The organism is Pseudomonas sp. MF7453 (assembly GCF_016405455.1).
Classification (GTDB): Bacteria; Pseudomonadota; Gammaproteobacteria; order Pseudomonadales; family Pseudomonadaceae; genus Aquipseudomonas; species Aquipseudomonas paralactis.
This window is the reverse complement of the sequence record NZ_JAEKCN010000005.1, coordinates 55829-169429: the sequence shown is the minus strand read 5'-3', so window position 1 is coordinate 169429 and position 113601 is coordinate 55829. Positions and strand designations below refer to the sequence as shown.

The 113601-nt window shown below is 59.5% G+C and carries 109 protein-coding genes and 1 pseudogene (2 of these 110 only partly in view); 53 read left to right on the top strand and 57 right to left on the bottom strand.

Going from position 1 to position 113601, the window contains the following annotated elements:
* Positions 1–241: the 3' portion of a glutamine synthetase gene (locus tag JFT63_RS10200; RefSeq protein ID WP_198843883.1), read on the top strand. It extends 128 nt beyond the left edge of the window; the window shows 241 of its 369 coding nt (coding positions 129–369); its start codon lies beyond the left edge, outside the window; it ends in the stop codon at positions 239–241.
* Here the strand turns inward: JFT63_RS10200 and JFT63_RS10195 are convergent.
* A complete protein-coding gene (locus JFT63_RS10195; protein ID WP_198843882.1) occupies positions 238–1449 on the bottom strand; it encodes an N-acetylmuramoyl-L-alanine amidase in 1212 nt (403 codons plus the stop codon). The genes JFT63_RS10200 and JFT63_RS10195 overlap by 4 nt on opposite strands.
* Positions 1450–1577: 128 nt before the next feature.
* Here JFT63_RS10195 and folE2 point away from each other — a divergent pair, with 128 nt between their 5' ends.
* From folE2 to JFT63_RS10165, 6 genes are read left to right on the top strand one after another with little or no spacing between them, the layout of a single operon-like run.
* Positions 1578–2468 (top strand): GTP cyclohydrolase FolE2, encoded by an 891-nt coding sequence (gene folE2, locus JFT63_RS10190; RefSeq protein WP_198843881.1) that lies wholly within the window; start codon positions 1578–1580, stop codon positions 2466–2468.
* The gene (locus JFT63_RS10185) at positions 2465–3133 is read left to right on the top strand and encodes a metal ABC transporter ATP-binding protein (protein ID WP_186559087.1); all 669 of its coding nucleotides are present in this window, start codon (positions 2465–2467) and stop codon (positions 3131–3133) included. The genes folE2 and JFT63_RS10185 overlap by 4 nt, the downstream gene beginning before the upstream one ends.
* Complete coding sequence (locus tag JFT63_RS10180; RefSeq protein WP_057701881.1) at positions 3133–3999, top strand: metal ABC transporter permease; 867 nt, start codon at positions 3133–3135, stop codon at positions 3997–3999. The genes JFT63_RS10185 and JFT63_RS10180 overlap by 1 nt, the downstream gene beginning before the upstream one ends.
* Positions 4000–4010: 11 nt before the next feature.
* Positions 4011–4889, top strand: a complete 879-nt coding sequence (locus JFT63_RS10175) for a metal ABC transporter substrate-binding protein (protein ID WP_057701880.1) — start codon at positions 4011–4013, stop codon at positions 4887–4889.
* On the top strand, positions 4886–5446 hold the full coding sequence (locus JFT63_RS10170) for a gamma carbonic anhydrase family protein (RefSeq protein WP_005792581.1): 561 nt from the start codon (positions 4886–4888) through the stop codon (positions 5444–5446). The genes JFT63_RS10175 and JFT63_RS10170 overlap by 4 nt, the downstream gene beginning before the upstream one ends.
* 3 nt (positions 5447–5449) lie before the next feature.
* Positions 5450–6787: a dihydroorotase gene (locus tag JFT63_RS10165; protein ID WP_198707146.1), complete on the top strand. Its 1338-nt coding sequence runs from the start codon at positions 5450–5452 to the stop codon at positions 6785–6787.
* On the opposite strand, the gene JFT63_RS10160 is transcribed toward JFT63_RS10165, so the two are convergent.
* Positions 6784–7305, bottom strand: coding sequence for a DUF3617 domain-containing protein (locus JFT63_RS10160; RefSeq protein ID WP_198843880.1), 522 nt, complete (start codon positions 7303–7305; stop codon positions 6784–6786). The two genes, JFT63_RS10165 and JFT63_RS10160, sit on opposite strands and share 4 nt — an antisense overlap.
* A gap of 130 nt (positions 7306–7435) precedes the next feature.
* On the opposite strand from JFT63_RS10160, the gene cls reads away from it, so the two are divergent.
* Positions 7436–8875 (top strand): cardiolipin synthase, encoded by a 1440-nt coding sequence (cls, locus tag JFT63_RS10155; protein ID WP_198843924.1) that lies wholly within the window; start codon positions 7436–7438, stop codon positions 8873–8875.
* Positions 8876–9006: 131 nt separating this feature from the next.
* Here the strand turns inward: cls and cfaB are convergent, their stop codons facing one another.
* The 8 genes from cfaB to hflK (JFT63_RS10115) form a co-directional block, all read right to left on the bottom strand.
* Positions 9007–10191 (bottom strand): C17 cyclopropane fatty acid synthase CfaB, encoded by a 1185-nt coding sequence (gene cfaB, locus JFT63_RS10150; RefSeq protein WP_057701876.1) that lies wholly within the window; start codon positions 10189–10191, stop codon positions 9007–9009.
* A gap of 87 nt (positions 10192–10278) precedes the next feature.
* A complete protein-coding gene (locus JFT63_RS10145) occupies positions 10279–11067 on the bottom strand; it encodes an HvfC/BufC family peptide modification chaperone (protein WP_198843879.1) in 789 nt (262 codons plus the stop codon).
* On the bottom strand, positions 11058–11903 hold the full coding sequence (gene bufB / locus JFT63_RS10140) for an MNIO family bufferin maturase (RefSeq protein ID WP_057701874.1): 846 nt from the start codon (positions 11901–11903) through the stop codon (positions 11058–11060). The genes JFT63_RS10145 and bufB overlap by 10 nt, the downstream gene beginning before the upstream one ends.
* A 64-nt stretch (positions 11904–11967) precedes the next feature.
* Positions 11968–12219: a BufA2 family periplasmic bufferin-type metallophore gene (bufA2, locus tag JFT63_RS10135; protein WP_057701873.1), complete on the bottom strand. Its 252-nt coding sequence runs from the start codon at positions 12217–12219 to the stop codon at positions 11968–11970.
* 116 nt (positions 12220–12335) lie between these two features.
* The gene (locus tag JFT63_RS10130; RefSeq protein WP_198843878.1) at positions 12336–14222 is read right to left on the bottom strand and encodes a cation-translocating P-type ATPase; all 1887 of its coding nucleotides are present in this window, start codon (positions 14220–14222) and stop codon (positions 12336–12338) included.
* Positions 14219–15253: a protease modulator HflK gene (gene hflK, locus JFT63_RS10125; protein WP_057701871.1), complete on the bottom strand. Its 1035-nt coding sequence runs from the start codon at positions 15251–15253 to the stop codon at positions 14219–14221. The genes JFT63_RS10130 and hflK (JFT63_RS10125) overlap by 4 nt, the downstream gene beginning before the upstream one ends.
* Complete coding sequence (hflC, locus tag JFT63_RS10120) at positions 15250–16245, bottom strand: protease modulator HflC (RefSeq protein WP_167346928.1); 996 nt, start codon at positions 16243–16245, stop codon at positions 15250–15252. Before hflC ends, hflK (JFT63_RS10125) begins: the two co-directional genes overlap by 4 nt.
* A gap of 9 nt (positions 16246–16254) precedes the next feature.
* Positions 16255–18180 (bottom strand): protease modulator HflK, encoded by a 1926-nt coding sequence (hflK, locus tag JFT63_RS10115; protein ID WP_198843877.1) that lies wholly within the window; start codon positions 18178–18180, stop codon positions 16255–16257.
* A gap of 228 nt (positions 18181–18408) precedes the next feature.
* Here hflK (JFT63_RS10115) and JFT63_RS10110 point away from each other — a divergent pair, with 228 nt between their 5' ends.
* From JFT63_RS10110 to JFT63_RS10085, 6 genes are read left to right on the top strand one after another with little or no spacing between them, the layout of a single operon-like run.
* Positions 18409–19032 (top strand): CDP-alcohol phosphatidyltransferase family protein, encoded by a 624-nt coding sequence (locus tag JFT63_RS10110; RefSeq protein ID WP_186559079.1) that lies wholly within the window; start codon positions 18409–18411, stop codon positions 19030–19032.
* A gap of 10 nt (positions 19033–19042) precedes the next feature.
* Positions 19043–20791, top strand: a complete 1749-nt coding sequence (locus JFT63_RS10105) for a bifunctional alpha/beta hydrolase/class I SAM-dependent methyltransferase (RefSeq protein ID WP_198843876.1) — start codon at positions 19043–19045, stop codon at positions 20789–20791.
* 2 nt (positions 20792–20793) lie between these two features.
* On the top strand, positions 20794–22092 hold the full coding sequence (locus JFT63_RS10100) for a phosphatase PAP2/dual specificity phosphatase family protein (protein ID WP_198843875.1): 1299 nt from the start codon (positions 20794–20796) through the stop codon (positions 22090–22092).
* A complete protein-coding gene (locus JFT63_RS10095) occupies positions 22082–22525 on the top strand; it encodes a hypothetical protein (RefSeq protein ID WP_057701865.1) in 444 nt (147 codons plus the stop codon). The genes JFT63_RS10100 and JFT63_RS10095 overlap by 11 nt, the downstream gene beginning before the upstream one ends.
* A 9-nt stretch (positions 22526–22534) precedes the next feature.
* Positions 22535–23155 (top strand): lysophospholipid acyltransferase family protein, encoded by a 621-nt coding sequence (locus JFT63_RS10090; RefSeq protein ID WP_198843874.1) that lies wholly within the window; start codon positions 22535–22537, stop codon positions 23153–23155.
* A gap of 1 nt (position 23156) precedes the next feature.
* Positions 23157–24089 (top strand): phosphatidate cytidylyltransferase, encoded by a 933-nt coding sequence (locus tag JFT63_RS10085; protein ID WP_043048213.1) that lies wholly within the window; start codon positions 23157–23159, stop codon positions 24087–24089.
* A gap of 79 nt (positions 24090–24168) precedes the next feature.
* Here the strand turns inward: JFT63_RS10085 and JFT63_RS10080 are convergent, their stop codons facing one another.
* The 18 genes from JFT63_RS10080 to mnmG form a co-directional block, all read right to left on the bottom strand.
* Complete coding sequence (locus tag JFT63_RS10080) at positions 24169–24723, bottom strand: hypothetical protein (RefSeq protein ID WP_198707136.1); 555 nt, start codon at positions 24721–24723, stop codon at positions 24169–24171.
* 138 nt (positions 24724–24861) lie between these two features.
* The gene (locus tag JFT63_RS10075; RefSeq protein WP_198707135.1) at positions 24862–25227 is read right to left on the bottom strand and encodes a hypothetical protein; all 366 of its coding nucleotides are present in this window, start codon (positions 25225–25227) and stop codon (positions 24862–24864) included.
* 84 nt (positions 25228–25311) lie between these two features.
* A complete protein-coding gene (gene glmS, locus JFT63_RS10070) occupies positions 25312–27144 on the bottom strand; it encodes a glutamine--fructose-6-phosphate transaminase (isomerizing) (RefSeq protein ID WP_032894388.1) in 1833 nt (610 codons plus the stop codon).
* A gap of 10 nt (positions 27145–27154) precedes the next feature.
* Positions 27155–27922, bottom strand: a complete 768-nt coding sequence (locus JFT63_RS10065) for a DeoR/GlpR family DNA-binding transcription regulator (protein WP_186559074.1) — start codon at positions 27920–27922, stop codon at positions 27155–27157.
* A 227-nt stretch (positions 27923–28149) separates the two neighbouring features.
* On the bottom strand, positions 28150–29517 hold the full coding sequence (gene glmU / locus JFT63_RS10060; protein WP_057701860.1) for a bifunctional UDP-N-acetylglucosamine diphosphorylase/glucosamine-1-phosphate N-acetyltransferase GlmU: 1368 nt from the start codon (positions 29515–29517) through the stop codon (positions 28150–28152).
* A 123-nt stretch (positions 29518–29640) separates the two neighbouring features.
* Positions 29641–30057 carry a F0F1 ATP synthase subunit epsilon gene (locus JFT63_RS10055; protein ID WP_005792601.1) on the bottom strand — a complete coding sequence of 139 codons (417 nt, stop codon included), beginning with the start codon at positions 30055–30057 and terminating at the stop codon, positions 29641–29643.
* 44 nt (positions 30058–30101) lie between these two features.
* Positions 30102–31478, bottom strand: coding sequence for a F0F1 ATP synthase subunit beta (atpD, locus tag JFT63_RS10050; RefSeq protein ID WP_003195827.1), 1377 nt, complete (start codon positions 31476–31478; stop codon positions 30102–30104).
* A 27-nt stretch (positions 31479–31505) separates the two neighbouring features.
* The gene (gene atpG / locus JFT63_RS10045) at positions 31506–32366 is read right to left on the bottom strand and encodes a F0F1 ATP synthase subunit gamma (protein WP_057701859.1); all 861 of its coding nucleotides are present in this window, start codon (positions 32364–32366) and stop codon (positions 31506–31508) included.
* Between the two features lie 50 nt (positions 32367–32416).
* Entirely contained in the window at positions 32417–33961 is a 1545-nt protein-coding gene (atpA, locus tag JFT63_RS10040) for a F0F1 ATP synthase subunit alpha (RefSeq protein WP_003195831.1), read from the bottom strand.
* Between the two features lie 21 nt (positions 33962–33982).
* Positions 33983–34519, bottom strand: coding sequence for a F0F1 ATP synthase subunit delta (locus JFT63_RS10035; RefSeq protein ID WP_003195833.1), 537 nt, complete (start codon positions 34517–34519; stop codon positions 33983–33985).
* 12 nt (positions 34520–34531) lie between these two features.
* Entirely contained in the window at positions 34532–35002 is a 471-nt protein-coding gene (locus JFT63_RS10030) for a F0F1 ATP synthase subunit B (RefSeq protein ID WP_003195835.1), read from the bottom strand.
* A 56-nt stretch (positions 35003–35058) separates the two neighbouring features.
* On the bottom strand, positions 35059–35316 hold the full coding sequence (gene atpE / locus JFT63_RS10025; RefSeq protein WP_002555987.1) for a F0F1 ATP synthase subunit C: 258 nt from the start codon (positions 35314–35316) through the stop codon (positions 35059–35061).
* Positions 35317–35449: 133 nt separating this feature from the next.
* Positions 35450–36319, bottom strand: a complete 870-nt coding sequence (gene atpB, locus JFT63_RS10020; RefSeq protein ID WP_003195886.1) for a F0F1 ATP synthase subunit A — start codon at positions 36317–36319, stop codon at positions 35450–35452.
* A 16-nt stretch (positions 36320–36335) separates the two neighbouring features.
* Positions 36336–36743, bottom strand: coding sequence for a F0F1 ATP synthase subunit I (locus JFT63_RS10015; RefSeq protein ID WP_010565865.1), 408 nt, complete (start codon positions 36741–36743; stop codon positions 36336–36338).
* A 148-nt stretch (positions 36744–36891) separates the two neighbouring features.
* Positions 36892–37764 (bottom strand): ParB/RepB/Spo0J family partition protein, encoded by an 873-nt coding sequence (locus JFT63_RS10010; protein ID WP_057701858.1) that lies wholly within the window; start codon positions 37762–37764, stop codon positions 36892–36894.
* A 9-nt stretch (positions 37765–37773) separates the two neighbouring features.
* Positions 37774–38571 (bottom strand): ParA family protein, encoded by a 798-nt coding sequence (locus tag JFT63_RS10005; RefSeq protein WP_005792605.1) that lies wholly within the window; start codon positions 38569–38571, stop codon positions 37774–37776.
* Positions 38572–38589: 18 nt separating this feature from the next.
* Complete coding sequence (gene rsmG, locus JFT63_RS10000; RefSeq protein ID WP_057701857.1) at positions 38590–39234, bottom strand: 16S rRNA (guanine(527)-N(7))-methyltransferase RsmG; 645 nt, start codon at positions 39232–39234, stop codon at positions 38590–38592.
* Entirely contained in the window at positions 39231–41123 is a 1893-nt protein-coding gene (mnmG, locus tag JFT63_RS09995; RefSeq protein ID WP_014720591.1) for a tRNA uridine-5-carboxymethylaminomethyl(34) synthesis enzyme MnmG, read from the bottom strand. The genes rsmG and mnmG overlap by 4 nt, the downstream gene beginning before the upstream one ends.
* Positions 41124–41664: 541 nt before the next feature.
* Here mnmG and JFT63_RS09990 point away from each other — a divergent pair.
* The 3 genes from JFT63_RS09990 to JFT63_RS09980 all read left to right on the top strand — a co-directional run bounded on the left by JFT63_RS09990 (position 41665) and on the right by JFT63_RS09980 (position 45642).
* Complete coding sequence (locus JFT63_RS09990; RefSeq protein WP_057701855.1) at positions 41665–42174, top strand: sigma-70 family RNA polymerase sigma factor; 510 nt, start codon at positions 41665–41667, stop codon at positions 42172–42174.
* A complete protein-coding gene (locus JFT63_RS09985; protein WP_198843873.1) occupies positions 42171–43115 on the top strand; it encodes a FecR domain-containing protein in 945 nt (314 codons plus the stop codon). The genes JFT63_RS09990 and JFT63_RS09985 overlap by 4 nt, the downstream gene beginning before the upstream one ends.
* A gap of 91 nt (positions 43116–43206) precedes the next feature.
* The gene (locus tag JFT63_RS09980) at positions 43207–45642 is read left to right on the top strand and encodes a TonB-dependent siderophore receptor (RefSeq protein ID WP_198843872.1); all 2436 of its coding nucleotides are present in this window, start codon (positions 43207–43209) and stop codon (positions 45640–45642) included.
* Positions 45643–45660: 18 nt separating this feature from the next.
* On the opposite strand, the gene mnmE is transcribed toward JFT63_RS09980, so the two are convergent.
* From mnmE to rpmH, 5 genes are all read right to left on the bottom strand, one after another.
* Positions 45661–47031: a tRNA uridine-5-carboxymethylaminomethyl(34) synthesis GTPase MnmE gene (gene mnmE, locus JFT63_RS09975; protein WP_198843871.1), complete on the bottom strand. Its 1371-nt coding sequence runs from the start codon at positions 47029–47031 to the stop codon at positions 45661–45663.
* A gap of 79 nt (positions 47032–47110) precedes the next feature.
* Entirely contained in the window at positions 47111–48793 is a 1683-nt protein-coding gene (gene yidC / locus JFT63_RS09970; RefSeq protein WP_005792609.1) for a membrane protein insertase YidC, read from the bottom strand.
* Between the two features lie 2 nt (positions 48794–48795).
* A complete protein-coding gene (gene yidD, locus JFT63_RS09965) occupies positions 48796–49041 on the bottom strand; it encodes a membrane protein insertion efficiency factor YidD (protein WP_019816912.1) in 246 nt (81 codons plus the stop codon).
* Entirely contained in the window at positions 49034–49441 is a 408-nt protein-coding gene (gene rnpA / locus JFT63_RS09960) for a ribonuclease P protein component (protein WP_020302575.1), read from the bottom strand. Before rnpA ends, yidD begins: the two co-directional genes overlap by 8 nt.
* A gap of 13 nt (positions 49442–49454) precedes the next feature.
* Positions 49455–49589 carry a 50S ribosomal protein L34 gene (gene rpmH / locus JFT63_RS09955; RefSeq protein WP_003213577.1) on the bottom strand — a complete coding sequence of 45 codons (135 nt, stop codon included), beginning with the start codon at positions 49587–49589 and terminating at the stop codon, positions 49455–49457.
* 575 nt (positions 49590–50164) lie between these two features.
* Here rpmH and dnaA point away from each other — a divergent pair.
* The 4 genes from dnaA to gyrB are packed head-to-tail and all read left to right on the top strand — an operon-like array spanning position 50165 to position 56370.
* Entirely contained in the window at positions 50165–51682 is a 1518-nt protein-coding gene (dnaA, locus tag JFT63_RS09950; RefSeq protein ID WP_198843870.1) for a chromosomal replication initiator protein DnaA, read from the top strand.
* A gap of 38 nt (positions 51683–51720) precedes the next feature.
* Positions 51721–52824 carry a DNA polymerase III subunit beta gene (gene dnaN, locus JFT63_RS09945; RefSeq protein WP_057701849.1) on the top strand — a complete coding sequence of 368 codons (1104 nt, stop codon included), beginning with the start codon at positions 51721–51723 and terminating at the stop codon, positions 52822–52824.
* 20 nt (positions 52825–52844) lie between these two features.
* Entirely contained in the window at positions 52845–53948 is a 1104-nt protein-coding gene (recF, locus tag JFT63_RS09940) for a DNA replication/repair protein RecF (RefSeq protein WP_057701848.1), read from the top strand.
* Positions 53949–53952: 4 nt separating this feature from the next.
* Positions 53953–56370, top strand: coding sequence for a DNA topoisomerase (ATP-hydrolyzing) subunit B (gene gyrB, locus JFT63_RS09935; protein ID WP_057701847.1), 2418 nt, complete (start codon positions 53953–53955; stop codon positions 56368–56370).
* 104 nt (positions 56371–56474) lie between these two features.
* On the opposite strand, the gene JFT63_RS09930 is transcribed toward gyrB, so the two are convergent.
* Complete coding sequence (locus JFT63_RS09930) at positions 56475–57197, bottom strand: response regulator transcription factor (RefSeq protein WP_057701846.1); 723 nt, start codon at positions 57195–57197, stop codon at positions 56475–56477.
* Positions 57198–57572: 375 nt separating this feature from the next.
* On the opposite strand from JFT63_RS09930, the gene JFT63_RS09925 reads away from it, so the two are divergent.
* A complete protein-coding gene (locus tag JFT63_RS09925; RefSeq protein WP_198843923.1) occupies positions 57573–59855 on the top strand; it encodes a CHASE2 domain-containing protein in 2283 nt (760 codons plus the stop codon).
* A gap of 180 nt (positions 59856–60035) precedes the next feature.
* Here JFT63_RS09925 and JFT63_RS09920 read toward each other — a convergent pair whose 3' ends face one another.
* The 4 genes from JFT63_RS09920 to glyQ all read right to left on the bottom strand — a co-directional run bounded on the left by JFT63_RS09920 (position 60036) and on the right by glyQ (position 64432).
* Positions 60036–60806: a lysophospholipid acyltransferase family protein gene (locus JFT63_RS09920; protein ID WP_057701845.1), complete on the bottom strand. Its 771-nt coding sequence runs from the start codon at positions 60804–60806 to the stop codon at positions 60036–60038.
* Positions 60807–60888: 82 nt separating this feature from the next.
* The gene (gene gmhB / locus JFT63_RS09915) at positions 60889–61428 is read right to left on the bottom strand and encodes a D-glycero-beta-D-manno-heptose 1,7-bisphosphate 7-phosphatase (RefSeq protein ID WP_186559191.1); all 540 of its coding nucleotides are present in this window, start codon (positions 61426–61428) and stop codon (positions 60889–60891) included.
* Complete coding sequence (gene glyS / locus JFT63_RS09910; RefSeq protein WP_057701844.1) at positions 61428–63482, bottom strand: glycine--tRNA ligase subunit beta; 2055 nt, start codon at positions 63480–63482, stop codon at positions 61428–61430. Before glyS ends, gmhB begins: the two co-directional genes overlap by 1 nt.
* Positions 63479–64432, bottom strand: a complete 954-nt coding sequence (glyQ, locus tag JFT63_RS09905; RefSeq protein ID WP_003187265.1) for a glycine--tRNA ligase subunit alpha — start codon at positions 64430–64432, stop codon at positions 63479–63481. Before glyQ ends, glyS begins: the two co-directional genes overlap by 4 nt.
* Before the next feature lie 81 nt (positions 64433–64513).
* Here glyQ and JFT63_RS09900 point away from each other — a divergent pair, with 81 nt between their 5' ends.
* Together JFT63_RS09900 and JFT63_RS09895 are read left to right on the top strand one after the other, a co-directional pair.
* Complete coding sequence (locus JFT63_RS09900; protein ID WP_057701843.1) at positions 64514–65071, top strand: DNA-3-methyladenine glycosylase I; 558 nt, start codon at positions 64514–64516, stop codon at positions 65069–65071.
* 40 nt (positions 65072–65111) lie between these two features.
* Positions 65112–65999, top strand: a complete 888-nt coding sequence (locus JFT63_RS09895) for a lysophospholipid acyltransferase (protein ID WP_057701842.1) — start codon at positions 65112–65114, stop codon at positions 65997–65999.
* Positions 66000–66130: 131 nt separating this feature from the next.
* Here the strand turns inward: JFT63_RS09895 and JFT63_RS09890 are convergent, their stop codons facing one another.
* The 5 genes from JFT63_RS09890 to def form a co-directional block, all read right to left on the bottom strand.
* A complete protein-coding gene (locus tag JFT63_RS09890; RefSeq protein ID WP_044270209.1) occupies positions 66131–66442 on the bottom strand; it encodes a tetratricopeptide repeat protein in 312 nt (103 codons plus the stop codon).
* Positions 66443–66576: 134 nt separating this feature from the next.
* Positions 66577–67950: a Trk system potassium transporter TrkA gene (gene trkA / locus JFT63_RS09885; protein WP_014716287.1), complete on the bottom strand. Its 1374-nt coding sequence runs from the start codon at positions 67948–67950 to the stop codon at positions 66577–66579.
* Positions 67951–67972: 22 nt separating this feature from the next.
* Positions 67973–69283 (bottom strand): 16S rRNA (cytosine(967)-C(5))-methyltransferase RsmB, encoded by a 1311-nt coding sequence (gene rsmB, locus JFT63_RS09880; protein WP_198843869.1) that lies wholly within the window; start codon positions 69281–69283, stop codon positions 67973–67975.
* Positions 69280–70233 (bottom strand): methionyl-tRNA formyltransferase, encoded by a 954-nt coding sequence (fmt, locus tag JFT63_RS09875; RefSeq protein ID WP_057701840.1) that lies wholly within the window; start codon positions 70231–70233, stop codon positions 69280–69282. The genes rsmB and fmt overlap by 4 nt, the downstream gene beginning before the upstream one ends.
* A gap of 69 nt (positions 70234–70302) precedes the next feature.
* Positions 70303–70809 (bottom strand): peptide deformylase, encoded by a 507-nt coding sequence (def, locus tag JFT63_RS09870; protein ID WP_005783383.1) that lies wholly within the window; start codon positions 70807–70809, stop codon positions 70303–70305.
* Positions 70810–70944: 135 nt separating this feature from the next.
* On the opposite strand from def, the gene JFT63_RS09865 reads away from it, so the two are divergent.
* The 3 genes from JFT63_RS09865 (at position 70945) to JFT63_RS09855 (ending at position 73520) form a co-directional block, all read left to right on the top strand.
* On the top strand, positions 70945–71721 hold the full coding sequence (locus JFT63_RS09865; RefSeq protein ID WP_198843868.1) for a peptidoglycan-binding protein: 777 nt from the start codon (positions 70945–70947) through the stop codon (positions 71719–71721).
* Positions 71722–71784: 63 nt separating this feature from the next.
* On the top strand, positions 71785–72885 hold the full coding sequence (gene dprA / locus JFT63_RS09860; protein WP_198843867.1) for a DNA-processing protein DprA: 1101 nt from the start codon (positions 71785–71787) through the stop codon (positions 72883–72885).
* 77 nt (positions 72886–72962) lie between these two features.
* Positions 72963–73520, top strand: a complete 558-nt coding sequence (locus JFT63_RS09855) for an L-threonylcarbamoyladenylate synthase (RefSeq protein ID WP_032878595.1) — start codon at positions 72963–72965, stop codon at positions 73518–73520.
* A gap of 94 nt (positions 73521–73614) precedes the next feature.
* Here the strand turns inward: JFT63_RS09855 and JFT63_RS09850 are convergent, their stop codons facing one another.
* Positions 73615–74592 carry a quinone oxidoreductase family protein gene (locus JFT63_RS09850; protein WP_057701836.1) on the bottom strand — a complete coding sequence of 326 codons (978 nt, stop codon included), beginning with the start codon at positions 74590–74592 and terminating at the stop codon, positions 73615–73617.
* Positions 74593–74769: 177 nt separating this feature from the next.
* Here JFT63_RS09850 and hemF point away from each other — a divergent pair, with 177 nt between their 5' ends.
* On the top strand, positions 74770–75702 hold the full coding sequence (gene hemF, locus JFT63_RS09845; RefSeq protein WP_057701835.1) for an oxygen-dependent coproporphyrinogen oxidase: 933 nt from the start codon (positions 74770–74772) through the stop codon (positions 75700–75702).
* The gene (gene aroE / locus JFT63_RS09840) at positions 75702–76520 is read left to right on the top strand and encodes a shikimate dehydrogenase (protein ID WP_198843866.1); all 819 of its coding nucleotides are present in this window, start codon (positions 75702–75704) and stop codon (positions 76518–76520) included. The genes hemF and aroE overlap by 1 nt, the downstream gene beginning before the upstream one ends.
* Before the next feature lie 128 nt (positions 76521–76648).
* On the opposite strand, the gene JFT63_RS09835 is transcribed toward aroE, so the two are convergent.
* The 3 genes from JFT63_RS09835 to betC form a co-directional block, all read right to left on the bottom strand.
* Entirely contained in the window at positions 76649–78217 is a 1569-nt protein-coding gene (locus JFT63_RS09835; protein WP_198843865.1) for a SulP family inorganic anion transporter, read from the bottom strand.
* Positions 78218–78369: 152 nt separating this feature from the next.
* Positions 78370–79284, bottom strand: coding sequence for a choline ABC transporter substrate-binding protein (gene choX, locus JFT63_RS09830; protein ID WP_198843864.1), 915 nt, complete (start codon positions 79282–79284; stop codon positions 78370–78372).
* 18 nt (positions 79285–79302) lie between these two features.
* Complete coding sequence (betC, locus tag JFT63_RS09825) at positions 79303–80817, bottom strand: choline-sulfatase (protein ID WP_198843863.1); 1515 nt, start codon at positions 80815–80817, stop codon at positions 79303–79305.
* 103 nt (positions 80818–80920) lie between these two features.
* Here betC and JFT63_RS09820 point away from each other — a divergent pair, with 103 nt between their 5' ends.
* The 6 genes from JFT63_RS09820 to JFT63_RS09795 all read left to right on the top strand — a co-directional run bounded on the left by JFT63_RS09820 (position 80921) and on the right by JFT63_RS09795 (position 86644).
* The gene (locus JFT63_RS09820; protein ID WP_057701830.1) at positions 80921–81871 is read left to right on the top strand and encodes a choline sulfate utilization transcriptional regulator; all 951 of its coding nucleotides are present in this window, start codon (positions 80921–80923) and stop codon (positions 81869–81871) included.
* A gap of 30 nt (positions 81872–81901) precedes the next feature.
* Positions 81902–82228, top strand: a complete 327-nt coding sequence (locus JFT63_RS09815) for a DOPA 4,5-dioxygenase family protein (protein WP_057701829.1) — start codon at positions 81902–81904, stop codon at positions 82226–82228.
* 176 nt (positions 82229–82404) lie between these two features.
* Positions 82405–83364 (top strand): 2-dehydro-3-deoxygalactonokinase, encoded by a 960-nt coding sequence (locus tag JFT63_RS09810; RefSeq protein WP_057701828.1) that lies wholly within the window; start codon positions 82405–82407, stop codon positions 83362–83364.
* Between the two features lies 1 nt (position 83365).
* Positions 83366–83986, top strand: coding sequence for a 2-dehydro-3-deoxy-6-phosphogalactonate aldolase (locus JFT63_RS09805; protein WP_057701827.1), 621 nt, complete (start codon positions 83366–83368; stop codon positions 83984–83986).
* 48 nt (positions 83987–84034) lie between these two features.
* Positions 84035–85183 (top strand): galactonate dehydratase, encoded by a 1149-nt coding sequence (dgoD, locus tag JFT63_RS09800; protein WP_198843862.1) that lies wholly within the window; start codon positions 84035–84037, stop codon positions 85181–85183.
* A gap of 156 nt (positions 85184–85339) precedes the next feature.
* A complete protein-coding gene (locus JFT63_RS09795; RefSeq protein WP_057701826.1) occupies positions 85340–86644 on the top strand; it encodes an MFS transporter in 1305 nt (434 codons plus the stop codon).
* A 29-nt stretch (positions 86645–86673) separates the two neighbouring features.
* Here JFT63_RS09795 and JFT63_RS09790 read toward each other — a convergent pair whose 3' ends face one another.
* The 3 genes from JFT63_RS09790 to trpB form a co-directional block, all read right to left on the bottom strand.
* Positions 86674–88341 (bottom strand): BBE domain-containing protein, encoded by a 1668-nt coding sequence (locus JFT63_RS09790; RefSeq protein ID WP_198843861.1) that lies wholly within the window; start codon positions 88339–88341, stop codon positions 86674–86676.
* A gap of 171 nt (positions 88342–88512) precedes the next feature.
* Positions 88513–89322: a tryptophan synthase subunit alpha gene (gene trpA, locus JFT63_RS09785; protein ID WP_057701824.1), complete on the bottom strand. Its 810-nt coding sequence runs from the start codon at positions 89320–89322 to the stop codon at positions 88513–88515.
* Positions 89323–90549 (bottom strand): tryptophan synthase subunit beta, encoded by a 1227-nt coding sequence (gene trpB, locus JFT63_RS09780; RefSeq protein WP_057701823.1) that lies wholly within the window; start codon positions 90547–90549, stop codon positions 89323–89325.
* Positions 90550–90659: 110 nt separating this feature from the next.
* On the opposite strand from trpB, the gene JFT63_RS09775 reads away from it, so the two are divergent.
* Positions 90660–91556 carry a LysR family transcriptional regulator gene (locus JFT63_RS09775; protein ID WP_057701822.1) on the top strand — a complete coding sequence of 299 codons (897 nt, stop codon included), beginning with the start codon at positions 90660–90662 and terminating at the stop codon, positions 91554–91556.
* 8 nt (positions 91557–91564) lie between these two features.
* On the opposite strand, the gene JFT63_RS09770 is transcribed toward JFT63_RS09775, so the two are convergent.
* Positions 91565–91891 (bottom strand): DUF883 family protein, encoded by a 327-nt coding sequence (locus JFT63_RS09770; RefSeq protein ID WP_016969656.1) that lies wholly within the window; start codon positions 91889–91891, stop codon positions 91565–91567.
* Between the two features lie 157 nt (positions 91892–92048).
* Between JFT63_RS09770 and JFT63_RS09765 the strand changes: the two genes are divergently transcribed.
* Both JFT63_RS09765 and JFT63_RS09760 read left to right on the top strand, forming a co-directional pair.
* Entirely contained in the window at positions 92049–92264 is a 216-nt protein-coding gene (locus JFT63_RS09765; protein ID WP_005783406.1) for a dodecin, read from the top strand.
* A gap of 116 nt (positions 92265–92380) precedes the next feature.
* On the top strand, positions 92381–92608 hold the full coding sequence (locus JFT63_RS09760; protein ID WP_057701821.1) for a DUF1161 domain-containing protein: 228 nt from the start codon (positions 92381–92383) through the stop codon (positions 92606–92608).
* 58 nt (positions 92609–92666) lie between these two features.
* On the opposite strand, the gene JFT63_RS09755 is transcribed toward JFT63_RS09760, so the two are convergent.
* Positions 92667–93668: an LLM class flavin-dependent oxidoreductase gene (locus JFT63_RS09755; RefSeq protein ID WP_198843860.1), complete on the bottom strand. Its 1002-nt coding sequence runs from the start codon at positions 93666–93668 to the stop codon at positions 92667–92669.
* Between the two features lie 218 nt (positions 93669–93886).
* Between JFT63_RS09755 and JFT63_RS09750 the strand changes: the two genes are divergently transcribed.
* Positions 93887–94318 carry an OsmC family protein gene (locus JFT63_RS09750; protein ID WP_198843859.1) on the top strand — a complete coding sequence of 144 codons (432 nt, stop codon included), beginning with the start codon at positions 93887–93889 and terminating at the stop codon, positions 94316–94318.
* 146 nt (positions 94319–94464) lie between these two features.
* Positions 94465–94704 (top strand): DUF1161 domain-containing protein, encoded by a 240-nt coding sequence (locus JFT63_RS09745; RefSeq protein ID WP_057701819.1) that lies wholly within the window; start codon positions 94465–94467, stop codon positions 94702–94704.
* Position 94705: 1 nt separating this feature from the next.
* Here the strand turns inward: JFT63_RS09745 and JFT63_RS09740 are convergent, their stop codons facing one another.
* On the bottom strand, positions 94706–95128 hold the full coding sequence (locus JFT63_RS09740; RefSeq protein WP_057701818.1) for a PA0061/PA0062 family lipoprotein: 423 nt from the start codon (positions 95126–95128) through the stop codon (positions 94706–94708).
* A 110-nt stretch (positions 95129–95238) separates the two neighbouring features.
* Here JFT63_RS09740 and JFT63_RS09735 point away from each other — a divergent pair, with 110 nt between their 5' ends.
* Positions 95239–96282, top strand: a complete 1044-nt coding sequence (locus tag JFT63_RS09735) for an aminopeptidase (protein ID WP_198843858.1) — start codon at positions 95239–95241, stop codon at positions 96280–96282.
* Positions 96283–96377: 95 nt separating this feature from the next.
* Here the strand turns inward: JFT63_RS09735 and JFT63_RS09730 are convergent, their stop codons facing one another.
* Together JFT63_RS09730 and JFT63_RS09725 are read right to left on the bottom strand one after the other, a co-directional pair.
* Positions 96378–97037, bottom strand: coding sequence for an HAD family hydrolase (locus JFT63_RS09730; protein WP_057701816.1), 660 nt, complete (start codon positions 97035–97037; stop codon positions 96378–96380).
* Positions 97034–97576, bottom strand: a complete 543-nt coding sequence (locus JFT63_RS09725; protein ID WP_057975185.1) for a gamma carbonic anhydrase family protein — start codon at positions 97574–97576, stop codon at positions 97034–97036. The genes JFT63_RS09730 and JFT63_RS09725 overlap by 4 nt, the downstream gene beginning before the upstream one ends.
* A 102-nt stretch (positions 97577–97678) precedes the next feature.
* On the opposite strand from JFT63_RS09725, the gene prlC reads away from it, so the two are divergent.
* Both prlC and JFT63_RS09715 read left to right on the top strand, forming a co-directional pair.
* The gene (gene prlC, locus JFT63_RS09720) at positions 97679–99730 is read left to right on the top strand and encodes an oligopeptidase A (protein ID WP_332875236.1); all 2052 of its coding nucleotides are present in this window, start codon (positions 97679–97681) and stop codon (positions 99728–99730) included.
* The gene (locus tag JFT63_RS09715; protein WP_017528719.1) at positions 99727–100002 is read left to right on the top strand and encodes a YheV family putative zinc ribbon protein; all 276 of its coding nucleotides are present in this window, start codon (positions 99727–99729) and stop codon (positions 100000–100002) included. The genes prlC and JFT63_RS09715 overlap by 4 nt, the downstream gene beginning before the upstream one ends.
* A 108-nt stretch (positions 100003–100110) precedes the next feature.
* Here the strand turns inward: JFT63_RS09715 and JFT63_RS09710 are convergent.
* Positions 100111–100564: pseudogene (locus JFT63_RS09710) on the bottom strand (hypothetical protein).
* Between the two features lie 275 nt (positions 100565–100839).
* On the opposite strand from JFT63_RS09710, the gene JFT63_RS09705 reads away from it, so the two are divergent.
* The 6 genes from JFT63_RS09705 (at position 100840) to JFT63_RS09680 (ending at position 108415) form a co-directional block, all read left to right on the top strand.
* Entirely contained in the window at positions 100840–101592 is a 753-nt protein-coding gene (locus JFT63_RS09705; protein ID WP_198843856.1) for a gluconate 2-dehydrogenase subunit 3 family protein, read from the top strand.
* A 2-nt stretch (positions 101593–101594) separates the two neighbouring features.
* Positions 101595–103379 (top strand): GMC family oxidoreductase, encoded by a 1785-nt coding sequence (locus tag JFT63_RS09700; protein WP_198843855.1) that lies wholly within the window; start codon positions 101595–101597, stop codon positions 103377–103379.
* Between the two features lie 12 nt (positions 103380–103391).
* Entirely contained in the window at positions 103392–104690 is a 1299-nt protein-coding gene (locus JFT63_RS09695; protein WP_057701811.1) for a cytochrome c, read from the top strand.
* Between the two features lie 81 nt (positions 104691–104771).
* Positions 104772–105830 carry a PA0069 family radical SAM protein gene (locus JFT63_RS09690; RefSeq protein WP_198843854.1) on the top strand — a complete coding sequence of 353 codons (1059 nt, stop codon included), beginning with the start codon at positions 104772–104774 and terminating at the stop codon, positions 105828–105830.
* Positions 105831–106059: 229 nt separating this feature from the next.
* Positions 106060–106788: a carbonic anhydrase gene (locus tag JFT63_RS09685; protein ID WP_005783421.1), complete on the top strand. Its 729-nt coding sequence runs from the start codon at positions 106060–106062 to the stop codon at positions 106786–106788.
* 85 nt (positions 106789–106873) lie between these two features.
* On the top strand, positions 106874–108415 hold the full coding sequence (locus JFT63_RS09680; protein WP_198843853.1) for a SulP family inorganic anion transporter: 1542 nt from the start codon (positions 106874–106876) through the stop codon (positions 108413–108415).
* Between the two features lie 128 nt (positions 108416–108543).
* Here JFT63_RS09680 and JFT63_RS09675 read toward each other — a convergent pair whose 3' ends face one another.
* On the bottom strand, positions 108544–109191 hold the full coding sequence (locus tag JFT63_RS09675; RefSeq protein ID WP_057701808.1) for a hypothetical protein: 648 nt from the start codon (positions 109189–109191) through the stop codon (positions 108544–108546).
* Between the two features lie 369 nt (positions 109192–109560).
* Here JFT63_RS09675 and coxB point away from each other — a divergent pair, with 369 nt between their 5' ends.
* From coxB to JFT63_RS09655, 4 genes are all read left to right on the top strand, one after another.
* Positions 109561–110688: a cytochrome c oxidase subunit II gene (gene coxB, locus JFT63_RS09670; RefSeq protein WP_057701807.1), complete on the top strand. Its 1128-nt coding sequence runs from the start codon at positions 109561–109563 to the stop codon at positions 110686–110688.
* A 58-nt stretch (positions 110689–110746) separates the two neighbouring features.
* Positions 110747–112330 (top strand): cytochrome c oxidase subunit I, encoded by a 1584-nt coding sequence (ctaD, locus tag JFT63_RS09665; protein ID WP_198843852.1) that lies wholly within the window; start codon positions 110747–110749, stop codon positions 112328–112330.
* A 138-nt stretch (positions 112331–112468) separates the two neighbouring features.
* Positions 112469–113020 (top strand): cytochrome c oxidase assembly protein, encoded by a 552-nt coding sequence (locus JFT63_RS09660; RefSeq protein ID WP_198843851.1) that lies wholly within the window; start codon positions 112469–112471, stop codon positions 113018–113020.
* Positions 113021–113055: 35 nt separating this feature from the next.
* Positions 113056–113601, top strand: the 5' portion of a protein-coding gene (locus tag JFT63_RS09655) for a cytochrome c oxidase subunit 3 (RefSeq protein ID WP_044270265.1). The gene runs 342 nt beyond the window's last position; only the first 546 of its 888 coding nucleotides appear in the window; it begins with the start codon at positions 113056–113058; its stop codon lies beyond the right edge, outside the window.

The following is a 113601-nucleotide window of genomic DNA, read 5'->3' as shown; positions in this document are numbered from 1 at the left end:
CTATAGCGTGGCGACTGCGGGCAACATCACTTACATGCGCGGTTTCGAAGTGATCGGTAAACGCTATTGGGCGCAGACCAATAGCCGCTACGGGCAGCTGACGTTCTTTACCGGGTTGGCATCCGATGGCGAGGCATGGGTTGGCTACACGCGTCGCGTGGGCTGGACCACCATCAACCGCTTTTCCAGTTCAGGCGGCGCCAGCGCCAAGTTCACTTGCAACCGAATGACCGGCTGTTAGGCCTGGGTTTTCTGCTGTTCCTGCGCCCAAGCCATGTAGCTGTTGATGGGCGGGTTCTTCTGGAAGTACTGCTTCAACCCCTCAAAAAGCCCATCCGCCACCGCCTGCTGATGACGCGCCGTGCCCAGCCGCTGGGCGTCCCGTGCATTGGAGATAAACCCGGTTTCAACCAGGATCGAGGGCACGTCCGGTGACTTGAGCACCGCGAAGCCTGCCTGTTCCACGCGCTTCTGATGCAGGCTGGTGATGCTTTGCAGGCTGCCCAATACCGCGCTGCCCAGTTGCAGGCTGGAGGCGATGGTGGCGTTCATGGACATGTCGAGAATCACCCCGGCCAGCATCGGGTCCTTGTCCTTCAGATTGAGTAACGTCGTGGCGCCCAGCAGGTCTGCGCCGTTCTCGCGCTGAGCCATGAACCGCGCCGTGGCAGAAGTTGCACCGCCTTCAGACAACGCATACACCGAAGCGCCCGATGCAGTAAGCCGTGGCGCGGCGTCGGCGTGTACCGAGATGAACATATCAGCCTTGTGCTTACGGGCGATCTCCACGCGCTTGCGCAGCGGTACGAAGAAGTCGTCATTGCGCACCAGCTTTACGGCAAAACCCTTTTCACGTTTCAACCGTTTAGCCAGCAACTGGGCGATCGACAGCACCACATCCTTTTCGCGCTGGCCCTTGGAGCCAACGGCGCCCGGATCTTTGCCGCCATGGCCGGGGTCAACCACCACAATGATGTCGCGTTTGGGGTGCGCCTTGTCCACCGGTACCACCAGGGGCGCCGGTTCGGCTGCGATTTGACGGGGCGCGGGCGTGGCGTTGGTCAGGTCCAGCACCAGGCGATGACCTTGGCCATCCTGGGGCGGCAACACAAAACTGTTGAGCTGCATTGGCGCGACCAGATCCAGCACGATACGCGTATCGCTCTTGCCGAAATGCCCGGAGCGTATCGAGGTAATCCCACTGCTCTTCAGTGCCAGTTGGGAAAAATCGCCGCTGAGCCCGGCGCCACTCAAGTCGATGATCAGGCGGTCCGGCGACGTCAGGGAGAACGTCTTGTATTGCACCGGGCCGCTGAGGTCGAACACCAGCCGCAGCTTATCGTCCGAACGCCACAGGCGCGCATTGCGGATCTGCGTGGCGTAGGCCCCCAAAGGCAAAGTGAACAAGGGGCTGACCAGCAGCAGGTTAAGGAGCTGACGTCTGTGCATGACATATACCGCAGATAAAGGAGCATCCCTACTCGACGTGACTGAACAAAGGCGGGGACAGAAATTTCATCGTAGCGACTATTGTTATACTATAACATGGCGAATCATTACCAACGATGGACCTGCTCATGAATGCGCTGACTCTGCCGGATATCGCCGCGCAGGCTTCACGCCAAGCCTTGCCGCTCGACTGGGTGGGCATGTGCGGCATTGCCCTGCCTGTGTTGCTCGACGGCCAACGCCTGGCCGCTACCGCCGATGCGGGCGTAAGCCTGGACGACGGCACGGCCCGTGGCATTCATATGTCACGCCTTTATCTGGCCTTGGAAATGCTAGAGCAGCAACCGCTAACGCCGGCACTCTTGCGTAATGTACTGCAGCGTTTTCTCGACACACATGAAGATTTATCTAAGGACGCCTACCTGCGTATTCACACAAATTTGTTGCTGAAACGCCCCGCACTGGTCAGCCCTTTGGAGGGTTGGAAAAGCTATCCGGTCAGCATCGAAGCGCGTCTTGAAAATCAGATGTTCCACGTGGAACTAAAAATTGACGTTACTTATTCCTCAACCTGCCCTTGCTCCGCCGCCCTCGCCAGGCAGCTGATTCAGCAGCAGTTTCTCCAGGATTTTGCCCACACACCTTTGCAGCATGAAGCCGTATTGACCTGGCTCGGCAGTGCCAACGGCATTGTCGCCACGCCCCACAGCCAGCGCAGCAGCGCGCAGTTAAACGTCCAACTGCAAGGTGACGACCTGGCGATCGTCGACTTGATCAACGCTGCCGAAGCCGCTCTCGGCACCGCCGTGCAAACCGCTGTGAAACGTGCGGATGAACAAGCGTTCGCCCTGGCTAACGGGCAGAACCTGATGTTCTGCGAAGACGCCGCTCGCCGCTTGAACCTCGCCTTGAAGCGCTCGGATGCCGTCAAAGCCTTCCACCTCAAAGTAATCCACGCCGAAAGCCTGCACGCGCACGATGCGGTGGCTGAAAGCCGCTGGACGAGAGACTGTGCATGATTACCTGCAACGCTTTGCGCTGGGGAGCCCCCGGGCAACCACTGACGCCGGCTCTGAACGTGACACTGGAAAAAGGTAGTCTCACGGGCATCATCGGCGCCAATGGCACCGGCAAGAGCAGCCTGCTCAAAGTGATCGCCGGGCTGCAAAAGCCGCTGACGGGCAAGGTCCGTGTCGATGTTCCACGTCGCGGCGGCTTGTCGTTCCTGCCCCAGCAACAGCACCTGGATCGTCAGTTTCCGATCAGTTTGCAGGAGTTGGTCGCTGCCGGCTTCTGGGGCACCCAATTGAACGCACAAGAACGCAACGAGCGCCTGCGTGCGGTAATGGAAGACTGGTGTCTCAGCGGTTTGGAACAGCGCCCGCTGATGGCGCTATCCGGTGGCGAACTGCAACGCGCGCTGCTCGCCCGTATGAGCCTGGCCGACTCACCCATCCTATTGCTCGACGAACCCCACGCAGCCCTCGACGAAGACGGCCAGGCACTGTGCTGGAAACACATCCATGCCTGGCACAGCCAAGGCCGCACGCTGGTGGTGGTCTGTCATGACCTGGCGTCCGTGCGTCACCACACCCAGCACGTGCTGCAGATCAAAAATACCGGCTGCGTATTCGGGCCCAGCAAAGAGTTGATCCGCCCGCAACCACAGATGCAGGTGGCCTGATGCACCTCACCGCTCACCTGTGGCTGCCCTTCCAGGATTTCGTGTTTATGCGCCGCGCGCTGATCGGCGGGTTAGTGCTTGCTTGCAGCACCGCCCCCCTTGGCGTGTTCCTGATCCTGCGACGCATGAGCCTGATCGGTGACGCCGTGGCTCACGGCATTCTGCCCGGCGCTGCACTGGGCTTTTGGTTCGCCGGGTTGAGCCTGCCCGCACTGACCCTCGGCGGCCTTGGCGCGGGTTTGAGTATGGCTGGTCTGGCCGCGTGGGTCACCCGCCGCACAGGGCTACGTGAAGACGCCAGCCTCGCCGCTATTTACCCCATCTCGCTCGCCGCTGGTGTACTGATCCTCGGTATCGCCGGTAAACGTCTCGACCTGCTGCACCTGTTGTTCGGCTCCGCCCTGGCGGTGGACGAAACCACACTGACCGGAATGCTCTGGGTGTCCGGCTTCAGCCTGATCGCCATGGCGCTGATCTACAAACCTCTGCTGCTCGACACTCTCGACCCGCTGTTCCTGCAAACCGTCAGCCGCCTCGGCCCACTGGCCCATGGCCTGTTCCTGACGCTGGTGGTGCTGAACCTGGTGATCGGCTTTCAGGCCATCGGCGCCCTGATGGTAGTGGGCTTGATGATGCTGCCGGCCATCGCTTCACGCTTCTGGAGCCGGCGCCTGCCGGTGTTGATCGCAATATCGGCAGTGCTTGGATGCCTGTCGGTGTGGCTGGGTTTGCTGCTCTCGTTCTACTACTCACTGCCCAGCGGCCCGGCAATCGTGCTGGTGGCGGGCGTTGGGTATGCGTTGTCCGTGGTGTTCGGTCCGGTGCATGGTTTGTTGCGCCGCCCGCCTTTGCCTACATCCTCATGAGGTGTTTCCCGATGCGCGCTCTTCTCGTGTTGTTCAGTCTGTTGCTGCCGCTGTCGATGGCTCACGCCGCCGACAAACTCCAGGTAGTCACCAGCTTCAGTATTCTCGATGACATCACCCACCAGATCGGTGGCGACCATATTCAGATCAGCAACATGGTCGGCCCGGACGCCGACGCTCATACCTATGAACCCACGCCGGATGACGCCAAGGCGCTGCTCAAGGCCAAAGTCATCATCAAGAACGGCCTGGGTTTCGAGCCGTGGCTGGATCGCCTGGTCACCAGCACCGAAACCACCGCTACGGTCGTCACCGCCAGCAAAGGTGTGATTTCCCATACCATGGACGAAGACGGCGAAACCATTCCCGACCCACACGCCTGGCACAACCTGGCCAACGCCGAAATTTATGTGAGCAACATCACCAAGGCATTGGTGGCCGCAGACCCTGCCAACAAAAGCGACTACCTGCGTAACAGCCAGGCTTACCTGAAGCAAATCCACAGCCTGCTGGCCGAGGCCAAGACCCGGTTCGCTGCGCTGCCGTCGGGCAATCGCCGCATCGTCACGTCCCACGATGCCTTCGGTTACCTGGGCCAGGCGTATGGCATCCAGTTCCTCGCGCCCCAGGGCTTGTCCACCGAGCGTGACCCCTCGGCTGCCGAAGTCGCCGCGCTGATCACCCAGATCCGCAAAGACAAGGTCAAAGCCGTGTTCATCGAAAACATCAAGGACTCACGCCTGCTCAAGCAGATTGCCGATGAAAGCGGCGCGCAGATCGGCGGCACGCTGTACTCCGACGCCCTTGCCGCGCAAGGCCCGGCCAGCACCTTTATCGGGCTGTTCGAATACAACCTCAATACCCTGTGCGCAGCGTTGAGCAAACCATGATCCGTAAAAACCCTTCCGGCGACCTGCCGGTGATTGCCGAATCGGCCTACGTCGACAAGACCGCGATCATCTGCGGCAAGGTCATCATCGGCGAGAACGTCTTCGTCGGCCCCTACGCTGTGATCCGCGCCGACGAAGTCGACGCCAGCGGCGCCATGGACCCGATCACCATCGGCGCCAACTCCAACATCCAGGACGGAGTGGTGATCCACTCCAAGTCCGGCGCGGCGGTGACCATTGGCGAATTCACCTCCATCGCCCACCGCTCCATCGTCCATGGCCCCTGCACGGTCGGCGACCGCGTGTTCATCGGCTTCAACAGTGTGCTGTTCAATTGCGCCGTCGGCGATGGTTGCGTGGTACGCCACAACTCGGTGGTCGACGGCCGCGACCTGCCCGCTGCCTTCTACGTACCCTCCACTACTCGCATCGGGCCCAACACCGACTTGTCGCAATTCCCGCCGGTGAGTGTCAGTGCCTCGGAATTTTCCGAAGACGTGGCGCGCACCAACGTCGACCTGGTGCGCGGCTACAAAGCCTTGCAAAACGAGTTCTGAACCATGAGCCGCCTGCTGATTCGCAACGCCCGCCTGGTCAACGAGGGCCAGATATTCGACGCCGACGTGCTGGTCGCCAATGGCCGTATCGAGAAGATCGCCGCCAGCATTGATAGCGCCAACGAGCCGATGGAAATCGACGCCCAAGGCCAGTGGTTGCTGCCGGGAATGATCGATGACCAAGTGCATTTTCGTGAACCCGGCGCGCCAGACAAAGGCAGTTTCTACAGCGAATCCCGCGCCGCGGTGGCCGGCGGTATCACCAGCTACATGGACATGCCCAACACCCACCCGGCTACTTTGAATCTGCAAGCCCTGGCCGATAAGAAGCGCCGTGCTGCGTTGCACTCAGTGGCCAACTACGGCTTTCACTTCGGCGTAAGCAACGACAATCTGGATATTGTCGCCGCCCTCAACCCCTGTGAAGTGGCCGGGGTCAAAGTATTCATGGGCGCCTCCACCGGCAACATGCTGGTGGACGATCCACGTATTCTGGAACGTCTGTTTGCCCAAGTGCCAACCATTCTGCTCGCGCATTGTGAACACACCCCGAGCATCCTGGCCAACGAGCAACGCCTGCGCGAGCGCTTTGGCGAGCGCATCCCCGCTGTCGCTCACCCGCTGATCCGCGATGCCGAAGCGTGTTATCGCTCGTCATCGTTTGCCGTGGAACTGGCCCAGCGTCACGGCACACGCCTGCACGTTTTGCACCTGACCAGCGCCCGCGAACTCGCGCTCTTCGAAGACAAGCCCCTGGCCGAAAAGCACATCACCGCCGAAGTCTGCCTGCATCACCTGCTGTTCGACGACCGCGACTATCACCGCCTCGGCCACCAGATCAAATGCAACCCGGCCATCAAGACACGCGCCGACCGCGACGCACTGCGCCTGGCGTTATTAAGTGATCGTCTGGATGTGATTGGCACTGACCATGCGCCGCATACCTGGGCGCAAAAACAGCTTGGCTATCGCGAAGCACCGTCGGGTTTGCCCCTGGTGCAACATGCCCTGCCGGCGTTATTGGAATTGGTGGCCGACGGGCATTTGCCCCTGACCACACTGGTGGCGAAAACCAGTCATCGCGTGGCCGACCTGTTTGCCATTCCTGATCGCGGTTACTTACGTGAAGGCTATTGGGCCGACCTGGTACTGATCAAACCCGAGCCTCAGGGCAAACCGGTCAGCAGCCAACCGATTCTCGCCCGCTGCGGCTGGACACCCTTTGCAGAGCGCAGCTTTCGTCACAGCGTGAGCACCACCCTGGTGTCCGGCCACCTGGCTTGGCACGACGGCCAAGTGGTCGACAGCTGCCAGGGCTTGCCCCTGCATTTTCTGCGTTAAGCGCGGGGTTTGACCGTACCGCAATCGTTGCCCAGCCACTGAGCGTGGCTGTCCAGGCTGCCCTTCTGCTGGATGCCCGTGGCATTAAACGTACCGTTGACGGTGGTGGTGAATTCCTTCTGGCTTTGGAAGGTCGCGACACCGGTGCCCTGGGCTTTGGGGCAGCTGAAGCGGAACTTCCATTGGTTACCGGTCTTGTCAGTCACTTCCTGCTTGCAGCCCGATTGCGGGTCAGTCAGGGGAATGGAATCGGAGGCAACCTGGGCTGGAGTCAGGCACACCTGCACGCCCTTACCGGCCATGTTGATGCCTTGTTTTTCGAGCATGGCGCGCTGTTCCGGGGTCATCTGTTGTTTGAGCTGACCGAGAATCAGCGACAGGTCGGGCAGGTTCTGGTTATCGACTTTCATATTGCTGGTGGTCAATTCCCACAAGCCCGGCGCCAGCATCTGCGCCTGCGCCGCCATCGGCAGCGACAACCCAACAACCATGGCCAAACCAAGCAGACGAGCATTCATCGGGTAACTCCTGGGTAATTGTGCGTGTTAGACGTCGCAAAGCGGCCAGTGTTGCATGGCAAATAAAATAGCGACATTCGCAGCGGTTCATGGTCTGTTACGCACTGGACTGCCTGGAGTAATGTCGTTCATGGATTTCTTTGGCCCGCACTTGCTCGCCTACTTCATTGCCACGCTGCACGTTCTGGGGTCACTCGCCGCGATCCATGCGGTACTGACCGTCCGCACTGCCCAAGGCTCTATCGCCTGGGCCTTGTCGCTGATGTTCATGCCTTACCTGACGCTGATCCCTTACCTGATCTTCGGTCGCAGCACCTTCGACGCGTACATCCAGGCCCGTCGCCAGGCCAACCAGGAAATGCACACGGCGATCGCCGAACTCAATTGGCGCCCGTGGGTTGAGGAAGCGCTCGCGGCGCGTAACTCCAGTGCCTATGCCTCCCTGCGAGCCATGCCCAAGCTCGGTCGCATGCCGTGCCTGGCCAATAATGAAGTGCGCCTGTTGATCAATGGCGAAACCACTTTCGGCGCGATTTTCGAGGCGATTCGCAACGCCAGGACCGCCGTGCTGTTCCAGTTTTTCATCATTCATGACGATGAGCTTGGCCGCCAGTTACAGGTGCTATTGAAGGAAAAGGCCGCCCAGGGCGTCGCCATTTACGTGCTGTACGACCGCATCGGCAGCCACGCCCTGCCCCATCGCTACGTGCAATCGCTGCGCGACGCCGGGGTACAGGTCAAAGCATTCGCCACCCGCAGCGGCTGGCTCAATCGTTTCCAGGTCAACTTTCGCAACCATCGCAAGATCGTGGTGGTGGATGGCATCACTGGATTTGTCGGCGGGCATAACGTAGGCGATGAATACCTGGGCAAAAAACCGCCGCTGGCGCCATGGCGCGATACCCATGTACAGGTCACAGGCCCCGTAGTGGCGTGCCTGCAGGAGTCGTTTGCCGAAGACTGGTTCTGGGCGGCACGGCAACTTCCGCCGCTGATCCTGCCGGACGCCTACCCCGAAGACGGCGTGCTTTGCCAACTGCTCGCCAGTGGCCCGGCGGACCCCTATGAAACCTGCTCGCTGTTTTTCGTCGAGGCCATCCATGCAGCGACCGAGCGGGTCTGGATCACCAGCCCGTACTTCGTCCCCGACGAAGCCGTATTCGCGGCACTGCGCCTGGCGGTGTTGCGTGGGGTGGATGTGCGCCTGTTGTTGCCGTCACGGCCCGACCACCGCGTCGTGTATGCGGCGTCCAGCCTGTATGCCATCGAAGCGGTACGCGCAGGCGTAAGGGTGTTTCGCTACACGCCCGGGTTTGTGCATCAGAAGGTGGTATTGGTGGACAGCGAAATCAGCGCCATTGGCAGTGCCAACCTGGACAACCGTTCGTTCCGGCTCAATTTCGAAGTGATGTTGCTGACCGTGGATGAGGCTTTCGCCAGCCAGGTTGAACACATGCTGCTGGATGATTTCGCCCTGTCCCATGAGGTCAGCCAGGAAGAGAGCTTCCAGACGCGACGCCTGCAACAGCTGGGAATGCGAGTGGCCCGTTTGATCTCACCGATCCTCTAACCGCCAATACAAAACCAATGTGGGAGCGAGCTTGCTCGCGAAAAACTCACAGGCGCCGCGTTCATTCAGCAAGTACGCGTTATTGTTGACGTTTTTCGCGAGCAAGCTCGCTCCTACAGTGTTGAGCGTGATCAGCGGTAGAGGTCTTCCCGTGTCCACGGCAGTTCATGACCACCATCGGCATGGGGTTTGACCGCCAATATTTGGTGCAAATTAATCCAGCCTCGGGCAAACGCATAAGCGCACCCGGCCAGGTACAGCCGCCAGATACGCAGCGCCTGCTCCGGCACCATCTTCGCCGCTGCTTCCAGGTTGTCTTCCAGGCGCTCGCTCCAATGGTCCAGCGTGCGGGCATAGTGCAAACGCAAACTTTCGACATCCACCACTTCCAGCCCGACCTCACTGATCTCGGCCGTCATCATGGCCAGGTGCGGCAGTTCGCCATTGGGGAATACATAGCGCTCGATAAACTCCCCGGCGCCACGGCCTACTGGGCGACCATCAGTGTGTTTGGCGGTAATGCCATGGTTCATCACCAGCCCGCCTTCACGCACCGCCCCGAACAGGGTCTGACAGTATTGCGCCAGGTTGGCGTGGCCGACGTGTTCGAACATGCCCACACTCACCACTTTGTCGAAGCGGCCGTCCTGAGGCAGGTCGCGGTAGTCGAGCAATTGCAGGTCGACCTGGTCCTCCAGGCCCTCGGCTTTCACCCGTTCCCTGGCCAGCGCCAGCTGTTCCTTGCTCAAAGTGATCCCAAACACCTTGACCCCGAATTCACGTGCCGCATACCGCGCCAGCCCGCCCCACCCGCAGCCAACATCCAGTAGATACTCGCCCGCCTGCAGCCGTAGCTTGCGACACAGGTGACGGAATTTGTCTTGCTGGGCTTGATCGATGGATTCGCTGCCGGTTTCGAAATACCCGCAGGAGTACGCCATGTCCTGGTCCAGCCATAGCTGGTAGAACTCGTTGGACAGGTCGTAATGGTAAGAAATGGCCGCCGCGTCGGTGGCCTTGTCGTGGATCGAGCGTACTGGACGACTGCCTTCGTCGTCATCGACCAGGGCGTGACTCAACTCGTCACAGACCCTGATCACTTCGGTAATGGAGCCTTCCAGCTCCAGTTTTCCTTCGACAAAGGCTTCGCCCAGTGAATCGAGCGTCGGATGGGTCAGTTGGGACACGACCGTGGGGTCCTTCACCACAATCGTTACACTGGGCTCAGGGCCCAAGTTGAATTCATGGCCGTCCCAGAGTCGAAGACGCAGCGGTAGCTGAAGATTCTGTAAGGCCGGTGGAAGTTGCGCGAGCATGAGTAATCCCCCCTTGTTTCAGACGTCTGGAGTGAGGGTAGACCATCCGAAGACAAAGTAGGAGGCTATCGATTTAATAGCACGTCTCTATGGGGCTCGGAGTTCGAGCAAACCGTCCTGGATCCACTGTTTCAGCCATGTGGCCGCTTGCAGCGACGCACCCTCTGAATAAGTGACTGCCAACTCTGCGCACAGTTCTGAAAAGTTCCAGCCGGTAGTGGTCATTCCTGCCAACGCATAGGCCTCGTCAGGCTCCAGGCTGCGGTAGTGGCACACATTCTGATGACGCCATACCAGGCAGATTTGCACTGGGTCCAGCGCCTGGCTGCCAGGGAAATCCGACTCATCCTTGCTGGCTCGCCAGATCCCTACCGTGTTGAAACGGCACAGCAAATGCTGCACTGAAGGCGCCAGGCTTACCTGGAGTGCCGGCCAGTCCGCAGGCGCCAATTGCGCCATGTCATTCACGGTCAGCGGCGTACCTTGGGGAGCATCGAAGGCCAGAGTAAACGCCCACTCCAGGCGCGCCAATTCAGCCAGCGGCGCACTTTGTTCTGCGAACCAGTGCTCAAGGATAAACATCGAAAAGCGCTCACCCAGCCAACGCAGACTGTAGTGGGCCGAGGGGTAACGACGAATATAGGCTTCGCTCAGCGCGCAAAATTCATCATCACCCAACCAATATCGGATAGCGCTGAAGTCATGGCACAGCACTTCCTTCAATCGCGACAGATAAGCGTTGTGGTAAATCGCCAGGCCAGTGTCCACATCCAGGGTCGGCCCTCCCTGCAAGGTGGCGGCGAAGCTGCTGTTGGCAGCGCAAGTCTCAGTTAACAGATGCTCTTCAAAAGCCAATTGCCAGTCGATCAGGCGCATAGCGACCTCCTGGCCAAAGCGCTGGCAGCCAGCTCGCGGGCCTTGTTCAACTCAGTGAGCAACTCTTCGAACGGCGGGAAATGATCATCGCGTTCCAACAACGTCGACACCGGCCCCAAATGCTCCAGGGTCTGTTGGTAAAGCGCCCACACTGGGTCGCATACCGGATGGTCATGGGTGTCGACCACATAGTCGCCGTAGTCCATATGCCCTGCCAGATGCAGCTGACGAATGCTCTCGGGCGGCAGGTTGCGGATAAACGTCCAGGCATCAAAGCCATGGTTACGCGAGCTGACGTACACATTGTTCACGTCCAGCAGCAACTGGCACCCGCTCAGGTGCGCCAACGCGTTGAGGAACTCCCACTCGGTAAATTCATCGGCCTTGGAGCGCACATAGCTGGAGACATTTTCCAGCACCAGCGGGCGCTGCAACACATCCTGCACCTGACGCACACGACCGGCCACGTGATAGAGGCTTTCTTCGGTGTAAGGCAGCGGCAGCAGGTCATGCAACTGGTGGGCGCTGCCGCGGCTCCAGCACAGATGATCGGAAATCCACGCCGGTTGGATGCGCTCGGCGAGTTGTTTGATTTGCTTCAGGTAATCGATATCGAGGGCATGGGGCCCACCGATGGACAAGGACACACCGTGCATTACCAGCGGGTAACGCTCGGCTATCGCATCCAGGTAGTACAAGGCTTTGCCGCCTTGCACCAAATAATTCTCGGAGATCACTTCGAACCAGTCCACAGCCGGCGACTGTTCGAGGATCTGCTGGTAGTACTCACTGCGCAGGCCCAGGCCGTAACCGAGGCTCGAAAAAGACGTGGGCATAAGACGCTCCAGGAAAAGTGCCCGCAGCGACGGGGGCGATCGCTGCGGTTGCACTCGGTTGCCGTTACTCGCCGACGGTACCGCCCTTCTCGTCGCACATCGCCTTGCTCATGGACAGAAAGCCCTGGCCTTTGCAGGCGCCTTGACCTTTGCACGCGTGATCTTTGGTCTTGCAGTCGTTCTGGCCTTTACACGCGTTGACGCCATAGCAATGCACAGTGGCATCGGCTGCGTGTGCCTGGGTGGCCACACCGGCAAACATTGTGGCGGCAGCCATCGCGAGGGCGGCACCAGCAGCAGCGGATTTAATGCTCATCGTTGTATTCCTCATGATCAGTGGTGAAGTCGGTCCGAACGGATTGTTCAGTCTCGACACGTCACTAGAGTGAGGGCCCCTATCAGCGTTACATCCGTGTGCAGATATTTCTGAAATTATTCATCGAGCTTTAACAGCGGCTCCTGGAAGCGCAACAAACGCCCGGCATTACCCAGCACCAGCAAGGTACTGAGGTTATGCAGCACCGCCGCAATCATGGCGCCCGCCGCCCCCAACCAGCCAAAGGCTGCGAACACCACGATGGCCAACGTCCAGCCCAGGCCGATGATCACGTTCACCTGCAAGGTCTGCCGGCACTGGCGGCTCAAGCGCACGCAGGTGCCCAGGCGGCGTAAATCACTGCCGATCAACACCACATCCGCCGACGCCAGGGCGATATCGGCACCGCCCGCACCCATCGCCACGCCAACCACACCGGCCTTGAGCGCCAACGAATCATTGATGCCATCGCCCACCACCATCGGCCGGAAGCCGCTGCTGATTTCACCCAGCACACGGTTGAGCTTGTCCTCCGGCAAGGCTTGGGCCTGCACATCATTGATGCCCACATTCAGCGCCAGGCTGTCGGCTACGCTTTGGCGGTCGCCGGTCAGCAACAACTGGCGGCCCAGCCCCAAGTCACGCAGCTCTTGCAGGGCCTGGCGCGCTTCGGGTTTGACGCTGTCGGCCAACAGCAGCCAGGCGAGGAACTCGCCGTTCAACGCCAGCCCGGCAATCGGGCCATCATGGGTGGGAACACCGCTGGTCACGATGCCCAGTTGTGCGAACAACTCCGGCCGTCCCAGAGCCGCTTCGCCCTGTTCGGTCTGTGCGACCACGCCCAAGCCCTGACGCTCGCGGATGTCGCTAAGCACCAGCATCTGCTCCTGGGTCGCCAACCCCGCCAACGCTCGGCTGACCGGATGACTACTCGCCGAACCGAGGCTGGCTGCCAGGTTCAGCAGCTTTTGGCGATCCGGCGCGGTAGTCTCGATGGACTGCAAGCGCAGGGTGCCAAAGGTCAGAGTGCCGGTCTTGTCGACCACCAACGAGGTCAGGTCGGCCAACTCTTCGAGAAACGCCGAGCTGCGAATCAGAATCCCATGGCGCGCCGCCACGGCGATCCCCGCAATCGCGGTGGCCGGCGCCGACAGCACCAAAGCGCACGGACACGCCGCCACCAACACCGCCAGCATCGCCTGCGCATCGTTGGTGACAAACCAAGTGACGGCCGCCAGCAGCAACACCAGCACCATGTAGCTGCCGGCATAGCGCTCCAGCAGCCGGGTGATCGGCGGCTTGGAGCGCTCGGCGTTCTGCATCAGTGCAATGACTTTGCCCAGGGTCGATTCGTTGCCAGTACGCGTCACTTCAAGGCGCAGCAGGCCATCGAGGTTGATCGCCCCACCAAACACCTGCACGCCCACGCTGGCTTCCAACGGCACCGACTCGCCGGTGATCGGCGCCGTGTCCAGGCTCGCCTGGCCGGACAGCACCACGCCATCGGCTGGTACTCGGTCGCCGGCGCGAACTTCGACGATATCGCCGGGGTTCAGCGTACCGTTATCCACTTCAGTGATGGTTCCGTCAGCCTGTACCAAACGGGCGTGGCTGCGGGTGAGTTTGCCCAGGGCATGGATCGCTTCCTGGGAGCCAATCACGCTGCGCTCTTCCAGCACATGGCCAAAGATCATGATGATCGGCAGCAACGCGGCGGTGAGCAGATCACCCGTGGCCCAGGCGCCGAGCATGGCCAGGGCGATCAATTGGTCGGTGATGCCGTGCAGGCTCGGAAAGCGCAGGCTGTACCAGGCCGAACGCATCACCGGCACCGCCACCAACAGCGATGCAACCCCCAGCAGCAACTGGCTCACGCCGTTCTGGTCCGGCGCCAGCCAGCGCCATATCAGGCCCAGCACGAGCAACCCCAGGGCAAGCATGGCCAGGGTCAATTGCCGGGCAGCGCTGCGCTGCTCGGCTGAGGTCAGCATGGGTGCGCTCATTGCTCGGCTCCCTGGATGATCAAACGGGAGTCGTCTTTGGGATCGACGGTGGTCACGGAACCCGCCTGGCCGAGAATTTTCGGCAAGCGTTCGCGGTACAGGCGCAACAGCAAACCGGGGTCTTTGACCTGGGCCAGGCTGGCAACGGTCGCGGTTTGCGCCTGGGCATTGGCCAAGCGTTCGCTGGCCTGGGCGTGGGCGACTTGCACCTGGCGGTCAGCCTCCTGGTTCGCGGTCTGGGTGAGTTTTTCCGCTTCTGTGCGGGCGTTGGCCACCGCTTTATCCGCTTGCTGGCTGGCGGTCAGCACCGCGTTAAAGGCATTCACCGCCGGGCCCGGCAGACTCGACTGCACGTCAACGCGGGTGACTTCGATGCCCAGGCCCAGGTCGCTGGCAGCCAACTCGGCCAGGCGCTTATTGATGCCTTGCACCAGATCGCCGCGCAGCCGCTCACGGCGTTCGGCGGCGCCATTGTCGCTGCCGATCAGTTCCGGGCGTGCCACCAGTATCGTGTCCAGATCCCGCGCAGCGGTGAGGGCCACGGCGCTGCGTGTCACCAGCCGATCCAGGGCCGGCAGCACGTGGTCGCCCTGCAACACAAAGGCGTAGGGTTCGGTCACCTTGTAGAACACCCGCACGTCCAGCTGCACCACCCCGGCATCGCCGGTCAGCAGGTAGCCGGAACCGGCCAGGGCATCGCTCAACGGCGTGGCGAAACTGGCCACCCGATCGGCCTGCAGCGCCGCATCGGAACGCAGCAGATTCTCTACCCGGCGTTCGATCACCCGGTCTGCCGCTGGCAATAACACCACTTGCTCAAATGGCTGCGGCCAGGCCAGCAGCAGCCCGGCATTCTGAACGCGATCAAGGGCACCGAAGTGCAGGACCACGGCGCGATTCTGCGGGTCGATCTGGCGCACATTGGAAAAGGCCCAGGCCAGCGCCGCCAACACGGTGACCGCGTACAGCGCCAGGAACGTCAGGCGCCCGGCCTGGATCCATGGGCTGTCCGGGCTGTCACGCTCGCTCATGGCTGGAGATCCTTGGGCCCATCCACCAACGCGCGGAATGGCGCAGCGTCGGTACGCAGGATGATTTTGGTACCCGGAGTAACCACCGTGCCCAGGGTATCCAGCGAACGCAGCAGGTTGTACAGCTGCGGATTGCCAGCGTAGGCGCGGCCATAAATCTGCGCGGCTTCAACCCGCGACTGCGCTTCGATATCGGCGGCTTTCACGGTGGCATCGGCCTGCATGATGCGCGCATCTCGCTCGGCAGCGGAGCGGATCTGCGCCGCTTCGCGCTTGCCCACGGCGGTACGTTCAGTGGCGATGGTTTCACGCTCGGCGCGCATACGATCGACCGTGGCGGTGAGGGTCACCGAAGGCAACGTCAAGCGCTCAATGCCGACCTGCGCCACGCGCACGCCGTAGGTGGCGAGCAATTGTTGATCAATTTGCTGGCGCAACTGCGCTTCAAAATCGGCGATGCGCACTTGGCTGGCATCGGTGTTGATCAAGCTGGACAGGTCAAAGCTGGCCGCCGTGGTTTCCAGCGCCGAGCCGACAAAGGTGCGAATCTGCCGCGCCGCTTCATCCGGCTGGTTCTGCACGGCGCGCATAAAGCGCTGCACATTGTCGGCATCGCCCTGCACCTGCCACGCCACATAGGCTTGCACGATAATTCGCAGGCCATCGCGGGTGCCCACGTCCTGCAAGCCGCTGGAGGTAGTGCGCAGACGCAGGTCCACCGGGATCGCCGCTTCGAACGGTGCCGGCCAGCGCCACCCAAGGCCCGGTTCCAGCAACACGCGCGCGGGGTTGCCGAAGCGGGTAATCACCGTGGCCTCGCCGGAGCGCACTTGCACCAGGCTCGCCGCCGCCACCGCAAACAGCACCAGCAACACCGCCCACGCCATGCGACGCCAGGGAAAAGGCCCGGCCGCTTGCTCATCACCATGGTGGTGATGATGGTGGCCGTGATGATGGTGATGACCGTGATCGTGAGAATGAGCGCTCAACAGACAGACTCCTTATTGAACGGCTTTACGCGGCGCCGACGGGTCGGCGGGCAAGGTAAAAGAACGCAGATCGATCGTCGGCGCACTGTCGGCGCCCAAACGATGATCCAGAATAAGCAGCTTGGCGTGGGCCAGGCCCTGGCTCAGTTGGCTCAGGTACTGTTCAAGCACGAAGGCTTGGCCCGCAGCGGCGTAGGCTTTTTGTTCGGCGGCAAAACGCAGGTTCGCTGCTTGGGCGCCGGCATTCACTTCGCGGGCACTGGCCTGGGCCTGATCGCGGGCGGTACTGGCTTGAAGCAGCGCCTGGTTGGTCTGTTCGCTGGCGGCACCGCGTTCACGGGCGATCAGCGCCTGGGCGCCAATCTGCGCGGCTTGCACACCGTGATAAGCGTTGGCGGCCCCGGCGGGCGGATGAATCGCTTCGACCACCGTGGCGAGGATTTCCACACCGCTGTCGAGGGTTTGCAGATCGGCTTGCACGCTGCGACCAATCTCGTCGGCGAGGCTGGTACGCTCTTCCCCGAGCAATTCATCCAGGGTGCGCGACGCAAAATCGTGCACCAGGATGCGGCTGGCGGTACTGCGGATCAGGGTCGGTATGTCCGCGCTGTTGTAAGTGGCGGCGAGCGCAGCCTGATCGGTAAGGCCGATGCGATAGACGAAGCGCACGTCCATATTGACGATCTGGAAGCCCTGCTTATCGCCGCTGCTGCTGGCAATCACCTGGGATTTATCATTCACATGGCTGGCGTCCCAGAGGCGGTTGGCAATCAACGGCGCCGGGCCTTCGGCTGCGGCCAGCTCCGGTGTGGCGGCTTCGCTGACGCTGGTCGCCAACTCATGCACCACGCCGTTCTCCACGTTGAGTACGCGGCCCAGCGGCCACGGCAAGCCTGTATGCAGGCCGGGGCCGAACACCTCGACAGGTTTGCCGAAGCGTTCATAAATCCCACGGCCTTGCAGGGGCACTTCATGCACGCCGGTCAGCGCCCAGCCGACCGCCAGCACCACCAGCAACACCGGCAGGAAAGCCCGGCGCATGTAGGTAAAGGCCCAGATCTGGCGCAGGTCGATGCCGAAGCGGTTGTGCAACTCATGCTGCAACGCCAACAACGGTTGTGGCGGCCAACGCAGCAGACCGGCGATAAAACTCTGCGCCATCAAGCGCGGCTCAAGGCGCGGCTGGCGCGGGCTGAACAGCGAGAGCACGCCCCTGAGCAGGAACTCCAGTGCCACCAATGCCGGCAACAGGCCGACGAGTGTCGCCAGGCGCAGCGGCCAGACCGACTCGGCATTGGCAAACAACAGGCAAATGGCACTGAGCACCAGACAGATAATCGCCACCCGGCTCAACTGCGCCAGCTGTGAAGCTTCCGGCCATTGGGCGGCGGTTTCCTGGGCCAGGCGGCGTTCGAACACCAGCAAACCAAAAGCCAGCGCCAATGCCAGCGCCGCACCGATACTGGCGGATTGGCCGATGGCCGCAGCAGGCAAGGCCAGGTTCCAGAACTGGATAACGCTGATCAACGCCAACAACGACCACCCGGCCAACCACAGTACCGGCGCACCAACCTGCGCCAGCAGGCCGTTGCCGAAACGGTTGATCAGGCCCTTGTGCCAGGGGGCGGGCTCCATGGGTTGTTCGATCAACTCGCCGCTCGGTACCTCCAGCGCCTGGGCACGCCAATCAGCCACCCACCAGGCCGACTGCAAGCCGGCCACCAGCAGCAGCAAGGCCGACGCGCAGTTGATCAATACCACCGGCCAGATCGACAGGGGCGCAAACAACGCCACGAACAGCGCCAGTACCCAACCGCTGATCGCCAGAGTCGTCAGGCTGATCCCCGCCTGGCGCAATCGACGGGCATGGAACAGCCCTTGCTGAAAACGCGCCAGGCCTTCTACGGAGGCGCCGTCAGCTTCTAAATCCACCTGCATGCACTCAACGCCCACTCGTACACAATTCGTTACGATATAACACAAAGCGTGAAATTTTTGTTCGCTTTTGAATCCGCTGTGAATCCCCCTCCCACATTTGTTTTGCTGTGCTCTCTGGTGTGTGACTAACCCCCTATAAACACGAGCCATCACTGGTGTCGGCTGCGATTAGTCGGCACACTCCGAAACAGTTTTTCGCGGGTTCACGGACAAGGAAGCGTCACCCCCATGATTTCGATCTACCAACTCAAACCGCGGTTTCAAAACCTGCTGCGCCCGCTGGTGCAGCGCCTCTATGACAACGGCACCACCGCCAACCAGATCACCGTGCTGGCCGGGGTGATTTCCCTGCTGGTGGGGTTGTTGATCGCAGGCTTCGCCCACCACCTTTGGCTGTTTGCGCTGATCCCCTTATGGATGATCGTGCGCATGGCCCTCAACGCCATCGACGGCATGCTCGCTCGGGAATTTGGCCAGCAGTCACGCCTGGGTGCGTACCTCAATGAACTGTGCGATGTGATCGCCGACAGCGCGCTGATCCTGCCCTTTGCACTGATCCCCGGTGTGAGCCCGGTGCCGGTGGTGCTGGTGGCATTGCTCGCGGTCTTCAGCGAGTACGCCGGTGTATTGGGGCCGATGGTGGGCGCATCGCGTCGCTATGACGGGCCGATGGGCAAAAGTGACCGGGCTTTTGTACTGGGTGTACTGGCCACCGGCGTGGCGCTGGGCTGGCTCGGCGCCGGTTGGGTCGAGGCGGTGATGTGGCTGGTCGCCGCCCTGCTCGCCTATACCTTGGTCAACCGGGTACGTCAGGGCCTCAAAGAACAGCAACAAACTCCCCCTTCTGCATAAGGATTTTGCGATGCGCGAACAGCAAGAGCACACCTTCAGTACCCATGATGGCGTCGAGCTTTTCTACCGGCACTGGCCGGCCACGGCAGACGCCGGGCCGCGCAAGGCGATCCTGTTGTTCCATCGCGGCCATGAGCACTCAGGGCGTATTGCCCACCTGGTGGATGAACTGGGCCTGCCTGAATTCGACTTCTTCGCCTGGGACGCCCGCGGCCACGGCCAATCCCCCGGCGCGCGTGGCGACAGCCCCAGCTTCGCCACCAGCGCCCGTGATGTGCAGACCTTCTGCGACCACATCGGCGCCGTCTACGGCATTGAAGAGGACAACCTGGCCGTTATCGCCCAAAGCGTCGGTGCGGTGATTGCCGCCACGTGGGTTCACGATTACGCACCAAAAATCCGCGCCCTGGTGCTCGCCTCGCCCGCCTTCAAGGTCAAGCTGTACGTGCCCTTCGCCCGCCCCGGCCTGGCCTTGATGCGCAAGTTCAAGGGCAACTTTTTCGTCAACAGCTACGTCAAGGCCAAGTTCCTCAGCCATGATCCGGAACGCGTGGCGTCCTACGACAGCGATCCGCTGATCACCAAAGCCATCTCGGTGAATGTGCTGCTGGGCCTGTACGAAGCGGCCGACCGGGTTGTCGCCGACGCCCAGGCGATCCAGGTGCCCACCCAACTGCTTATCTCCGGCTCCGACTTTGTGGTGCACCGTAAACCCCAGCAGCAGTTTTTCGACCGCCTCGGCAGCCTGAAAAAAGAGCTGCATATCCTCCCCGGTTTCTTCCACGACACCCTCGGCGAACGTGATCGTGCCGTGGCCGTGAGCAGCGCCAAGCGCTTTATCCTGCAGAACTTCACACACCCGCTGGACCGCGCTTCTCTGCTGGACGCCGACAAACTTGGCGCCACGTGCGCCGAATCCGAATCCCTCGCCGCGCCGTTGCCACGCAATTCCCTGCGCGACCTGTACTGGCGCATGACCCGCGCCAGCATGGGCCTGGGCAGGAACCTTTCGGACGGCGTGAAGCTGGGCTTCGACACCGGCTTCGATTCCGGCAGCACCCTGGACTACGTGTATCGCAATAAGCCTACCGGCAAGGGCGGGCTGGGGCGGATGATCGACACCAACTACCTCAATTCCATCGGCTGGCGCGGTATTCGCCAGCGCAAGCTGAACGTCGAGGAGCTGCTGCGCCTGGCCATGGCCAAGCTGCGTGACGATCAACGTGAAGTGCGCATCGTCGACATCGCCGCCGGCCACGGCCGTTACATTCTTGAAGCCTTGCAGGGCGTTTCACCGATGCCGGAGTCGATCCTGCTGCGCGACTACAGCGACATCAACGTGCGCGACGGTGGCGCGCTGATTCGCGAAAAGGGTTTGGGCGACATCGCCCAGTTCGTCAAAGGCGATGCGTTCGACCGCGCTGACCTGGCCGCCCTGGACCCCAAGCCGACCCTGGCCGTGGTGTCTGGCCTGTACGAATTGTTCGCCGACAATGCCATGGTCGGTGGTTCGCTGGCGGGCTTGGCCGAAGCCGTGGAGCCAGGTGGCTACCTGGTTTACACCGGGCAGCCGTGGCACCCGCAGTTGGAGCTGATTGCCCGCGCGCTCACCAGTCACCGTCAGGGCCAGGCCTGGGTGATGCGTCGACGCAGCCAGGCGGAAATGGACCAACTCGTCGAAGCGGCGGGCTTTCGCAAGATCACCCAGCGCGTGGATGAGTGGGGCATTTTCACCGTGTCCTTGGCACAGAAGATCTGAACATGCGCGAACCCGGTTTATTGAAACCCGCGGTCCTGTGGCTGTTGCTGTTGGCGCCGCTGTTTTTCAGCACCTACGGCTTCGCCACCTGGGTCACCAGCCAGCGCAGCGACGTCGGCACCCTGGTGTTCGGCTGGGAAACACACATGCCGTTCTGGGCATGGACCATCGTGCCCTACTGGTCCATCGACCTGCTCTACGGGTTCTCCCTGCTGCTGCCCAATACACGGCATGAGTTGAAACAACATGCGCTGCGCCTGCTGAGTGCGCAGGTGATTGCCGTGAGTTGCTTCCTGATCTGGCCATTGCGCTTCACCTTCGAGCGACCGGAACTGGACGGCGTGTTCGGCTGGCTGTTCGCCGTGCTGGCCGGTTTTGACAAGCCCTTCAACCAGGCGCCTTCGCTGCATATCGCGCTGCTGGTGATCCTGTGGGTGATGTACCAACGGCACACCCAGGGGATCTGGCGCTGGGTGGTGCATGGCTGGTTCGCGCTGATCGGTGTTTCGGTGCTGACCACTTATCAACATCACTTTATCGACTTACCCACAGGCGCTCTCGCGGGTTGGTTGTGCGTGTGGTTATGGCCGGTGGAACACCCGAGCCCCTTATTGAATGCGCGGTTGACGCGAGATACCCAACGTTGGCGCCTGGCTGTGCGCTATGGGCTGGGCGCGCTATTACTGCTGGCGCTTGCCCTGGTACTGGGCGGCGGCTGGCTGTGGCTGCTGTGGCCAGCGGTTTCCCTGGGCTTGATCGCGGCCAACTACCTTTTGATCGGCGCGTCGGGCTTTCAAAAACGTACGGATGGCCGTCTTACGCCTGCCGCCCGCTGGTTGTATGCGCCTTATTTAGTGGGTGCGTGGATCAATTCGCGGCTGTGGACACGCAAACATCCACAGCCGGACCTGATTGTGGATAACGTCTGGCTGGGGCGAGTTCCTACAACCTCTGAGCAAGGCCCGTTCAAAGCCATTCTCGATCTGTGTGCCGAACTGCCGATTAATCCACAGGGCCGTGCTTATGCCTGCGTGCCGGTACTGGACCTGATCACCCCGACAGCCGACGAATGCCTGAAGGCCGCCCACGCCATTGAACGTTTGCGAACGAGTGGCCCCTTGCTGGTGTGCTGCGCCCTCGGTTATTCCCGTAGCGCCACTGCGGTCGCCGCCTGGCTGCTGAACACCGGGCGCGCCGCAACGGTTGACCAAGCACTGGCTATTATTCGTACAGCACGGGCCACTGTGGTCCTGCACCCCGCACACCGTAAAGCGTTGGAGGGTTTACACCATGCCCGCTGATATGGAACTCCAGGTCGTCGCCAGCCTGCTGCGCCGCGGCCGCTCCCTGGATCAGTTATCCACAGGCCTGACGTTGCTCGGCGTACTGTTCGGCCTTGCCCAACTGTTGTTGGCCAGTATCTCGACGATCTGCCTGCTGTTGGCCCTGTGGCTGATTGTGCTGGGCCTGCTGCAAAAGTACTGGGCGCTGCGGGTGGCCTTCGACGCCGACCTGTTCGCCTTGCTGGCCCGCGACGTTACCCGCACGCCAGACCTTGACCAAGCGTTGCAAGCCCTTGGCCTGCAATCGCCCAAGCGAGCCGGTCGGCCATGGAGCGAACGTCGGCGCGGCGCTCTCAAACTGTTGCGTAAACAAGCCTGGCTGCTGGGCGCGCAAGCGCTGCTGACCCTGGGCGTCATCCTTGCCAGCCCTTGGCTGCCTTTTGCCGGATAAGGAATCCTCATGTTCGAACCCGTGGTCGCCACGCTGATTACCTCCATGGCCCGCACCGTCACCGGCGCTCGCAGCCTGTGGCTGGGGTGCGCGCCAGTGCCGGTGCAACGCATCTATTTCGCCAACCACAGCAGCCACGGCGACTTCGTGCTGGTGTGGGCGTCGCTGCCGCAGAACCTGCGCAAGTTCACACGCCCGGTGGCCGGCAGCGATTACTGGAACAAGAGCGCGTTGCGCCGCTACATCATCAACCGCGTATTCAATGGTGTGCTGATCGACCGCGAGCGCAAAGAGGCTGTGGATAACCCACTGATGCCCATGCTCGCGGCCCTGGAAGGCGGCGATTCGTTGATCATCTTTCCCGAAGGCACGCGCAATCTGGAGGATGGCTTGCTGCCGTTCAAAAGCGGTTTGTATCACTTGGCAAAGAGTTACCCACAGGCCGAATTGGTCCCTGTGTGGATAGCCAACTTGAACCGGGTCATGCCCAAGGGTCGCGTATTGCCACTGCCGTTGTTATGCACCACCAGCTTCGGTGCCCCCCTGCAATTGGAAGAAGGCGAAGACAAAGCCGCATTCCTCGCCCGCAGCCGCGACGCCCTGCTCGCCCTTGCCCCGGAGCATTCCTGAGATGGATAGCCAAACCCTGATGTTATTTGGCGGCATCGGCGCGATCCTGGTCATCGCCTCGCTGATCGGCCTGATCCTCAAGCTGCGCACCCGTGGCAGCCCGAATGCCGTGATCGACAACCTCAACGCCCGTATCAACGCGTGGTGGGTGATGGTGGTGGTAATCGGCATCGCTTTTTGGCTAGGCACCGGCGCAGTGATCCTGCTGTTCTACGCGGTGTCGTTCTACGCCCTGCGCGAATTTCTCACCCTCACGCCTACCCGGCGCAGCGACTACCCGGCCCTGGTGGCCGCTTTCTACCTCGCCCTGCCGCTGCAATATGTGCTGATCTACGCCGACTGGTATGGGCTGTTCTCGATCTTCATCCCTGTGTATGTGTTTTTGCTGCTGCCGATCCTCGCCTCCCTGGGCGGGGACAGTACGCACTTCCTGGAACGTGCATCGAAGGTGCAATGGGGGTTGATGATCGCGGTGTTCTGCGTGTCTTTCGTACCGGCGCTGCTGACGTTGGACATCCCCGGCTACGAAGGCCGCAACCTGCTGCTGATCGCCTATCTGGTGATCGTGGTGCAACTGTCGGACGTATTGCAGTACGTGTGCGGCAAGCTGTTCGGCAAACACAAGATCGCGCCCAACCTGTCGCCGTCGAAAACCGTGGAAGGTTTCGTCGGCGGGATCCTGTTGTCATCGCTGATCGGCGCAGCGCTGTGGTGGACCACACCGTTCAATCCGTGGCAATCATTCCTGATCGCGCTGCTGATCAACCTGCTGGGGTTTGCGGGAGGGATTGTGATGTCGGCGATCAAGCGTGACCGCGGTGTGAAAGACTGGGGACACATGATCGAAGGGCACGGCGGGATGCTGGATCGGCTGGATTCAGTGTGCTTTGCGGCGCCGATCTTTTTCCATCTTGTGCGTTACTGGTGGACCTAAAGCAAATCTTCCAAGGATCACATGTTGGGTATCTATCACCCCCAACATGTGCCCGCTCATTCAATTTGCCAGATCAGTATTACGTAATTTTCAACTGTGTACGTGTCGGCTCGAATCCATCCAGCGTGGATGTACTTACCATAATATTAATAGGAAGATCATCATCCAAACTATCAACCTGAATCAACTTTATGTGCGAGAGCTGCGCATAGAGCAAGGACTTTGCATCAGGGGAAAAAGTTATTCGTCCGTACATTTCATCGACTGTAGGGGCTACAAATGCGCTCCAGTAAACTTGTGTATCCGAAGCGAGGTCATAACGCGCTAAATATCTGGCAGTGATTTCCTCCGGTGTATCAGTCAGCAACACTGGAAGAGGGGATAAATATTCAGGCGTTTCGATGAAGCCTTCAATAGTTAACTTATTGTAGTAGAAGTCAAAACGGCCCGAATACCCTTTACCATAAGCCATCACCACATCAAGACGAAATCCTTTCTCTTCGTAGTATCCATTGTGGTTCATCCTCGACGTCATGGATTCTATCTGGTCCGCGCGAAGCTTGAGCTCTGGGTTATTAAGGTTTATGAGCGCTAAAAGATTTTCGAACTCGGTAAGGTTTTTATCGACTTTCATGGTCACTTCTGACTTTTTGGATTTACTCTAAGCTAACGGACGGACTTACCCCCATAAATAAGACGATTCTTAAATCAGATTTCGACTTAACCACTATGCGCAAAGATTGGTCCTACAGTAAATGCGACTGCGGGCTCTTTAAGCAGTGGTCTCGACATAGCTAGACTCTCCACCTCCTGTCGCACCCGACAGCCAGCCCCAAACGAAACTCAGCGTCGTGCGCCCGGCGTGATCCACACCTACCGTGCCTCGTGACCACCCCGCGAGCAGTTCCCCTTCCAGGGTCACGCATTGATAAAGCAGCTCAATGGTATCTGCACCGGTCACTCGCCCGACCTGCGTTCCCAGGCGAACCCGCCCACCCTGGTAAGTGCTCGAAATCACGCCGTCTTCGACCTGGTAATGAAACACGGTGCCGGTACCGGACAACCCTTGGGCGTTGTTGGCGACCACGAACCGGCGATTGTGCAAACATGCGTGGACGGTAGCAGGAGGACTTTGCATCAATACGCATCCTTGAATTGAGCGAATCCAAAACATCAAAAAGGGGCTGTTGAAAACAGCCCCTTTTGGGTACATCAGTAAGGCTTACTCCACCGTCACCGACTTCGCCAGGTTACGCGGCTGGTCAACGTCGGTGCCCTTGAGCACGGCGACGTAGTACGACAGCAACTGCAGCGGGATGGTGTAGAGGATCGGCGACAGGGTGTCGTGGATGTGAGGCATGTTGATCACATGCGTGCCTTCACCATTGGTCATGCCGGCCTTCTCATCGGCGAAGACGATCAGTTGGCCGCCACGGGCGCGTACTTCCTGCAGGTTGGACTTGAGCTTCTCCAGCAGTTCGTTGTTCGGCGCGACTGTGACCACCGGCATGTCGTCATCCACCAGGGCCAATGGCCCGTGTTTCAGCTCGCCGGCCGGGTAGGCTTCGGCGTGGATGTACGAGATTTCCTTGAGTTTCAGCGAGCCTTCCATCGCCACCGGGTATTGCGCGCCACGACCCAGGAACAGGGTGTGGTTCTTGTCGGCGAACAGCTCAGCAACTTTTTCCACGGTGCTGTCCATGGCCAGGGCTTCGCCCAAACGGGTCGGCAGGCGGCGCAGCTCTTCTACCAGGGTGGCTTCGACACCTTCGGCGAGGGTGCCGCGTACCTGGCCCAGGGACAGGGTCAGCAGCAACAGCCCCACCAGTTGGGTGGTGAAGGCTTTGGTGGACGCCACGCCGATTTCGCGACCGGCCTGGGTCAGCAGGGTCAGGTCGGATTCACGCACCAGGGAGCTGATGCTGACGTTGCAGATGGCCAGGCTGCCGAGGAAACCCAGCTCCTTGGCGTTGCGCAGGGCCGCCAGGGTGTCGGCGGTTTCACCGGACTGGGAGATGGTCACGAACAAGGTATCGGGCTGCACTACCACTTTGCGGTAGCGGAACTCGCTGGCAACTTCGACCTGGCAGGGGATGCCGGCCAGTTCTTCCAGCCAGTAACGCGCCACCATACCGGCGTGGTAGCTGGTGCCACAGGCGACGATCTGCACATTGCGCACTTTGGCGAACAGTTCGGCGGCTTGCGGGCCGAAGGCGTTGACCAGCACTTGGTTCTGGCTCAGGCGACCTTCCAGGGTGCGCTGCACCACCGATGGCTGCTCGTGGATTTCCTTGAGCATGAAGTGGCGGAATTCGCCCTTGTCGGCGGCTTCGGCACCGTCGCGGTATTGCACGGCTTCGCGCTCGACGGACTGACCGTTCACGTCCCAGATCTGCACGCTTTCACGACGGATGTCGGCAATATCGCCTTCTTCCAGGTACATGAAGCGGTCGGTCACCTGGCGCAGGGCCAGTTGGTCGGAGGCGAGGAAGTTCTCACCCAGGCCCAGGCCGATTACCAATGGGCTGCCGCTGCGGGCTGCCACGACGCGGTCAGGCTGGCTGGCGCTGATCACGGCCAGGCCGTAGGCGCCGTGCAGCTCCTTGACCGTGGCCTTGAGGGCGGTGGTCAGGTCACTGTGGTCCTTGAGCTTATGGTTGAGCAGGTGGGCGATCACTTCGGTGTCAGTGTCCGAGGTGAACACATAGCCCAAGCCCTTGAGCTGTTCACGCAGCACTTCGTGGTTTTCGATGATGCCGTTGTGCACCACCGCCAGGTCACCGGAGAAGTGCGGGTGAGCGTTGCGTTCGCACGGCGCACCGTGAGTGGCCCAACGGGTGTGGGCAATCCCTAAGCGCCCCACCAGCGGCTCGCCGGCCAGGGCCTGGTCCAACTCGCTGACCTTGCCCGGGCGGCGCATACGCTCAAGCTTGCCGGCGTTGGTGAAAACGGCTACACCGGCGCTGTCATAGCCGCGGTATTCCAGGCGCTTGAGGCCTTCGATCAGGATGGCAGTTACGTTACGTTCGGCGACTGCGCCAACAATTCCACACATGGTGCTTCTCCTAGATGACTGCCGCGCATATCAGCGTAATGCCGCGGGCTTGGATCTGGTCGCGGGCCTCAGACGGCAGGCGATCATCGGTAATAAGGGTGTGGACGCTGCTCCAGGGCAGTTCCAGGTTGGGAATCTTGCGGCCGATCTTGTCGGATTCGACCATCACCACCACTTCACGGGCGACCTCGGCCATGACGCGGCTCAGGCCCAGCAGTTCGTTGAAGGTGGTGGTGCCGCGCTGCAAATCGATGCCATCGGCGCCAATGAACAACTGATCGAAATCGTAAGAACGCAGCACCTGCTCGGCAACCTGCCCCTGGAACGAGTCCGAATGCGGGTCCCAGGTACCGCCGGTCATTAACAGCACCGGTTCATGTTCCAGTTCGCTCAGGGCGCGGGCCACATTCAAGGAGTTGGTCATAACCACCAGCCCGGGTTGATGGCCCAGTTCGGGAATCATCGCAGCGGTGGTGCTACCGCTATCGATGATGATGCGCGCGTGTTCACGCAAGCGCACCACGGCCGCACGCGCAATCGCGCGCTTGTAGGCCGAGATGGGCTGGGCGGCATCGCCCACCAGCTCTTGGGGCATGGTGATCGCACCACCGTAGCGACGCAGGAGCAGGCCGTTACTTTCGAGGGCGGCCAAGTCCTTGCGGATGGTGACTTCCGACGTTTCGAAACGCTTGGCCAATTCGTCCACGCTGACTTCGCCCTGTTCATTGAGCAAGGTGAGAATGTTGTGGCGTCGTTGGGGGGTATTTCGTTTCGACATGGTAATGATAAGTTTCGTTTCGAAAGATAACGAAGGCAATCAAAACCTATTGGCGAAAGATCGTCAAGCGGGGCATGCAATATTTTTAAGTCACCACACATCAATTGTGGGAGCTGGCTGGCCTGCGATAGCGGTTTGTCAGGCGACATCCATGCTGAATGTCAGACCGCTATCGCAGGCAAGCCAGCTCCCACAGGAGCGCGTCAGCCAATCGAATTGTGGATAACTCAGTTCTTTTTGATTTTGACCGGGCGTTTCCAGCCATCGATGTTGCGCTGGCGAGCGCGGGCAACGGCCAGTTGGGACTTATCCACATCCTGGTTGATGGTCGAGCCCGCTGCGGTGTTGGAACCGTCACCAATGGTCACGGGGGCAATCAACGAATTGTTGGAACCGATGAATACATCTTCACCGATCGTCGTTTGGTACTTGTTGGCGCCGTCGTAGTTGCAGGTGATGGTGCCGGCACCGATGTTGGTACGTGCACCGATGACGGCATCGCCCAGGTAAGTCAGGTGACCGACTTTTGCACCTTCGCCGAGGTGAGCGTTTTTCAGTTCGACAAAGTTACCCACATGGGCCTGGGCCCCCAGCTCACTACCCGGACGCAAGCGCGCAAACGGCCCGGCATCGCTGCCCTCGCCCATCACGGCACCGTCGATATGGCTGTTGGCCTTGACCACCACGCCTTTGCGCAAGGTGCTGTCCTTGATTACGCAGTTCGGGCCGATGACCACGTTGTCTTCAATGATCACCCGGCCTTCGAGGATCACGTTGATATCGATCAGCACGTCGCGGCCCACCGTCACCTCGCCACGCACATCGAAACGCGCCGGGTCACGCAGGGTCACGCCTTGAGCCATCAGACGCAGGCCTTCGCGCAGTTGGTAGTGACGCTCCAGCTCTGCGAGCTGCTTGCGGTCGTTGGCGCCCTGCACTTCCATCGGGTCGTGGGGCTGCTCAGTGGCGACCAGCAGGCCATCGCTGACGGCCATCTCAATGACGTCGGTGAGGTAGTACTCGCCCTGGGCATTGTTGTTGGACAGACGGCTCATCCAGTCGCCCAGCTTGTCAGCGGGTACGGCAAGAATGCCGGTGTTGCCTTCGGTAATGGCGCGCTGGGCTTGGCTGGCGTCCTTGTGCTCGACGATCGCGGCGACCTTGCCGTCGGCGTTGCGCACAATGCGGCCATAGCCGGTAGGGTCGTCCAGTTCAACGGTGAGCAGGCCCATCTGGCCAGGCACCACATGCTTGAGCAGGCGTTGCAGGGTTTCCACTTCGATCAGCGGTACGTCACCGTAAAGAATCAGCACTGTGTCGGCGCTGATGAACGGTACGGCTTGCGCAGTGGCGTGGCCGGTGCCCAGTTGCTTGTCTTGCAATACGAAATTCAGGTCGTCCGCGGCCAGACGCTCACGGACCACATCGGCACCGTGGCCAATCACCACATGAATACGTTGTGGGTCCAGTTGCCGGGCGCTGTGGATAACATGACCCAGCATGGAATTGCCCGCGACCGGATGCAGCACCTTGGGCAGGGCCGAACGCATACGAGTGCCCTGGCCTGCGGCGAGAATGACGATTTCAAGAGACATGAATGGCTACCAATCCTGGGCGGTCCGGGTTCAGACCAAAGAAGTGTTTTGCAAAAAAAGAAAAAGGGTAGCCGAGGCTACCCTTTTTAATCAATCACGCATGAAGCGTAACGGCATGGCCGCTTACTTCTTGCGGATCTGCTGGAGCGTGCGCAGCTGAGCTGCAGCCTCGGCCAGACGAACTGCAGCAGCGCTGTAGTCGAAGTCTGCACCTTTTTCGTTCAGGGCCTTCTCGGCAGCCTTGACGGCTTCCTGAGCGGAGGCTTCATCCAGGTCGCCAGCACGTTGCACGGTGTCGGCAAGTACCTTGACCATGTTCGGCTGAACCTCGAGGAAACCACCGGAGATGTAAAACACCTCCTTTTCCCCGCCTTGCTTGGTCAGAGTGATCGGACCTGGCTTCAAGCTGGTAATCAACGGAGCGTGACCCATGGCGATACCAAGATCACCCAAGTCGCCGTGCGCTGTTACAAACTCGACCAGACCGGAGAAAATTTCCCCTTCCGCGCTGACGATATCGCAATGGACTGTCATAGCCATCTGATTGCCTCAACCTGATGAGCGCCCGTTGCCGGGCGCCTGGATTACAGTTTCTTGGCTTTCTCGATCGCTTCTTCGATGCCGCCGACCATGTAGAACGCTTGTTCTGGCAGGTGGTCGTAGTCACCGTTGAGGATGCCTTTGAAGCCAGCAATGGTGTCTTTCAGGGAAACGTATTTACCCGAGGCACCGGTGAAGACTTCAGCCACGAAGAACGGCTGCGACAAGAAACGCTGGATCTTACGAGCACGGTTTACCAACTGCTTGTCGGCTTCCGACAGCTCGTCCATACCCAGGATCGCAATGATGTCCTTCAGTTCTTTGTAACGCTGCAGCACGTACTGAACGCCGCGTGCGGTGTCGTAGTGCTCCTGGCCGATCACGTTCGGATCCAGCTGACGCGAAGTCGAGTCGAGTGGATCGACCGCTGGGTAGATACCCAGGGAAGCGATGTCACGGGACAGAACGACGGTGGCGTCCAAGTGGGCGAAGGTGGTGGCTGGCGACGGGTCGGTCAAGTCATCCGCAGGTACGTATACCGCTTGGATCGAGGTGATCGAACCTTCCTTGGTCGAAGTGATACGTTCTTGCAGAACGCCCATCTCTTCAGCCAGGGTCGGCTGGTAACCTACTGCAGAAGGCATACGGCCCAGCAGTGCGGATACTTCAGTACCGGCCAGGGTGTAACGGTAGATGTTGTCGACGAACAGCAGAACGTCGTTACCTTCGTCACGGAACTTCTCGGCCATGGTCAGGCCAGTCAGTGCTACGCGCAGACGGTTTCCCGGCGGCTCGTTCATCTGACCGTAAACCAGTGCCACTTTGTCCAGAACGTTGGAGTCCTTCATCTCGTGGTAGAAGTCGTTACCCTCACGAGTACGCTCACCCACACCTGCGAACACGGAATAACCGCTGTGCTCGATGGCGATGTTACGGATCAGTTCCATCATGTTTACGGTCTTGCCTACACCGGCACCACCGAACAGACCGACTTTACCGCCCTTGGCGAACGGGCAAACCAGGTCGATAACCTTGATGCCGGTTTCCAGCAGGTCGTTGCCGCCCGCTTGTTCTGCGAACGAAGGTGCTGCGCGGTGAATGCCCCAGCGCTCTTCGGTGGCGATCGGGCCAGCTTCGTCGATCGGGTTGCCCAGTACGTCCATGATCCGGCCCAGGGTCGCTTTACCGACCGGTACGGAGATGGCAGCGCCAGTGTCGACAACGTCCAGACCGCGCTTCAAGCCTTCGGTGGAACCCATCGCAATGGTACGAACTACGCCGTCGCCCAGCTGCTGCTGAACTTCCAGGGTAGTTTCCGCGCCTTGTACTTTCAGCGCGTTGTAGATGCTCGGTACGCTGTCGCGTGGAAATTCCACGTCGATAACGGCGCCGATGATTTGAACGATACGTCCGCTACTCATAGCTGGATCCTCTGAATATTTGAACCGTTAAACCGCGGCAGCGCCGCCGACGATTTCCGAGATCTCTTGGGTGATCGCAGCCTGACGCGCCTTGTTGTAGATCAGCTGCAAATCGCTGATCAGATCACCGGCGTTATCGGTAGCGTTTTTCATCGCGATCATCCGCGCCGCTTGTTCAGCTGCGTTGTTCTCGACCACCGCCTGGTACACCTGCGACTCCACGTAGCGCACCATCAAGCCGTCAAGCAGCTCTTTGGCGTCTGGTTCGTAGAGGTAGTCCCAGTGGTGCTTGAGTTCCTGATCCGGAGTCGCCACAAGTGGAATCAATTGCTCCACGGTTGGCTGCTGGGTCATGGTGTTGATGAACTTGTTGGATACCACGCAGAGGCGGTCAATACGACCTTCCAGGTACGCATCCAGCATCACCTTCACACTGCCGATCAAATCATTGATCGACGGCTCTTCACCCAGGTGGCTGATAGCTGCAACGACGTTACCGCCGAAGTTGCGGAAAAAGGCCGCACCCTTGCTACCAACAACACACAGATCGATCTCGACGCCGTTTTCGCGGTTTACCGCCATGTCCTTGACCAGGGCCTTGAACAGGTTGGTATTCAGACCACCACACAAACCACGGTCACTGCTCACTACCACATAACCTGCACGCTTGACGGCGCGCTCGATCATGAACGGGTGGCGGTATTCCGGGTTGGCGTTGGCCAGATGCCCAATTACCTGGCGGATACGCTCCGCATAAGGACGGCTAGCAGCCATGCGCATTTGTGCCTTGCGCATTTTGCTGACCGCCACTTTTTCCATGGCGCTGGTAATTTTTTGCGTGCTTTTGATGCTCGCAATCTTACTGCGAATCTCTTTTGCGCCTGCCATGTAACACCTATCAGGTTAGCAAGCGGGAGCCTTGCGGCTCCCGCTGCGGCTTACCAGGTTTGGGTGGCCTTGAACTTCTCGATACCGGCTTTCATGCCAGCGTCGATATCGTCATTGAAGTCACCCTTCACGTTGATCTTCGCCATCAATTCGGCGTGATCGCGGTTGAAGTAAGCAATCAGCGCTTGTTCAAAGCTGCCGACCTTGGCGATTTCAACGTCGGTCAGGAACCCACGCTCAGCGGCATACAGCGACAACGCCATGTCGGCAATCGACATTGGGGCGTATTGCTTCTGCTTCATCAGCTCGGTAACGCGCTGACCATGCTCAAGTTGCTTACGGGTCGCTTCGTCCAGGTCAGAAGCGAACTGGGCGAATGCCGCCAGTTCACGGTACTGAGCCAGAGCGGTACGGATACCACCGGAGAGCTTCTTGATGATCTTGGTCTGAGCGGCACCACCCACACGGGATACCGAAACACCGGCGTTCACAGCAGGACGGATCCCGGAGTTGAACATGGCCGATTCCAGGAAGATCTGACCGTCGGTGATGGAAATCACGTTGGTCGGAACGAACGCGGAAACGTCGCCAGCCTGGGTTTCGATGATCGGCAGTGCGGTCAGGGAACCGGTTTTGCCGGTCACTGCGCCGTTGGTGAACTTCTCTACGTATTCTTCCGAAACGCGGGATGCGCGCTCCAGCAGACGGGAGTGGAGATAGAACACGTCGCCTGGGTAGGCTTCACGGCCTGGTGGACGGCGCAGCAGCAGGGAAATCTGGCGGTAAGCCACTGCTTGCTTGGACAGATCGTCATAAACGATCAGCGCGTCTTCACCGCGGTCGCGGAAGAATTCACCCATGGTGCAACCGGAGTACGGTGCCAGGAATTGCAGCGCAGGAGATTCCGAAGCACTGGCAGCCACGATGATCGTGTTGGCCAGGGCGCCGTTTTCTTCCAGCTTGCGAACCACGTTGGCGATGGTCGATTGCTTCTGACCGATGGCTACGTAGACGCAGAAAATGCCGCTGTCTTTCTGGTTGATGATCGCGTCGATCGCCAGAGCGGTTTTACCGATCTGACGGTCACCGATGATCAGCTCACGCTGGCCACGGCCGACCGGGATCATGGCATCGACAGCCTTGTAGCCAGTCTGTACAGGCTGGTCTACCGACTTACGCCAGATCACGCCTGGAGCAACTTTCTCGACCGCGTCGGTCTCGGTGTTGCCCAGTGGACCTTTACCGTCAACAGGGTTACCCAGTGCGTCGACTACGCGACCCAGCAGTTCCTTACCAACCGGAACTTCCAGGATGCGGCCTGTGCACTTGGCGCTCATGCCTTCAGCCAGACTGGTGTACGCGCCCAATACAACGGCACCTACGGAGTCTTGCTCCAGGTTGAGGGCCATACCGTAGACGCCGCCCGGAAACTCGATCATCTCGCCGTACATAACGTCGGCCAGACCGTGAATCCGCACGATGCCGTCAGATACGCTGACGACAGTGCCTTCGTTACGGGCTTGGGAGGTCACATCGAGCTTGTCGATGCGGCCCTTGATAATTTCACTTATTTCGGAAGGATTGAGTTGCTGCATTGCTCTGCTGCCCCTTCAAACTCAAGATTTCAATGCTTCGGCAAGTTTCGCGATTTTGCCGCGAATCGAGCCATCGATAACCAGGTCGCCGGCACGGATAACAACACCACCAATAAGGGATGCGTCCTCCGAAGCTTGCAGGCGCACTTCCCGATTGAGTCGTGCACTGAGAACCTTGGCGAGTTTGTCTTGCTGTTCTTGGTTCAATGCGAAAGCACTGGTCACTTCAACGTCTACCGATTTCTCTGCTTCGGCCTTGTACAGGTCGAACAGAGCGGCGATCTCCGGCAATAGCGGGAGACGGTCGTTTTCGGCAATGACGTGGATGAAGTTCTGCACCTTCACATCAAACTTGTCGCCGCACACTTCAATAAAAGTGGCGGCCTTGTCTGCGCTCGTCAGGCGCGGGGCCTTGAGCACGCGCTGCATGGTGTCGTCTTGCGACACTGCTGCAGCCAGGCCGAGCATGGCTGACCAAGAGGCCAGCTGCTGGTGGGCCTGGGCGTGCTCGAAGGCTGCCTTAGCGTAAGGTCGGGCCAACGTGGTCAGTTCTGCCATGATCGCCCTCGCTTAAATTTCAGCAGCCAGTTTGTTAACCAGCTCCGCGTGCGCGTTTTGATCGATTGTGGCACCGAGGATCTTCTCAGCACCGCCAACGGCCAGAGCACCCAGTTGGGCACGCAGCGCGTCTTTGACACCGTTCAGTTCCTGTTCGATCTCGGCATGAGCCGAAGCCTTAACACGGTCAGCTTCGACGCGGGCTTTTTCAACAGCCTCTTCGACGATCTGGTTACCGCGTTTCTTGGCTTGCTCAATGATCTCGGCTGCCTGTGCTTTAGCTTCGCGCAGTTGCTGACCCACTTTCTCGTGGGCCAACTCCAGGTCGCGAGCTGCACGGCTGGCAGCGTCCAAACCATCCGCGATCTTCTTCTGACGTTCGTGCAAAGCCGCGATGACCGGAGGCCACACGAACTTCATGCAAAACACTACAAAAATGAAGAACGCAACGGATTGGCCAATCAGGGTTGCATTAATGTTCACGCCAACACCTCGCTCATTCGTTGTCCATCACCCCAATCACTCGAAAATTCGAGTGATTAGCCAGCGAGTTGACCAACGAAGGGGTTCGCGAAGGTGAAGAACAGTGCGATACCAACGCCGATCATGGTCACGGCGTCGAGCAGGCCGGCGACGATGAACATTTTAACTTGCAGCATTGGGACCATTTCTGGCTGACGCGCTGCGCCTTCCAGGAATTTGCCGCCCAGCAGGCCGAAACCAATGGCAGTACCCAGGGCGCCCAGGCCGATCAACAGTGCAACAGCGATAGCGGTTAGACCAACTACAGTTTCCATCTTTCCTCCCGACTTTTACGTCGTATGGTTTAGGTTTTTTAGATTTTAAAGCGGTAAAACAAATCGTTTCATAGCCCTGTTGGGCCACCTTCCCGTTTGACCGGGAAGGACATCAGACTAGTCGAGACTGGTCTTAATGGTTCTCTTCGTGCGCCATCGACAGGTAGACGATGGTCAGCATCATGAAGATGAAGGCCTGCAGGGTAATGATCAGGATGTGGAACACAGCCCACGCCCACTGCAGTACTACGCCCAGGCCGCTAAGCCAGAGCAGACCGCTGCCGAACATCACAGCGATCAGAATAAACACCAGCTCGCCGGCATACATGTTGCCGAACAGTCGCAGAGCCAGGGAAATCGGCTTGGCGATCAGGGTGACGAATTCCAGCAGGAAGTTCACCGGGATCAGCAGGGCTTGAACGAAGATGTTCTTGCTGCCGAACGGGTGCAGGGTCAGCTCGCCGATGAAACCGCCGATGCCCTTGACCTTGATGCTGTAGAAAATGATCAGCGCGAACACCGACAGGGCCATGCCCAGGGTAGCGTTCGGGTCAGTGGTCGATACGGCACGGAATGGGATGTGCGGGTCGCCGGAGATCGCCATGGCCAACTGAGGAATCCAGTCGACCGGGATCAGGTCGACGGCGTTCATCAGGAATACCCAGACGAAGATGGTCAGTGCCAGCGGTGCAATCACCGGGCTACGGCCATGGAAGCTGTCTTTCACGCTGCCATCGACGAATTCGACCAATACTTCAACGAAGTTCTGCAAAGCACCTGGCTGACCGGAAGTCGCCTTTTTTGCCGCCATGCGGAAAATCAGGACGAAGATCAGACCCAATGCGACCGACCAACCCAGAGTATCCAGGTGGAAAGCCCAGAAACCCATTTCTTTGGCTTCTGCTGCGGTGTGGGCAAAGCCCCAGCCGCCATTAGGAAGCTGACCGAAGGTCAGGTTCTGCAAGTGGTGCTGGATATAGCCCGAAGCGGTTGTTTCTGCCATGGTTGCCTCAAACGCCCTAAGGTTTCGAAAGTCTTGTTTTCATTAGCAGGGGAGCGAACCAGCTGACCAGTTGGGTCAACACGAAGACGCCGAATACAGCCAGCGGCGCCAATGGCTTCACACCTGCAAAGGTCAGTGCAAACAGCACTGCCGTCAAAATCAGTTTCCCTGCTTCGCCGGCATAAAAAGACCGCACGATAGCCTGGGCTGCTCGGGCGCCGGAAAACCGAAAGGCCCTGTGAGCAAAATACATATTGGGCAGCAAGGCTATCAGGCCTCCGCAAAGTCCTGAATATCCGGCTACGACTCCATGCCAGTACCAAAGCGCCAAAGCGGCGATCAGCAAAATGACAAATTGAGCCAATAAAACCGGAAAAACAGCCAAGCGATGGAACGGCAACGTGTTTGGCGTGCGGGTTTCCATCACTCTTGCTCCTCAATGGTCGGCTGCCGGAAATCAATAACTTGGCATAATTTGTGCCGACAAAATGCGCGCAGAGTATAGGGGCGGTTCAGCCCCTATTCAACTGTCGGGTAGTGATTTCCGATCACGCGCTACATAAGCAAATGTTTCAGCGGATGTGGGCAAGGACGCCCTGAAGCTCATCGAGTGAGTTATATCCGATGACCAACTGCCCTTTGCCCTTCTTGCCGTGGCGAATTTGCACCGCAGAGCCTAGCCGCTCGGCCAGGCGCTGCTCAAGGCGCGCGATATCCGGATCAGGTTTGGCGGTTTCGACCGGTGCAGGTTTACCGCTGAGCCACTGGCGAACGAGGGCCTCGGTCTGACGAACGGTGAGCCCTCGTGCGACAACGTGTCGCGCCCCTTCAACCTGTTGATTTTCCGGCAAACCCAGCAAAGCTCGGGCGTGGCCCATTTCCAGATCGCCATGGGACAACATGGTCTTGATGACTTCCGGCAAGGCGATCAGACGCAGCAAGTTGGAAACCGTGACACGGGATTTCCCCACCGCCTCGGCCACTTGTTGCTGGGTCAGCTGAAATTCCTGCTGCAAACGCTGCAATGCGATCGCTTCTTCGATCGGGTTGAGGTCTTCGCGCTGAATGTTTTCGATCAAGGCCATGGCGATGGCGGTCTCATCCGGCACATCGCGCACCATTGCCGGGATGGTTTCCTTGCCGGCCTGTTGGCTCGCGCGCCAGCGGCGTTCACCGGCGATGATCTCAAAGCGGCCACTGCCAATTGGGCGTACCACAATCGGTTGCATCACGCCCTGGGCCTTGATCGAGTTGGCCAGTTCTTCCAGCGCCTGGGGATCCATGTCCCGACGCGGCTGGTATTTGCCGCGCTGGATCAGATCCAGCGGCAAGTGCTGCAGCTCGCGCTCGTCGGCCTGCACCGCTTGTTCTTCAAGCGAAGTGACGGTCGGACCACTCAGGAGTGCATCCAGTCCACGTCCGAGACCTCGTTTCTTGACGGCCATGGGGATTCCTTAAGTTGGCTGGGCTGCAGCGGTGCGTGAATTGCGGCGTTGACGACGAACCATCTCGCCAGCCAATGCCAGGTAGGCAATGGCACCGCGCGAGGATTTGTCGTACGCCAGCGCGGGCATGCCATAGCTTGGCGCTTCGGCCAGGCGGATGTTGCGTGGAATCACGGTGTCGTACAGCTGATCGCCAAAGTGTTCCTTGAGCTGCGCCGAGACATCGTTCATCAGGCTCAGGCGCGGGTCATACATGGTCCGCAGCAGGCCTTCGACTTTCAGGTTCGGGTTGAGCAGCTCGGCGATACGCTTGATGTTATCCACAAGGTCGCTCAAGCCCTCAAGGGCAAAGTACTCGCACTGCATGGGGATAATCACCCCATCGGCGGCAACCAGCGCGTTGAGCGTGAGCATCGACAGCGACGGCGGGCAGTCGATCAAAATGTAGTCGTAGTTCTCGCGGATAGGCGCCAAGGCGCTGCGCAGACGGCTTTCTTTCATCTGCATTTCCAGCAGCACCACTTCCGCCGCGGTCAGATCGCGGTTGGCCGGCAGCAGTTGGTAACCGCCGTGCTCGGAATAGTGCATGGCCTGGGCCAGGTCGCATTCGCCGATCAGCAAATCGTAGACCGAGTTTTCCAGGCCGTGTTTATCCACACCGCTACCCATGGTGGCGTTGCCCTGTGGATCGAGATCGATCAACAACACCCGACGCTTGGTGGCGACCAGGGATGCTGCGAGGTTGATACAGGTGGTGGTTTTACCCACACCGCCTTTCTGGTTCGCAATCGCGAATACCTTAGCCATTCTTGCTTGTGTTCCCAATCATGCCGTGCGGCGCAGTATCAGCAGATGGCGTTGGCCTTGGCAACCGGGGACGGCCAAGGCGTGTTCGCTATCGAGGTGGAAGTCTGCCGGCAATGCTAACAGCTCGTCGCTTGGATGGACGCCCTTCATTGCCAGCCAGCGCGTGTCCCGATCGCCAAGGTGGCGGGTCCAGTTGCTGAAGTTCTCCATGCTGCTGAACGCCCGGGAAACAATTCCGTTGAAGGGCTGTTCAGGCGTAAAGGCTTCGACGCGGCTGTGGATAACGTGCAGATTGTCCAGCTTGAGTTCGAGTTTGACCTGGGTCAGGAAGCGGGTTTTCTTGCCGTTGCTGTCCAGGCAGGTCACTTGCGACTCGGGAAACAGAATCGCCAGCGGAATACCGGGCATCCCGCCGCCGCTGCCGACATCCAGCCAGCGACCGTTTTCGATGAACGGCATCACACTGAGACTATCGAGCAAATGGCGCGAGACCATTTCGTCCGGATCACGCACTGCGGTCAGGTTGTAAGCCTTGTTCCATTTGATCAACAGGGCCAGGTAGCCCAGCAGTAGCTCATGCTGGGCTTCGGTCAGCGCTACGCCCAACTGGCGCGCCCCTGTGGATAACTCTTCGGCGTGTTGCGAGGTGACCAACGAACTCAAGCGCTTTGCTCCAACTGACGGCCCGCGCCGCGTTTTTTCAAATGAATCATCAACAGCGAAATGGCTGCCGGGGTGACCCCAGGGATACGGGAAGCCTGCCCGAGTGTTTCCGGCCGAGTTATCCCCAGCTTGCTTTGAATTTCTTTCGACAATCCGGAAATCCCGGTGTAGTCGATATCCACAGGCAGCTTGGTGTCTTCACTGGCGCGCAGGCGAGCAATTTCGTCCTGCTGGCGATCAATGTAACCGGCGTACTTGGTCTTGATCTCCACCTGTTCGGCAACTTGTGGGTCTTCAGCGCCCTGGCCTGTCACTTCGACCAGACCAGCGTAGTCGATTTCCGGACGGGAAAGCAGGTTGAGCAAGTTGTACTCATGGGTCAACGGCGTGCCGAATTTTTCTGCAATGGCATCGCCCTGCTCGGTGCCTGGACGAACCCAGGTACTTTTCAAGCGTTGCTCTTCAAGCGCGATGCTTTCGCGTTTTTTGCAGAAGGCAGCCCAGCGCGCGTCATCGACCAGGCCCAGTTCGCGACCTTTTTCGGTAAGGCGCAGATCGGCGTTGTCTTCGCGCAGGATCAGACGGTATTCCGCGCGGGAAGTGAACATGCGGTACGGTTCCTGGGTGCCCAGGGTGATCAGGTCGTCGACCAATACGCCGATGTACGCTTCATCACGACGCGGGCACCAGCTGTCTTTGCCTTGTGCACGCAATGCCGCGTTGGTTCCGGCCAGCAAACCCTGGGCTCCGGCTTCTTCGTAACCGGTAGTCCCGTTGATTTGGCCAGCGAAGAACAAGCCACCAATCACCTTGGTTTCCAGGCTGTACTTCAGGTCGCGCGGGTCGAAGTAGTCGTATTCGATCGCGTAGCCCGGACGCACGATGTGCGCATTTTCCATACCGCGAATCGATTGCACGATCTGGATTTGCACGTCGAACGGCAGCGAGGTGGAAATCCCGTTGGGGTACAACTCGTGGGTGGTCAAGCCTTCGGGTTCGATAAAGACCTGGTGGCTTTCCTTGTCGGCAAAGCGGTGGATCTTGTCTTCGATCGACGGGCAATACCGCGGGCCAATGCCTTCGATCACCCCGGAATACATCGGCGAACGATCAAGGTTCGCGGCAATGATTTCGTGGGTACGGGCGTTGGTGTGGGTAATCCAGCAACTGACCTGTTTCGGGTGCTGTTCTTTGGAACCCATGAACGACATGACCGGGATCGGCGTGTCGCCGGCTTGCTCGGTCATCATCGAGAAATCCACAGAACGCCCATCAATGCGTGGCGGGGTCCCGGTTTTCAAGCGGCCGACGCGCAGCGGTAGTTCACGCAGACGTTTTGCCAGGGCAATCGACGGCGGGTCACCGGCACGGCCACCGGAATAATTTTGCATACCGATGTGGATAAGTCCGCCCAGGAACGTGCCCGTGGTCAGTACGACCGAATCTGCATGAAAACGCAGACCCATTTGCGTAACAACACCGCGTACCTGGTCCTGCTCGACGATCAAGTCATCGGCGGCCTGCTGAAATATCCACAGGTTCGGCTGGTTTTCCAGGGTTTCGCGTACCGCTGCCTTGTACAGGATGCGGTCGGCCTGAGCCCGGGTAGCACGTACGGCCGGGCCTTTGCGGCTGTTGAGCACGCGAAATTGAATACCACCCTTGTCGGTGGCCATCGCCATTACCCCGCCAAGGGCATCGATTTCCTTGACCAGGTGGCTTTTGCCAATCCCGCCAATAGCGGGGTTGCAACTCATGGCACCGAGGGTTTCCACGTTGTGCGTAAGCAACAGGGTTTTTACGCCCATGCGCGCTGACGCCAGTGCTGCCTCGGTACCGGCATGACCGCCGCCGATGACGATCACTTCAAAACGGGAAGGGAAATCCACCACGCACCTCGTGCCTGCTTATGTAGGTAATCAGGAATTGTCTGTTGAAAGAGTTTTGGAGCTATGGCGGCAAGTATAGGGACTTCGCCCTTCCTAAAGAACCCTTTGCACAAAATTTAACCAGCTGTGGGTAAATCACAGACAATAGAAATTAAAAGAGAGAAATTTATTAAATCTTTGTTTTTATGTTTATTTCTACTGAGTACCATTTCTGTGGATAGATCTCTACAGCCCACTATATTCAATATGTACAGCGATTCAAAAGTCTGTGGTCATCTGGCAATGAGGCCCTTGGATAAGTGCTTTAAGCCTGTGGATTAAAGCGATGGTTATCCACAGAAGGGTTTTTACTCAGGTTTCAGGCCCTGTTATCAACTGGGCACAGGGGCGGTTACTCACAGGGTTTAATCCACAGAAACGCCGGATTTCGAGCACGGCAAAGCCCTGGATTCATTCCAGTGCGGACAAAAAGAGATCTGTTGTGAGAAAACCTCGGGGCAGTTAATAATAGCGATTATCATTAACCAGCCTTGTCACGCCTATGCCTGCCTCTTCACACACTGCCGCTGTTCAGCACATCTATGAACAACATCATTCGTGGCTGCGTGGGTGGCTCAAAGGAAAACTGCATAACGCCAGTGATGCAGCCGATGTGGCCCACGATACGTTCGTGCGGATACTCGGTGGACGACACGCGGCCCAGATCCTTGAACCCCGAGACTATTTAGCGACAATCGCCAGGGGCTTGGTGATTGACCGCTATCGCCGGTTTGCTATTGAACAGGCCTATAAACAAACCCTGGCAGAGCGGCCTGAGCCGACGAGTTTGAGTGAAGAAGACAAGGCGATCATCATCGAAACCCTGATGGCTGTGGATAAAGCATTGTCTGGTCTGGGCGAACGGGCACGGCGGATCTTCATGCTGTCACAGTTGGAAGGGCTGACTTATCAACAGATCGCCGATCAACTGCAGGTGTCGTTGACCACGGTAAAGAAACACATGATCCGTACGCTTACCGAATGCTCGCTGATCATGGCCAGCCAGTCATGACTGGTCCCGACCGCAAGACATTCGAGGCTGCTGCCACTTGGTATGTGCAGTTCCAGTCGCAATCCCCGACGCCCGCTGAACAGCACGCCTGGCAGCAATGGCTCAATGGCGACCCGTCCCACCAGGCGGCCTGGAACCAGATGGAGCAGTTGCAACGCAGCCTCGGCGCCCTGCCCCAGGACGTCACACGCCGTGCGTTATCCACCACCCAACAGCGGCGCCAGGTACTCAAGTGGATGCTCGTACTCGGTGGCAGTGGGTACCTGGGCTGGAGCGTCCAGAACCACACATCTCTTGGCAACGTATGGGCTGATTACCGAACCCATGTGGGTCAAAGGCGACAGATCGAACTGGCGGATGGCACGCAGATCGATCTCAACACCAATACTGCTATCGATGTGGCATTCGACGAGCGCCAGCGTCTTATCCGCCTACGCGACGGAGAAGTACTTATCCACACCGGCAAGCGGGGAGAACATTTACCGTTTTATGTAGACACTCGCCAGGGCCGAGTTCAGGCGTTGGGCACGCGGTTTACCGTGCGCCAACTTCCGGACTCCACGCGTGTGGGCGTCCTGGAGGGCCGGGTTGACCTGGCGCCGGGCGACCAGCCTGAGCACCACCGAATCCTGACCGCAGGCGAGAGCGCAGATTTCGATCGGCGTAATGTGCTTACAACCCAGCGGTATGGCGACGTCCAGGCGGCCTGGCGCAATGGGCAACTGATCGTACTTGATGCTCGGCTGGGGGATGTTCTTGATGAGCTGGCGCGCTATCGCTCGGGAACGCTGCATTGTGATCAAGCCTGCGCCGGCCTGCGTGTTTCCGGTACCTTCCGCCTGGATGCCACCGATGCAGTGCTCGCGAACCTGAAAGCGACCTTACCGATCCAGGTGAAATACTTCACCCGCTATTGGGTGTCGGTCACTCGAACCGGTTGACCAAAAAAATAATCCACAGAAGGGTTATCTTTTTTTCACCTGGCACGGCCCTACAGGTAATCACGACGCTACCTTCAGGGCTTACCCACCTATGCGCCTCCCCACCCGGCTACGCAAACGACTTTCCTGGCATGGCATGACCTACGGTCTGCTGCTCATCACCGCAACCACTGGCGCATGGTTATCCACCGCAGCCATGGCCGCCGGCGCAACGCAACACTATGCGATTGCCGCCGGCCCACTGGACAACGCCTTAAGCCAGTTTGCCGCCAAGGCCAACGTGATTTTGTCCTTCTCTCCCGAGCAAACTGCGCGGTTGAATACGCCAGGGCTGGAAGGCGATTATTCGGTCGAACAAGGTTTTGCGCTGCTGCTGCTGCATTCCAACATGCAAGCGGTCGCACAGGCCCCCGGCAGCTATGTGCTGCAAGTGGCGCCAGTTGGCCAACTAACCTTGGCACCTACCACGGTGAGCGCTTATCAACAGGGCGGCTTCAATCAGGAAATCGCCGGAGATGTGGGTTACAAGGCGCAAAGCAGTCGGATCGGCACCAAGACCAGCACCCCCCTGTCAGAGACACCGCGTTCGGTGTCCGTCGTCACTGGCCAGCGCATCAAAGACCAGAAATCCCAGACCCTGACAGAAGTGTTGGGCTACGTCCCCGGGATCTTCGCCCCACCGTTCGCGGCAGGTGATGGCTTGGCAGGTGATCTGTTCTTCATTCGCGGTTTCAACGCCACGGACTACGGCTACGGCCTACTGCGAGATGGCCTGCGTGTTCAAGGTAATCGATACGACACCACCAGCGAACCCTACGGCCTGGAACGGGTTGAGATTTTTCGCGGCCCCTCTTCCCTCCTTTACGGCGAAAACGCGCCTGGTGGCTTGGTCAATCTGGTGAGTAAGCACCCGACTGCAGCCCCGCAAGGTGAGGTGCAGTTGGGTTATGGCTCCAATAATCGACGTCAATTGGCTGTGGATATCTCGGGCCCGCTTAATGACAGCGACACAATTCTTGGCCGGGTGGTGATGCTCGGCCGCAAATCCGACACGCAGACCGATCATGTCCCGGACGATCGTCTGTATATCGCGCCCTCCCTGACCCTGAACTTTGACGACTACAACACGCTGACACTGCTGGCCAACTACCAGAAAGATCACACCAACCTCGAACTGGGCCTCCCCGCCGCAGGCACTCTGCTTACCAATCCCAACGGCAAGCTGTCCAAACACACCATGCTTGGCAATCCGGACTGGAACACCTTTGAACGCGAAAGCTGGAGTACCGGTTACGAGTTCAGCCACAGCTTCAATGACGATTGGCAGTTCCGTCAGAACTCGCGCTATATGCAGTCACGCATCAACCGGCACGAAACCTGGCCGGGCACACTCAATAACGCAGGCTTTGGCACCCGGCTGAACATGAACGCCTATGATCGCTACAACAAGTCGATGGTCTATTCCCTGGATAACCAGCTCGAAGGCAAGTTCCAGGTGGGTGGCCTGGAAAACACAGTGTTATTGGGCGCCAGCTATGACCGAACCTCGTTCAATCAAGACTGGGATGCGGGTTTCGCCGGCACCATCGATGTGTATAACCCGGTGTACCTGCGCGACCCGCTCACTCCACTGGCAGTGCAGAACACCTTGCTTGAGCAGCAGATGAAAGGGGTTTATGCACAGGTCCAGAGCAAATACGACCACTGGCTCTTTCTGCTCGGTGGCCGCCAGGACTGGGTCGACAGCGACTACCGTGACAAGGTCAAGCCAGCGAGCAATATCAATTCGGAGGATCGCAAGTTCACCTACCAGGGCGGTGTGATGTACCAGTTCGACAACGGCCTGACGCCGTATGTCAGCTATTCCACGGCGTTCGTTCCGGTTCAGCAGATCTCCAACTCCGGCTCGCCGTTAAAACCGATCACCAGCAGCCAGTACGAAGTGGGCGTGAAGTACGAGCCGATCGGCTGGGATACGGCGATGACGTTGTCGGTGTATGACCTGCGCAAGCAGGACGATACCTACCTGGATTCCACCACCAATAGCTATCGCCAGGTTGGTGAAAGTCGTGCCAAGGGCGTGGAAGTCGAGGTCAATAGCAACATCAGTTCCAACTTCAACGTGACGGCGGCCTATACCTACACCGACGCCAGGATAACCAAGGATTCGGCCACGTCGCTGGTAGAAGGCCGTCAGATGACGGGCGTGCCGCGTAACCAGGCTTCGGTGTGGGGCAAATATCGCTTTCTCGACGGCCAACTCAAGGGTTTCTCCCTGGGCGGCGGGGTGCGCTATTTCGACAGTACCTTTTCCTACACGCCGCCTACGCTCTACGGGAAGCTGGACGCAGGAAGCGTCACCCTGGTGGATGCGGCACTGGGTTATCAGATCAACCCACACTGGTCGGTGGACCTGAACGCCAAGAACCTGTTCGACAAGGAATATGTATCCGGTTGCAACGATGCGGGGCGTTGCTATTGGGGCGACAGCCGTACCTTGCTCGGTACGGTGTCTTACAACTGGTAGACCCTGTGGGTAACTCGACTATTTGCCAATGCAAAAGCTGGAGAAAATCCGCCCCAGCAAGTCATCCGAACTGAACGCGCCGGTAATTTCACCCAACAGCTGCTGCGCCTGACGCAGATCCTCAGCCAGCAGCTCCCCCGCCCCCGCCAACGTCAGCTGTGCCCGCCCATGTTCCAGGGCTGCGCTGGCGTGACGCAGAGCCTCCAGGTGCCTGCGGCGCGCACTGAAGCTGCTTTCTGACGTCTGTTCGTAACCCATGCAGGCCTTGAGATGCTCACGCAGCAGTTCCAAACCGTCACCCGCCGATTTTGCGCTCAAGCTGATGGTGACATGGCCATCCTCACTGGTTTCCAGCGCGATGGCTTCACCCGTGAGGTCGGCCTTGTTACGAATCAACGTGACTTTGGCCGGGTCCGGCCGTTGTGCAAGAAATTCCGGCCACAGGGCAAAAGGATCCACAGCTTCTGGGGCACTGGCATCGACAACCAACAACACACGATCGGCTTCGCCAATGGCCTTGAGCGCACGCTCCACGCCAATCTTTTCCACTTGGTCGTCTGTGTCGCGTAAACCTGCGGTATCCACCACGTGCAGCGGCATACCGTCGATATGGATATGTTCGCGCAGAATATCCCGGGTAGTGCCGGCGATCTCGGTGACGATGGCAGCCTCGCGGCCTGCCAGGGCGTTGAGCAGGCTGGACTTGCCGGCGTTGGGACGACCGGCAATCACCACCGTCATGCCATCGCGCAGCAAGGCCCCCTGCCCGGCTTCACGCAGCACTGTGGATAACTCATCCCGCACCTTATCGAGCATCGCCAAAACATGGCCATCGGCGAGAAAGTCGATTTCTTCTTCCGGAAAATCAATCGCCGCTTCAACGTAAATACGCAGGCTGATCAATTGCTCGGTCAAGTTATGCACACGCAGGGAGAAAGCCCCCTGCAATGAGCGCAAAGCGTTACGCGCAGCCTGTGCAGAACTGGCCTCAATCAAATCCGCGATCGCTTCGGCTTGGGCCAAATCGAGCTTGTCGTTCAAAAAGGCCCGTTCGCTGAACTCCCCGGGTCGCGCCAGGCGGCAGCCCAATTGCAGGCAGCGCTTCAAGAGCATGTCCAGGACCACAGGTCCGCCGTGCCCCTGTAATTCCAGGACATCTTCACCGGTGAAAGAGTTGGGTCCCGGAAAATAGATCGCCAAGCCCTCGTCCAATACGCTTTGATCGGCATCCAGAAACTGGCCGTAATGGGCATAACGGGGTTTCAGCTCTCGGCCACTGATTGCCCTGGCCGCAACACTCGCCAAGGGCCCGGAGATTCGAACGATACCGACTCCGCCCCGGCCCTGAGCGGTGGCGACAGCAGCGATGGTTTCACGAGGAGCGCTCATCAGCAGGTTCCAGAACAAAAGTGACGGAAAGCAAAACGCCCCACTAGGGGGCGTCTTGAGTGGTTATCCACAGAGTAAATTACGCCTCGGCTTTTTTGGTAGCCGCTTCGATTTTACGCGTGATGTACCACTGTTGAGAGATCGACAACACGTTGTTGACCACCCAGTACAGTACCAAGCCAGCAGGGAACCACAGGAAGAAGAAGGTGAAGATGATTGGCATCATTTTCATCACTTTGGCCTGCATCGGATCCGGCGGCGTTGGGTTCAGGCGCTGCTGGATAAACATGGTCGCGCCCATGATGATCGGCAGGATAAAGAACGGGTCTTTGATCGACAGGTCAGTTATCCACAGCATGAACGGCGCCTGGCGCATTTCAACGCTTTCCAGCAATACCCAATACAGCGACAGGAACACCGGCATCTGCACCAGAATAGGCAAGCATCCACCCAGCGGGTTGATCTTCTCTTTCTTGTACAGCTCCATCATGGCCTGCGACATTTTCTGCCGATCATCGCCGTGTTGTTCTTTCAGTGCCGCCAGTTTCGGGGCAACCGCACGCATCCGTGCCATCGACTTGTAGCTGGCCGCCGACAGTGGGAAGAAGATCCCCTTGATCAGCATGGTCAGGAAGATGATCGACCAGCCCCAGTTACCGACGATGCTGTGGATATGTTGCAGCAGCCAGAAAATCGGCTGGGCAATGAACCACAGGAAGCCGTAATCCACAGTCAGTTCCAGACCTGGGGATAACTCTTTCAATACGGCCTGGCTTTTAGGGCCGGCATACAGGGTAGCGCTGGTTTCAGCCTTGGCGCCTGGAGCGACGGTCAACGCCGGGCCAGTGAAGCCAATGATGTAGTTGCCTTGGCTGTCCTTGCGGGTCTGAACCAGGTTCGCGTCACCCTTGTTCGGAATCCACGCGGTCACGAAGTAGTGCTGCAGCCATGCTACCCAGCCACCTTGAACGGTTTCTTTCAGGGTGCCCTTGTCGATATCTTTCATCGACACTTTTTTATACGGCTCGTTACTTGTCCACAGGGCTGCGCCCAGGTAAGTCGCGGTGCCGGTGGCAGTGCTGGAAGACGGGTCGGAGCTGGCGTCACGCTTGAGCTGGGCAAACAGGTTGCCGCTCCAGGCTTTGTCGCTGGTGTTGTCGATCAGGTAAGTGACCTTCAAATCGTACAAACCACGGGTAAAGCTGAAACGCTTGATGTAGTTGACGCCGTCGAGACTGAATTTCAGATCGACGTTCAACTGGTTCTGGCCGTCTGCCAGTTGATAAGTCTTTTGCTCGGTCGAATAAACCGGACGACCGGTAGCACGTGCATCCGGACCATTGGTGCCGGTCAGGCCGCTTTGCGCCAGATAAGTACGTTCACCGCCGTTATCGAACAGCTGGAATGGAACATCCGGATGGTCCTGACGACGTGGATAAAGCGGCAGCTTCAGCTGTGCGATATCACCACCCTGTGGGTCGATAGCCAGGTCGAGCACATCCGTTTTTACGTGGATGAGGTCTTTATTGGTGACCACTGGCGTTTCTAACGGGGCACTTGTCTCGCCATTCGCGCTGGGAACATCGGCACTCGCGGACGCATTGTTACCCAGCGGGGTGTCCGGAATAGCCGGCGCAGCCTGATTGGTAGCAACATTCTGAGTCGGCAGGGCAGCCTGACCGTAGTCCTGGTTCCATTTAAGGACCATGACATAGGACACGATTGCCAGGGCGACGATCAGGATTGTGCGTTTAATATCCATGATTACTCGGCCATCGAAGAAGAACGGGAGGTAGGGATAGGTGGAACCGGGTCATAACCACCGGGATTCCACGGATGACAGCGACCTAAACGACGAAAGGTCAGCCAGCCACCGCGCAGAAGACCATGATTTTCTATGGCCTCTAACGCGTAGCAGGAACAACTGGGGTAGAAACGACAGTGGCTGGCCATCAGAGGACTAATGGCATAGCGATAAAACTGGATCGGAACGATTGCCAGTTTACGCATCAAGGCTGTCTACCCCTACAGTTTCGGTGCTGACTGCTGGTGCTGGCTTGTGGGTACGAGCCAAACGTTTCCAGAGCTTGCCGAAATGCTGAATCAATTCGGGGTTTTCTACATCACCCAAGCCTTTGCGCGCGACGATAACAATATCCCAACCAACCAGAGTGTCCTGGTGGAGGCGAAACGATTCGCGCATCAGACGCTTGAGGCGATTGCGCTCAACGGAGAGCTTGACGCTCTTCTTGCCAATCACCAGCCCGAGACGGGGGTGATCAAGATCGTTGTTACGCGCAAGGAGCAGGAGATTTTTCCCCGGAACCTTGCCGGTGGGGGAGTCAAAGACTGCCTTGAAATGCCGGGGAGTAAGCAGACGCTTTTCCCGACTGAAGTCCTGACTCACCACCAGTACCGGATTATCAAACTGCCAGACGCGCACGACCTTTGGCGCGGCGACGCGACAGGACAGCACGGCCGTTCTTGGTAGCCATGCGAGCACGGAAGCCGTGAGTACGGGCGCGTTTGATGGTGCTTGGTTGGAAAGTACGTTTCATGGCGTTGTTACCTGGTTCGTCCACAACGGGCCGGAATGGCCCCCGTTTTAAGAGACCGGCGATTCTAGAGAAAGCAAGCCTCTAGGTCAATTTCCAACCAGCTTTTCCTTCAATTAGATCTTTGTAGCCTTTCGGTCCGTTCTGCTTCCATCACCCACGGCATAGATATAAAAATAAAGAAGGAAGTTATTTAAAGCTTTTCTGTAAAGCTTATAAAAGCTAGTCCGGCGATCATCTGTGGATAACTGCCTTTAGCCCTTGTTCTGCGTGATGTACAGAGAATGACAACACGGGGGAGAAGCGGTGCTCTGCCTGTGCTGCGCTATCGGATAAGCTGTGTGTGGAATGGGGTTTTATCCACAGGCTGGTTACCCACAGACTTTTGCCCCCACTTGTACAACGAGCTCAGGGTCGCTTATCCACAGAGCTTATGCACAGACCGTTGGTCGCCTCGTATGCCGTTAACACATTGATTTTGGGTGCCCTGTGAGCAACCTACATGTGGATAAGTGGGCGGCTGGCCGCTACAATGGCGGCTGTTTTTGCCTCACCGGCTTTCAACTTAGGGGATATCCGTGTCAGTGGAACTTTGGCAGCAGTGCGTGGAGCTTTTGCGCGATGAGCTGCCTGCCCAGCAATTCAACACCTGGATCCGTCCGCTACAGGTCGAAGCCGAAGGCGACGAGTTGCGTGTCTACGCACCCAATCGTTTTGTTCTCGACTGGGTCAACGAGAAGTACCTGAGCCGCGTTCTCGAATTGCTCGATGAACATGGCAATGGCCTCGCGCCCGTGCTCTCCTTATTAATAGGCAGCAAACGTAGCTCGGCACCCCGTGCTGCGCCGAATGCGCCTTTGGCTGCCGCGGCATCGCAAGCCCAGGCCGCAGCGGCTCCGGTTGCTGCTTCTCCTGCACCTGCTGCTACGCCGTCCAAATCCTCTGTGCAAAAAAATGCGCCAGAGCATGAAGAGCCGTCCCGCGACAGCTTCGACCCGATGGCAGGCGCCAGCTCCCAGCAGGCTCCCGTTCGTGCCGAGCAGCGTACCGTGCAGGTCGAGGGGGCGCTCAAGCACACCAGTTACCTGAACCGCACCTTTACCTTCGAGAACTTCGTCGAGGGCAAGTCCAACCAGCTGGCTCGTGCAGCCGCCTGGCAAGTCGCGGACAACCCCAAGCACGGTTACAACCCGCTCTTCCTTTATGGTGGCGTTGGCTTGGGTAAGACGCACTTGATGCACGCGGTAGGTAACCACCTATTAAAGAAGAACCCGAACGCCAAGGTTGTATACCTGCATTCGGAACGCTTCGTGGCTGACATGGTCAAGGCCCTGCAGCTCAATGCGATCAACGAGTTCAAACGTTTCTACCGCTCCGTTGATGCTTTGCTGATCGATGACATTCAGTTCTTCGCTCGCAAGGAACGCTCCCAGGAAGAATTTTTCCACACCTTCAACGCCCTGCTCGAAGGTGGCCAGCAGGTCATCTTGACCAGTGACCGTTACCCAAAAGAAATCGAAGGCCTGGAAGAGCGCCTGAAGTCTCGCTTCGGCTGGGGCCTGACCGTTGCGGTAGAACCGCCGGAGCTCGAAACCCGGGTTGCGATCCTGATGAAGAAGGCTGACCAGGCAAAGGTTGATCTGCCTCACGACGCTGCCTTCTTTATTGCCCAACGCATTCGCTCCAACGTGCGTGAGCTGGAGGGCGCGCTCAAGCGGGTCATCGCTCACTCGCACTTCATGGGCCGTGATATCACCATCGAGTTGATTCGCGAATCCCTGAAGGACCTGTTGGCCTTGCAGGACAAGCTGGTAAGTGTGGATAACATCCAGCGCACCGTGGCCGAGTACTACAAGATCAAGATTTCCGACCTGCTGTCCAAGCGCCGATCGCGCTCGGTTGCACGCCCGCGCCAGGTGGCCATGGCTCTCTCCAAGGAGCTGACCAACCACAGCCTGCCGGAAATCGGTGATGTGTTTGGCGGTCGCGACCACACCACGGTCTTGCACGCCTGCCGCAAAATCAACGAACTTAAGGAATCCGACGCGGATATTCGCGAGGACTACAAGAACCTGCTGCGTACACTGACTACGTGATGACACCAGCGCAGCTTATTAAGGCAAGGGACTAGACCATGCATTTCACCATTCAACGCGAAGCCCTGTTGAAACCCCTGCAACTGGTCGCAGGCGTCGTCGAGCGCCGACAGACCTTGCCGGTGCTTTCCAACGTATTACTGGTGGTCGAAGGCCAGCAGTTGTCCTTGACCGGTACCGACCTGGAAGTCGAGCTGGTTGGTCGTGTGCAGCTTGAAGAGCCCGCTGAACCCGGTGAAATCACCGTGCCGGCGCGCAAGCTGATGGACATCTGCAAAAGCCTGCCCAACGATGCGCTGATTGACATCAAGGTTGATGAACAGAAGCTGGTGGTCAAGGCTGGCCGTAGCCGATTCACCCTGTCAACCTTGCCTGCCAACGACTTCCCAACCGTGGAAGAAGGCCCGGGCTCGCTGACCTGCAGCCTGGAGCAAAGCAAGCTGCGTCGCTTGATCGAGCGCACCAGCTTCGCCATGGCCCAGCAGGACGTGCGCTACTACCTCAACGGCATGTTGCTGGAAGTATCCGAAGGCATCATTCGCGCGGTAGCCACCGACGGTCACCGTCTGGCGATGTGCTCGATGCGTGCCGATATCGGCCAGCCGGATCGTCACCAGGTGATCGTTCCGCGCAAAGGTATCCTCGAATTAGCGCGCTTGCTCACCGAGCCGGATGGCAATGTCAGCATCGTGTTGGGCCAGCACCACATTCGCGCGACCACCGGTGAGTTCACCTTCACCTCCAAATTGGTTGACGGCAAGTTCCCCGATTACGAGCGTGTATTGCCCAAAGGTGGCGACAAGCTGGTGGTTGGTGATCGCCAGGCCCTGCGTGAAGCATTTAGCCGTACTGCGATTCTGTCGAACGAAAAGTACCGTGGTATTCGTCTGCAGTTGGCCAACGGCCAACTGAAAATCCAGGCCAACAACCCGGAACAGGAAGAGGCTGAGGAAGAAGTGGGCGTCGACTACAACGGCGGCTCTCTGGAAATCGGCTTTAACGTGAGCTACCTGTTGGACGTGCTGGGCGTCATGACTACCGAACAGGTTCGCCTGATCCTGTCGGACTCCAACAGCAGCGCACTGGTGCAAGAATCCGATAACGACGACTCGGCTTACGTTGTCATGCCGATGCGCCTGTAATCATGCTCAGCAGAAGCTAGATGTCCCTTAGTCGCGTCTCTGTCACCGCGGTGCGCAATCTGCACCCGGTGACCTTCTCCCCCTCCCCCCGCATCAATATCCTCCATGGCGCCAACGGCAGTGGCAAAACCAGCGTGCTGGAAGCTATCCACTTGCTGGGGCTCGCCCGTTCCTTCCGCAGTGCCCGCCTGTTGCCCGTGATCCAGTACGAACAGTTGGCGTGCACAGTGTTTGGCCAAGTCGAATTGGCAGAAGGCGGCCACAGTGCCCTGGGGATATCTCGCGATCGCGGCGGTGAGTTTCAGATTCGTATCGACGGGCAAAATGCGCGCAGTGCCGCGCAATTGGCAGAAATCCTGCCCTTGCAGTTGATCAATCCAGACAGCTTCCGCTTGTTGGAAGGCGCGCCGAAAATACGCCGACAATTTCTTGATTGGGGTGTGTTCCACGTGGAACCACGCTTCATGGCCACTTGGCAGCGCCTGCAGAAGGCCCTGCGGCAGCGGAACTCATGGCTGCGGCATGGTACACTTGACGCCGCTTCGCAAGCAGCCTGGGACCGGGAACTGTGCCTGGCCAGCGACGAAATAGATGAATACCGTCGTGCCTATATCAAAGCCTTGAAACCAGTCTTTGAGCAGACCTTGAGCGAGTTGCTGGATCTTGAAGGGCTGACGCTGAGTTATTACCGAGGTTGGGACAAAGAACGTGAGCTAAGTGCAGTGCTTGCGACGTCCCTGCAGCGGGATCAGCAAATCGGACACACCCAGGCCGGGCCCCAGCGTGCTGATTTGCGCCTTAGATTAGGTGCACACAATGCTGCGGATATCTTGTCCCGCGGTCAGCAGAAGTTGGTGGTGTGTGCGCTGCGTATCGCGCAAGGGCACCTGGTTAGCCAGGCCCGGCGCGGTCAGTGTATTTATCTGGTGGATGACTTGCCGTCGGAGCTCGACGAGCAGCACCGCCGTTCGCTATGCCGCTTGTTGGAAGACTTACGCTGCCAGGTATTCATTACCTGTGTAGACCACGAATTATTGAGGGAAGGCTGGCAGACGGAAACGCCAGTCGCTTTGTTCCACGTGGAACAAGGCCGTATCACCCAGACCCACGACCATCGGGAGTGAAGGCATGAGCGAAGAAAACACGTACGACTCGACCAGCATTAAAGTGCTGAAAGGTTTGGATGCCGTACGCAAACGTCCCGGTATGTACATTGGCGACACCGATGATGGTAGCGGTCTGCACCACATGGTGTTCGAGGTGGTCGATAACTCCATCGACGAAGCTCTGGCCGGTCACTGCGACGACATCAGCATTATCATCCACCCGGATGAATCCATCACCGTGCGTGACAACGGTCGTGGCATCCCGGTAGACGTGCACAAAGAAGAAGGCGTCTCGGCGGCAGAGGTCATCATGACCGTGCTCCACGCCGGCGGTAAGTTCGACGACAACTCCTATAAAGTATCCGGCGGTCTGCACGGTGTAGGTGTGTCGGTAGTGAACGCTCTGTCCGAAGAGCTGATCCTCACTGTTCGCCGTAGTGGCAAGATTTGGGAACAGACTTACGTCCACGGCGTGCCACAGGAACCGATGAAAATCGTCGGTGACAGTGAAACCACCGGTACCCAGATCCACTTCAAGCCATCGGAAGAAACCTTCAAGAACATCCACTTCAGCTGGGACATCCTGGCCAAGCGGATTCGCGAACTGTCCTTCCTTAACTCCGGTGTTGGCATCGTCCTCAAGGATGAGCGCAGCGGCAAGGAAGAGCTGTTCAAGTACGAAGGTGGCCTGCGTGCGTTCGTTGAATACCTGAACACCAACAAGACTGCGGTCAACCAGGTGTTCCACTTCAACATTCAGCGTGAAGACGGCATCGGCGTGGAAATCGCGTTGCAGTGGAACGACAGCTTCAACGAGAACCTGTTGTGCTTCACCAACAACATTCCCCAGCGCGACGGCGGTACTCACCTGGTGGGTTTCCGTTCTGCACTGACGCGTAACCTGAATACCTACATCGAAGCCGAAGGCTTGGCGAAGAAACATAAAGTCGCCACCACCGGTGATGATGCTCGTGAAGGCCTGACCGCAATTATCTCGGTCAAGGTTCCGGATCCGAAGTTCAGCTCCCAGACCAAAGACAAGCTGGTGTCTTCCGAAGTGAAGACCGCGGTTGAACAGGAAATGGGTAAGTACTTCTCCGACTTCCTGTTGGAAAACCCGAACGAGGCCAAACTGGTCGTCGGCAAGATGATCGATGCTGCCCGCGCCCGTGAAGCCGCGCGTAAAGCCCGTGAGATGACCCGTCGTAAAGGCGCGCTGGATATCGCTGGCTTGCCGGGCAAATTGGCTGACTGCCAGGAGAAGGACCCTGCCCTCTCCGAACTGTACCTGGTGGAAGGTGACTCTGCTGGCGGTTCCGCCAAGCAGGGTCGCAACCGTCGCACTCAGGCCATTCTGCCGTTGAAGGGCAAGATCCTCAACGTTGAGAAGGCCCGCTTCGACAAGATGATTTCCTCGCAGGAAGTCGGCACCTTGATCACGGCACTCGGTTGCGGTATCGGCCGTGATGAGTACAACATCGACAAGCTGCGCTACCACAACATCATCATCATGACCGATGCTGACGTCGACGGTTCGCACATCCGTACCCTGCTGCTGACGTTCTTCTTCCGCCAGCTGCCAGAGCTGATTGAACGTGGCTATATCTACATCGCCCAGCCGCCGTTGTACAAAGTGAAAAAGGGCAAGCAAGAGCAATACATCAAAGACGACGACGCCATGGAAGAGTACATGACGCAGTCGGCCCTGGAAGATGCCAGCCTGCACTTGAACGACGAAGCCCCGGGCATCTCCGGCGAGGCGCTGGAGCGTCTGGTCAATGACTTCCGTATGGTCATGAAGACGCTCAAGCGTTTGTCGCGCCTGTACCCTCAGGAGCTGACCGAGCACTTCATCTACCTGCCGGCCGTGAGCCTGGAGCAGTTGGGCGATCACGCCGCCATGCAGGACTGGCTGGCCCAGTACGAAGTGCGTCTGCGTACCGTTGAGAAGTCTGGCCTGGTGTACAAAGCCAGCCTGCGCGAAGACCGTGAACGTAACGTATGGCTGCCGGAGGTCGAACTGATCTCCCACGGCTTGTCGAACTACGTCACCTTCAACCGCGACTTCTTCGGCAGCAACGACTACAAGACAGTCGTTACTCTTGGCGCGCAACTGAGCACCCTGCTGGACGATGGTGCCTACATTCAGCGTGGTGAGCGTAAGAAAGCGGTCAAGGAGTTCAAGGAAGCTCTGGACTGGCTGATGGCTGAAAGCACCAAGCGTCATACCATCCAGCGATACAAAGGTCTGGGCGAGATGAACCCGGACCAGCTGTGGGAAACCACCATGGACCCGGCTCAGCGTCGCATGTTGCGTGTGACCATCGAAGACGCCATTGGCGCAGACCAGATCTTCAACACCCTCATGGGTGATGCGGTCGAGCCTCGCCGTGACTTCATTGAGAGCAATGCCTTGGCGGTGTCTAACCTGGACTTCTGATCAGGTAAAGCAGCTGGAAATAAAAAAGGCCAACGCTTAGCGTTGGCCTTTTTTATGGGTAATGGTTAAGCATTTTAAAATGCTCCACGTGGAACATCATTACTTCAGCTCTGCGCCGGTGTTGCCACACTCTCCAACCGATACCCGTACCCATAGATCGTCAACAGCTGCCAACCGCGATCCGCCGTTAGCCCGAGCTTGTTACGCAGACGGTAGATATGGGTATCCAAAGGTCGTGACGAGACCATTTCTTCATGGCTCCAAAACCGCTCATACAGGTATTCACGCGACAGCGGCCGCGCCAGATTGGCAAACAGGCAACTGGCCAGACGGTATTCGCGCTCTGTCAGGTTAATGGGTTTTCCCGCGCGGGTGACGGTCAGTTCGGCATCGTCGAACGTCAGGTCATTGAAACTCTGTACTTCCTGGGTCGCCGATTTCTGCAAACCGTGGCGGCGCAGCACGGCGCTGACGCGTGCTTTGAGTTCGTTGGGGCGAAAGGGTTTGCTGACGTAATCATCTGCGCCGCTGTTCAATGCGGTGACGATATCGCTCTCGGCATCGCGGCTGGTCAGCATGATCACTGCGGGCGGTGATTCCATGTGCTCGCGGGTCCAGCGCAACAAAGCTATACCCGAGATATCCGGCAGTTGCCAGTCCAGGATCAGCAGGTCAAAGGTTTCCCGCCGCAGTTGGCGCAGCAGGTCTTCACCGCGCTCAAAGAAATGCAGCGACCATGGCTGTTCCGCTGTACCGGGAATCTGTCGCAGTGTCTGTTCCACCCGTCGCAACTCGGCGGGCTCGTCATCCAGTATTGCGACTCGCATGGTGGGGTCCTTCCTGCAAAAAATACGACTGCTTTAATGAGAGACGACTGTACAAAGCCAGACTCTGAATCTGAATAATTATGGGCAGATTCTACGAGCCTTGTATCTATCGATACGCTGATAAGATCCCGTGATACTTAACGGAAAGATACCGGCTCCTGTCTGTAAGGAAAAGAACTCACTCATACCCCTGCCCTGCACCAAGGTGAGGTATGGTTTGTTGCACGGTTCTGGGTAAAGTCCTCAACTGAGACCGAAATAAGCTTCACTGGTTTCAGAACAAAGTTGAACGTCACCACATGGAGAGGGAGCTGGGCCTATGACACCTTTACCCAATGACCATCAATGTCTTCGCGCACTTTCGGCGGTAGCCCTGTGAAGCTATGGCGCAAAGCCGAGAAACGCCAACCCACCCAGGCACAGCTGTTGTTCCATGGGTTGGTCCGTGAATGGTTGCTGATCGGGCTGGTGCTGCTGCCCTTTACCGTTTACCTCTCCTTGAGTCCCGGCCTGGCGCTCAATAATCCTCTCTACGACAGCCTGCGCCGACTGACACCCTTGCCGGTTGATCCACGGATTCTGTTGGTCACCATTGATGCGCCCAGCCTGGAAATACTCGGCCCCTGGCCTTGGCCGCGCAGCGTACACGCAGACCTGATCGAACGCCTCAGTACCGCCCAGCCGGCCGGCATTCTATTTGACGTAATCTTCAGCGAGTCTGGTGAGGGGGCCGATGGACGACGATTGGCCGATGCCGTCTGCAATGCTGGCAATGTACTGCTGCCCATCGTCGGTGATAGCAGTGTAAGCCCCAGCCTGCCGGGAGAGCCGCTGTCGCCATTGCTCAAGTGCGCCAAGGGTGTGGGGCATATCAACGTCGAAGCGGATAAGGACGGCATTGTACGTAGCGTTTATCTGCGTGAAGGCCCGCCGGGAAGCACGCTTCCTCAACTGGCGTGGTTGGCGTTCGCGCTGAGTAGCGAACAAGCACCAGTAATGCCCGGCCTGGCGCAACAGCCCACCAGCCAGCAGTGGCATCAGGAACATGAAATCCGCGTGCCGTTCACCTCGGAAGATAATCACTTTCCCAGCGTGTCTTACATCAGCGTGTTGCGCGGCGAAGTACCTCCCGAGACGTTGCGCGGCCGGCTGATTCTGATCGGCGCCACGGCGTATGGAATGGCTGATCGTTTTGTGAGCCCGCTTTCCTCCACCGTCGGCACCACCGCGGGAGTGGAGATCCAAGCCGATATCCTCAATGGTTTTTTGCAGGGGCGCAGCATTGTCGACCTGCCCGGATGGCTCGCAGCCTTGTTGGCGACCTCCTTGGTGACCTTGCTGCTGGGCCTGCTGTTGTATCGCCCTCGCTACGCCTTGTGGATGACCCTGGGCGGTATGATCGCGGCGCTGGTGGGCTCATGGGCATTGTTGCGCCTTGGGCATTGGTGGTCCCCCGCCGCGTGTTTGATTGGGCTGTTACTCAGCTATCTCATCTGGAACTGGCGGCGCCTGAGCGTCATCCTGGCTTACTTTGGCTGGGAGTTGGCGCGGTTGGATAACGAGCCCAAGGTACTGCCGGAACGTCGTCGTGCGCCCGCCAGCAAGGGCGACGTGCTGCAGGGGCGGATCTTTGCTCTTGAGCAGGCAGTCAGCCGCACGCGTGATACGCGGCGCTTTATGGCGGACGGGCTGGAATGCCTGCCGGTCGCAACGCTGATAACCGACCCTCAAGGCAATATTCTGTTGGCCAATCGAGTAGCCCGGGATGTGTTCGGTAACGACCTGGTCAACTCAAACCTCATCGAACAACTCGCCGATTTGGGCTATCCCCCGCTGCACAACGGCGTACGCCCTGCCCTGTCAGCACTGGAATTGGTCGAGTTTCGCGATATCCACCAGCGCAGCTTGCGGATGGAGCTTGCGCCCTTGCTTCCGGCCGAAGGTGACTTCGCCCTCGGCTGGCTGTTAAGCCTGACGGACCTGAGCAAGGAGCGAGAAGCCCAGCAGCACCGCGAGACCATGCTGCGTTTCCTGTCCCACGACCTGCGCGCACCCCATTCGGCGATCCTCGCCCTGCTCGATGTGCATAACGGCCAATCGCCGGTTTTTGCCCAGGTCGAGCAACAGGTCCGACGGGCCTTGAGCCTTACCGAATCCTTCGTGCAATTAGCCAAGGCCGAGGCTGACGGCTACCAGTTCCAGACGACCTTGTTCGCTATGCTGGTGATGGACGCTTTTGATCAGGTGGCGGTGATTGCGCAACTCAAGGGTATCCATCTGGTCCACGACCTGGATGAGGCAGATGAAGCGATGGTCCACGCCGATCAATCACTGCTCACCCGTGCGTTATTCAACGTGCTGGAGAATGCGATCAAATATTCCCCATCCGGAACTACCGTCAGGTTAAGGCACGCCAGTGCACAGGGGTGGCTGGAATGCCGCATCAGCGATCAGGGGCCGGGGATCGCCCCCGAGGATTTGCCGGAGCTGTTCAGCCAGTACCGGCGTTTTGATTCGGCCCAGGGCAGTGACGGTCTGGGACTGGGGCTGACGATGGTTAAGGCCGTGGTGGAACGCCATGGTGGACGCATCGTTTGTGAAAGTGAGCTGGGTAAGGGCTCGACATTCATCTTGTTACTGCCGCAGTTGGACGACTAAAAACTGACTTTTCTGCTGTGCATAAAAAACCGGTCACAAGGACCGGTTTTTTTATGAGGAAAAAACTTATGCACGTTTTTCGAGATTTTATGACCTTCAGAAATATAGAAGCAAATCAGTAGGTTATGAATCAAAAAAGCCAATTCGCCAACAAAGCGTGCACAGGTTATCCACAGATCCTCAAATCGCCGGGGTCTCCACCACCAGGGGCTCGGGAGGCAGGGAGCCCATGGCTCGCTGCTGCGCTTCATTCCACGCTGCGGCGCGGTCGTTCAGTGCAGCAATGGCACGCGGCCCCTCGCCTTCTGCGTACATCGGCTCGCCTATCACCACGGTGATGGTGCCTGGGCGTTTGGCCCAGCCGGTCTTTGGCCAGAACTTGCCGGCATTGTGGGCAATGGGCAGCACCGGCAGGTTGGCGTTGACCGCCAAGGCGGTGCCGCCCCGTGAAAATTTGCCTACGGTGCCGTAGGGCACACGCGTCCCCTCTGGGAAGATCAGCACCCAGACGCCATCCTTGAGCAACTCGTCGCCCTTCTTGGCCACATGCTTGAGTGCTGCCTTGGGGTTGTCACGGTCAATGGCGATCGGGCGCAACATGGCCATGGCCCAGCCAAAAAACGGCACGTACAGCAGTTCACGCTTAAGCACCTGGCTCAGGGGCGAGAAGTATGCGGAAAGAAAGAAGGTTTCCCAGGTGCTTTGGTGGTTCGAAAGAATCACGCAGGGTTGATCTGGGACGTTTTCTGCGCCCTTGACCTCGAAACGGATGTTCAGGAATACCTTGCTCAGCCACAACGCGCAGCGGCACCAATAAACGTTGATGAAGCGATAACGCGCCTTGAACGGCAGGAAGGGTGCAATAAAAAAGCTCAGGGTGCACCAGAGAAACGAACTGGTGCCCAGCAGCAGGTAAAAGAAAAAGGTTCTGATGGCCTGCAAGATCGACATGGCGGCATTTACCGTTGCGGGACACGGCCCGCCTGTTAAAAGCGCACTCCCGAACAATCCTTGGTCAGGAAGTCGAGGGCGGCTAGTTATTAATAAGTTCTGCGGCAACGGCCGCCAGATCGTCAAAAATCAAGGTGCCTACCGGCAGGTTTTTAGCCTGGGTCTTTTCGCCTTTTCCGGTCTTTACCAAAACTGGCTGAGAGTCGACGGCTTTGGCCGCCTCCAGGTCACCGAGGCTGTCCCCGACGAACCATATCCCAGCCAAGGGCACCTTGTAATGTTCTGCAATGATTTTCAACATGCCAGGCTTGGGCTTGCGGCAATCGCAGCCCTCATCCGGCCCGTGGGGGCAGTAAACCACCAGCCCCACCTCACCGCCCTGTTCGGCCACCAACGTGCGCAAGCGCGCGTGCATGGCGTCCAGGGTGGCGATGTCGTAGTAACCGCGGGCGATGCCGGACTGGTTGGTGGCGATGGCCACTGTCCAGCCGGCTTTGCTCAACTGCGCGATGGCCTCGATCGAGCCGGGCAAGGGGATCCACTCTTGCACCGACTTGATGTAAGCGTCGGAGTCATAGTTGATCACCCCGTCCCGATCGAGAATCAGCAGTTTCAACATGATCAGCCCAGTACGGAAATGTCGGCGATATTGATGAACAAACCACGCAGGCGCGCCAGCATGGCGTAGCGGTTTTTGCGCACGCCGGCATCGTCGGCATTGATCATCACCGCTTCGAAGAACGCATCCACCGGCTCGCGCAACGACGCCAGGCGCGCCAGCGCTTGCGCGTAGTTACGCTCGGCGATCAGTGGCTTCACGGCGCTCTCGGCCTTGGCGATGGCCGAGTTCAGCGAGAACTCCTTGGCGTCGGCAAACAGGCCAGGGTCGACTTCGGCACTGCCGAGGTTATCGGCCTTGCTCAGCAGGTTCGACACGCGCTTGTTCACGGCGGCCAGGGCATCGGCTTCCGGCAGCTTGCGGAACGCTTGCACGGCTTGTACACGCTGGTCGAAGTCCAGTGCTGAACCCGGTTGCAGGGCACGTACCGAGAGGTAGACGGAAACATCCACGCCTTCGTCTTCGTAACGCGCACGCAAGCGGTCGAACACGAACTCCAGCACTTGCTCGGCCAGGCCGGCTTGCTTGACCTTGGTGCCGAACTGGCCGACGGCGAATACCACGGCCTGAGTCAGGTCGAGGTCCAGCTTCTTGTCGATCAGGATCCGCAGCACGCCCAATGCCGCACGGCGCAGGGCATACGGGTCTTTGCTGCCGGTGGGCAACATACCGATACCGAAGATACCCACCAGCGTATCGAGCTTGTCGGCGATGGCCACAGCTGCACCCGTCAGGGTGGTCGGCAGTTCTGCACCGGCACCGCGTGGCATGTACTGCTCGTTCAGGGCCAGGGCGACATCGTCCGGCTCGCCGTCGTTGAGGGCGTAATAGTAACCGGCAACACCTTGCATCTCAGGGAACTCGCCGACCATTTCGGTGGCCAGGTCGCACTTGGACAGCAAGCCGGCACGGGCAGCCCAGGCTGCGTCGCCGCCGATGCGTGGAGCAATGTAGGCTGCCAGCTTGGAAACCCGCACGGCCTTGTCGTAGACACTGCCGAGTTTTTCCTGGAACACCACGTTTTGCAGGCGCAGGTTGAAGTCTTCCAGCTTCTGCTTCTTGTCTTGCTTGAAGAAGAACTCGGCATCGGTCAGCCGCGGGCGAACGACTTTCTCGTTACCGGCGATGATCTGCTGCGGGTCCTTGCTCTCGATGTTGGCCACGGTGATAAAACGCGGCAGCAACTTACCGTCCGCATCCAGCAGGCAGAAGTACTTCTGGTTGTCCTGCATGGTGGTGATCAAGGCTTCTTGCGGCACATCGAGGAAACGCTCTTCGAACGAGCACACCAGCGGCACCGGCCATTCCACCAGGGCGGTCACTTCGTCCAGCAGGCTTGGCGGCACGATGGCGGTGCCTTCCTGCAGGCGGGCCAGCTCTTCGGTGCGCTTGCTGATCAGCTCGCGACGCTCATTGGCATCGGCCAATACGTAAGCGGCACGCAGGTCGTTAAGGTAGTTGGCCGGCGAAGTGATGCGCACGCTTTGCGGATGATGGAAGCGGTGACCACGGGAGTCACGACCGGCCTTCTGGGCGAGGAGGGTGCAATCGATGACCTGGTCACCGAGCAGCATCACCAGCCATTGGGTTGGACGTACGAACTCTTCCTTGCGCGCACCCCAGCGCATGCGCTTGGGAATAGGCAGGTCGTTCAGGGAGTCTTCAACGATGGTCGGCAACAGGCTGGCGGTCGGCTTGCCGGTGATGACCTGGCTGAAACGCAGTTTCGGGCCACTTTGGTCGATCTCGCTCAGCTCTACGCCACACTTCTTGGCAAAGCCAAGGGCGGCCTGGGTAGGGTTGCCGTCGGCATCGAAAGCTGCCTGACGCGGTGGGCCGTCCAGGTTGATGTTGCGGTCCGGCTGCTGGGTTTCCAGCGCGGTCAGCAGCACAGCCAGACGGCGCGGCGCGGCGTAGACTTTTTTGGCTTCAAACTTCAGGCCGGCAGTCTGCAGGCCTTTTTCGATACCGGCCAGGAACGCATCGGCCAGGGTATTGAGTGCCTTGGGTGGCAGCTCTTCGGTGCCCAGTTCAACCAGGAAATCTTGAGCACTCATTGTGCAGCCTCCAGCTTAGCCAACACTTCATCACGCAGGTCCGGGGTGGCCATCGGGAAGCCCAGCTTGGCGCGAGCCAGCAGGTAGGCTTGAGCGACGGAACGCGCCAGAGTGCGTACACGCAGGATGTATTGCTGGCGTGCGGTTACCGAGATGGCACGGCGCGCGTCCAGCAGGTTGAAGGTATGGGACGCCTTCAACACCATTTCATAGCTTGGCAACGGCAGCGGCTGGTCGAGTTCGATCAGGCGCTTGGCTTCGCTTTCATAGAAATCGAACAGTTCGAACAGCTTGTCGACGTTGGCGTGTTCGAAGTTGTAGGTGGACTGCTCCACTTCGTTCTGGTGGAACACATCGCCGTAGGTCACCTTGCCGAACGGGCCGTCAGCCCATACCAGGTCGTAGACCGAGTCCACGCCTTGCAGGTACATGGCCAGGCGCTCCAGACCGTAGGTGATCTCGCCGGTGACCGGGTAGCATTCAATGCCGCCCGCTTGCTGGAAGTAAGTGAACTGCGTCACTTCCATGCCGTTGAGCCAGACTTCCCAGCCCAGGCCCCAGGCGCCCAGGGTTGGCGATTCCCAGTTGTCTTCGACGAAACGGATGTCGTGCACCAATGGGTCCAGACCGACATGTTTCAGCGAGCCCAGGTACAGTTCCTGGAAGTTGTCCGGGTTGGGCTTCAATACCACCTGAAACTGGTAGTAGTGCTGCAGACGGTTCGGGTTTTCGCCGTAGCGACCGTCAGTCGGGCGACGACTGGGCTGCACATAAGCGGCGTTCCAGGTTTCCGGGCCGATGGCCCGCAGGAATGTAGCGGTGTGGAAAGTGCCGGCGCCTACTTCCATATCGTAGGGCTGAAGTACCACACAACCTTGCTCGGCCCAGTATTGCTGGAGGGCGAGGATCAAGTCTTGGAAGGTACGCACGGCTGGCGTAGGCTGGCTCACGAAATTCACCTGTTACTTGGGCTGCGATTTAAAGAGCGGGAGTATACCCGATTCGGCCCCGCCACCACTCCCTGGAGCCTTATGCCACGCTGCTTTTGGTGTTCTGAAGATCCGCTGTACATGGCTTATCACGATCAAGAGTGGGGAACGCCGCTGCGCGATGCGCAGGGTTTGTTCGAGTTGCTTTTGCTCGAAGGGTTCCAGGCAGGCCTGTCCTGGATCACCGTTTTACGCAAACGCGAGCATTATCGAAAGGTCTTGTTCGGGTTTGATGCGCAGCGCCTGGCCCAGTTGAGCGACGAAGAAATCGAGGCGCTGATGCAGGATCCCGGCATCGTGCGCAATCGCTTGAAGCTCAATGCCACCCGGCGCAACGCCGCGGCCTGGCTGGCACTGGAAGATCCAGTGGGATTTTTGTGGTCGTTTGTCGGCGGCAAACCCAAGGTCAATCACTTCAAGGATCGCAGCGACGTCCCGGCGATTACGCCCGAAGCCGAAGCCATGAGTAAAGCCTTGAAAAAGGCCGGCTTCACCTTCGTGGGGCCGACCATCTGCTACGCCTTCATGCAGGCCTCGGGCATGGTCATGGACCACACCCAGGACTGCGACCGTTACGCGGACTTGGTCAACGCCGGTTAGAATGCCGGCTTTGCGCACCACACACGATCAGGAGTGACCTGTGGAAAAGTTTAAAGGCGCCTTGCTGGTAGGCGCTCTTCGGTTGTTTGCCCTGCTGCCCTGGCGCGCCGTACAAGCCGTCGGCACGGGTATCGGCTGGATCATGTGGAAAACCCCCAACCGCTCCCGCGACACCGTGCGGATCAACCTCTCCAAGTGCTTTCCGGAGATGGACCCGGCCGAGCGCGAGCGCCTGGTGGGCCGCAGCCTGATGGACATCGGCAAGTCCCTCACTGAAAGCGCCTGCGCGTGGATCTGGCCGGCGCAGCGCTCCATCGACCTGGTCCGCGAAGTCGAGGGCCTGGAAGTGCTGCACGAGGCCCTGGCCTCCGGCAAAGGCGTGGTGGGCATCACCAGCCACCTGGGCAACTGGGAAGTGTTGAACCACTTCTATTGCAGCCAGTGCAAACCGATCATTTTCTATCGGCCGCCCAAGCTCAAGGCGGTGGACGAACTGCTGCGCAAACAACGCGTGCAGCTGGGCAACCGCGTGGCGGCGTCGACCAAAGAAGGCATTCTCAGCGTGATCAAGGAAGTGCGCAAAGGCGGCCAGGTGGGCATTCCTGCCGACCCGGAACCGGCTGAGTCCGCGGGCATCTTCGTACCGTTTTTCGCCACCCAGGCGCTCACCAGCAAATTCGTGCCCAACATGCTCGCGGGCCACAAGGCCGTGGGTGTGTTCCTGCATGCCCTGCGGCTGCCGGACGGCTCGGGCTACAAGGTGATCCTGGAAGCCGCGCCGGAAGACATGTACAGCACCGACACCGCGACGTCCTGTGCGGCGATGAGCAAGGTAGTTGAGCGCTATGTAGGCGCTTACCCAAGCCAGTACATGTGGAGCATGAAGCGCTTCAAGAAACGCCCGCCGGGTGAGGCACGGTGGTATTGATACACCGCTGACCTCCAGCCCAATGGAGATCAAATGTGGGAGCTGGCTTGCCTGCGATAGCATCACCTCGGAGTGCCTGATATACCGAGGTGTCTGCATCGCAGGCAAGCCAGCTCCCACAGGTGATCACCTCAGGTTTGGCGATCAAGTTTCTTCAGGAACACCGTCATTTCTTTTTCGGCCTGTTTGTCGCCATGGGCCTGGGCGGCTTCGATGCCCTTCTCCCATGCCAGGTGTGCTGCCGCGCGATCTTCCAATCCCAGCCGCGCCTTGCCCAACAACTTCCACGCCGCTGAATACTTCGGATCGAACTCGACGCATCGCTGCAAATGCTCGGCCGCCTTTGCGTTGTCCTTCAAGTCCAGATAACCCTTGCCCAGGCCGAACCGCAGCAGTGAATTATCCACACCCTTGGCGAGCATTTTTTCCAGGGATTCGAGCATGGCTGTGCGTCCTTTAGCTACATAGCGGTTTCGATATCGTCATCGCGGGCAAGCCCGCTCCCACACTTGAACGCGATCACATGTGGGAGCGGGCTTGCCCGCGATGGCGGCGGCAGGCTCACACAATTTTTTAATCAGAAAAAACTCAGCCCCACGTGGAACAGCTTCTCCACATCGCGGATATGTTTCTTATCCACAAGGAACAAAATCACGTGGTCTCCGGTGGCGATCACCGTGTCGTCGTGGGCAATGATCACTTCTTCATCGCGAATGATCGCGCCAATGGTGGTACCGGGCGGCAGGCCGATATCGCGGATCGCCTTGCCAATCACTTTGCTGGACTTGGAGTCACCGTGGGCAATCGCCTCGATGGCCTCCGCCGCACCCCGGCGCAGGGAGTGCACGCTGACAATGTCGCCACGGCGCACGTGGGCAAGCAAGGTGCCGATGGTCGCCAGTTGCGGGCTGATGGCGATGTCGATATCGCCGCCCTGGATCAGGTCCACATAGGCCGGGTTGTTGATGATGGTCATCACCTTCTTCGCCCCCAGCCGCTTGGCCAGCAACGACGACATGATGTTGGCTTCGTCATCGTTGGTCAGGGCCAGGAAGATATCGGCGTCGGCGATGTTCTCTTCCATCAGCAGGTCGCGGTCCGAGGCGCTGCCTTGCAGTACGACAGTGCTGTCGAGGGTGTCGGACAAATGCCGGCACCGCGTCGGGCTCATCTCGATGATCTTCACCTGATAGCGGCTTTCGATGGCTTCGGCCAAACGCTCGCCAATCTGCCCACCGCCGGCGATGACGATGCGTTTGTAGCTTTCGTCGAGCCTGCGCATTTCGCTCATGACCGCGCGAATATTCGCCTTGGCGGCGATGAAAAACACTTCGTCGTCGGCTTCGATCACCGTGTCGCCCTGGGGCAGGATCGGCCGGTCACGCCGGAAAATCGCGGCCACGCGGGTTTCCACGTTGGGCATGTGCTCACGCAGCTGGCGCAGTTGCTGGCCCACCAACGGCCCACCGTAGTACGCCTTTACCGCCACCAGTTGCGCCTTGCCCTCGGCGAAGTCGATCACCTGCAAGGCGCCTGGGATTTCGATCAGGCGCTTGATGTAATGGGTGACCACCTGTTCCGGGCTGATCAATACATCCACCGGGATGGCATCGTTATCGAACAGGCCGGCGCGGGTCAGGTAGGCCGCTTCGCGCACCCGGGCGATCTTGGTCGGGGTGTGAAACAAGGTGTGAGCAACCTGGCACGCGACCATATTGGTCTCGTCACTGTTGGTCACCGCCACAAGCATGTCGGCATCGTCGGCACCCGCCTGACGCAGCACCGTTGGGAACGACGCCCGGCCCTGTACCGTGCGGATGTCCAGGCGGTCGCCGAGGTTGCGCAGGCGTTCGGCATCGGTGTCGACCACGGTGATGTCGTTGGCTTCGCCGGCCAAATGTTCGGCCAGCGTACCCCCGACCTGCCCTGCCCCAAGGATGATGATTTTCATCCGGTCACTCCCTTAAAACCATTCAGCCGCGCGCGGCGGCGATCTTGATCAGTTTGGCGTAGTAGAAGCCATCGTGCCCGCCTTCTTGCGCGAGCAGTTGACGGCCGTGGGGCTGCTTGATGCCGGCGCTGGTGGCGAGGTCCAGTTCGCGCGCGCCGCTGGTGCGGGCGAGGAAAGCCTGGATGACCTCGGTATTTTCGGTGGGCAGCGTGGAGCAGGTGGCGTACAGCAGGATGCCGCCGACTTCCAGGGTTGGCCACAGCGCGTCAAGCAGTTCGCCTTGCAGCACCGCCAGGGCGGCGATGTCGTCGGGCTGGCGGGTCAGCTTGATGTCCGGGTGCCGACGGATCACACCAGTGGCGGAGCACGGAGCGTCCAGCAGGATGCGCTGGAAGGGCTTGCCGTCCCACCACTTCGCGGTGTCGCGGCCGTCGGCGGCGATCAGGTCGGCGTTGAGGCCCAGCCGTGCAAGGTTTTCCCGCACGCGCACCAGGCGCTTGGCCTCAAGATCCACAGCCACCACACCGGCCAGGTCTTTTTCAACCTCAAGGATGTGACACGTCTTACCGCCTGGCGCGCAGCAGGCGTCGAGTACGCGCTGGCCGGGGGCCAAATCGAGCAGGTCGGCAGCCAATTGCGCGGCCTCGTCCTGCACGCTGATCCAGCCTTCGGCAAAGCCCGGCAGGCTGCGCACATCGGCGGCGGCTTCCAGCACGATACCGTCCGTGCTGTACACGCACGGGGTGGCGTTGATGGCCGCGTCGGCGAGTAATTGCAGGTATGCATCCCGGCTGTGGTGGCGACGGTTGACCCGCAGGATCATCGGCGGGTGCGCGTTGTTGGCCGCGCAGATAGCCTCCCATTGCTCGGGCCAGAAGGCTTTCAGGGATTTTTGCAGCCAGCGCGGGTGGGCGGTGCGCACCACCGGATCATGTTCCAGCTCGGCCAACAGCGCTTCGCTCTCGCGCTGAGCGCGGCGCAGCACGGCATTGAGCAAGGCCTTGGCCCAGGGCTTTTTCAGCTTGTCGGCGCAACCGACGGTTTCACCGATGGCGGCGTGGGCCGGTACGCGGGTGTAGAGCAACTGGTAGAGACCTACCAGCAACAGCGCCTCGACGTCAGCGTCTGCTGCCTTGAACGGCTTTTGCAGCAGCTTGGCTGCCAGCGCCGACAACCTTGGCTGCCAACGGGCGGTGCCAAAGGCCAGGTCCTGGGTGAAACCGCGATCCCGGTCTTCGACCTTGTCCAATTGCGTGGGCAATGAACTGTTCAGCGAAGCCTTGCCGTTGAGCACGGCGGCGAGAGCCTTGGCGGCGGCCAGACGTGGGTTCATTGAGCGGCCACCCCGAGGATCGTACCCAAGGCAAATTTCTCGCGGCGGCTATTGAACAAATCGCTGAAGTTCAGCGCCTTGCCGCCGGGCAATTGCAGACGCGTCAGGCACAACGCCTGCTCGCCGCAAGCGACCAACAGCCCGTCTTTGCTGGCGCCGATAATCTCGCCAGGGGCGCCCGTGCCATCGGCCAGGGTCGCGGCCAACACCTTCAAGGCTTCGCCGTTAAGGGTGCTGTGGCAGATCGGCCATGGGTTGAAGGCACGTACCAGACGCTCCAGCTCCACGGCCGGGCGGCTCCAGTCGATGCGTGCTTCGTCTTTGTTCAATTTGTGCGCGTAGGTGGCCAGGCTGTCGTCCTGTACCTCGCCTTCCAGTGTGCCTGCTGCCAGGCCGGCGATGGCCTGGATCACCGCAGGCGGGCCCATTTCGGCAAGGCGGTCGTGCAGGCTGCCACCGGTGTCTTGCGCGCTGATCGGGGTGGTGACCTTAAGCAGCATCGGGCCGGTGTCCAGGCCCGCCTCCATACGCATCACGGTCACGCCGCTTTCGCTGTCGCCCGCTTCAACGGCGCGCTGGATCGGCGCCGCACCGCGCCAGCGAGGCAACAGCGAGGCATGGCTGTTGATGCAGCCCAGGCGCGGGATATCCAGCACCGCCTGGGGCAGGATCAAACCGTAGGCCACCACCACCAGCAAGTCCGGCTTCAGCGCGGCCAGTTCGGCCTGGGCGTCGCTGTTACGCAGGGTTGGCGGTTGCAGCACAGGGATGTTGTGTTCAAGGGCCAACAGCTTGACCGGGCTCGGCATCAGTTTTTGCCCGCGACCGGCCGGGCGATCCGGCTGGGTGTACACCGCGACGATGTCATAAGGGCTGGCAAGCAGCGCCTTGAGGTGTTCGGCGGCGAATTCAGGGGTGCCGGCAAAAACAATGCGCAATGGCTCGGTCATGGGAGTTCTCGGTTAAAAACAGTCACAAAAGAAAAAGGCTTGCCGCAGCAAGCCTTTGGAAGAAGGGCATCAAGCTTGCTGGCGATGCTTTTTTTCCAGCTTCTTCTTGATCCGGTCCCGCTTGAGCGTGGACAGGTAATCGACAAACAGTTTGCCGTTGAGGTGGTCGCATTCATGCTGGATGCACACCGCCAGCAGGCCTTCGGCAATCAGCTCAAACGGCTTGCCGTCACGGTCCAGGGCCTTGATCTTCACGCGCAGCGGGCGTTCCACGTTCTCGTAGAACTCCGGCACCGACAGGCAGCCTTCCTGGTATTCGCCCATCTCATCGGTCAGCGGTTCGAACTCGGGGTTGATGTACACCCGCGGTTCGCTGCGATCTTCCGACAGGTCCATGACCACGACACGCAAGTGCACGTTGACCTGGGTCGCGGCGAGGCCGATGCCCGGGGCTTCATACATTGTTTCAAACATGTCATCGACCAACTGACGAACCTTGTCGTCCACTACGGCCACCGGCTTGGCGATCGTGCGCAGGCGCGAGTCGGGAAATTCGAGGATGTTCAAAATAGCCATAAGCGTAATTGCTGCACATGTGAGGTAAAGACCAATCGGCGGTGGGATGGACCCACACGGCCGGTGTGAAACGCTCAGAAGCCACGAGGGCCAAGGCATTTCACGCGAACGCACATAATAAAGGAGATTCACCCCATGAGGAAATCGCTACTCGTCTTGCTGCTGTGGGCCCCTGTCGCCATGGCGTTGATTCCCAAGCCCACTGAGCGCCTGGATCACGCGACGCAAAGGGCCATCCAGCACTTTTTACTGCATAACCGGATTGTCGACACGCCTCAGGAGCTGGACAACGCGCCCTACATTGTTGCGGCGCAAGGCGGTCGCGTGCTGGGGGCCAATGGCGAGCGCGTGCATGCCCGCGGTCACCTGGACCCGGCCCAGCCAAGCTACGGGATCTTTCGCCAAGGCAAGGTCTACACCGACCCAGCCACCCAGGAGCTACTGGGCGTCAATGCCGATGAGATCGGCACCGCACGCTTTGTGCTCGCCGACGACCTCACCACCCTTGCAGTGCAGCGGGTGACTCAGGAAATCCGCCCAGGTGACCGCTTGCTGGGTGCACAACCTCCGGTAAAGCTGAACACCTTGGAATCGGCCAGCTCCTCGGCCTTCATCACAGGGCACATCATCGACATCCCCAAGGGCGTCACTCAGATTGGCGTGCTGGACGCCGTGACCCTGAACAAGGGCCGCCGCGATGGATTGATCGAAGGCCAGTTACTGACGGTGATCAAGGCAGGCGCCACCGTGCGAGACGTCCTTACCGGCACGCCAACCCAACTCCCGCAAGAACGGGCCGGCACCCTTCTGGTGTTTCGCACCTATGAAAAACTCAGTTACGCCCTGGTGCTCAGTGCTTCACGCGCGCTGGCTGTAAAGGATCGTTTCGAGACCCACCAACAAGCGCAATAAATAGCCTGCTAAATAAGTTACCAACAGAGTTATCCACAGCTTGTTCCGGTCAAGGATGATCAAATGAATCCGATAAACAGTAGAGAAATTTCTCCGGCAGAGCTGGAAGCCCGACTACGCTTGCACAGGCTGCCGGAACTGGGCCCCAAGCGTTTTCACGTATTGATCCAGGCGTTCGGCTGCGCCTCCAAGGCCCTCAGTGCGCCTGCCAGTGCGTGGCGTTCCCTCGGCTTGCCCGCCATCAGCGCCGATGCCCGGCGTAGCCCGCAAATCCGTGATGGCGCCAGTGCGGCATTGGCCTGGTTAGAAGGCCCGGACCAGCATTTGTTGATGTGGGACCAACCTGAGTATCCCGTCTTGCTCGCTCAAATCGACGACGCACCGCCGCTGTTATTCGTTGCGGGCGACCCGGGCATTCTGGAAAAACCTCAGTTGGCCATGGTCGGCAGCCGGCGTGCTTCCCGCCCCGGTATGGACACGGCCGCCGCCTTTTCCCGCAGCCTGGCGAGCGCCGGTTTTGTCATCACCAGTGGTTTGGCGCTGGGCATTGACGGCGCCGCCCACCAGGCAGCATTGGAGGTGGGCGGTCGTACAATCGGGGTACTTGGCACCGGGCTGGAAAATTTTTATCCACAGCGCCACCGCAAGCTCGCCGCCGCAATGATCGCCCAAGGCAGCGCGGTGGTTTCCGAGTTTCCATTGGACGCGGGGCCCCAGGCCGGTAATTTCCCACGGCGCAATCGAATTATCAGCGGGCTGTCGCTGGGGGTTCTGGTGGTGGAAGCCAGCATCGCCAGCGGTTCGCTGATCACCGCGCGGCTGGCCGCCGAGCAAGGGCGTGAGGTATATGCGATCCCGGGTTCCATTCATCACCCCGGTGCCAAGGGTTGCCACCAACTGATTCGCGATGGCGCGGTGCTGGTGGAAACCATCGAACACATCCTTGAGGCGCTGCGCGGTTGGCAGGCGTTATCGCGCCCTGCGCCGGTGCCGGTCACCCACCCACTGGTGGCACTGCTGCATGCGGCGCCACATACCAGCGAAGCCTTGGCGATTGCCACTGGTCGGCCGTTATCCCAAGTGCTGGCAACCCTTACGGAGCTGGAGCTGGAAGGCCACGTCATCTGCGAAAGCGGGCGCTGGCTGGCGCGCTGCCAGGTTTAGCAGCTGCCGGTTTTTGGCGCTGGGTTTTGTAACGAAGATCGGTAAACTGCCCAGAGCTTTAGTCCGGAGATTAAATAATGGTCAACAGGTGGCGTGTGCTGCAAGCCGCACGGGAAATTCGCGCAGGCGCGGTGATTGCCTATCCGACCGAGGCGGTCTGGGGCCTGGGCTGCGACCCGTGGAATGAAGAAGCAGTGGATCGGCTATTGGCGATCAAGAACCGCTCGGTGGACAAGGGGCTGATTCTGGTGGCGGATAATATTCGTCAGTTCGACTTCCTGTTTGAAGACTTCCCGGACACCTGGATCGATCGCATGGCCAGCACGTGGCCCGGGCCCAATACCTGGCTGGTACCTCATCAGGACTTGTTGCCCGAATGGGTTACGGGTATGCATGACACCGTGGCGTTGCGGGTCACCGATCACCCGTTGGTGAGGGATTTGTGCGCCCAGGTCGGGCCGTTGATCTCAACGTCAGCCAACCCACAGGGGCGCCCGGCGGCACGCACGCGCATTCGCGTGGAGCAGTATTTCCGCGGGCAAGTGGACTTGGTGTTGGGTGGCGCGCTGGGTGGGCGCAAGAACCCAAGCCTGATTCGGGACCTGGTGACCGGTGAGGTCGTGCGCCCCTCCTGAGACCGAGGTGCGGCCATCGCGGGCAAGCCCGGCTCCCACATTTGATCAGTCACCGCGGTCAAATGTGGGAGCTGGCTTGCCTGCGATGACGCACTCAAGGCAATAGAATGGTTGAGCCAGTCGTGCGTCGCGCCGACAACTCGGTCTGCGCTTTGGCCGCATCCGCCAGCGGGTAACGCTGGTTGATATCAATGCGCACCTTGCCGCTTTTGATCATCGAAAACAGATCGTCCGCCATCGCCTGCAAGTTCGCCGGATTGTTCGCATAGGTCGCCAGCGTCGGCCGGGTCACGTACAACGAACCCTTGGCCGAAAGGATGCCCAGGTTCACGCCATCCACCGCACCCGATGCGTTGCCAAAGCTCACGACCAACCCCCGTGGCGCCACGCTGTCCAGGGAGGTCAGCCAGGTGTCCTTGCCGACGCCGTCGTACACCACAGGCACCTTTTTGCCGTCAGTCAATTCCAGTACGCGTTGTGCGACATCTTCCTTGCTGTAGTCGATGGTTTCCCAGGCGCCGAGGGATTTGGCCAAGGCGGCCTTTTCCGGCGAACTCACCGTGCCGATCAGCTTCACGCCCAGGGCCTTGGCCCATTGGCAGGCCAGGGAGCCCACGCCACCGGCAGCGGCGTGGAACAAAATGGTTTCGCCGCCTTTCAATTCGTAGGTCTGGCGCAGCAGGTATTGCACGGTCAGGCCCTTGAGCATGGCCCCGGCGGCCTGTTCAAAGCTGATGTCATCCGGCAGGTGCACCAGGTTGGCGGCAGGCAACACATGCAACTGGCTATAGGCACCCAGCGGGCCGCTGCCGTAGGCCACGCGGTCGCCGACTTTGAACTGGGTGACTTCACTGCCCACGGCATCGACTACGCCAGCGCCTTCCGCGCCCAGGCCCGACGGCAGAGCAGGCGGTGCGTAGAGGCCACTGCGAAAATAGGTGTCGATGAAGTTCAGGCCGATGGCCTCGTTACGCACCCGGACCTGCTGCGGGCCAGGCTGCGCCGGTGTGTAGTCCACATACTCAAGTACTTCGGGGCCGCCATGGGCGCTGAACTGGATACGTTTGGCCATCTGCACTTCTCCTTGGGTTCGAACCTGCGTAGCCCCCTATCGGACTCCTAAGCTTGATCTTCGTCAACTGCGGCGCACCTAAGTGCAGTGGCATGTGGGCGCAGTGGTATCCTGTGCGCCCATTTGCCGCCGACGCCCAATGGCCTCGCGTAGCTTTGCCCGATTCAAGGTGATGCCATGACTACCCGCACCGAGGCCGTTAAAGCCTACCTGCTTGACCTGCAAGATCGCATTTGCAACGCCCTGGAAACCTTCGAGACGGACACGCGTTTTATCGAAGACGCCTGGACCCGGCCTGCCGGCGGTGGCGGTCGCACCCGTGTGATCGAGAACGGTTCGGTGATCGAAAAAGGCGGGGTTAACTTTTCCCACGTATTTGGTAGCGGCTTGCCGCCGTCCGCCAGCGCCCATCGGCCTGAGCTGGCCGGTCGGGGCTTTGAGGCGCTGGGCGTGTCACTGGTGATTCATCCGCATAACCCGCATGTGCCGACTTCCCACGCCAATGTGCGCTTTTTCATCGCTGAAAAAGAAGGCGAAGAACCGGTGTGGTGGTTCGGTGGCGGCTTTGACCTGACCCCGTATTACGGCAATGAAGAAGACTGCGTCCATTGGCACCGTGTGGCCGAGCAAGCCTGTGCGCCCTTTGGCCCAGACGTGTACGCACGCTACAAAGCCTGGTGCGATTCCTACTTCCACATCAAGCATCGCAATGAACCACGCGGCATCGGTGGCCTGTTCTTCGATGACTTGAACGAATGGGGCTTCGACACCTGCTTCGCCTTTATCCGTGCCATCGGCGATGCCTATATCGATGCCTACCTGCCGATTGTGCAACGCCGCAAGGCCATGGCGTATACCGAACAGCAGCGTCAGTTCCAGGAGTTCCGCCGCGGTCGCTACGTTGAGTTCAACCTGGTGTATGACCGTGGCACGCTGTTCGGTTTGCAGTCGGGCGGGCGTACGGAGTCGATCCTGATGTCGCTGCCGCCCCAGGTTCGTTGGAGCTATGACTGGAAGGCCGAGGCCGGTAGCGAAGAGGCGCGTCTCACTGACTATTTCCTGCAAGACCGCGACTGGCTCGGTGTCGCCGCACCCAAGGCGGCGGTGTGATGGACCGTTATGTTGTGTTCGGCAACCCTATCGGCCACAGCAAATCGCCGCTGATCCACCGTATGTTCGCCGAGCAGACCGGCGAACAACTGGACTACAGCACGTTGCTCGCGCCGTTGGAGGATTTCACCCAGTGCGCCCGTGAGTTTTTTCGCCAGGGTCGTGGCGCCAACGTGACGGTACCGTTCAAGGAAGACGCCTATCGTTTGGCCGATACCTTGACCGAACGTGCCCAGCGCGCTGGTGCCGTGAACACCCTGAGCAAACTGGCGGACGGTACGTTGTTGGGTGACAACACCGACGGCGCCGGGCTGGTACGCGACCTGACGGTCAACGCCGGGCTGAGCCTGCAAGGCAAACGCATCCTGTTGTTGGGAGCCGGCGGCGCGGTGCGCGGTGCACTTGAGCCGTTGCTGGCGCAGCAACCCTCTTCGTTGATCATCGCCAACCGCACCGTGGAAAAGGCCGAGTTGCTCGCTGAGCTGTTCGACGACCTGGGCCCGGTGTCTGCCAGTGGTTTCGACTGGCTACGTGAGCCGGTGGATGTGATCATCAACGCCACGTCCGCCAGCCTGTCAGGCGATGTACCACCGATTGCCGGCAGCCTGATCGAGCCGGGCAAGACGTTCTGCTACGACATGATGTACGCCAAGGAACCCACCGCGTTCTGCCGCTGGGCTGCGGAACAGGGTGCTGTGGTGGCGATGGATGGTTTGGGGATGCTGGTGGAGCAGGCGGCGGAAGCCTTCTTCCTGTGGCGCGGTGTGCGCCCTGATTCAGCGCCGGTACTGGCCGAACTGCGCCGGCAATTGGCCTGATCCCACACGCTGATGTGGACACAATTAATGTGGGAGCTGGCTTGCCTGCGATAGCAATAGGTCAGTTACCCATGTGCTGGCTGATCCACCCCTATCGCAGGCCAGCCAGCTCCCACAGTTGATCGGGTTTAGTCTTCGAAATGGAGGGGGCAGTTATCCGATCCCTCCAGCTTCATCAATTCCTCGACCACCTGCGGCCTGGCTCGGCGCAACGTCAGGCTACGCCCCAACCCCGCCAATCGCCGCGCCTCTTGATGCAGCATCTCCACGCCGGAGTAGTCGATAAAATTGATCTGCTGCGCCTCGATCACCACCCGCGCACCCTGCAGACTTTGCAGGCGTACTTGCAGGTAATGGCTGGCGCCAAAAAAGATCGAGCCCCCCACGCGTAATACATCCTCGTCCCCGTCGCGCCATTGCTGAACCCGCGGTTGCGAGGTGCGCTTGAGATAGAAAAACAGCGATGCCAGCACCCCGGCATAAATCGCCGTTTGCAGCTCCAGCAGTAAGGTGGCGACACACGTCAGGCCCATCACCACGAATTCGGCGCGGCTGACTCGAAACAGAGCACGAATGCCTCGGTAATCCACCAGGCCCCAGCAAATGAGCAGAATGCTGGCGGCCATGCTCGGGATGGGAATATGCGCGATCAACGCCGCGCCAAACAACGCAAATACCGCCACCCACAGCGCGGAAAACACGCCGGCCAAGGGCGAGCGGGCGCCTGCTTCGTAACTGAGGCCTGAGCGGGTAAACGAACCGGCTGACAGGTAGCCGGAGAAAAATCCGCCAACGATGTTGGATAAACCCTGGGCGCGCACTTCCTGGTTGGCGTCGAGCAATTGTTGCGAGCGGGCCGACAGCGAGCGCGCAATCGACAGGCTGGTCACCAGCCCCAGCATCCCCACCGCCACCGCGCTGGGCAGCAGGCGCAGCAGCAGATCCAGGTCCATCGGCAGTGGGCTGAACGGCGGCAACTGGCCGATAAACGAACTGACCCGCGCCACATGCCCGAACATCCCCGGCCACAGCCACGCCGCCAGGCTACCCAAGACTAAAGCGATCAACAGCGTCGGCCAGCGTGGCACCAAAGACTTGAGCAGTGCGCCCACCAGCAAAGTGCCAAGCCCGAGCATCAGGGACGCGCGATCCCACTCACCGCCATGGTCCACCAGCGCCAGCAGGCTGTTTAGAGCGGTGGCCTGGCTTGGTAAATCCAGCCCCAGCAGGTTCGGCAACTGCCCCAAAGCAATCACCACCGCGGCGCCCAGGGTGAAGCCCAGCACCACCGAATGGGAAACAAAATTCACCAGCGCGCCAAAGCGCAGCAGGCCGAGCAACCACTGGAAGACGCCGGCGAGGAAGGTCAGCAACAGGATGAGGGTGATGTAGTCCTGGGAGCCTGGCACGGCCAATGGACTGATACTGGCGTAAAGCACGATGGAAATCGCCGCTGTTGGCCCGCAGATCAAGTGCCAGGAAGAGCCCCACAGGCACGCGATCAATACCGGGATGATCGCGGCATACAGCCCGTACTCCGGTGGGAGCCCGGCGATCAGCGCGTAGGCAATCGACTGCGGCAGGGCGAGCACCGCGCCGCTGAGGCCGACGATCGCATCCCGGCCCACGCTGGCACGGGTTTGGCGCGGGAGCCAACTGAGAAAAGGGAGAAGTGTATGGCGGTTGGGCCGGGGCATCGAAGGCTCGGGTAAAGGGTTTTGGCAAGAGTATCAATGCATGGGTACTTGTGGGAGCTGGCTTGCCTGCGATGCTGGCGCCTCGGTGTGACAGGCATACCGGGGTGATGCTATCGCAGGCAAGCCAGCTCCCACCGGGTCGCCGGCAAGCATCAGAGTTTGGCTTTTACCGCCGGCAACGCATCCTGGCCATCCACGGTTTTCACGCCGTCCAGCCACTTATCCAGCATCGCCGGATTCGCCTTGATCCAGGCTTTGGCCGCCTCGGCATTGCTGACCTTGTTGTTGCTCACTTGCGCCATGATGCTGTTCTCCATCTCCTGGGTGAAACTCAGGTTGGTCAGCAGCTTGGCGACATTCGGGCAGGCCTGTGCATAACCCTTGCGGGTCAAGGTATACACGCTGCCGGTGGCGCCGAAATACTGTTCGCCGCCCTTGAGGTAATGCATCTTCAACTGCACGTTCATCGGGTGTGGCGTCCAGCCGAGGAAGGTGACAAAGCGCTGTTTCTTCACTGCTCGCAACACTTCGGCAAGCATCGCCTGTTCGCTGGACTCAATCAGCTTCCACTGGCCAAGGTTGAAGTCATTCTTCTTGATGATTTCCTGCAACGAGATATTCGCCGGCGCGCCGGAGCCGATGCCGTAGATCTTCTTGTCGAACTTGTCGGCAAATTTATTCAGGTCGGCAAAGTCATGCACCCCGGCGTCCCACACATAGTCCGGCACGGCGAGGGTGAACTCGGTGCCCTCCAGGTTCTTCGCCAGTTGCACCACATCGCCGTTGGCCACGAACTTGTCGTAGAAGCCTTGCTGCGCCGGCATCCAGTTGCCGAGGAAGACATCCACCTGGCCGTCCTTGAGCCCGCCGAAGGTAATCGGCACCGCCAGGGTGTCGACCTTGGGTTGATAGCCCATGCTCGTCAGCAAGAAACTGGTGATAGCGTTGGTGGCGGCAATATCGCTCCAGCCTGGGTCGGCCATCTTTACCGTTTCGCAGCGAGTGTCTGCGTACACCTGGGCGCTGCTGAGCATCACCAAACTCAGTACCACGGTCAACTTTTGCATGGCCTTCCCTCTGTCTACTTATTGGTTTTGGCAGGGTTGTGGAAAACGTGCTTTGCGCTCCAGGTCATCAAGGTCGATATGGTTGCGCATGTACTGCTGACTGGCGTCCACCTGTGGCTGGTGGTCCCAGCTCTTGAGCGTGCCTTGAGTCAGTGCCTCAAACACCAGGCGGCGGCGACGCTGGCTGGCAAGCACTTGCTGATGGATCGCCGGGATGTCCCATTTGGCCCGCGCCTCCCGCAAAAACGCCTCGAACAGCGAGCGATGCTCTGCTGACCGGCTAAGGTTTTCTCGCTCGTGCGGGTCGTTGTGCACATCAAACAGTAGGCAAGGGTCGTCTTCGCTGTAGATAAATTTGTAGGCGCCCCGGCGAATCATCATCAACGGGCTGATGGTGCCTTCGGCCATGTATTCGCCAAACACTTCGTCATGCCCGCCCTGCCCTTGCAAGTGCGGGACCAGAGAGCGACCGTCCAGCGGCAAGTGCGGGTCCAGCTCGCCGCCGGCCAGTTCCACCAGGGTCGGCAGCAGGTCGGCGGTGGACACGGCCTGAGTGACCCGCCCAGCCGCGAATTGGCCCGGCGCACTGATCAGCAGCGGTACGCGTGCAGCCATTTCAAACCAGTGCATTTTGTACCAGAGGCCGCGTTCGCCAAGCATGTCCCCGTGGTCGCCGGAGAAGATGATCAGCGTGTCATCGGCCAGGCCGGTGTCTTCCAGGGTTTGCAGGAGTTTGCCGACATTGCTGTCGATGTAGCTGCACGCGCCGAAATAGGCGCGGCGGGCATCGCGGATCTTGTCCACAGGCAGCGGTTTATCCCACAGGTCATAGACCTTGAGCAGACGCTGGGAGTGTGGGTCCAGCTCTGCTTGTGCCGGCGTTGCAGGCAAAGGGATATCGGCGTCGTCGTACAGGTCCCAGAACGGCTTGGGGATGGTGTAGGGGTCGTGAGGATGGGTCATCGACACCGTCAGGCAGAACGGTCGATCGCCGTCCTCGCGGATATGATCGAACAGGTACTGCTGAGCCTTGAACACCACCTCCTCGTCGAAATCCAGCTGGTTGGTGCGCACGCACGGGCCCGCTTGCAGCACCGAAGACATATTGTGATACCAGGTGGGGCGTACGTCGGGCTCATCCCAATTCACGGCCCAGCCATAGTCTGCGGGGTAGATATCGCTGGTCAGGCGCTCTTCGTAGCCGTGCAATTGGTCGGGGCCGCAGAAATGCATCTTGCCCGACAACGCGGTGCGGTAGCCGAGACGACGCAGGTAGTGGGCATAGGTCGGCACATCGGCGGGGAAATCGGCAGCGTTGTCGTAGGCACCGATCTTGCTCGGTAACTGGCCGCTGACCAGGGTAAAGCGCGATGGCGCGCACAACGGGCTATTGCAATAGGCGGCGTCGAATACCACGCCTTGTGCGGCGAGGCGGCTGAGGTTGGGCAGCTTGATCGGGGAAGGCCCATAGAACGGCAGCATTGGCGCGGCCATTTGATCGGCCATGATGAAAAGAATGTTCTTGCGCTTCATGGTTTCTCGGCATTCCATAGGCGTTGTTTATGCCAATGAGCATGAAGTCCATGCCAGGCGGGGTAAAGCCCATGACGAGCAATGCCTAGGATAATGACAGCTTATGTATGAAGCGCTGGGTCACCTCTCTCTCGATCTGCTGCGTGCTTTCGAAGCGGCGGCCCGCCACCGCAGTTTTACCGCGGCGGCGATGGAGTTGGGCACCACCCAGCCGGCGGTCAGCCAGCAGATCAAGCGTCTGGAAGAACAACTGGCAATCCGCCTGTTTGACCGTATCTATCGCGGTATCGAACTCACCGACGCCGGCGTTCTGCTGTTCGAACACGTGCAAGGCGGCCTGCAAAGTATCAACCTGGGGCTCAGCACTATCACCCAGCAGGACCAACACGAAGTGCTGCAAGTGGCTACCGACTTCGCCTTCGCCGCCTATTGGCTGATGCCGCGCCTGCATCGCTTCCACCAGGCCAACCCGCAGGTGGATGTGAGCCTGGTAACCAGTGAGCGCAACCATGCCAGCCTGCGCAGCGATATCGATGTGGCGGTGCTGTTCGGCGATGGCCGTTTCAAGCAGGGCGACAGCCTGTGGTTATTCAACGAGGAAGTGTTTCCGGTATGCAGCCCGCAGTGGCTAAAGGGCCAGGCTGCTCCGCTGACGGTGCAATCCTTGCCCGAGTACCCCTTGCTGCACCTGCGTCAGGAAAACAACAGCCAGTGGTTCGACTGGAGCGGGGTGTTTCGCGAATTGGGTATCACCACTGCGCCAACTCCCGGGCAATTGCGCTTCGACAACTACACCTTGCTGATTCAGGCTGCGATTGCCGGCCAGGGCGTTGCCATCGGCTGGCGCCACCTGGTGGATAACCTGCTGGAACAGAACTGGCTGTGCCGCCCGATCAGCAACACGGTGACCTCGCGTTACGGTTATTACGTGGTGCAACCCCAGCGCAAACGTCGTGGGCAACTGGTGGAACGTTTTGTCCAGTGGCTGGTGGCGGAACAGGCCAGCAGTGCGCAGTCGTTGACCGGGCTGGCCCTGCCTTCGATTGCGGTCTAGGATCGGCACATTGTGGATCCGGAGTCCGTCATGCAACGTATCAAGGGCTATCACGCCCATATCTACTTCGACGCCAGCACCATCGACCAGGCGCGCACGCTGTGTGAGGACGCCGCCAGGCTGTTCCCGTTGCGCATGGGCCGTGTGCATGAACGTCCGGTGGGCCCGCACCCGGATTGGAGCTGCCAGCTGGCATTCGTGCCGCAATACATCGGCGTGGTGTTGCCGTGGCTGGCGCTGCACCGCAATGGCTTGGTGGTGTTCCTGCACCCTGAAACCGGCGATGACCTGAAAGACCACACCGACTACGCGATCTGGATGGGCGCGATGCGCGAGTTGGATCTGTCGGTTCTTTAACGTCCCTTATCAGATAAAGCCTTGCCTCTCCCTAAGTAAAAACAGGGAGCGGTGTAGGATTAATCTTGTCTTGTCTCATTATGTGGGATTGATATTTATATATTGAGATATTCCGGTCCCTAGGTTTATATTCGCCCATCTGCTTTTTTCAGCACCCACTCATTTCAGGTGAAGCGATGCAGGCGCAATTGATCGCGCTCGATTGGGGGACCAGCTCCCTTCGTGCTTACAAACTCGGCCCCGAAGGCGTTGTGCTGGAACAGCGCTCGCAAGCCTGGGGCATCATGCATTTGCCCTGCGAACCACGGGTAATCAACGGTATTGATTGCACTGACGGCTTCGAATTGGCGTTCGATAGCGCCTGCGGCGATTGGCTCGACGCCCAGCCCGGATTGCCGGTGATTGCCTGCGGCATGGTCGGCAGTGCACAGGGCTGGAGCGAGGCGGCTTATCGCGCCACGCCTGTGGACGTCGCCAGCCTGGGCCAGGCGTTGCACCCTGTGCGCAGCCTGCGTGGGGTGGAGGTGCATATTGTGCCGGGGGTGATCGAGCGAGCGGGTTTGCCCAATGTGATGCGCGGCGAAGAAACCCAGGTACTCGGCGTGCTGCAAGGCCTTGGCGCCCAAGTATTGATCGGGTTGCCCGGCAGCCACTCCAAATGGGTCGAGGTGGTTGAAGGCCGTATTACCCATTTCGACACCTTCATGACCGGTGAACTGTTTGCGATATTGAGCAAGCACAGCATCCTGGGTCGCACCCAGCAGCCGAGTGAGCAATTCCAGACCGAGGCCTTTGACCGTGGCGTGCACGTGGCGCTTTCAAAGGATGGCCGGCGTGGCGTGTTGTCGACCTTGTTCAGCGCCCGCACCCTGGGCCTGACGGCTGAGCTTTCGCCCAACCAGCAGCCCGACTACCTGTCCGGCCTGTTGATCGGCCATGAACTCGCCGGTTTGCCAGACAACGCCAAAACCCAGCCGATCATTCTGGTTGGCGCCGCCCCACTCTGCGCCCGCTATCAACGCGCCCTCACCCTTTGCGGCTTCGCTCACGTCAGCCTGGCGCAGGAAGCCACCGAGCGTGGCCTGTGGCAATTGGCGGTGGCGGCTGGGCTCATTCAACCTGTAACGGAGGCCTGACATGCTCAAGCAAGCACTCGCGCAAAACGGTTTGATCGCAATCCTGCGCGGCATACGCCCGGATGAAGCCCAGGCCATTGGCCAGGTCCTGTACGACGCGGGTTTTCGTGTCATCGAAGTGCCGCTCAATTCGCCGGAGCCGTACACCAGCATTCGTACCCTGCGCGACAGCCTGCCCGCCGATTGCCTGATCGGTGCCGGCACGGTGTTGACGCCTGAACAGGTCGAGCAGGTGAAGGCCGCAGGTGGTCAGGTGATTGTCATGCCCCATAGCGATGCCAACGTCCTGCGCGCCGCCAAGGCCGCAGGTCTGTACTTGTCGCCGGGCGTGGCAACGCCAACCGAAGCGTTTGCCGCACTGGCCGAAGGCGCCGACGTGTTGAAGCTGTTCCCGGCCGAGCAGATCGGCCCTTCGGTGATCAAGGCGTGGCTGGCGGTATTGCCGGTGGGCACGTTGCTGTTGCCGGTAGGCGGCGTTACGCCGGACAACATGCAGGTGTTTATCGATGCCGGCGCGAAAGGGTTCGGGTTGGGCTCCGGGTTGTTCAAACCGGGTATGACAGTGGATCAGGTCGCGAGCCGTGCCCAGGCTTATGTCGCCGCCTGGAAAGCCCTGAGCTGACAGCAAGTTCCGCGCCCACAGGCGCTGCATCCATAAGAGAGACAAGAGATGAAAATCACCAAATTGACGACCTTTATCGTCCCGCCGCGCTGGTGCTTCCTCAAGGTCGAAACCGACCAGGGCGTGACTGGCTGGGGTGAGCCTGTGGTCGAAGGCCGCGCTCACACTGTGGCAGCCGCCGTTGAAGAATTGTCCGACTACCTGATCGGCAAAGACCCACGCAATATCGAAGATATCTGGACAGTGCTCTATCGCGGCGGTTTCTACCGGGGCGGCGCGGTGCACATGAGCGCTCTCGCCGGTATCGACCAGGCGTTGTGGGACATCAAGGGCAAGGCGCTGGGCGTCTCGGTCAGCGATCTGCTGGGCGGCCAGGTGCGTGAGAAGATCCGCGTGTACTCGTGGATCGGTGGCGACCGCCCCGCCGACACTGCCCGTGCTGCCAAAGAGGCCGTGGCCCGTGGCTTCACTGCGGTGAAAATGAACGGCACCGAAGAACTGCAGTTCCTCGACAGCTTCGACAAAGTCGACCTGGCCCTGGCCAATGTCGCTGCAGTACGCGATGCCGTGGGGCCCAACGTGGGTATCGGCGTCGACTTCCATGGCCGTGTACACAAGCCCATGGCCAAGGTGCTGATGAAAGAGCTCGACCCCTACAAACTGATGTTTATTGAAGAGCCGGTGCTCAGCGAAAACTACGAGGCGTTGAAAGAACTGGCGCCGCTGACCAGTACGCCGATTGCCTTGGGCGAGCGCCTGTTCTCGCGTTGGGATTTCAAGCGCGTGCTCAGCGAAGGCTACGTCGACATCATCCAGCCGGACGCCTCCCACGCAGGCGGGATTACCGAAACCCGCAAGATCGCCAACATGGCCGAAGCCTACGACGTGGCCCTGGCCCTGCACTGCCCGCTGGGTCCGATTGCCCTGGCAGCCTGCCTGCAACTGGATGCGGCTTGCTACAACGCGTTTATCCAGGAACAAAGCCTGGGCATTCACTACAACGAAAGCAACGACCTGCTCGACTACGTGCGTGACCCTGGCGTGTTCGACTACGACCAAGGCTTTGTGAAGATCCCCAACGGCCCGGGTCTGGGCATCGAGATCAACGAGGAATACGTGATTGAGCGCGCGGCCATCGGCCATCGCTGGCGCAATCCGATCTGGCGTCACGCCGATGGCAGTTTTGCCGAGTGGTGATTTTTATCTGAAGGAATGCGTTCAAAAATGTGGGAGCGGGCTTACCTGGCACCGCTGCGGTGACTGACCCACCGCTATCGCAGGCAAGCCAGCTCCCACATTTACCGCGTTCCTTCAGCACGTTTTGTCCTCAACAAACATAAAAAGAGGCACCCCATGCACCCTGAATCCCTCACCGGGCAGGCTCCCTTAGTTACGCCCAGCCGAAAGCGCTTTTTCATCATGGTGCTGTTGTTTATCACGGTGGTGATCAACTACCTCGACCGCAGCAACCTGTCGATTGCCGCGCCTGCGCTGACCAGCGATCTGGGTATCGACCCGGTGCAGGTCGGGCTTATTTTCTCCGCTTTCGGCTGGACCTACGCGGCCATGCAGATCCCCGGCGGCTGGCTGGTGGATCGTGTGCCGCCGCGCATCTTGTATACCGCCGCGCTGCTGCTGTGGTCGATTGCCACTGTTATGCTCGGTTTCGCCGCCAGCTTTATCGCGCTGTTCGTGCTGCGTATGGCGGTGGGTGCGCTGGAAGCGCCGGCGTACCCGATCAACAGCCGTGTGGTTACTACCTGGTTTCCCGAGCGCGAACGCGCTACTGCGATTGGCGTCTACACCTCCGGGCAATTTGTAGGCCTTGCGTTCCTCACGCCGGTACTGGCCTGGCTGCAACACCAGTACGGCTGGCACATGGTGTTTGTGGTCACCGGTGGCGTCGGCATCCTGTGGGCGGTGATCTGGTATGCGGTGTATCGCGAACCCAAGGATTTCAAGGGCGCCAATGACGCTGAAATCCAACTGATCCGTGACGGTGGCGGGCTGGTGGACATGCAGGCACAAACCGCCAAGGCGCCCTTCAGCTGGGTCGACCTCGGTATCGTGCTGAGCAAGCGCAAGCTCTGGGGCATCTACCTGGGGCAGTTCTGCCTGAACTCCACGCTATGGTTTTTCCTGACCTGGTTTCCGACCTATCTGGTGAAATATCGCGGCATGGACTTTATCCAGTCAGGTCTGTTGGCGTCACTGCCGTTCCTGGCCGCTTTTGTGGGCGTGCTGTGTTCGGGGGTGTTTTCCGATTGGCTGATCCGTCGTGGCGCCTCGGTAGGCTTTGCCCGCAAGTTGCCGATCATCAGTGGGCTGCTGATTTCCACGGCGATCATCGGTGCCAATTACGTGGACTCCACAGCGTGGGTCATCGCGTTTCTGGCGGTGGCATTTTTCGGCAATGGCCTGGCGTCGATCACCTGGTCGCTGGTCTCGACCCTGGCGCCTGCGCGGTTGCTGGGGCTGACCGGAGGCGTGTTCAACTTCATCGGTAACCTGTCGGCGATCGCCACGCCTATCGTGATTGGCTTTCTGGCCAGTGGTTCGTCGTTTGCACCAGCGATTACTTACATCGCGGTACTGGCGTTGCTCGGTGCACTTTCCTACATATTGCTGGTAGGCAAGGTCGAGCGGATCGAGCTGTAAAAAAGAGGCGACCCCAGGGTCGCCCATTTTTATGGCGCTGATGGCACGGACATCTCGTTGCGAAACACATTGTGCGGATCCCAGTATTTTTTAGTGCGTCGCAGGCGGCTTTCGATCATGAGGTCAGGGAAGAAAATCTTGTACCAATCGGGGTTTTTGGCATGGGTCGGATTGCCGCCAATGTGTGTCATGTCGAGGTCCGGGTAGTTGATGTAGCACCCTTCGAACGCATTGTTGATTGGCACCCCGTGATCATCGGCAAACGCGTTGAAGTACAGTCCTTGGATCCAGTCGGCATGAGCCTGATCGGAGGCGGCGCTGTCGCCGCGCCAGTAACATTGTGGTTGCCACTTCAGGTATGACGAGCGCTGAGCGGCTGACGACTCCCTGCGCACCGGCCCGCTGGCGGCATTGATCTGGCCGCCGAAAGACTGAATCTGGATAAGGCTTTGTGTCAGGTGGATATCAGGGTCTGGCCAGGTCAATGTGGTCCAGATGGCGTCCAGTACTTGAGGGCTGAACGCGCCCTTCTGGTAAGCCGACTTATAACGCCCACGCTGGTTGTCTCCCGAGCCATTCAATGTCTGTTGGCATACCAGCCAATCCAGGCGTTGGGTAGCTTGCTCGGCGGACGCCAATGAATTAATGACGCGCCCGGCGCAGCTGCCACGCGGCTGATGGATGACGTGAAACGGCACCAGTGACTCGGTAGCAGGCAACCCGATGGCGGTCAGCATTTTGCCGACAAAATCGTCGAAAGGGGCTCGATCGTTCAATGCACCGTCCTTGTCAACGTAGTGAATACCCAACGTCACATTGCCCGTGTGCTGATGGCGCATCTCCAGCTTGGTCGCCAGGCCCCAGGTGTTCGTGTTGCTTTGATTGCTGGCGAACCAAGACTGATAGGCTACCAGCAGGTTATCGAGTGCAGGCTTGGTCAGTACCGACCAGTCCCATTCCAACACCAACCACAGCACCTCTTTCGGTGCCGGTGGCAGGTCTTTGAAGTAATAGCTGGTGATGATGCCGAACTGCCCGCCACCCGCACCGCAGCACGCAGCAAACAGGTCCAGTTCGTCCTGGTCGATGCTGTGCCTGGAAACATGACGCGGTACGAGGCCCTTGCCCTGGCTATCAGGCACCAGGATATCCACCCCGCTCAGCCAGTCACACACCAACCCATATTTTCGCGACAGCAAGCCATACCCACCGCCACAGATATGCCCGCCCAAGCCCACTGAGTAACACGAGCCACCGGGCAGGGTTTTGTTGGCCAGCTTGTATAACGCGACATAGGCGTCCCAGTTTTGGCCGCCGGCTTCCAGGCGAAAGCTATAGCGTTCAGTTGCGCCGGGGATCAGCTCGGAGCCGATTTGCCCGTTGGCGTCGTAGACCACTCGGTTAAGCGCACTGATATCCAGGATCGACAGCACCTCATGTGGGCTATCGGGCATCTTGTTGGCGACGAAACCTTCATAGCAATGGCCACCGCTGCGTACCGTAATGCGCCCATTGGCAAGGGCCAATGCCTGCGCGGCGGCGTCAATGATGTCTTGTGGGTTGCGGCAGAGGTAGATCAGGTTGGCGCCATTTTGCGAAGACTGACCCTGCACATTGCCCAACGGCCAGCGCAGGTTGAAGCCCTTTTGCAAGGTTGAGTGACGGGAGTCTGAAGAGGTAATGAGATCAAAGGCCATGATGTACTCCTGAGAGCCAGGGATGACTTCTGATGCAACTAACTTAACGACCGTGGGGCAAGAAATGCGGGGGGCTTGCGGGGGCGGTTAGACGGCTATAGGCATGGAAGTGCGTTGGGGGTGACGTAGCGTCACCCCTCAAGCGTAGCGCAAGTATCAACACGCAGGTGCTTACTTGCGTGCGTTACGCACACCTGCCGACAGCGCCGCGCAATGACTCAGCACGCCATCGATCGCTTGCTGGTCGCTGTCGGCATTGGCAATGTGATCGATCAGTGCCGAACCCACCACCACACCGTCGGCCAGGCGCGCAATCGCCGCTGCTTGTTCCGGTGTACGAATACCGAAGCCGATGCTGATCGGCAGGTCGGTATGGCGACGCAGACGCGTGACCGCTTCTTCGACATGTTCCAGCGTGGCGGCGCCAGCGCCGGTCACGCCTGCTACCGACACGTAATACACAAAGCCGGAACTGCCGTTGAGCACCGTCGGCAAACGCACGTCATCGGTGGTCGGCGTGGTCAGGCGAATAAAGTCGATGCCTGCGGCCTGAGCCGGGTCGCACAGCTCGCCGTTGTGCTCAGGTGGCATGTCGACCACGATCAGGCCGTCGACGCCGGCTGCCTTCGCATCGGCAATAAACTGCGGCACACCGTATTTGTGAATCGGGTTGAAGTAGCCCATCAACACCAGGGGTGTGTCGCTGTCGCCGGTGCGGAACTCGCGCACCATTTGCAGGGTTTTCGCCAGGTTTTGCTTGGCCTCCAATGCACGGATATTGGCCAGTTGAATGGCCGGGCCGTCGGCCATCGGGTCGGTGAAGGGCATACCCAGCTCGATCACGTCGGCGCCGGCTGCCGGCAAGCCCTTGAGGATCGCCAGCGAGGCGTCATAGCCCGGGTCGCCAGCGGTGACGAAGGTCACCAGGGCGGCACGGTTTTGTTCCTTGAGTTGCGCAAAGCGGGTTTGCAGGCGGCTCATTTAGTGTTTCTCCTGCTTGGACTGTTCCATGTGATGCATCACGGTCTGCATATCTTTGTCGCCACGGCCGGAGAGGTTGACCACCATCAGATGATCCTTGGGCAGGGTGGGTGCGCGCTTGAACACTTCAGCCAGGGCGTGGGCGCTTTCCAGTGCGGGAATAATCCCTTCCAGGCGGCAGCATTTGTGGAAGGCATCCAGGGCTTCGTCGTCAGTTACCGAGGTGTACTGGACGCGGCCAATGTCATGCAACCAGGCGTGTTCAGGGCCGATGCCTGGGTAATCAAGGCCGGCGGAAATCGAATGGGCGTCGATGATCTGGCCGTCGTCGTCCTGCAGCAGGAAGGTGCGGTTGCCGTGCAGAACGCCGGGTACGCCGCCGTTGAGGCTGGCGGCGTGCTTGCCGGTTTCAATGCCATGGCCGGCAGCTTCCACGCCGATGATGTCGACGCTGGTGTCATCCAGGAACGGGTGGAACAGGCCCATGGCGTTGGAGCCGCCACCGATGCACGCCACCAGGCTGTCCGGCAGGCGGCCTTCCTGGGCTTGCAGCTGGGTGCGGGTTTCCTTGCCGATCACGGCCTGGAAGTCGCGCACCATGGCCGGGTAAGGGTGCGGACCGGCCACGGTGCCGATCAGGTAGAAGGTGCTGTCGACGTTGGTCACCCAGTCACGCAGGGCTTCGTTCATGGCGTCTTTGAGGGTGCCGGTGCCGGCGACCACCGGGATCACTTCGGCGCCCAACAGCTTCATGCGGAACACGTTAGCCTGCTGGCGCTCAATGTCGGTGGTGCCCATGTAGATCACGCACTGCAAGCCAAAGCGTGCGGCAACGGTAGCGGTGGCCACGCCGTGCATACCGGCGCCGGTCTCGGCGATGATGCGTTTTTTGCCCATGCGCCGCGCCAGCAGGATCTGGCCGATGCAATTGTTGATTTTGTGCGCGCCGGTGTGGTTGAGCTCTTCGCGCTTGAGGTAGATCTTGGCGCCGCCACAAAACTCGGTCAGGCGTTCGGCAAAGTACAGCGGGCTTGGGCGTCCGACGTAATCGCGCTGGAAGTAGGCCAATTCTTCATTGAACGCCGGATCCACCTTGGCCGCTTCGTATTCACGGGCCAGGTCGAGGATCAACGGCATCAGGGTTTCGGCCACGTAGCGGCCGCCGAACGCACCAAACAGGCCACTGGCGTCAGGGCCATTGCGTAGATCGGTCTGGGACTGGGTCATGGGACGCTCCAGGAATAAATGTGTGTGAGAGGCAATGACCACCACTCTACCCCTGACGCTTGGGCCTGAAAACCGATAAGATCGCCGTAACCTGTCAGGAAAACTCACATATGAGCCGCGACCTTCCACCCCTCAATGCCCTGCGTGCTTTTGAAGCCACCGCCCGCCTCAGTAGCGTCAGCCAAGCTGCACAGCAACTGCACGTGACCCACGGTGCGGTGAGCCGGCAGCTGAAAGTATTGGAAGAACATCTGGGTGTGAGCTTGTTCGTCAAGGATGGACGTGGCCTTAAACTCACAGATGCGGGCGTACGGCTTCGTGATGCCAGCGCAGAGGCGTTCGAGCGGCTGCGGGACGTGTGCGCCGAACTCACCCAAAGCGGCGCCGACGCGCCCTTCGTGCTCGGCTGCTCGGGCAGCTTGCTGGCACGCTGGTTTATCCCGCGGTTGGGGCGCTTGAATGCGGACCTGCCCGATTTGCGCCTGCACCTGTCGGCGGGAGAAGGCGATCTTGACCCTCGCCGCCCTGGGCTGGACGCTTTGCTGGTATTCGCCGAGCCGCCGTGGCCGGCCGATATGCAGGTGTATGAGCTGGCCAGCGAGCGTATCGGCCCGGTCCTGAGCCCTCGTTTTGCAGGTTTCGAACAGTTGCGTCAGGCTCCGGCGACCGCGTTGTTAAGCGAAGCGTTGTTGCACACCACCTCACGCCCCCAAGCCTGGCCCAGCTGGGCGCGGCAACACGGCATCGAGCCCGGCGCGTTGAAACTCGGCCAGGGTTTTGAGCATTTATATTATTTGCTGGAAGCGGCAGTAGCCGGACTGGGAGTGGCAATTGCGCCAGAACCGCTGGTGGCAGAGGACCTGCGAGCGGGTCGCCTGGTGGCGCCGTGGGGCTTCAGCGAAACCCCGGCGCACCTGGCATTGTGGCTACCCAAGCGCGCCGCGGACGGACGCGCCGGGCAGTTGGCGCAATGGCTCAAGGCTGAGCTGTTGCGCCAACCCGTGTAACCGGTTAATCAGTCACCGCGCTTGCACAGCAGGTAGGCGGCCAGCAGGCCCAATGCACCGACGGCGACGCCGGCGGTGGTCCATGGGTGCTCTTGGGCGTAGTCGCGGGTAGCAGCACCGGTTTCGCGGATTTTGACTTTGCTTTCCTCGTAGGCGTCGCTGATCAGGTGGCGAGAGTGCTTGAGGGCGTTCTCGGCATTGCTTTTCAAGGCCTTCAGCGTTTTGCGCGACTCATCGGACGCGTCGTCCTTGAGGCTCTCCAGAGATTTGAGCAGGCTCGAAATCTCGGCTTCCATGCTTTCCAGCGACGCTTTGCGTAAAGAAGTGTTGGCCATGTGGACATCTCCTGAAGTGATTGAGTGACGTGTGTAGATACCGACTGCGCCGGTTTCAGAAAGTGCAGTAATTCTGAACTTTCACCTCCCAGCGGTCGCCAGAAGCAGTAAGCACATTCGCTGCTAGTCTTGATTGACGACCTACAGGAGAAACGCCATGAGTGATCATCACACCTACAAAAAAGTCGAACTGGTGGGCTCTTCCACCACCAGCATTGAAGACGCAATCAACAATGCTTTGGCTGAAGCCAACAAAAGCATCAAGCACCTGGAGTGGTTTGAGGTGACCGAAACCCGTGGTCACATCAAGGACGGCAAGGCTGCGCACTTCCAGGTCACGCTCAAAGTGGGATTCCGAATTGCCAGTAGTTAATCGGCAGAGTTGAACTTTGCCCGCTGGCCGATTGCCATAACCTGCGCTACAACGAATGCGTGCCGATGCGATGAGCGTTGGCACGCTCTTTTTGATCAGCGCAAGGAAAGTAACGGATGAAGAAGTTTCTGTTGGCGGTGGGTTTGTTGAGCATTGCGGGTACGGCGATGGCGGCGGGCAAGCCTTGTGAAGAGCTGAAAAGCGAAATTGCCGCGAAAATCGACGCCAAGGGTGCTTCGGGGTATTCGCTGGAAGTGGTGGACAAAGGTGCTACGCCAAGTGACCACAAAGTAGTTGGCACCTGCGAAGGTGGCACCAAGGAAATTGCCTACAAGCGCGGTTAATCTCGTGTTGTGGACATAAAAAACCGACGCAAGTGCGTCGGTTTTTTTCGCCTGGATTTCAGCCCTTCATCACTTGTGCAAGCAGCTCGTAGGAATGAATCCGATCGGCGTGCTCATACAGGTCACTGGTAAAAATCAGCTCATCGGCGCCGGTCTGCTCGATCAACACCGCCAGCTTGGCGCGAATCTTCGCCGGGCTGCCCACCATGGCCAAACCAAGGAAGCTACCGACCGCGTCTTTTTCATGGGGCAACCACAGGCCGTCCATGGTTTTGACTGGAGGGCGCTGCACCAGGCTCTGGCCGCGCATCAACGCGAGAATACGCTGGTACACCGAGGTGGCCAGGTAATCGGCCTGCTCATCGGTGTCGGCTGCCACAAGCGGAATGCCAAGCATCACGTAGGGCTTATCCAGCACCGCCGAAGGCTTGAAGTGATTGTGATACACACGAATCGCCTCATGCATCAGGCGCGGTGCGAAATGGGAGGCAAAGGCGTAGGGCAAGCCACGCTCACCGGCCAATTGCGCGCTGAACAGGCTCGAACCCAACAGCCAGACTGGCACATTGGTGCCTGTGCCCGGCACGGCGATTACCCGTTGGTCTGGCGTGCGCGGGCCCAGGTAGGCCATGAGTTCGGCCACGTCTTCGGGGAAGTCATCGGCACTGCCGGAGCGTTCACGGCGCAGGGCGCGGGCGGTCATCTGGTCGGAGCCGGGCGCGCGGCCCAGGCCCAGGTCGATACGACCGGGGTAGAGGCTTTCCAGGGTGCCGAACTGTTCGGCAATCACCAAGGGCGCGTGGTTAGGCAACATGACGCCGCCGGAACCGACGCGAATGGTCGAGGTGCCGCCGGCCAGATAGCCGAGCAGTACCGAGGTGGCTGAACTGGCGATGCCATCCATATTGTGGTGCTCGGCTACCCAGAAGCGGGTGTAGCCGAACTTTTCCACGTGCTGGGCCAAATCCAGAGAATTGCGCAGCGACTGCGCCGGGCTGCCATTGGCACGCACGGGCACCAGGTCGAGGGTCGAAAACTTAACGTCGGACAGCGATTTCATCAGCCTGCTTCTCCAATAGGGCGTACAGGCTTTTTTAAACGAGCTAAAACCTGCCGCTGCATGTGCATACCCTATGCAATGAGGGCATATACCCGAGATTCAATAGTAGCCGCGAAATTTCCTACTTAATCACTAGGTTTTTCTTACGAGTGAACTTTGCCGAGGCGTCTATCCTCAGAACCCTTACTGACGCAAAACCACCGTTCGAGGAGAAAGCTATGAGTATCGTTAAAAAGGCATCCGCGCATTGGGAAGGTGATCTGAAGACTGGCCTGGGTTCGATCTCCACCGAAACAGGCGTGCTGCGCGAAGCGCCCTACGGCTTCAAGGCCCGTTTCGAAGGCGGCAAGGGCACCAACCCTGAAGAGCTTATCGGCGCAGCTCACGCCGGCTGTTTCTCCATGGCGTTTTCCATGATTCTTGGCGACGCCGGGCTCAAGGCTGACAGCATTGATACCCAGGCCGAAGTGACCCTGGACCAGGTCGAGGGCGGTTTTGCGATTACTGCCGTGCATCTGATCCTCAAGGCCAAGATCCCGGGCGCGAGCCAAGCGCAGTTCGATGAGCTGAGCAAAAAGGCCAAGGAAGGATGCCCAGTGTCCAAAGTGCTGAATGCCACCATCACCCTGAATGCCACGCTGGTCAGCTGACACCGCACTTGCTTATGGGAGGGGGCAAACTCCCTCCCATATCCAGTTTGGCGCTTAAAGTAGAACTCGTGTTTGCGAAATGTGGTCGAATAGCCCATGCAGCCTAGGCGCACACTCGTGCGCAGCGCATTCAGGGAGCTACACACATGAAACGTTTTGCCTTGGCAATCATCTGCGGTGTATTGGCCACTTCGGCCGTGGCCGCGCCAAAAGATTGTGAAGAGCTCAGGAAAGAAATCGAAGTGAAGATCCAGGCCAAGGCGATTCCGTCCTACACCCTGGAAATCATCACGGCCGAAGAAGCCAAGAATCATGACGAAGCGATGATTGTCGGTTCGTGTGAAAACGGTACCAAGCGCATTCTTTATCAGAAAAACGACGACTGATTCAGATGCAGTTCACGCTGCGCTCTTCTGCCAGCAACTGGCGCGCTGAGTCATAGAGCCGGATGTTGGGCGTGAACGCCAGCGAGCGACCTTCAAGCACATAGCGTTGGCCGGCCTGGAAATGGTCGTACTGCAGAGTCATGAAGCAGGTCCGATACATCATCTGGCTCAGGCCACCCAAACCGCCGCCGGCGGGCACTTCAAAGTCAAAGCGCACCATCAGCTCGTGAGGGCCGGGAGGCATTTGGAAGTAGCGCCCGTCGTTGAGGTTTTTTCCGTCCAGGCGCTGAGCCATCACCAGTTTTGAGCCCGGCGTCGGCGTGGTGAAATCCACCCAGGCCTGTTGCGGGTCGACAGGCGGGATGGGTGTCGAGGTGCAAGCGCCGAGCAACAGGGCGGCGACTGCAAGAAAAAATTGACGCATGGCGAGTACTCGACGCAAGGAGAGGTTTGAGTATAAACACGCCGCGCCGTGGAAAAATCCCATTCAAGCGCGATAGTCTGGCGAATAAACCAGCCAGGAGCAGTCGGGGCATGATCAGGCGTTTTCTTCCAGGGTTGATGGTTGTGCTGCTCAGCGGTTGCTCCAGCGTCAATTACTACAGCCAGTTGGCGAGCGGTCAGTGGCAATTGCTACGGGCCCGGGAACCGGTTGCCGAGGTCATCGCCGACCCTTCTCGCCCGCAATTGCTGCGCGAGCACCTTGCTCAATCGCAGAAAGCGCGAACCTTTGCCAGTGAGCAGTTGCATCTGCCTGACAACCAAAGTTATCGCTTGTACGCCGATATTGGCCGACCCTATGTGGTCTGGAATGTGTTCGCCACGCAGGAATTTTCACTGTCGCCTGAAAACCATTGCTTCCCGATTGCCGGTTGCGTCGCCTATCGCGGCTATTACAGCCAAGGTGCGGCGCGGGGCGAAGCGGCGCTGTTGCGCCAACAGGGCATGGACGTGTCGATCGGTGGCGTCGAAGCCTATTCCACCCTGGGTTGGTTTAACGACCCGATCATGAGCTCGATGATGAGTTGGGGCGATGAGCGCCTCGCCACCCTGATTTTCCATGAACTGGCCCACCAGCGTTTTTACGTGAAGGATGACACCGAGTTCAACGAGTCCTACGCCAGCTTCGTCGAACAGGAGGGCACCCGCCAATGGCGTGCGGCCAGAGGCCTGGCGCCGGTCAGCGATGCGGCGCTCAAGCAGCGTGATGAATTTATCCGGCTGATTCTGGGTACGCGTAAACGCCTGGAAGCGCTGTATGCGCAGCCGTTGGCCGCAAACGTGATGCGCCTGGCCAAAGCCGCGCAATTTGAGCAATTGCGTAGTGAATACCGGCAACTGCGCGATAGCCAATGGGGCGCAGACAAGCGGTATGACGCGTGGATCAACCAGCCGATGAATAACGCACGGCTGTTGCCGTTCGGGCTGTATGACCAGTGGGTGCCAGCGTTTGCGGCGTTGTTTGCGCAGGAAGGTGGGGATTGGGTGAGGTTTTATGCGGCGGTGGATAAGTTGGGTGAGCTGCCGGTGGAGCAGCGTAAGGCGGCGTTGAGGCAGTTGGAGAAGGTTGGCCTTTAGGGCCTTATCGCAGGCAAGCCAGCTCCCACAGTTGACCGATTTTCAACATGAGAATGCGGTCAACTGTGGGAGCTGGCTTGCTTGCGAAAGCGGTCTCAAGGACGCTGCAAAAACGCCTGATGCATCTGGTCCAACGTCTCGAAATGCCAGGTCGGTGCCTCTGCATTCAGCTCTTCAAAACTACCAAACCCATACCCCACGGCGGCTGAATCCAGCCCATTACTGCGTGCCCCTATCAAGTCATGCTTGCGATCACCGATCATCAGGGTGGTGGCCGGGTCCAGCCGTTCCTCACGCATCAAATGCGCGATCAATTCGACCTTGTTGGTACGCGTGCCGTCCAGCTCACTGCCGTAGATCACCTTGAAGTGCTTGGCGAAGTCGAAATGCCGCGCAATCTCGCGGGCAAATTCCCACGGCTTGGAGGTAGCCACGTACAGCTGGCGCCCTTGGCTGTTGAGTTCCTCCAGCAATGGCATCACGCCGTCGAACACGCGGTTTTCATACAAACCGGTGACCTTGAAGCGCTCACGGTAGAAATTTACCGCTTCCCAGGCCTTGGCCTCGTCGAAACCGTAGAACTGCATGAACGCTTGCAGCAGAGGCGGGCCGATGAAGTGCTCAAGCTTGGTCAGGTCGGGTTCGTCGATACCCAATTTGCCAAGAGCGTACTGGATCGAGCGGGTAATGCCCTCACGCGGGTCGGTGAGCGTGCCGTCCAGGTCGAAGAGGACCGTTGGGTGGTTGAGGGTCATTGATCGAATCCTTCTGCCAGGTGCAGGTCTTTGAGCTTCACGTAGTTCGCTGCGCTGTAGGTGAAAAAGGCACGCTCCTTGTCCGTCAGCGCGCGGACCTGTTTAACCGGGCTGCCCACGTACAGGAAGCCGCTGTCGAGTTTCTTGCCAGGCGGCACCAGGCTGCCGGCGCCGATGATGACGTCGTCTTCAACCACGGCACCGTCCATCACAATGCTGCCCATGCCGATCAGGACACGGTTGCCGACGGTGCAGCCATGCAGCATGACCTTATGGGCGATGGTCACGTCGTCGCCGATCAGCAGCGGGAAACCCTCGGGATTGAATGGCCCAGCGTGGGTGATGTGCAGCACGCAGCCGTCCTGCACGCTGGTGCGGGCGCCGATGCGGATGCGGTGCATGTCGCCGCGAATCACCGTCAGCGGCCAAACCGAGCTGTCGGTGCCGATTTCGACATCGCCGATCACCACCGCCGAAATATCGACAAAAGCCCCGGCGCCCAGGGTTGGCGTGTGGTTCTGATAGGTGCGAAGGGTCACGATAGCCTCTCTCTCTTCTGCTGATAGCTGCGGTGGGTGTTGATTGTAATTAAGATGGCCCCATCTTTGTTCTTACATGTTTCTTCAGCCAAGGTGCCCACCGTGAGCGCGAACAACCCTCTTTTGCAGTCCTACGACCTGCCGCCGTTCTCGGCGATTCGTGCCGAGCACGTCCAGCCGGCCATCGAACAGATCCTTGCCGACAACCGTTTGGCTATCGCAGACATCCTGCAAAGCCAGGGCAAAAATCCGACATGGGCCGGTCTGGTCCTGGCCATGGATGAGCTCAATGATCGCCTTGGCGCCGCCTGGAGCCCGGTCAGCCACCTCAATGCCGTATGCAACAGCGCCGAGCTGCGTGAAGCCTACGAGGCTTGCCTGCCGGCCTTGAGCGCTTACTCCACCGAGATGGGCCAGAACCGTGAACTGTTCCAGGCTTTCGAAGCCTTGGCCAACAGCCCCGAGGCCGCGGGTTTCGACGTGGCGCAAAAAACCATTCTGGAGCATTCCCTGCGCGATTTCCGCCTGTCGGGTATCGACTTGCCGCCGGAGCAGCAAAAGCGCTACGCCGAAGTGCAAAGCAAGCTGTCCGAGCTGGGCAGCAAATTCTCCAACCAGTTGCTGGACGCTACCCAGGCCTGGACCAAACACGTCACCGATGAAACCACCCTTGCCGGCTTGACTGACTCGGCCAAGGCGCAAATGGCTGCGGCCGCCCAGGCCAAGGGCCTCGATGGCTGGTTGATCACCCTGGAATTCCCCAGCTATTACGCCGTGATGACCTATGCCCAGGACCGCGCCCTGCGTGAAGAGGTCTACGCGGCCTACTGCACCCGTGCGTCGGACCAAGGCCCAAATGCCGGTCAGAACGATAACGGCCCGGTGATGGAACAGATCCTCGACCTGCGTCAGGAGCTGGCCCAATTATTGGGTTATGCCTCCTTCGCCGAGTTGAGCCTGGCGACCAAGATGGCCGAATCCAGCGATCAGGTGCTGAGCTTCCTGCGGGACCTGGCCAAGCGCAGCAAGCCGTTTGCTACCCAGGACTTGCAACAGCTCAAGGCATACGCCGCCGAACAAGGCTGCGCCGACCTGCAAAGCTGGGACAGCGGTTTCTATGGCGAAAAATTGCGTGAGCAGCGCTACAGCGTGTCTCAGGAAGCGCTGCGTGCGTACTTCCCGATCGACAAGGTGCTGGGCGGTCTGTTTGCCATCGTGCAGCGCCTGTACGGCATCGAGATTGCCGAGCAGAAGGGTTTCGACACCTGGCACCCTGACGTTCGCCTGTTTGAAATCAAGGAAAACGGCGAGCATGTCGGGCGCTTCTTCTTTGACCTGTATGCCCGTGCCAACAAGCGTGGCGGTGCCTGGATGGACGGTGCCCGCGATCGTCGTCGCACCGTCGATGGCGTGTTGCAAAGCCCGGTCGCCAACCTGGTGTGCAACTTCACGCCGGCCGACAGCGGCAAGCCTGCGCTGCTGACCCATGATGAAGTCACCACTCTGTTCCACGAATTCGGCCACGGCCTGCATCACCTGCTGACCCGCGTTGAACACGCCGGTGTATCCGGCATCAACGGCGTGGCGTGGGATGCCGTGGAATTGCCGAGCCAATTCATGGAGAACTGGTGCTGGGAGCCCGAGGGCCTGGCGCTGATCTCCGGCCATTACGAAACCGGTGAGCCACTGCCTCAGGACCTGCTGGAAAAAATGCTCGCCGCGAAAAACTTCCAGTCCGGCCTGATGATGGTCCGCCAGCTAGAGTTTTCGTTGTTCGACTTCGAGCTGCACGCCACCCATGGCGATGGCCGCAGTGCGGCCCAGGTGCTTGAAGGTGTACGCGATGAAGTTTCGGTGATGCGTCCGCCGGCCTACAACCGCTTCCCCAACAGCTTCGCGCACATTTTCGCCGGTGGTTATGCGGCGGGTTACTACAGCTACAAATGGGCCGAAGTGCTTTCGGCCGACGCCTTCTCCAAGTTCGAAGAAGACGGCGTGCTCAATGCCCAGACCGGGCGTGCGTTTCGCGAAGCGATCCTGGCGCGTGGCGGTTCCCAGGCGCCGATGGTGCTGTTCGTCGATTTCCGCGGACGGGCGCCGTCGATTGACGCACTCTTGCGCCACAGCGGCTTGAGTGAGGACGCGGCAGCATGAGTGAAGGGCCTGTGATTACCAAAAAGCAATTTATCGCCGGGGCGGTCTGCCCGGCGTGCAGCGAGCCGGACAAGTTGAAGATGTGGACCGAAGACAGCGTGCCGCACCGCGAATGCGTGGCCTGCGGGTATACCGATACGCTGAATGATCAAGGCCTGTCGGTGCCTAAAGAGCTGGGCACGCGGGTCAATACGTCGGCGTTGAAAGCGCCGGCGGACCCTAAAGTGCAGGCAGTGCAGTTCTTCCCCAACCCGAAACTGAAAAAAGACTAACCCCGCGCTCACTGTAGGAGCGAGCTTGCTCGCGAAGAACGTCAACGATAACGCGCGTTTCCTGGATAAACAGTGGCGTTGTTGAGTTTTTCGCGAGCAAGCTCGCTCCTACAATTTTTTCTCTTCCTTACCCGTTGTGGTGATCCAGTCTTTCATTGAGCACAACGCAAAGGCGCTGGTGCTGCAATCCCCATTCGCCAAAGCTGTACGCAACTGCCTGAATCGCTCTGATCGCCGCCAGCACCTCGGAATCGTCGACGTGGTTGGTGCGATAGCTCAACTGCACCTGTTTGATATCAGATGATTGAAGCCACTGCGCATCAGATTCCGGCAGGAAGTTGATGACCGTAGCGATCCTGAGTTTCTGCAATAGGGGCAGCGCACGCTCGTCCGGCAAGGCGCTGCGATAGAGCGTGGGTGTCATTTGGTGCAGGTTGTATTGGTTACCCACCGGCTGGGCCCATTCCGGCGAGCGGATCGACGCAGCCTCATCGGCTTGTACGGTGTTGAACAGGCTCATGAGCGCCAGGCCGAGAACCAGCAGTAAGCGTGTGTTGAATATGAACGTTGTGACTGAGCTGGGAAGTGGCTGATGGGCCGCAGAGTCACTTAAAGCGGGTCAATACAGCGTGAGGTCGGCGTCAAAGAATCGTGATACTTGCGATCTGATCCGGTGTTTTTGTCACCGAATCGATATCGCTGAATTCTTAGCCTGCTATCATTTGTAACTAATGTTTGCCATTGTGCTGTATCTGCTTGGATCCAATTAGCGACAAAGCCTTCACGCTGCTCCCAGAAGCGGCGGATAAACCCGTGACCACATGATGAGGTGTACCCATGTCTGATCAAGATCAAGACAACCCCCGGCGTGACTTTCTACGCAAATCCTTGACCTTGATCCCGGTGGTCACGGTTGCCAGCACCGGCCTGGGTGGTTCGATGCTGATGGCCACGCCTGAGCCTGCCCAGGCGGCGCCAGCCAAACCTGCGGCGAGCGGTAAAGCCTATGAGCCGAGCTATTTCACGGCCGAGGAATGGGTGTTTATCAACGCCGCCGTCGAGCGCCTGATTCCCGCTGACGCCCAAGGCCCAGGCGCTCTGGAGGCTGGCGCGCCGGAATACATCGACCGCCAGATGAACACCCCTTACGCCAGTGGCGCCCTGTGGTTCATGCAAGGCCCGTTTAACGCCGATGCAGCGCCGGAGATGGGCTGGCAGAGCAAATTGGTGCCCAAGGAGATCTATCGCCTGGGTATTGCTGCTACGGATGCGTGGTCGAAAGCGTTCAACGGTAAAGCTTTTGCTGATCAAGACAGCGCTACCCGAGACGATATGCTTAGGCGTCTGGAGGCTGGCGGCAGCGAAGTGGCGGCGCACTTCGACGCCGTGCCGCCCAGGATGTTCTTTAACCTTTTGCTGCAAAACACCAAGGAAGGCTTCTTCTGCGACCCTATCCACGGCGGTAATAAAGGCATGGTCGGCTGGACCATGATCGGCTTCCCCGGCGCCCGTGCCGACTTTATGGATTGGGTGGAACGCAACGAGCAATACCCCTTCCCGGCTGTTTCCATTCGCGGCGAGAGGGCATAAACGTGGCGACCATCATGAAGAAAGTGGATGCGGTGATTGTTGGTTTCGGCTGGACCGGCGCAATCATGGCCAAGGAGCTGACAGAAGCTGGCCTCAACGTGGTAGCGCTGGAGCGCGGCCCGATGCAGGACACTTACCCAGACGGCAACTATCCCCAGGTCATCGACGAATTGACCTACAGCGTGCGTAAGAAGCTGTTCCAGGACATCTCCAAAGAAACGGTGACCATTCGCCACAGCGTGAATGACGTTGCCCTGCCCAATCGTCAGTTGGGCGCGTTCTTGCCGGGTAATGGCGTTGGTGGCGCGGGGCTGCACTGGTCGGGCGTGCATTTTCGCGTTGATCCGATCGAGTTGCGTATGCGCAGCCATTACGAAGAGCGCTACGGGAAGAACTTTATTCCCAAGGACATGACCATCCAGGACTTCGGCGTCAGCTATGAAGAGCTGGAGCCGTTTTTCGACTATGCGGAAAAAGTCTTCGGCACCTCCGGGCAAGCCTGGACCGTTAAAGGCCAATTGGTCGGCGAAGGCCGTGGCGGCAACCCCTACGCACCGGATCGTTCCAACCCGTTCCCGCTTGAAGCGCAGAAAAATACCGTCTCCGCCCAGCTGTTTCAGAAAGCGGCGACCGACGTAGGTTACAAACCTTACAACCTGCCGTCGGCCAACACGTCGGGGCCGTACACCAACCCCTACGGTGCACAGATGGGCCCGTGCAACTTCTGCGGTTTTTGCAGTGGCTACGTGTGCTACATGTACTCCAAGGCCTCGCCGAACGTGAACATCTTGCCGGCCCTGCGCCAGGTACCCAACTTCGAGTTGCGGCCCAACTCCCACGTGCTCAAGGTCAACCTCGACAGCACCAAGAAGAAAGCCACCGGAGTCACCTACATCGACGCCCAGGGCCGCGAATGCGAACAACCGGCCGACCTGGTGATTCTTGGCGCATTCCAGTTCCATAACGTGCGCCTGATGCTGCTGTCCGGCATCGGCAAACCCTACGACCCGATTACCAACGAAGGCGTGGTGGGCAGGAACTTCGCCTACCAGAACATGGGCACCATCAAGGCGTTCTTCGACAAGGACACCCACACCAACAACTTTATCGGTGCGGGCGGCAATGGCGTGGCCATCGACGACTTCAACGCCGACAACTTTGACCACGGTCCCCACGGTTTTGTCGGAGGCTCGCCGATGTGGGTCAACCAGGCGGGCAGTCGGCCCATTGCCGGTACGTCCAACCCGCCGGGTACGCCGGCCTGGGGCAGCGCCTGGAAGCGCGCCACCGCCGATTACTACACCCATCAGGTCTCCATGGATTCCCACGGTGCCCATCAGTCCTACCGCAGCAACTACCTGGACCTGGACCCGGTCTACCGCGATGCCTACGGCCTGCCGCTGCTGCGCATGACCTTCGACTGGCAAGAAAACGACATCAAGATGAACCGTTTCATGATGGAAAAAATGGGCAAAGTGGCCCAAGCCATGAACCCCAAGGCCATCGCCGTGCTGGGTAAAAAGGTCGGTGAGCATTTCAATACCGCCTCCTACCAGACCACCCACCTCAACGGTGGCGCGATCATGGGCACCGACCCGAAAACCAGTGCGTTGAACCGCTACCTGCAGTGCTGGGATGTGCACAACGTGTTCGTCCCGGGCGCGTCTGCTTTCCCACAAGGCTTGGGCTATAACCCTACCGGCCTGGTGGCAGCGTTGACTTATTGGTCGGCTCGAGCGATTCGCGATCAGTACCTCAAAAACCCCGGCCCACTGGTTCAGGCATAAGGAGCGATGACCATGAAAGCATTCGTTATCGCCTCCCTGGCGCTGTTCAGCAGTTGCTCGATCAGCGCCGCCGAAACCGACTTGATCAAGCAGGGTGAATACCTGGCACGTGCCGGCGACTGCGTCGCCTGCCACACCGCCAAGGGTGGCAAACCCTTCGCCGGTGGCCTGCCGATGGAAACCCCCATCGGTGTGATCTATTCCACCAACATCACCCCGGACAAAACCGGCCTGGGCGACTACAGCTTCGAAGACTTCGACAAGGCCGTGCGCCATGGCGTCGCCAAGAACGGTAGTACGCTTTACCCGGCGATGCCCTACCCGTCTTACGCGCGTGTCAGCGACAGCGATATGCAAGCGCTGTATGCGTATTTCATGAAGGGCGTCGAGCCGGTCGCTCAAGAGAACAAGGACAGCGATATCCCCTGGCCTTTGAGCATGCGTTGGCCGTTGGCCGCGTGGCGCTGGATGTTTGCGCCGGCGGTCGAGGCGCAGCAGGCCCAAGCCGCTGCGGATCCGGTGATCAGCCGTGGCGCGTACCTGGTGGAGGGCCTGGGACATTGCGGCGCCTGCCATACGCCGCGTGCCCTGACCATGCAGGAAAAAGCCCTGAGTGCCACTGACGGCAATGACTTCCTGTCTGGCAGCGCGCCGCTGGAGGGCTGGATTGCGAAAAGCCTGCGCGGCGACCACAAGGACGGCCTCGGCAGCTGGAGCGAAGAGCAACTGGTGCAGTTTCTCAAGACCGGCCGCAGTGACCGCAGTGCGGTGTTCGGCGGTATGAGCGATGTTGTCGTCCATAGCATGCAGTACATGTCGGAAGATGACCTGACGGCTATCGCCCGATACCTCAAGAGCCTGCCGGCAGTCGATCCGAAGGACCAGCCGCACCAGTACGACAAGCAGGTAGCCGAAGCGCTTTGGAAAGGCGATGACAGCAAGGCGGGCGCCTCGGTGTATATCGACAACTGCGCGGCCTGCCACCGCACCGATGGTCATGGCTATACGCGGGTGTTCCCGGCGCTGGCGGGCAACCCGGTAGTGCAGACGGCGGACGCCACCTCGTTGATCAACATCGTGCTGAACGGCGGCACCTTGCCGGCGACGCACACTGCGCCTTCTACCTTCACCATGCCGGCGTTCGCCTGGCGCTTGTCGGACCAGGAAGTGGCGGATGTGGTCAGCTTTATCCGTGGCAGTTGGGGCAACCAGGGTGCTCCGGTAAACGCCAGCGATGTGGCGGACCTGCGCAAAAACGATATGCACACCACCTCGGGTGATGATCTGGGGCAGGTGACGCAAAAGCACTGATTTTTCCCCCGCCGCCCAACGGCACTGGTCAGCAGCCTCGCGCCTCGATACTGTATATAAAAACAGTATCGAGGCGTTTTCATGACTACTGCGCTGCCGCCCCGGGGTCGGGGCACGGCCACCAACCTGCACAACCGGTTTGCACCTACGCTCAGCGTGGCCGAGGACGACGGCTGGTACCAGGAGGTGCCGCCCACTCAGGGCACCGAGGTACGTATCGAAACGGCCAAAACCATCATCACCCGCAACAACTCGCCGGATTTGCCGTTCGATCGCTCGATCAACCCTTACCGCGGCTGTGAGCATGGGTGCATCTATTGTTATGCGCGGCCCAGCCATGCCTATTGGGACATGTCGCCAGGGCTCGACTTCGAGACCCGGCTGATCGCCAAGAGCAATGCGGCCGATGTGCTGGAGCAACAGCTGTCCAAGCCTGGCTATGTGTGCGCGCCGATCAACCTGGGCTCCAACACCGATCCGTACCAGCCTATCGAGCGCGAATACAGGATCACGCGGCAAATCCTTGAAGTGCTGCTACGCTACCGGCACCCGGTGACGATCATCACCAAGGGCTCGCTGATCCTGCGTGATCTGGACCTGCTCACCGAGTTGGCCCGTCAGCGCCTGGTGGCGGTGATGATCAGCCTCACCAGCCTGGATGACGAGCTCAAGCGCATCCTGGAGCCCCGCACGGCGGCGCCCAAGGCCCGATTGCGGGCCATTCGGGTGATGCGCGACGCGGGTATCCCGGTGGGCGTGTTGTGCTCACCGATGATTCCGATGATCAACGACAGTGAGCTGGAAAGCCTGCTGACCGAGGCCCATGCGGCCGGTGCGCAAAGCGCGGCGTACATGATGCTGCGCCTGCCATTGGAAGTAGCGCCGCTGTTCGAGGAGTGGCTGGCGGCACACTATCCGCAACGTGCGGCTCATGTGATGAGCCTGGTGCGTCAGGTGCGCGGCGGTGAGGTGTATGACAGTCGCTTCGGTGTGCGCATGAGGGGTGAAGGGCCGTTTGCCGATTTACTGGCTCAACGCTTCAGCAAGGCGATCAAGCGTTTGGGGTTGAATCGACGCGAAGGATTCAACCTGGATTGCAGCGCATTCTGCCCACCGGGCAGGCAGATGGCATTGTTGTAAACTGAAGAAGATGACGGTGAAGTTGCTGTAGGAATGGTCGCGTTTTGACATCACTGAAACCCGCGTTCTAGAGCGGTTCATTCAGTTTGAGTTAAGTTTCAGTGGTTACCTTGTTCAGCGAGTGACTGACGAGTCGACGCCTTGGCCTGCGGTGCTTTTACAACTATTTCACTGTGCTGGCGTCGAATTGACCTGACCCCCTTCCCTGCATTGATCAAGAGGATGAATCATGAGTGACAAGGATAAACAGCCGTTGGCTGCGTCGGCTTCAGCCCCTGTGGCGGAGTCCGCCGATGCAGCGTTGCAACATATCGTTGACGGCTTTTTGCATTTCCATCACGACGTCTTCCCCCAGCAGGAAGAACTCTTCAAGAAACTTGCCACGGCCCAGAGCCCACGGGCAATGTTCATTACCTGCGCCGATTCGCGCATCGTGCCCGAGCTGATTACCCAAAGCTCCCCTGGCGACCTGTTCGTGACCCGTAACGTCGGTAACGTGGTGCCTCCCTACGGCCAGATGAACGGTGGCGTCTCCACGGCCATCGAATACGCGGTGCTTGCCCTTGGCGTACAGCACATCATTGTGTGCGGGCACTCCGACTGCGGCGCGATGCGTGCGGTACTCAACCCCGACAGTCTGGAAAAGATGCCGACGGTCAAGGCATGGCTGCGTCACGCTGAGGTCGCCAAGACCATGGTCCACGACAACTGCGACTGCGCCAACGAAGGCGAGAGCATGGCGGTGCTGACCGAAGAAAACGTTATCGCCCAACTGCAACATTTGCGCACCCACCCTTCCGTGGCTTCGCGCATGGCCAATGGTCATTTGTTTATCCATGGCTGGATCTACAACATCGAGACCAGCGAAATTCGAGCCTACGATGCGGACAAAGCGGCGTTCCGACCGCTGAACGGCACCGAGCCGATCCCTTCAGCGACGCCTAAAGCGCGCTTCTAACACACTTCCCTGCCGGGTAACGCGGTGGCTGCCATGGACGCAGCCAGGCTTTACCGTGCCCGGCGAATGCCTCGGGAGAGTCATCATGCGTGCTGCTCAATTGAAAGCTGTATTGCCACGGGAGCTGCTCGCCTCGGTGGTTGTGTTTCTGGTCGCCCTGCCGCTGTGCATGGGCATTGCGATTGCGTCCGGTATGCCGCCGGCCAAGGGGCTGATCACCGGGATCATCGGTGGCCTGGTGGTGGGCTGGTTGGCGGGGTCGCCGCTGCAAGTCAGCGGCCCGGCGGCGGGTTTGGCGGTACTGGTGTTCGAACTGGTGCGCCAGCACGGCATGATGATGCTGGGCCCGATCCTGTTGCTGGCCGGCTTCCTGCAACTGGTGGCCGGGCGTCTGCGCCTGGGCTGTTGGTTTCGTGTCACGGCGCCAGCGGTTGTCTATGGCATGTTGGCGGGGATCGGCGTGCTGATTGTGCTCTCGCAGATCCATGTGATGCTCGATGGGGCGCCCAAGCCCTCCGGGCTGGATAACCTGGCAGGCTTTCCGGCGGCGGTGGCTGAAGCGGTTCCGACCCTGGGTGGCGGGCTCGGGTGGCAGGCTGGCCTGCTAGGGCTATCGACCATGTTGGTCATGTACCTGTGGGACAAATTCCGCCCACGGCAATTGCGGTTTGTGCCGGGCGCCCTGCTGGGTGTGGGCCTGGCGACCGTCACCAGCCTGGTGCTGGCATTGCAGGTCAAGCGCGTTGAAGTCCCGGAAAATCTCGCGGATGCCATCGATTGGCTACGCCCCAGTGATCTGCTCAACCTAGCTGACCCACAGCTGTTGATCGCAGCTTTCGCGGTGGCGTTTATTGCCAGCGCCGAAACCCTGCTGTCTGCCGCAGCGGTGGACCGTATGCACAGCGGCCAGCGTTCCGATTTCGATAAGGAGTTGTCTGCCCAAGGTATCGGCAACATGCTGTGCGGCCTGGTGGGTGCTCTGCCGATGACCGGCGTGATCGTGCGCAGCTCGGCCAATGTCCAGGCTGGCGCCACTACACGCATGTCGGCGATGTTCCATGGCCTGTGGCTACTGGGCTTCGTGCTCTTGCTGTCGAGCGTGCTGCAAAGCATCCCGGTCGCGAGCCTGGCGGGTGTGCTGGTGTACACCGGGATCAAGCTGGTGGACGTCAAGGCGTTCAAGGCGCTGGGGCGTTATGGGCGGATGCCGATGTTCACCTATGCAGCCACGGCACTGGCAATCATCTTTACCGACTTGCTGACCGGTGTGCTGGTGGGCTTCGGGCTGACCCTGGTCAAGCTGGCATTCAAGGCGTCCCGATTGAAAGTCAGCCTGGTCGACCTGCCCCAGGACGGTGAGATGGAGTTGCGTTTGACCGGTGCCGCGACCTTTCTCAAGGTGCCAGCGCTGACGCAGGTGCTGTCTTCGGTGCCGGCGGGGACCACGTTGCACGTGCCGCTGAGTAACTTGAGTTACATCGACCACTCTTGCCTGGAGTTGCTGGAGGAGTGGGGCCGGGCCAATGCGGCCAAAGGCTCGACGCTGGTAATCGAGGCACGGGGATTGAAGCGCCGGCTGGAAGGCCGAGTGCGTACGACGGTGGGGATCGGATCAGCGCCTGTCTGAGCGCCAAAAAATTGTGGGAGCCGGGCTTGCCCGCGATGGCGTAGTGTCAGCCAACAAATTAGCTGACTGACCCACCACCATCGCGGGCAAGCCCGGCTCCCACATTGGATCTTTATCGGATCTGAAATTTACGCCATCTGATCCAGCGACAGCTCAACCCCGAGCTGGCGCGACAGGCATGGCCAGCGCTTCCACGCCGCTTCTGTTTCCGGGCTTTTGAGCTGTTCGCGATAGGCCTCGACCGACTCCAGCGCAAAACTTTCTTCGTTGAGCATTTCATCCACTGCGTGGTGTACGGCCTCATCCAATTGGTTGGCGAATGTTTCGCCGATCAATCGATGCGCAATCACGTTGGCCACGGTGGTATCCGCCGGGATTAACGGCTGGCCGAAATGCTTGATGTACAGGTCGTTGACCTCTTCCACCAGGCGATGGGCCAGGTAAGCCTCGTCCAGCAGGCCGTCCAGACCTTCGTGCCCGGCCAGGATCGCGGGCGGTTGCAGGAAAAAGTGTTCGGCGATTTTCAGCACCGGCTTGATCTGGCTTTCAATTCCGGCCTCGCGGGCCACGTCATTGGCGGCGTCCAGCAAATCGGGAACCAGGTCGATATAAGCGGTGACAAAACGCGTCATGACGATGTTGCGATCACCGTCAGCCAGGGAAATGGCCGAGTGCAGGTGCGGCAATTGTTGTTCCAGCTGAGTGGCAAGCTGGCCGGTGCTGGCTTCGTGTTGATGGGCACGGGAAATCTGCTCGCGCAATGCGGCGGTGTTCATGAAGGCTCCAGTGAAACAGGCGTAGGAAAAGGGAGAGGATAAGGTAGTTCGTTTATACGAGCGCCTAAGACGCATTTGTCATAATTATTTCATGGTTATACGCGGGCGTTATATCGAAATGCCATCGTTCGTCGGATAAACGATTCCGCCGCCCATTTTACGGGGTCCGTCTGTCTGTTTCTATTGATTTGCCCCCACGCATTGCGGGGTTGCTACGGCTGTCTATACTCGATTTTGTACGCAATTAGCTGATGACGCCCAACTGCATGACGCAGGCAAGGCTTGGCGGTTGTAAGCAGTATGGAAGCCGCTCCCTTCGCCGCAGGTGCAAACCGGCGGGATAACAAGAAACATAAAGGGGAACCCGCAATGACGCGACATCCACACGTTTGGATGGGCCTCCTGTTGTGGTCGGTATTCGGCCAGGCACACGCCGCCTGGACAACGAATATGGCGCCAGGGGCTACTGAAGTCAGTCACGCCGTGTTTGACCTGCACATGACCATTTTCTGGATCTGTGTGGTGATCGGCATCGTCGTGTTTGGCGCGATGTTCTGGTCGATGATCCTGCACCGCCGCTCCACGGGCCAAGTCGCGGCCAAGTTCCACGAGAGCACTACCGTGGAAATTCTCTGGACGGTTGTGCCCCTGCTGATTCTCGTGGCCATGGCCATACCGGCGACCAAGACCCTCATCAACATCTACGACAGCAGTGAGTCGGATATCGATATCCAGGTCACCGGCTACCAATGGAAGTGGCACTACAAATACCTGGGCCAGGATGTGGAGTTCTTCAGCAACCTGGCCACGCCCGCCGAGCAGATCCATAACCAGGCCACCAAGGGCGAACACTACCTGTTGGAAGTCGACCAGCCGCTGGTATTGCCGGTGGGCGCCAAGGTGCGCTTTCTGGTGACCGCCGCCGATGTGATCCATTCCTGGTGGGTGCCGGCCTTTGCAGTCAAGCGCGATGCCATCCCGGGCTTCGTCAACGAGGCCTGGACCCGCGTCGAGAAGCCCGGCATCTACCGTGGCCAGTGCGCCGAACTCTGCGGCAAAGACCACGGCTTCATGCCCATCGTGGTTGAGGTCAAATCCAGGGCCGACTACGACGCCTGGCTGGGCGAGCGCAAGGAAGAAGCGGCCAAGCTCAAGGAACTTACCTCCAAAGAGTGGACGCTGGACGAACTGGTGGCCCGTGGCGACAAGGTCTACCACACCACCTGCGTGGCCTGTCACCAGGCTGAGGGCCAAGGTTTGCCGCCGATGTTCCCGGCGCTCAAGGGCTCGAAAATCGCCACCGGACCGGCCAAAGACCATCTGAGCATCGTGTATCACGGCAAGCCCGGCACCGCGATGGCAGCTTTCGGCAAGCAGCTTTCGGAAGTGGATATCGCTGCTGTGGTGACCTATGAGCGTAACGCCTGGGGCAATAACAAAGGCGACATGGTCACGCCCAAAGACGTGCTGGCTCTGAAACAGGCGGAAAGCAAATGACGACTTTCATTGCCAATGCCCTGAATCGCCCCGCTCACTCGCACGCAGGAGAACGGCCATGAGCACTGTGATCGACCACGGTTATGCCGACCATGCCCACGGCCCCGCCAAAGGCTTGATGCGCTGGGTGCTGACCACCAACCACAAAGACATCGGCACGATGTACCTGTGGTTTGCCTTCACCATGTTCCTGCTCGGTGGCTCGTTCGCCATGGTGATCCGCGCCGAGTTGTTCCAGCCGGGCCTGCAAATTGTGCAGCCGGCGTTCTTCAACCAGATGACCACCATGCACGGCCTGATTATGGTGTTCGGCGCGGTGATGCCGGCTTTTGTCGGGTTGGCCAACTGGATGATCCCGCTGATGATCGGCGCGCCGGACATGGCCCTGCCGCGCATGAACAACTTCAGTTTCTGGCTGCTGCCGGCGGCGTTCCTGCTGCTGGTTTCCACCTTGTTCAGCCCCGGTGGCGGGCCGAATTTCGGCTGGACCTTCTACGCGCCGCTTTCCACCACCTATGCGCCGGAAAGCGTGACGTTCTTTATCTTTGCCATTCACCTGATGGGCATCAGTTCGATCATGGGGGCGATCAACGTGGTCGCCACCATCCTCAACCTGCGTGCCCCTGGCATGACCTTGATGAAGATGCCGCTGTTCGTGTGGACCTGGCTGATCACCGCGTTCCTGCTGATCGCGGTGATGCCGGTGCTGGCGGGCTGCGTGACCATGATGCTGATGGATATCCATTTCGGTACCAGCTTCTTCAGCGCGGCCGGCGGCGGTGACCCGGTGCTGTTCCAGCACGTGTTCTGGTTCTTCGGCCACCCTGAGGTTTACATCATGATTCTGCCGGCGTTCGGCGCTGTCAGCTCGATCATCCCGACCTTCTCGCGCAAGCCGCTGTTCGGCTACACCTCGATGGTCTACGCCACGGCGAGCATCGCATTCCTGTCGTTCATCGTGTGGGCGCACCACATGTTCGTGGTGGGCATTCCGCTGGTGGGTGAGTTGTTCTTCATGTACGCCACCCTGCTGATCGCCGTGCCCACGGGGGTCAAAGTCTTCAACTGGGTCAGCACCATGTGGCAAGGCTCACTGACGTTCGAGACGCCGATGCTGTTTGCGGTGGCCTTCGTGATCCTGTTCACCATTGGCGGCTTCTCCGGACTGATGCTGGCGATTGCGCCGGCGGACTTTCAGTACCACGACACCTACTTTGTGGTGGCGCACTTCCATTACGTACTGGTGCCCGGCGCGATCTTCGGGATCTTCGCCTCGGCCTACTACTGGCTGCCGAAATGGACCGGCCACATGTACGACGAAACCCTGGGCAAGCTGCATTTCTGGCTGTCTTTCGTGGGCATGAACATGGCGTTCTTCCCCATGCACTTTGTAGGGCTGGCTGGTATGCCTCGGCGAGTGCCGGACTACAACTTGCAATTTGCCGACTTCAACATGGTTTCGTCCATTGGTGCCTTTATGTTCGGCGCCACACAGATCTTCTTCCTGTTCATTGTGATCAAGTGCATCCGTGGCGGCCCCCCTGCGCCGGCCAAGCCGTGGGATGGCGCCGAAGGCCTGGAATGGAGCGTGCCTTCGCCTGCGCCGTACCACACCTTCACCACGCCGCCGGAGGTCAAATGAACACGTCATCGCTGAACCCTTGTGGGAGGGGGCTTGCCCCCCATTGCTGCCCCACAGCCAATGATGATATCGACTGGCACGCCGCCATCGGGGGCAAGCCCCCTCCCACACTGATCACATTCGCTTCAGGAGTGTGTCATGGCTGACTCCGTGCCGATCAAACGCCTGGTCACCCGCCTGCTGATCCTGGTGCTGGCGATGTTCGCGTTCGGCTTCGCGCTGGTGCCCATCTACGACGTCATGTGCAAGGCGTTCGGCATCAACGGCAAGACCGCCGGGCAGTACGAGGGCGAGCAAATGGTCGACCCTTCCCGCCAGGTGCGGGTGCAGTTTCTGTCCACCAACGCCATCGACATGGTCTGGGAGTTTCATTCCAGGGCCGATGAGATTGTGGTCAACCCGGGGGCGGTTAACGAGATGCTGTTCGTGGCCTACAACCCTACCGATAAGCCCATGACCGCCCAGGCGATCCCGAGTATTTCCCCGGCCGAAGCGGCCATGTATTTCCACAAGACCGAATGCTTTTGCTTCACCCAGCAAGTGCTTCAGCCGGGTGAGCGGATCGAAATGCCGGTGCGTTTTATCGTCGACCGCGCGATGCCCAAGGATGTGAAGCATTTGACCCTGGCGTACACGCTGTTCGATATCACTGCGCGTCAGCCGCCCGTGGCCGTGAGGACTGGCGGCTAGCTACTGTTTGCCCCCTCAATCAGGAGAGCGAATACATGTCGACTCATGATACGTACTACGTACCTGCGCAAAGCAAATGGCCGATAATTGCCACGATTGGCTTGCTGGTCACCGTGTACGGCCTGGCGGTGTGGTTTAACGACTTGAAGGCCGCGCGCCCCGAATCCCACGGGCCGTGGATCTTTTTCGTGGGCGGCCTGTTGTTGGCCTACATGTTGTTCGGCTGGTTCGGCGCGGTGATCAAGGAAAGCCGAGCCGGGCTGTACAGCGCGCAGATGGATCGCTCGTTTCGCTGGGGCATGACCTGGTTCATCTTTTCCGAGGTGATGTTCTTCATCGCCTTTTTTGGTGCGCTGTTCTATGTGCGCGTCTGGGCGGGCCCCTGGCTGGCGGGTGAAGGCCCCAAAGGCATCGCGCATATGTTGTGGCCGAACTTCGAGTTTGCCTGGCCGCTGCTCAACAACCCCGACCCCAAGCTTTACCCGGCGCCCAAAGGCACCATCAGCCCTTGGGGCCTGCCGTTGGTCAATACCATCCTGTTGGTGAGTTCCAGCGTGACCATCACCATTGCCCACCATGCC

Excerpts from the sequence above, each read along its gene's own strand:
- JFT63_RS09930 (WP_057701846.1), bottom strand. The coding sequence starts at position 57,197 with ATGCGAGTCGCAATACTGGATGACGAGCCCGCCGAGTTGCGACGGGTG.
- atpD (WP_003195827.1), bottom strand. The coding sequence starts at position 31,478 with ATGAGTAGCGGACGTATCGTTCAAATCATCGGCGCCGTTATCGACGTG.
- trpA (WP_057701824.1), bottom strand. The coding sequence starts at position 89,322 with ATGAGCCGCCTGCAAACCCGCTTTGCGCAACTCAAGGAACAAAACCGT.
- JFT63_RS09805 (WP_057701827.1), top strand. The coding sequence starts at position 83,366 with ATGCTCAAGCAAGCACTCGCGCAAAACGGTTTGATCGCAATCCTGCGC.
- JFT63_RS09740 (WP_057701818.1), bottom strand. The coding sequence starts at position 95,128 with ATGCGTCAATTTTTTCTTGCAGTCGCCGCCCTGTTGCTCGGCGCTTGC.
- JFT63_RS10130 (WP_198843878.1), bottom strand. The coding sequence starts at position 14,222 with ATGAGCGCACCCATGCTGACCTCAGCCGAGCAGCGCAGCGCTGCCCGG.
- def (WP_005783383.1), bottom strand. The coding sequence starts at position 70,809 with ATGGCTATTTTGAACATCCTCGAATTTCCCGACTCGCGCCTGCGCACG.
- JFT63_RS10055 (WP_005792601.1), bottom strand. The coding sequence starts at position 30,057 with ATGGCTATGACAGTCCATTGCGATATCGTCAGCGCGGAAGGGGAAATT.
- JFT63_RS10005 (WP_005792605.1), bottom strand. The coding sequence starts at position 38,571 with ATGGCTAAGGTATTCGCGATTGCGAACCAGAAAGGCGGTGTGGGTAAA.
- choX (WP_198843864.1), bottom strand. The coding sequence starts at position 79,284 with ATGCAAAAGTTGACCGTGGTACTGAGTTTGGTGATGCTCAGCAGCGCC.
- JFT63_RS09820 (WP_057701830.1), top strand. The coding sequence starts at position 80,921 with ATGTATGAAGCGCTGGGTCACCTCTCTCTCGATCTGCTGCGTGCTTTC.
- JFT63_RS09730 (WP_057701816.1), bottom strand. The coding sequence starts at position 97,037 with ATGACCCTCAACCACCCAACGGTCCTCTTCGACCTGGACGGCACGCTC.
- JFT63_RS09815 (WP_057701829.1), top strand. The coding sequence starts at position 81,902 with ATGCAACGTATCAAGGGCTATCACGCCCATATCTACTTCGACGCCAGC.
- JFT63_RS09660 (WP_198843851.1), top strand. The coding sequence starts at position 112,469 with ATGGCTGACTCCGTGCCGATCAAACGCCTGGTCACCCGCCTGCTGATC.
- JFT63_RS10100 (WP_198843875.1), top strand. The coding sequence starts at position 20,794 with ATGCGCGAACCCGGTTTATTGAAACCCGCGGTCCTGTGGCTGTTGCTG.
- JFT63_RS09985 (WP_198843873.1), top strand. The coding sequence starts at position 42,171 with ATGACTGGTCCCGACCGCAAGACATTCGAGGCTGCTGCCACTTGGTAT.
- bufB (WP_057701874.1), bottom strand. The coding sequence starts at position 11,903 with ATGCCCACGTCTTTTTCGAGCCTCGGTTACGGCCTGGGCCTGCGCAGT.
- JFT63_RS09695 (WP_057701811.1), top strand. The coding sequence starts at position 103,392 with ATGAAAGCATTCGTTATCGCCTCCCTGGCGCTGTTCAGCAGTTGCTCG.
- JFT63_RS09920 (WP_057701845.1), bottom strand. The coding sequence starts at position 60,806 with ATGTCGATCTTGCAGGCCATCAGAACCTTTTTCTTTTACCTGCTGCTG.
- mnmE (WP_198843871.1), bottom strand. The coding sequence starts at position 47,031 with ATGAGCGCTCCTCGTGAAACCATCGCTGCTGTCGCCACCGCTCAGGGC.
- JFT63_RS09890 (WP_044270209.1), bottom strand. The coding sequence starts at position 66,442 with ATGCTCGAATCCCTGGAAAAAATGCTCGCCAAGGGTGTGGATAATTCA.
- JFT63_RS10185 (WP_186559087.1), top strand. The coding sequence starts at position 2,465 with ATGATTACCTGCAACGCTTTGCGCTGGGGAGCCCCCGGGCAACCACTG.
- JFT63_RS09775 (WP_057701822.1), top strand. The coding sequence starts at position 90,660 with ATGAGCCGCGACCTTCCACCCCTCAATGCCCTGCGTGCTTTTGAAGCC.
- cfaB (WP_057701876.1), bottom strand. The coding sequence starts at position 10,191 with ATGCTCGCGCAACTTCCACCGGCCTTACAGAATCTTCAGCTACCGCTG.
- coxB (WP_057701807.1), top strand. The coding sequence starts at position 109,561 with ATGACGCGACATCCACACGTTTGGATGGGCCTCCTGTTGTGGTCGGTA.
- JFT63_RS09835 (WP_198843865.1), bottom strand. The coding sequence starts at position 78,217 with ATGCCCCGGCCCAACCGCCATACACTTCTCCCTTTTCTCAGTTGGCTC.
- betC (WP_198843863.1), bottom strand. The coding sequence starts at position 80,817 with ATGAAGCGCAAGAACATTCTTTTCATCATGGCCGATCAAATGGCCGCG.
- ctaD (WP_198843852.1), top strand. The coding sequence starts at position 110,747 with ATGAGCACTGTGATCGACCACGGTTATGCCGACCATGCCCACGGCCCC.
- atpA (WP_003195831.1), bottom strand. The coding sequence starts at position 33,961 with ATGCAGCAACTCAATCCTTCCGAAATAAGTGAAATTATCAAGGGCCGC.
- JFT63_RS10035 (WP_003195833.1), bottom strand. The coding sequence starts at position 34,519 with ATGGCAGAACTGACCACGTTGGCCCGACCTTACGCTAAGGCAGCCTTC.
- bufA2 (WP_057701873.1), bottom strand. The coding sequence starts at position 12,219 with ATGAGCATTAAATCCGCTGCTGCTGGTGCCGCCCTCGCGATGGCTGCC.
- fmt (WP_057701840.1), bottom strand. The coding sequence starts at position 70,233 with ATGACCGAGCCATTGCGCATTGTTTTTGCCGGCACCCCTGAATTCGCC.
- JFT63_RS09755 (WP_198843860.1), bottom strand. The coding sequence starts at position 93,668 with ATGAAATCGCTGTCCGACGTTAAGTTTTCGACCCTCGACCTGGTGCCC.
- dgoD (WP_198843862.1), top strand. The coding sequence starts at position 84,035 with ATGAAAATCACCAAATTGACGACCTTTATCGTCCCGCCGCGCTGGTGC.
- JFT63_RS09990 (WP_057701855.1), top strand. The coding sequence starts at position 41,665 with ATGCCTGCCTCTTCACACACTGCCGCTGTTCAGCACATCTATGAACAA.
- hflK (WP_198843877.1), bottom strand. The coding sequence starts at position 18,180 with ATGCAGGTGGATTTAGAAGCTGACGGCGCCTCCGTAGAAGGCCTGGCG.
- atpB (WP_003195886.1), bottom strand. The coding sequence starts at position 36,319 with ATGGCAGAAACAACCGCTTCGGGCTATATCCAGCACCACTTGCAGAAC.
- atpE (WP_002555987.1), bottom strand. The coding sequence starts at position 35,316 with ATGGAAACTGTAGTTGGTCTAACCGCTATCGCTGTTGCACTGTTGATC.
- JFT63_RS10075 (WP_198707135.1), bottom strand. The coding sequence starts at position 25,227 with ATGCAAAGTCCTCCTGCTACCGTCCACGCATGTTTGCACAATCGCCGG.
- JFT63_RS10015 (WP_010565865.1), bottom strand. The coding sequence starts at position 36,743 with ATGGAAACCCGCACGCCAAACACGTTGCCGTTCCATCGCTTGGCTGTT.
- JFT63_RS10090 (WP_198843874.1), top strand. The coding sequence starts at position 22,535 with ATGTTCGAACCCGTGGTCGCCACGCTGATTACCTCCATGGCCCGCACC.
- JFT63_RS09810 (WP_057701828.1), top strand. The coding sequence starts at position 82,405 with ATGCAGGCGCAATTGATCGCGCTCGATTGGGGGACCAGCTCCCTTCGT.
- yidC (WP_005792609.1), bottom strand. The coding sequence starts at position 48,793 with ATGGATATTAAACGCACAATCCTGATCGTCGCCCTGGCAATCGTGTCC.
- JFT63_RS09980 (WP_198843872.1), top strand. The coding sequence starts at position 43,207 with ATGCGCCTCCCCACCCGGCTACGCAAACGACTTTCCTGGCATGGCATG.
- glmU (WP_057701860.1), bottom strand. The coding sequence starts at position 29,517 with ATGTCTCTTGAAATCGTCATTCTCGCCGCAGGCCAGGGCACTCGTATG.
- JFT63_RS09865 (WP_198843868.1), top strand. The coding sequence starts at position 70,945 with ATGAGGAAATCGCTACTCGTCTTGCTGCTGTGGGCCCCTGTCGCCATG.
- folE2 (WP_198843881.1), top strand. The coding sequence starts at position 1,578 with ATGAATGCGCTGACTCTGCCGGATATCGCCGCGCAGGCTTCACGCCAA.
- aroE (WP_198843866.1), top strand. The coding sequence starts at position 75,702 with ATGGACCGTTATGTTGTGTTCGGCAACCCTATCGGCCACAGCAAATCG.
- JFT63_RS09795 (WP_057701826.1), top strand. The coding sequence starts at position 85,340 with ATGCACCCTGAATCCCTCACCGGGCAGGCTCCCTTAGTTACGCCCAGC.
- hflK (WP_057701871.1), bottom strand. The coding sequence starts at position 15,253 with ATGAGCGAGCGTGACAGCCCGGACAGCCCATGGATCCAGGCCGGGCGC.
- JFT63_RS09735 (WP_198843858.1), top strand. The coding sequence starts at position 95,239 with ATGATCAGGCGTTTTCTTCCAGGGTTGATGGTTGTGCTGCTCAGCGGT.
- gyrB (WP_057701847.1), top strand. The coding sequence starts at position 53,953 with ATGAGCGAAGAAAACACGTACGACTCGACCAGCATTAAAGTGCTGAAA.
- JFT63_RS09690 (WP_198843854.1), top strand. The coding sequence starts at position 104,772 with ATGACTACTGCGCTGCCGCCCCGGGGTCGGGGCACGGCCACCAACCTG.
- dnaN (WP_057701849.1), top strand. The coding sequence starts at position 51,721 with ATGCATTTCACCATTCAACGCGAAGCCCTGTTGAAACCCCTGCAACTG.
- JFT63_RS09770 (WP_016969656.1), bottom strand. The coding sequence starts at position 91,891 with ATGGCCAACACTTCTTTACGCAAAGCGTCGCTGGAAAGCATGGAAGCC.
- JFT63_RS10160 (WP_198843880.1), bottom strand. The coding sequence starts at position 7,305 with ATGAATGCTCGTCTGCTTGGTTTGGCCATGGTTGTTGGGTTGTCGCTG.
- atpG (WP_057701859.1), bottom strand. The coding sequence starts at position 32,366 with ATGGCAGGCGCAAAAGAGATTCGCAGTAAGATTGCGAGCATCAAAAGC.
- JFT63_RS09855 (WP_032878595.1), top strand. The coding sequence starts at position 72,963 with ATGGTCAACAGGTGGCGTGTGCTGCAAGCCGCACGGGAAATTCGCGCA.
- JFT63_RS10010 (WP_057701858.1), bottom strand. The coding sequence starts at position 37,764 with ATGGCCGTCAAGAAACGAGGTCTCGGACGTGGACTGGATGCACTCCTG.
- glyS (WP_057701844.1), bottom strand. The coding sequence starts at position 63,482 with ATGAGTGCTCAAGATTTCCTGGTTGAACTGGGCACCGAAGAGCTGCCA.
- rpmH (WP_003213577.1), bottom strand. The coding sequence starts at position 49,589 with ATGAAACGTACTTTCCAACCAAGCACCATCAAACGCGCCCGTACTCAC.
- yidD (WP_019816912.1), bottom strand. The coding sequence starts at position 49,041 with ATGCGTAAACTGGCAATCGTTCCGATCCAGTTTTATCGCTATGCCATT.
- JFT63_RS09850 (WP_057701836.1), bottom strand. The coding sequence starts at position 74,592 with ATGGCCAAACGTATCCAGTTCAGCGCCCATGGCGGCCCCGAAGTACTT.
- trkA (WP_014716287.1), bottom strand. The coding sequence starts at position 67,950 with ATGAAAATCATCATCCTTGGGGCAGGGCAGGTCGGGGGTACGCTGGCC.
- JFT63_RS10195 (WP_198843882.1), bottom strand. The coding sequence starts at position 1,449 with ATGCACAGACGTCAGCTCCTTAACCTGCTGCTGGTCAGCCCCTTGTTC.
- JFT63_RS10095 (WP_057701865.1), top strand. The coding sequence starts at position 22,082 with ATGCCCGCTGATATGGAACTCCAGGTCGTCGCCAGCCTGCTGCGCCGC.
- JFT63_RS09705 (WP_198843856.1), top strand. The coding sequence starts at position 100,840 with ATGTCTGATCAAGATCAAGACAACCCCCGGCGTGACTTTCTACGCAAA.
- JFT63_RS09680 (WP_198843853.1), top strand. The coding sequence starts at position 106,874 with ATGCGTGCTGCTCAATTGAAAGCTGTATTGCCACGGGAGCTGCTCGCC.
- JFT63_RS09760 (WP_057701821.1), top strand. The coding sequence starts at position 92,381 with ATGAAGAAGTTTCTGTTGGCGGTGGGTTTGTTGAGCATTGCGGGTACG.
- JFT63_RS10145 (WP_198843879.1), bottom strand. The coding sequence starts at position 11,067 with ATGCGCCTGATCGACTGGCAATTGGCTTTTGAAGAGCATCTGTTAACT.
- recF (WP_057701848.1), top strand. The coding sequence starts at position 52,845 with ATGTCCCTTAGTCGCGTCTCTGTCACCGCGGTGCGCAATCTGCACCCG.
- trpB (WP_057701823.1), bottom strand. The coding sequence starts at position 90,549 with ATGACCCAGTCCCAGACCGATCTACGCAATGGCCCTGACGCCAGTGGC.
- hemF (WP_057701835.1), top strand. The coding sequence starts at position 74,770 with ATGACTACCCGCACCGAGGCCGTTAAAGCCTACCTGCTTGACCTGCAA.
- JFT63_RS10065 (WP_186559074.1), bottom strand. The coding sequence starts at position 27,922 with ATGTCGAAACGAAATACCCCCCAACGACGCCACAACATTCTCACCTTG.
- cls (WP_198843924.1), top strand. The coding sequence starts at position 7,436 with ATGGATTTCTTTGGCCCGCACTTGCTCGCCTACTTCATTGCCACGCTG.
- dprA (WP_198843867.1), top strand. The coding sequence starts at position 71,785 with ATGAATCCGATAAACAGTAGAGAAATTTCTCCGGCAGAGCTGGAAGCC.
- JFT63_RS10175 (WP_057701880.1), top strand. The coding sequence starts at position 4,011 with ATGCGCGCTCTTCTCGTGTTGTTCAGTCTGTTGCTGCCGCTGTCGATG.
- JFT63_RS10180 (WP_057701881.1), top strand. The coding sequence starts at position 3,133 with ATGCACCTCACCGCTCACCTGTGGCTGCCCTTCCAGGATTTCGTGTTT.
- JFT63_RS09765 (WP_005783406.1), top strand. The coding sequence starts at position 92,049 with ATGAGTGATCATCACACCTACAAAAAAGTCGAACTGGTGGGCTCTTCC.
- JFT63_RS10105 (WP_198843876.1), top strand. The coding sequence starts at position 19,043 with ATGCGCGAACAGCAAGAGCACACCTTCAGTACCCATGATGGCGTCGAG.
- JFT63_RS09675 (WP_057701808.1), bottom strand. The coding sequence starts at position 109,191 with ATGAACACCGCCGCATTGCGCGAGCAGATTTCCCGTGCCCATCAACAC.
- JFT63_RS10080 (WP_198707136.1), bottom strand. The coding sequence starts at position 24,723 with ATGAAAGTCGATAAAAACCTTACCGAGTTCGAAAATCTTTTAGCGCTC.
- JFT63_RS09685 (WP_005783421.1), top strand. The coding sequence starts at position 106,060 with ATGAGTGACAAGGATAAACAGCCGTTGGCTGCGTCGGCTTCAGCCCCT.
- JFT63_RS10110 (WP_186559079.1), top strand. The coding sequence starts at position 18,409 with ATGATTTCGATCTACCAACTCAAACCGCGGTTTCAAAACCTGCTGCGC.
- JFT63_RS10165 (WP_198707146.1), top strand. The coding sequence starts at position 5,450 with ATGAGCCGCCTGCTGATTCGCAACGCCCGCCTGGTCAACGAGGGCCAG.
- glmS (WP_032894388.1), bottom strand. The coding sequence starts at position 27,144 with ATGTGTGGAATTGTTGGCGCAGTCGCCGAACGTAACGTAACTGCCATC.
- JFT63_RS09715 (WP_017528719.1), top strand. The coding sequence starts at position 99,727 with ATGAGTGAAGGGCCTGTGATTACCAAAAAGCAATTTATCGCCGGGGCG.
- JFT63_RS10085 (WP_043048213.1), top strand. The coding sequence starts at position 23,157 with ATGGATAGCCAAACCCTGATGTTATTTGGCGGCATCGGCGCGATCCTG.
- JFT63_RS09790 (WP_198843861.1), bottom strand. The coding sequence starts at position 88,341 with ATGGCCTTTGATCTCATTACCTCTTCAGACTCCCGTCACTCAACCTTG.
- JFT63_RS09750 (WP_198843859.1), top strand. The coding sequence starts at position 93,887 with ATGAGTATCGTTAAAAAGGCATCCGCGCATTGGGAAGGTGATCTGAAG.
- JFT63_RS09900 (WP_057701843.1), top strand. The coding sequence starts at position 64,514 with ATGCCACGCTGCTTTTGGTGTTCTGAAGATCCGCTGTACATGGCTTAT.
- rsmB (WP_198843869.1), bottom strand. The coding sequence starts at position 69,283 with ATGAACCCACGTCTGGCCGCCGCCAAGGCTCTCGCCGCCGTGCTCAAC.
- JFT63_RS09745 (WP_057701819.1), top strand. The coding sequence starts at position 94,465 with ATGAAACGTTTTGCCTTGGCAATCATCTGCGGTGTATTGGCCACTTCG.
- JFT63_RS10170 (WP_005792581.1), top strand. The coding sequence starts at position 4,886 with ATGATCCGTAAAAACCCTTCCGGCGACCTGCCGGTGATTGCCGAATCG.